Here is a 115,343-nt window from a genome sequence, read left to right as displayed (position 1 = left end):
CCCGAACGCGCCGGTCGTCGCCGACACCCTGGTGTACAAGGCCGACGGCACCGGGCTGTTGCGCGGCCTGACCACACACCTCTTCGTGGCGGACGTGGCGACGGGCGAAACCGTCCAGGTGACCGAGGGCGGGTTCCACGCCGGGGAGCCGTCGTGGTCGCCGGACGGGCGGCGGCTGGCGTTCGTGGCGAGCATGGCGCCCGACCGGGACCTGGTGGTGGAGAGCGCGGTGTACGCGGTCGACGCCACCGGCCCGGCACCGGGCAAGCCGGAGCGGCTCACCGATCCAGGCGTCGTCTGCGCCGGCGCGTGGTGGCACGGCGACCGCGACGGCGGCCCGGAGAGCGGCAGTGGCCGGGAGAGCGACGGTGGCCGTGACCGGCTGATGGTGGCCGGACTGCGCGAGGCCATCGGTCACACCCGCCTGTACGCGCTGCACCCCGGCGGGCTCGACGAGGTGGTGACCGGGCTCGACCGCAACGTCATGATCGGCGCCCCCGGCTACCCCGGCGCCGTCCCCGCGATGCTGGGCGACGACCTGCTGTTCTGCGCCCGCGACCAAGGCCGCACCCACCTGTACCGCCTGCCGGTCGGCCGGCCCACGGTCGGACTCACCGGCGGGCTCACCGGCGAGCCGACGGCCGGGCCGACGGCCGAGCCCGCCGAGAAGATCGTCGGCGGCGACTTCACGGTGTCCGGCATGTCGGCGGCCGCGGGCCGCATCGCCTGGATCGCCTCCTCCCCGGCCGGCGCGGGCGATGTCTACCTCGACGGCGAGCCCCTCACCCAGTACGCCCTCCCGGACGTCGACCTGTTCACCCCGCGCCCCCGCACCTTCACCGCCCCCGACGGCACCACCATCGAGGGCTTCGTGCTGCGCGACGAGAGGCGTACCGGCCCCGGCCCGCTGCTGCTCGACGTGCACGGCGGCCCGCACAACGCGTGGTCGCCCGCCTTCGACGGCGCCCACCTCTACCACCAGCGGCTCGCCGCCGACGGCTGGACCGTCCTGCTGGTCAACCCGCGCGCCAGCGACGGCTACGGCGAGGACTTCTTCACCGCCACGGTCGGCGCGTGGGGGCTGGCCGACGAGCAGGACTTCCTCGCGGCCGTAGACGACCTGGTGGCGGACGGCGTCGCCGACCCTGATCGGCTGGCCGTCGCCGGTTACAGCTACGGTGGCTACATGGCGTGCTGGCTGTCGACCAGGACGGACAGGTTCAAGGCGGCGATCCCCGGCGGCTGCGTGAGCGACCTCGCCAGCATGGCCGGCACGTCCGACCTCGGGTCGCTGATCAAGGCGTACGAGTGCCGGGGCGACCTCCGGGCCCAGTCGCCGATCACCCAGGTGGCCCGCGTCACGACCCCCACCCTCCTCCTGCACGGCGACGCCGACGACCGCTGCCCCGTGGGCCAGGCCGAGCAGTGGTTCGCCGCGCTGCGCGAGCAGGGCGTACCCGTGCGGCTCGTGCGTTATCCGGCCGCCTCACACCTGTTCCTCCTCAACGGACGCCCCTCACACCGGTACGACCTCAACGAAAGGATCATCACGTGGCTGGAGCAATGGGTCACCGGCTCGCCGAGCTGATCGCCGAGCACGAGGTGCCGGGGGCCGCGCTGGCCTACCTGCACCGGGGCGAGGTGCACGAGTTCGCCGCGGGGACGCTCAACAAGGACACCGGCGTCGAGGCGACTCCCGACTCGCTGTTCCAGATCGGCTCCGTCACCAAGGTGTGGACCGCGACCCTGCTCATGCGGCAGGTCGAACGCGGCCGGCTGACGCTCGACACGCCGGTGGCCGAGGTGCTGCCCGAGTTCAGGGTGGCCGATCCGGAGGTCACCAAGGCCGTCACGGTCAGGCACCTGCTCTCCCACACCAGCGGCATCGACGGCGACCTGTTCCTCGACACCGGCCGCGGCGACGACTGCGTGGAGAAGTACGTCGAGGCCTGCGCCGACCTGGCCCAGAACCACCCGCTCGGCGCCACCCAGTCCTACTGCAACTCCGGCTTCACCATCGCCGGCCGGATCCTGGAGAAGCTCGAGGGCAAGCGCTGGGACGACGTGCTGCGCGAGCAGATCGTCGAACCGCTCGGCCTCACCCACACCTGGACCCTGCCGGAGGACGTGCTGCGCTTCCGCGCCGCCATGGGCCACATGGACGGCGGGACCGCCCCCGTCTGGGGTCTCATGCGCTCGGCCGGGCCCGCCGGGCTCATCTGCGCGCGCCCCGCCGACGTGGTCGCCTTCGCCCGAGCCCACCTCGAAGGCGGCCTCCTGGACGACCCGCGCGCCCTGTGGGAGCCGCAGATCGACATCCCCAACCCGTACGCGCTGGGCAAGCAGTGGGGCCTCGGCTGGATCCTCGACGAGTGGGACGGTCACCAGGTCATCTCCCACGGCGGCAACACCATCGGCCAGCACGCCATGCTCTGGGCCGTACCGGACACCGGCACGATCGTGTGCGTCACCGCCAACGGCGGCCACAGCGGCGCGTTCACGCGCGCCGTCGCCACCGAGCTGTTCGCCGAGCTCGACGGCCTGACCGTGCCGGCCAGGCTCGGCCCGCCCGCGACGCCCGTCCAGGTCGAGGTGGACGGGTACGCGGGCGTGTACGAGCGGGCCGGGTTCCGCACCACGCTGACCGTCCGCGACGGTGACCTGTGGATGTACGGCGAGGCCACCGGCGCTCTCGCCGCGCTCCAGGAGCCCATGGAGATGAAGTTCATCCCCGTGGACGAGGTGACCTTCGTCGGCCGCCAGGACGGGGACCCCGAGTGGATGTCCGCCGTGTTCTACCGGCTCGCGGACGGCTCGCCGTACATCCATGTGGGAGCGCGCGCCACCCCGAAGATCAGCTGATCATGCGGGCGAGCGGCCGCCCGCGCGCCGATCGGGGACCCGACTACGGTGAGTGGATGAACGACCGCCCACGCGCCAGCCTCGGACGGATCCTGCACGACCTGGGCAGCACCGTGATCGACGTGGCCGCCTCGCCGGGCGACCTCGACGTCGAGGTGACCGGGGTGCACATCTTCGACCCGCTCGACGAGCTGATCGTCCCGCCGGGCGGCATCCTGCTGGCGGTCGGCGTGCACGGCCCGGCGGAGATCCGCGAGCTGCTCACGCGGACTCCGGGAGCGGCCGGCGTGGTGGTCAAACTGCCCGTGGACGTGGACGAGCAGGTACGCGCGGCCGTGCTGGAGACCGGCGTGGCCGTGCTCGGCCTCACCAGGGCGGCCTCCTGGGCCCAGGTCGCCGCCCTGGTGCGCTCCCTGCTGGCCGAGGGCGACCTGGCCGGGCCGGGGGAGGGGCCGCAGGGCGATCTGTTCTCGCTGGCCAACGCCGTCTGCGCGCTGCTCGACGCGCCCGTCACGATCGAGGACAGGTCCTCGCGGGTGCTGGCCTACTCCGAACGGCAGCACGAGGCCGACCCGGGCCGGATCGAGACCGTGCTCGGCCGCCAGGTGCCCGAGCGCTACCAGCGGATGCTCGACGAGCTCGGCTTCTTCAAGCAGCTCTACCAGAGCCGCGAGCCCGTCTACGTCGAACTCCACGACGGCAGCATCAACCGGGTGGCCATCGCCGTGCGGACGGGCGACGAGATCCTCGGCTCCATCTGGGTCGCGGTCCGCGAGCCGCTCACCGCCCAGCGGCAGCGCGCCCTCACCGACGCGGCCAAGATCGTCGCCCTGCAGCTGCTGCGTGAGCGGGCCGGGGCCGACACCCAGCGGTGGCTCCGTGCCGACCTGCTGTCCACCGTGCTCGCGGGCGGCGCCGACGCGCCCGAGGCCGCCGCGCGGCTCGGCATCGCCACCGCCCGGCTGTGCGTGCTCGCCGCCCAGCTCGCGCACGGCGCCGACGACGACCCGGCGCGCGGCGAGAGCGACCGGCAGCGCTTCGCCGACGCGCTCGCGCTGCACGTCGGCGCCATCCACCCCAAGGCGGCCGCCGCGCTCGTCGGCTCGGTGGCCTACGCCGTGCTGCCGCTCCAGGCGGGCGGCGAGGAGGAGACGCGGGCCGTACGCGTCGCCGAGAGCTTCCTGGCCAGGGTCGGGCCTCGGCACTCCGCCAGCATCGGCGTCGGCCGCCTGGCCGCCAGCCTCGCCCAGGTCGCCAGATCCCGCGCGGACGCCGACCGGGCGCTCCGCGTGCTGCTCGCCCGCGGCGCGGCGGGCCAGGTCGCCGGCTACACGGCCGTGCACTTCGAGTCGCTGCTGCTCCAGGTCGCCGACGTGGCGGCCGCGGAGGACCAGGCGCCGACCGGCCCCTACCAGCGGCTGCTCGAACACGACGCCGAGCACGGCAGCGAGCTGGTCGCCACGCTGCGGGCCTACCTCGACGCGTTCGGCGACGTCAACGCCGCCTCGGCGCGGGTCCACGTGCACGCCAACACCTTCAGGTACCGGCTCAAGCGGCTCACCGAGATCAGCGGCCTGGACCTGTCCGACGCCGAAGCCCGGCTCACCGTCATGCTCCAGATGCGCATCTTCGGGCGCTAGCACCATGCCCGCCGCGCTTTTCGTGGCCGGGCACGAAGAACGATCTACGGCCAGCGGCGAGGGTGGTGCTTCGGACCACACCCCCTGGAGCGCCCCCCATGAGAACACCAGCGGTGCTCGTCGCGTTGGCCCTGCTGGCCGCGGCCTGCGGCGGCACAGCGGGCACGAAGACGGGCACGCCCGTCACCGGCGGCACGTTCACCTTCGCCATCAGCGCCGATCCCGGGGCGCTCGACCCCGCCATGGGCGTGCTGTCGGTCACCAACCAGGTGCTCAAATTCGCCTACGACACGCTCGTCGACGTCGGCGCCGACGGCCGGATCGTCCCGGGACTCGCCGAGAAGTGGCAGGTCAAGCCCGACTCGGTGACCTTCACCCTGCGCGGCGACGCCACCTGCTCCGACGGCGCCAAGCTGACCCCCTCCGACGTGGCCGACACCGTCAACCATGTCGCCGACCCGGCCACCAAGTCGCCCATCTACGGCGTTGTCGTGCCCATCGGGATGAAGGCCAAGGCGGACGACGCGGCGGGCACCGTGACCCTGTCCACGCCCGAGCCCTTCAGCTTCATCCTGCAGAGCACCCAGACGATGTTCATCGTGTGCGGCAAGGGCGTCAAGGACCGCTCGGTGCTCGCCCACGGCACCTCCGGCTCCGGCCCCTACCGGCTCACCGAGGCGGTCTCGGGCGACCACTACACGTTCAAGGTCCGCAGGGAGTACGTCTGGGGTCCCGGCGGCACCACGGCCAAGGACCTGCCCGAGACGGTCACGCTGAAGGTCGTGCCCAACGAGCAGACCGCCGCCAACCTGCTCGTCTCCGGCACGCTCAACGGCGCCGTCTTCTACGGCCCCGACCGCGCCCGCGTGGCGGCCACCCCGGGAGTCGTCAAGAACGTCCTGCCCTTCGGGAACGGCCAGTTCTTCTACCATCAGGGCGACGACCGGCCCGCCCACGACCCGGCCGTACGCAAGGCGCTCACCCAGGCCGTCAACCTCAAGGAACTGGCCGGGATCGCGGCCAGCGGCACCGGCCGGCCCGTCACCGGGCTCGTCCTCGATCCCCGGCCCTGCCAGGGCGACACCGTCGCCGGGCACCTGCCGGCCTACGACCAGGCCGCGGCCGGCGCGGCGCTGGACGCGGCGGGGTGGCGAGCGGGCGCCGACGGCGTCCGGGTCAAGGACGGCAAGCGGCTGACGCTGCGCTTCGTCTACCCCACCACCAGGGGATCCGGGGTCCAGGCCGCGGCCGAGTACCTGGCCGCGGCCTGGAAGAAGGCCGGCGTCGAGGTGAAGCTGAACGGCATCATCGACGCCAAGCTGGCCGAGTCGCTCAACGTCACCCAGGACTGGGACGCCATCTGGCTGCCGATCGCCGTCACGCTGCCGACCCAGCTCGTCGGCTTCCTGTCGGGACCGGCCGCGCCCAAGGGCGCCAACTTCGCCCACCTGGCCAACACCCGCTACGAGTCGCTCATCGCACGGGCCGCGAAACTGCCCGCGGCCGAAGGCTGCGAGCTCTGGCTGGAGGCGGAGTCGGCGCTGTTCGAGAACGGCGATCTGGTGCCGGTCGTGGAGAACACCGTCCTGGCCGCCGCCAAGAACGCCACGTTCACCGTGACGGCCGGGGACGTCGTGCCGACCTCGATCCGCCTCACGCAGGGAGGCTGAGTGCGCGACCTCCAGAGGGTACGGGCCCGAAGGTCGGGGCCGCGCTGGGTGGTGCGGCAGGCCGTGCGGTTCGCCCTCTCGCTCGCCGCGTTGCTCGTCGCGTCCTTCGCGATGATCCACCTCATTCCCGGCGATCCGGTCCGGGCCTCGCTCGGGCCGGCCGCGCCGATCGAGGCCGTCCAGGCTCGTACGGCGGCGCTGGGGCTCGACCGGTCGATCCCCGAGCAGTTCCTCACCTACACGGGCCACGTGCTGTCCGGAAATTTCGGGACCTCGTTCCTGTCAGGGGAGCCGGTCGGCGAGATCGTCGCCGGCCGGCTGCCCAACACGCTGGCCCTGGCCCTGCTGGCGACCGCGGTGGCGCTGCTGCTGGCGGTGCCGCTCGGCATGTGGGCGGCGGTCCGCACCGAGAACGGCCGCAACCGCGGCACCGAGTACGCCTTCAGCACCGTGACCGGCACCGCCGTCGCCGTGCCCGAGTTCCTGTACTCGATCGCGCTGGTGACCGTCTTCGCCATCGGTCTCGGCGCGTTCCCGCCCGCGGGCAAGGTGGGCGCCGCCTCGTACGTGCTGCCCGTCCTCGCCCTGGCGATCGGCCCGGTCGCGATGATCGCCCGCATCTCCCGCGCGGAGACGCTGCGCGAGCTGGGCTCCGACTACGTACGGCTGGCGCGCGCCAAACGCCTGCCCGCCGCCCGCCTCTATCTCCGGCACGTGCTGCCCAACACGCTCACCGCCACCCTCACGCTGGGCGGCCTGCTGCTCTCGGCGCTGATCGCGGGCAGCGTGCTGGTCGAGTACGTCTTCGCCTGGCCGGGGCTCGGCCTGAAGATCGTCGAGTCGATCACGCAGAAGGACTATCCGGTCGCCCAGGGCGTCATCCTCGTCTACGGCGCGATCGTGCTCGTCGTGAACCTCGCCGTCGACCTGGCCCTGGCCGCGCTCGACCCCACCTCCAAGATCAGAGAGGCGTAAGTGAAGCCTCGCCTGCTGCCCCGCACCCCCGCCGCGGTCGCCGGAGCCGCGCTGGTCGCGGCCATGGTCGTGCTGGCCGTCGTCGGGCCGCCCCTCTGGGGCGCCACCGCCGAGCGCATCGACGCGGCGGCCATCCTCCAGGGCACGTCCGCCGCCCACCCGCTCGGCACCGACAGCCTGGGCCGCGACCTGCTCGCCAGGGTGCTGGTGGCCGGGCGGTTCTCCCTGGCGCTGGCGCTGGCCGCCACGCTCATCGGCGGCCTGGCCGGGATCGTGCTCGGCGCCCTGCCGTCCGTGCTGCCCGGCCGGGCAGCACGGCTGATCACCGGAGCGGTCAACGCCCTGGTCGCCTTCCCCGGGCTGCTGCTGGCCATGTTCACCGCGGTCGTCAGCGGGCTGGGCGCCCGCGGCGCGGTCCTGGGCATCGGGGTCGCCATCGCGCCCGGCTTCGCCCGGCTCACCCAGACGCTGGCCGCCACCGTCGCCGGATCGGACTACGTGTCGGCCGCCCGCATGCTCGGCGTGTCCCGCCGCCGGGTCCTGACCGGGCACGTGCTGCCCAACATCGCCGAGCCGCTCATCCTGCAGCTCACCCAGGCGCTCGGCGGCGCGCTGCTCGGCCTGGCCGGGATGTCGTTCCTCGGCCTGGGCGTGCAGCCGCCGTCCTTCGACTGGGGCCGGCTGCTGTTCGACGGGTTCGCCCGCATCTACGTCACACCCGAGGTCGCGCTCGGCCCGGCGGCGGCCGTGGCGCTCGCGGGCATCGGGTTCAACCTGCTGGGCGACGCCATGGCCAAGGCCGCCGCCCGGACCGCCCCGGCCGGGAAGAAGCCGGCCGTGGCGGTGCCGCCCAACCCCGGCGAGCCGGATCCCGGCGCGGTGCTGGAGGTCAAGGGACTGACCGTCGCGTTCCCCGGCGGCGCGACACCTGTACGCGAGCTGTCGCTGACCATCGCGCCCGGCGAGATCGTCGGCCTGGTGGGGGAGTCGGGCAGCGGCAAGAGCCTGACCGCCGCGGCCATCGGCGGGCTCGTCCCCTACCCGGGCACGGTCACTTACGGACGGCTGCTGCTCGGCGGCCGGGACATGGCCACGCTGTCGGGCAAGGAGCTCGGCACTGCGCTGGCCATGGTGTTCCAGGACCCCATGGCCTCGCTCAACCCGGCGCTCCGGGTGGGCGGGCAGCTCGCCGAGGTGGCCATCGCGCACCAGGGCGCCGGCCGTGCCGAGGCGAACCGGCGGGCCGTGGACCGGCTCGGCCATGTCCACCTGCCCGACCCGGCCGCGCGTGCCCGGCAGCATCCGCACGAGCTGTCCGGGGGCATGCGGCAGCGCGCGGTGATCGCGATGGGCCTCATGGCCACGCCGCGGCTGATCATCGCCGACGAGCCGACCACCGCGCTCGACGTGACCGTACAGCGGCAGATCCTGCGGCTGCTGCGCGAGGTCACCGAGGAGACCGGCGCGGCCGCGCTGTTCATCTCGCACGACATCGCCGTGGTGGGGGAGCTGTGCGACCGGGTCATGGTCATGTACGCGGGCCGGGTCGTGGAGGAACTGCCCGTCGCCCGGCTCGCCGCCGAGGCCGCGCACCCGTACACGCGGGCGCTCATCGCCTCCCTGCCCGACATGGACACCGACCGGGACCGGCCCCTCGCGAGCATCCCCGGCCGCCAGCCCGCCCCCTCGGACGTGGGCCCCGGCTGCGCCTTCGCGGACAGGTGCGCCCTGGCGAGCGCCCGCTGCGCCGCCGAACGTCCCCCGCTCATCCCGTACGGCGTGGCGGGCCGCGTGGCCTGCTGGGAGGTCACGTGATCATCGAAGACCTGACCGTGCGCTTCGGCGCCTTCACCGCGGTCGACCGGGTCACGCTGGAGATCCCCCCTGGCCGGATCGTCGGGCTGGTCGGCGAGTCGGGGTCGGGAAAGTCGTCCCTGGCCAGGGCGGTGAGCGGCCTGGTGCCGTACACGGGCCGGATCGATGGGGCGCGGAACGTCCAGATGGTCTTCCAGGACCCGTACGCCTCGCTGGACCCGCGCATGACGGTCGGCGACTCGGTGGCGGAGGGGGTGCGGCCGGATCGCGCGGGGTGGTCGGGCAGGCGCGACCGCGTGGGATGGCCGGGCGGACGCGACCGCGCGGGACGGCTGGGCAGGCGCGACCGCGCGGGGCGGGGGGCCGAGGTGGAGCGGCTGCTGGGGCTCGTCTCGCTCCCCGCGGAGCTGGCCGGACGCTACCCGCGCGAGCTGTCCGGCGGACAGCGGCAGCGGGTCGCCGTCGCCAGGGCGCTCGGCGCGGCGCCCGATCTGCTCGTCGCCGACGAGATCACCAGCGCGCTCGACGTGTCCGTCCAGGGCGCGGTGCTCAACCTGGTGCGCTCACTCCGCGACGAGCTGGGCCTGTCGATGCTGTTCATCTCGCACAACCTGGCCGTCGTCCGGTACGTCTCCGACGTCGTCGCGGTCATGCACCAGGGCCGCGTCGTCGAGGCGGGACCCACCGAGCAGGTCGTCGGCGAGCCCGCGCACGACTACACGCGCGCCCTGCTGGAGGCGGTACCCCGGCTTACAGGGTGATCCACTCGGTGGCGGTGGTGACCTCGTCCAGCACGGCCGGGATGGGCGCGACGCCCAGGCCCGGCCCGGTCGGCACCGCCAGATGGCCGTCGCTCAGCTCGAACGGCTCGGTGATGTCGGTCGCGAAGTAGCGGCGCGACCCCGAGGTGTCGCCCGGCAGCGTGAACCCGGGCAGCGCGGCCAGCGCCACGTTCGCGGCCCGGCCGAGCCCGGTCTCCAGCATGCCGCCGCACCACACCGCGATCCCGTTCGCCCGGCACAGGTCGTGGATGCGGCGGGCCTCCAGATAGCCGCCGATCCGGCCGGGCTTGATGTTGACGATCGAGCACGAGCCCAGCGCGATCGCGGCCGCGGCGTGCTCGGCCGACTCGATCGACTCGTCCAGGCAGATCGGCGTCTTGAGCTGGGTGGCCAGCTTGGCGTGCTGGACGAAGTCGTCGTTGGCCAGGGGCTGCTCGATGAGCAGCAGGCCGAAGTCGTCGAGCTTGGCCAGCTGGCGGGCGTCCACGAGCGTGTAGGCGGCGTTCGCGTCGACCTGGAGCAGCACGTCGTCGCCGAACCGCTCGCGCACCGCCCTGACCGGCGCCACGTCCCAGCCGGGCTCGATCTTCAGCTTGATCCGCACGTACCCCTCGTCGAGGTAGCCCTCGACGGCCTCGAGCAGCTGCGGGATGGAGTCCATGATGCCGACGGAGACGCCGCACGGCACCCGGTCGCGGGCCGCGCCGAGGAACCGGCCGAACGACTCGCCCGCCGCCCTGAGCTGGGCGTCGAGCACGGCAGTCTCCAGGGCGGCCTTGGCCATCCGGTGCCCCTTGATCGGCTCCAGGGCCCGGCCGACGGCGTTCGCGTCGAGGGTGCGGGGCAGGGCGGGCAGCAGGAAGCGCCGGATCACCTCGGCCGCGCCGTCGACGTACTCGCTGGAGTAGAGCGGCTCCGACATGGCCACGCACTCACCCCAGCCTTCGGCGTCGGGCGTCACCACCCGCACCAGCAGCACGTCACGGGCCGTCTCGGTGCCGAACGAGGTGCGGAACGGCGCCACCAGCGGCATCGCGATCCGCCGCAGCTCAACTCCTGTGATCTTCATGCTGTCTCCACTACATAAGAGGACTTCTGGTGAAACCCGGTGACGACACCGCCTTCGGCGATCAGACCGCCCAGGACGTCCCGTACGGCATGACGCCATGCCTTGGCCGTTCCCGGGTCGGCCCGGCGCAACCCCTCGATGTCCGCGGGCACGGCCACCAGCACGACCGCGGCGTCCGTACGGCCCGGCACGGGCCGGCCTCCGTCGTCGGCCAGGCCGACCACCGCGTCCCGCGGCACGTGGACGGGCTGCGGCTGCCGCCTGGCCAGCGCCTCGACATGCGGCGCGGACAGCTCCCAGATGGCCAGCATCCGGTCGGACTCGTCGCCCTGGTTGATCTCGTCCCCCATGATGCCGTAGAAGCCGGGCAGGTACTCGTGCGGCCGGGCACCCAGCTTGGCCAGGTTGAAATGGGCGTTGCGGCGCACCAGCGGATCGTAGGTCCAGGTGACCCGGTCCAGCCCGCGCTCCAGCGCCCACCGGCGCTGGTGCAGCTTGAGCTCGAACCCGATCCCGCGTCCGGCGGACGCGCCGGTGATGTGGGAGTGCAGCGCGTTGCCCGCCGCCAGGAACCCGACGGACCCGCCGGCCAGCCGGTCGCCGTCGAAGGCGCCCGCGACGTAGCCGCCCGCGTGCGACAGCGCCCGCATCAGCTCGACCGTGATCGGCTGCCCGCCTTGGTCGAACCGCCAGATGCCGTCGAACAGCGCGAACAGTTCCTCGAACTCCGCGATCTTCTGTAGTTCCCTGACCGCGATCAACCTGCCGGCCCTCCGAGTCGTCGATGTCACCCGCGACCGTACGCCACAGTGAGGGCGGCCGGATTCGTGCCGGCCCACCAAGAGGCGAGGATTCTTCGTCGCCGAGCCCTACGGCTCGGGAAGGGCCCGCGCCGGCGCGAGCTGCAGCCGGGTGTGCAGGCGCAGGGCGGAGATGACGGCTTCGCGGCCATGGACGGGGACGAAGTGTGCCTCTTCGAGCAGGCCGTCGTCGCCCACGCCGTTGATCTCGCGGGTGATGGTGAGGGCTTGGTGGAGGTGGTCGGTGGTTTCGGGGTGGCGGCCGGTGGCGAGGTAGGTGAAGCCGATGGCGATGAGTGCCAGGCTTTCGCCCCAGCGGTCACCGGTCTCGCGGGTGATGGTGAGGGCTTGGTGGAGGTGGTCGGTGGTTTCGGGGTGGCGGCCGGTGGCGAGGTAGGTGAAGCCGATGGCGATGAGCGCGAGGCTTTCGCCCCAGCGATCGCCGATCTCGCGGGTGATGGTGAGGGCTTGGTGGAGGTGGTCGGTGGTTTCGGGGTGGCGGCCGGTGGCGAGGTAGGTGAAGCCGATGGCGATGAGCGCGAGGCTTTCGCCCCAGCGATCGCCGATCTCCCGGGTGATGGCGAGAGCCCTTTTCAGCGGGGGCACACTGGCCGCGTGCTGGTCGAGCTGGCGGTAGGCGTTGCCGATGCCGATGAGGGCGCGGCCCTGGCCGCACCGGTCGCCCTCCTGCTCATAGAGGGTGAGAGAGCGGTGCTGCTGGTCGAGCGCCTCGGCGAATCGGCCCGAGCGGTCATAGATGAACCCCAGATGGTTCCGCGTCTTGGCCTCGCCCCAGCGGTCGCCGCTCTCCTGGTCCAGGACGAGCGCCCGGTGGTGATACGTGAGCGCTTCGGACAGGTGCCCGGATCGCCAGTACGCGAAGCCGAGATTCTTCGTCGTCTCGGCCAGCGCGCGAGGGTCGCCGGCGTTCCGCGCCGCGTCGAGGGCCAGGAGATGCGTGTCGATCCAGTCCCTGACATGCCCGCGGACGAAGAAGAACCGCCACAGGACATGGGGAAGCCGCCAGGTGAGGGCGTGCCATCCGTGCTCGGCCGACAGCGTGATCGCCGCGATGAGGTTGGCCCGCTGCTCGTCCAGCCACGCCATCGCGTCCGCGGGGCCGGCCAGGACGGGCGGGTCGGCGGGCACATGGGTGATCGTCAGGGGGAAGCGTCTCCTGGTGGGTTCGAGGAGGTCGGCGGCGCGATCGGCGGTATGGAGATACCAGTCCAGGGCGCGGCGGACCGCGGTCGTCCGTTCGGTTTCGCTGTCCTCCTGGTGGGACTGCTCGATGGCGTAGGCGTGGAGCAGGTCGTGGAACCGGTGCCGATCACGGATGGTCCGCTCCAGCAGAGAGCGATCGGTGAGGAGTTCGAGCAGCCGCCGGGCCTCGGGGATGGTGACGCCGGCCAGCGCCGCCGCTTCGGGCGGGCTGACGTCGGCGCCCGGGTGCAGGCTCAGCAGGCGGAACATGCGCGCGGCCGACGGTTCCAGCGCCCGGTACGACCAGGAGAACACCGCCCGGAGGCTGGCCTCATGGTCGTCGGCGGTGTCGAGCGTGTCCAGGGCGGTCCGCTGGTCGCGTACCTCGTCGGCCAGGTCCTTCAGCGAGCAGCCCGGCCGGCAGGTGGCATGCTCGGCGGCGATCGTCAGAGCCAGCGGCAGGTGAACACACGACCGGGCCAGCTCCTCGGCGGCCCGCGCCTGGGCGCTGATCCGTTCGGGGCCGAGGATCCTGGTCAGCAGGGCGGTCGATTCGGCGGGGGAGAACTGTTCGAGCGGGACGCGGTGCGCCCCTTCGCGGACGGCCAGTCCGCGCAGCTGACTGCGGCTGGTGACCAGCACGACGGCATGCGAGCCCGGCAGCAACGGCCGCACCTGCGCCGAGTCGCGGGCGTTGTCGAGCAGCATCAGCACCCGGCGTCCGGCCAGCACGCTGCGCAGCATCGCCGAGCGGGCGTCCGTTCGCGCGGGGATCCGCTCGGCCGGCACGTCCAGTGTGTGGAGGAGCAGTTCGAGCGCTGTGCCGGGGTCGACGTGCCCGCCCGGCCCGAAGCCGCGCAGATCGAGGTAGAGGAGCCCATCCGGAAACCGGTCCATCACCCGATGGGCCCAGTGCACGGCCAGCGTCGTCTTGCCCACGCCGCCCATGCCGCTGATCGTGGCGATCACGATGGGCGGCGACGTCTCGTGGCCGTCGCCCACGAGGAGACCGTCGAGGGCTTTCAGCTCCTTGTCCCGCCCGGTGAAATAGGCGATGCCGGACGGAAGCTGCTGAGGGACGCCGTCGCTGACTTCTGAATCCGGCTCCTCGCCGGTGTCGGGCGGGAGCACCTGCCGAGAAGGCGTCACTAGCCCCGGTTGCGTCTCGTCAAGGATCCGGGCGGGTTCGGGATCGTCGTTCAGAATGGCGGAGTGGACCCGGACCAGCTCCTGAGTCGGGTCGATGCCGAACTCTTTCCGCAGCAGGGTGTCGATGGTCCGGTAGGCCTCCAGCGCTTCCGCCCGGCGGCCGGCCTTGTGGAGCGCGATCATCAACTGGGCCCACAGCCGCTCATGGTAGGGATGGTCCGCCGTCGCCTCCTTCAGAGTGACGATCGTCTCGTCGTGGCGGGCGAGCTGAAGGCCGAGCTGAAACCACCGTTCGATGGCCCGGAGCCGTTCCTCCATGACCCAGGGCACCTCTTCGCGGTGCAGCGACTCCGACGGGACGTCGGCCAGCACGGGGCCCCGCCACAGCGCCAGCGCCTGCCGGAGAAGATCGGCCTTACCGGTGGCGTCCTGGGTGGCGGCGGCCCGCACGGTCAGATCCCGAAATGTCGACAGATCGAGGCTGCTCGGCGCGAGGTTGATGACGTAACTGTCGTTGAAGGTATGGATCAGGCGGCGGGCGTCATGGTGGCCGTCGCCCAGCGCGCGCCGTAGCCGCGCGACATGCGTGTGCAGCGCGCCGCGGGCGTCGTTCGGCGGGGTGCCGTCCCAGATCCGCTCGATCAGCTGGTCGTGCGACACCTTCTGGTTGGCCTGCAGGAGGAGGGTGGCCAGAACGCCTCGTTGTTTGGCTGCTGGAAGGGAAATCGGCCGGCCGGCACGCGAGATCTCCAGTGTGCCCAGCACGCCGAAATGGAAGAGCGGTTCTGGTTCTGTATCCACAATGATCCTGACGTCACAGCGGTGGTTCTCGAGCGTAACGATCAGTTCTCACGTCCCACTCACATTTCACTTTCAGCCCCATCGTGCTGCCGATCCGTCGGGATCCTTTCGGCCGAAGACGGCCAGGTAGGAGCCATGGGCATGACGACAGCGGCGCGACAGCCGTGATCCGGCCGCCGAGTCAGCACGAGGTCAGGGACGCGACAGCCGAATACGGCAGAGTGCGTACATCAACCGAAGAGGGGAGAAGCGGTGGTCAAGAAACTGATCGACGGAATGCTCGGTGTTTTCCTGCCCAAGGCTCAGGCGCACGCCATCGAGTGCTGGGAGGACTATTGGTGCGACCGGGACTCGCAAGGGTCGGTCTATTATCACCGGACCTGCTGCCTGACCAGGGACGGCGTTCGCTGCAACAACTGGTTCGGCGTGTGCACCAACTGCTGCTGAACGCGCCGACGGAGGAACGATGAAAATCATCGCAACAGCCGCTCTGCTGGTGTGCGCGGCCACCATGGCGCTCCCCACGCAATCGGCCCATGCGTCGAAGCCGGCCGACCCAGGATTCTGCGGCGTACGCGGACACGTCCTGTAACTACGTTCTGCCGGGCGGCTACCAGACGTACACCTACCCTGCTGACGACTGGAACTGGACCATCAGGGCCTGCTAGGAGCAGCACGATCATGTCAGCACTGACAAAACGCTGGGCGGGCAAGCTCGCCGCGACAGCCGCGGCGGCCGCATTGTTCATCCCGGTCTCGCCGGGCGACTGGGAGGTGCGCAACTGCGCCTGAGCTTCTCGTCGTCGCGAAAACACGTGGAGGACGTAATGCGCAAGTCAGCCCGATCGGCGGTTCTCGTCGCCGCGCTGGGGCTCGGAGCCATGATGCCCGCGGTCGCGAACGCCGACGCGGGGGTCAAGGCCGAGGAGTGGCGTTTCGCCACCTACAATGTCGAATTTCTCTGCGATATCGACCTCGCGGTCACCCGAACACGGTACGAGACCGACCCGCCGACCGGAAACTGTCTCTATTCGAATGTGGCGCACTACTACTACTTCTGGTGGAAGGTGCCGTAGCCACGGACGCCCATTCACAGGAAACCCAGGCCGGGAGTCTTCTCACCGACCTGGGTTTTCTCTCATGGCCGCGTCAGCGGGCCGACAGGGTCACGACAGCGCGGCCCGCCAGGATTCCATAGTCGCGTAAGGAGGATGGTGATGAGCATGCTCGCGGTCGCGGTGGCCCTGTTAGGGGTGCTGTGCGTGGTGAATCTGCTGTTGACGTTCGGCGTCATCCGGCGGCTGAAGGAAGGGCAGGGGACGTCGTCGCCGGTCGGTCTGCCGGTTCCGGGGGCGGAGGTGGGGGCGTTCGAGGTGGCGGCGCGGGACGGGCGGATCCTGTCGCGGGAGTCGCTGGGCGAGGGGACGCTGGTGGCGTTCCTGAGCGCCGGCTGCGCGGGGTGCGGCCCGCAGGTTCCGCGGCTGCTGGAGCGGGCGCGTGAGCATCACGGGGAGCGGATCGTGGCGGTCGTGTCCGGGCCGGAGGCCGAGGCGGCTCGGCTCGTCGAGCCGTTGGCGGGGGTCGCCGACATCGTGCTGGAGCCGCAGGCCAAGGCGGCCAACGACGCGTTCGGGGTACGGGGTTATCCGTCGTTCTGCCAGGTGGCGGGCGGGGTGGTCACCGCCTCGTCGGTGAACGTGGCGGCCCTGCCCGCGCCGAGCCGGTCGTGAGGCAGGCGCTGGTCGCGGCCCGGCTGGTGTGGCGGGCGGCACCGGTGCCGGTGCTGGGCTATCTGGCGGTGACGTTGGTCGCCGGTCTGGTGCCGATCGTGGTGGCGTGGCTGACCAAGCTGGCGCTGGACCGGGTGGCCGCTCCGGGGCCGCCGGGGGTGCTGCTGGGGCTGGCGGTGGGGTTGGCGGTGGCGGGCCTGTTCACCTCGGTCAGCCTGCAGGGCAGCCAGTACCTGCGCGGGGAGGTGAGCCGCAGGACGACGCTGGTGGCCAAGGACGAGCTGTTCGCGTCGGTGGAGCGGCTCGACGGGCTGGCGCGCTTCGAGGACCCGGCCTTCCTGGACCGGCTGAGGTTCGCTCAGGAGAGCGCGCGGGCTCTGCAGCTGATGGTCGACTCGTGTTTCGGGCTGGCGCGCGGCATGGTCACCTTGGTGGGGTTCGTGGTGTCGTTGGCGGTGCTCACCCCGGTGTTCACCGGCGTGGTGGTCGTCGCGGCCGTACCCGCGCTGATGGTGGAGCTGCGGCTGTCGCGGCGGCGGGCCGATGTGATGTGGAAGATCGGCCCGGTGGAGCGGCGAGAGTTCTTCTACGGGCAACTGCTGTCGACGGTGAACGCCGCCAAGGAGATCCGGCTGCTGGGCATCGGCTCGTTCCTGCGCGGCCGGATGATCGACGAGCTGCGCACGTCGACGGCGGCCAAGCGGCGGCTGGAGCGGCGGGAGCTGTCGGCGCAGGCGGGACTGTCGCTGCTGTCGGCGGCGATCTCCGGTGGCGGCCTGATCTGGGTGCTCGTCAGCGCGGGCCAGGGCAGGCTGAGCGTGGGAGACGTGTCGATGTTCGCGGCCGCGGCGGCCGGCGTGCAGTCGGCGGTCGCGGGGCTGGTGAGCACGGCGGCGGGCGCGCATCAGCAACTGCTGATGTTCGGCCATTATGTCGACGTGATCGAGGCGGATCCGGATCTGCCGGCCGCCGCGCCCGCCGCCGCGCTGCCCGTGCTGCGGCGCGGCATCGAGCTGCGTGACGTGTGGTTCCGTTACAGCCCGGTGCATCCGTGGGTGTTGCGGGGGCTCAACCTGTTCATCCCGTACGGCGAGGCGGTGGCTCTGGTCGGCCACAACGGCTGCGGCAAGAGCACGCTGGTCAAGCTGCTGTGCCGGTTCTACGACCCGACCCGCGGTGCGATCTTGTGGGATGGGGTGGACCTGCGCGACGTGGAGGTGGGGCGGCTTCGCGAGCGGATCGGAGCGGTGTTCCAGGACTTCATGGCCTACGACTTCAGCGCCGCGGACAACATCGCGGTGGGCGATCTGGTGTCCCTCGGTGATCAGCGGCGGATCGAGACGGCGGCCGGGCACGCCGGGGTGCACGAGATGGTCGAGGCCCTGCCGCACGGCTACGACACGTTGCTGACCCGGATGTTCCACCAGGATCCCGACGACCCGGGTGGCGGGGTGACACTGTCGGGCGGGCAGTGGCAGCGCCTCGCGCTGGCCAGGGCGTTCCTGCGTGAGGACCGGGATCTGATGATCCTGGACGAGCCGAGCGCGGGGCTGGACGCCGAGGCCGAGTACGACCTGCACACGCGCTTGCGGCAGATCCGGGCGGGCCGTACGGGCGTGCTGATCTCGCATCGGCTGGGTGCGGTGCGGGCGGCGGACCTGATCGCGGTACTGGTGGACGGGGTGATCGTGGAGCGGGGGAGTCACGCCGACCTGCTGGCGGCGGGCGGCACGTACGCGCGGCTGTTCACGTTGCAGGCCGAGGGCTACGCGATGGCGCGGTCGGGATGATCGGGTGGGCGGTCCCGGCCATCGTCGTGGTGGGGGTGCTGTGGTGGTTGCGCACCGGCTATGTGGTGGTCCTGGTGCGGGGGCCGAGCATGCGGCCGACCTACCGGCAGGGTGAGCGGGTGCTGCTGCGCCGTACGACCGCGGGCAAGCTGCGGCGCGGGCAGGTCGTGGTGGTCACCGGCGTCTCCGAGGACGGCGCGTGGCTGCTGAAGCGGGCGGTGGCGATCCCCGTCGGGGTGGTGGTACGGCGCCTGAGCCCGCGGTGACGGCGCACCGGTCGGCGTGACGACATCGCGCCGCCAGGAGCACGACATACGCGATCTCCAAGATGGAGACATCCCATCGAGTGCGAAGGAGAGTCGCGATGCGAGGCAGAACGAGAGTGGCGGCGATGATCGGGGCCGTGTTGTTCGCGGTGGTGACGGTGTGCGGGGCAGCGGCGGTGGCCCAGGCCGCCGACGGCGGGCCGGACACGCCGATGGTCACGGAGACCCACAAGACCCAGTGACCGTGATCAGGCGCTGCTGATCGGGCCTGTGCGGGCCTCGCCGGGGCGATTCCCCGGCGAGGCCCGTTCGGTCAGCTCAGCAGAAAGAGCGTGTCCCAGTCGGACCGTGCCTCCGCGAGGAGGCAGCTCCGCAGCGCGAGGCCGATCCCGGCCGCACCCTCGATGGCGCCGGCAACGTCGATCTCGACTCCGTGTCCGAGCGGATAGCGGAAGCCGAACGGCGACTCGGCGTCGTACAGGGCCAGCAACTGGGTGGCCGCGGTGTCGACGATGGAGCGGACCGCGCTATCTCCAGAATCCTCGGCGATCCGCCAGCTTGTCCGGAGTATCCCGGCCCACCCGTGGCACAGTGACGCACCGGAGACTCCCCAGTCCGTCACCGGCCGATCGCGCATCGCCCGCATGGCACCCACGGCGGCCTCCTCCCACGAGGAACGCCCCAGAGCCCGCCCGGCCAGTTGGAGAGCGCGGGCGATGCCGGGCGTGCCGTAGCACCAGCTCGCCCGGAACGCCGTGTCGGACCGCGGCCGGCTCCCCAGTTGCTCGGGCAGCGTCACGGTCGCCGGCCAGAACGGGCCGTGGCCGTCCTCAAGCCGCCGCTCCAGCAGCCACTCCACGATCCGCTCCATGGCGGCCTCCTGGCCGGGCACGCGAACCCCTAGCTCCATGGCGATGGCCAGCAACGACAGCGGCCCGGTGATCCCGTGCGCGACGCCCAGGTTGCCGTGGCCGAGCTCGTATCCGCCGACGTCCCTCAACGTGGGACCGCCGCCGACCCACCAGCCCGGGAGCTCGTCGCCGTCCACCACGATGGGTCGCGTGAGCTCGACCAATGAGGCGAGTACGTCGGCGACGAGATCGTGTTCCCCGCGCAGGAGGAGATACCTGCCCAGGCCGGTCAGCCCGTAGGGGATGTCGTAGTGATGAAACCCTCGAGGCCGGGTGAGCTCCTGGCGGAAGGCACGCAGCCGTCGCCGGACGACGCCGGCCACGAACGTGTCGAGTTGCCCGAGCAGCGTCGCGTAGTCACCGGGAGCGGCGGCGGTGAGGCAGGTCGCCATCGCCAGGGCGGGCAGCCCGGTCCACAGCCCGCCGCTGCCGGGCGGATCGGGCAGCGAAGCCGCCCTGGCGAGGTGCGCGTAGGCGCGCTCACGATCGCCCAGGACACCGAACAGCAGCGCGACGCCGGTGTGGCCGCCGCTCATGGACAGCGCGCCGGTGTCGATGACCCTGAGCTCGGGGGGCAGGCTGGACATGCCGGTCGCCGCGCTCGCCATCCGCCCCGGGTCGCTCAGCCCCCGGGCGATGTGGCTCAGAGCGTGCTCGGCCATGGCAACCTGGGCGTCGCGCACGGGATCACCGGGCCGCTGTCGTTGCCGGCCACCGCCATGGAGCAGGTTCATGTCCCGAACGCCTGCCGGTCGCGCGCCGCCTGCACCACGCCGCGGGCGATGGCGTAGGACGCGCTCTCCGCCTCGCGGTCGACGCCGACGAGCCGGTTGTGGTGCATGTGGAGCAGGCTGTTGACGGCCGTCGTCCAGCTCGGCTCTCCCGGGCGGAGCACCTCGCCGTACGCGGAGACCGCTCTCGACCGGGGCGCCCAGATCGCCGGCAGGTCCTTCGCGTACGGCGACGCCCGCAGCGCGGACCAGTCACCCGCCGGATCGATGAGGCGCAGGGCCGGTTCGCGGTGGCGGCGGAAGGCACGATGGTGGGCGCCCTTGGGATAGTTCGCCAGCAGCCACTGCTGCCACCCCTCGTCGCCGAGCCCGCCCAGGATGTCGACGTAGTTGGCCGCCGCGAGCACCTCGGAAGGGAGGTCGTCCATCCCGTCCAGACGGAGCCGCAGCTGGGCCAGCACGGCCTCGGAGTCGGCATGGAACACCTGCTCGGCCAGCTCCATGGCCTTCTCCCCGCCGTAGCGGGCCACCTCGGGCTCATAGGTGTCGAGCACGAGCCGCTGCGCCCGTCCCGAACCACACAGGTCCCGCGCCCAGTCATGCAGCAGCGGCAGCACGTGCCGGCCGCCGTGGAAGCGGAGCCGCAGATGCGGATCGGGGTCGGCGTACCTGAGGAAGTACCAGCGGCCGATCCGGGATCGCACCGCGTCGATCAGCGGCGGAACGGCCGTGGCCAGGAGGTCGTCATGCTGCTCGGCCGGGACGTACAGCTTGGCGTAGAGCCACTGCCCGCCCGGCAGGTGACGGGGCCGGGACGAGGTGAGGCGGACGGGGGCGCGGGGCGCGCTCGGCGGCCGGTGCCGGGGCAGGAACGGGACCACGACCTCGTTGGCGAACCCGTGCAGCCAGCCGGTGCCCGGCTCGCCCCCGCACGGTCTTTCGTGGAGCACCAGATCCGGTTGCCGGGCCAGCTCGCGCCTGAGCAGCCCGCGATGCAGTGGCGAGGTGAGGTCGAGGGTGATCCGCTGATCGCCGAGGGTGGCCTCGACCTGGTCGGGGACCGCCCATTGGGCTCGCCACTCGTCGAGCAGGCCGGGCCACTGGCCGCCCGGCTGGGCGGGGTCGCGCAGGGACGCGGGCGGCAGCCAGCGCGCCGATGCCACGACCGTCCGGCCGTACCGTACGCGCGGAAGGAACGGCAGGTGGTTCAGCGAGCCCCATTGCCAGCCGCGCCAGACACCCGTGCCCGCCTGGGAGATCTCGGCGAGCAGCCGCGCGGCGTTCGGCGCGCCCGTGTACAGGTTCATCAGATGGAACGGCATCGGCTTGATCTCGCGCCCGAGTGACAGGGACAGCACGCGGAGCCGCGCGAGGTCGGCATAGACGGCGAGGTCGTCCACCCCCAGCACGCCGGGATCGTCCGCGTAGGCACCGACGCTTACCACCTGGTCGAGGACGCGCGGCACCCGGCCGACGTTGCCCAGGCGGGTCCGGTGCGGCTGGAACGTGAGCTGCGCCGCGACCGCGCCGTCCGTAGCGGTGTGGAGATCACGCAGACCGGCGATCGGCCGCGGCGAGTCCGCGAAAAGATGCAGGAAACGGCCGAAGAACGCCCCCAGCTGCGACGATCCGGAGGCCGCCGGGATCACCAGCCGGAAGTCACCCTCGTCGAGGGCCCGAGCCGAGTTCGCCAGCACGGTCACGGGCAGCTCCATGGCCGACGGCCGCGCTTCGGTGTCGTTGACGCTGAGCCGTCGCACGTGGTCGGCCTCCAGGACGACCTCCCGGCACCCGTCCCGGCTCGCCCGCTGCGCGAGCTCGGCCAGCAGCCGGGCCCTGCCGGACGGCACCTCGGCATGCGCGGCCGGAGGCCGGGAGCCGGACGGCCGCAGATAGCCCGCCGGTGGACCAAGCCCTCTGGCCGGGTCGAGGAGCTCCTTGAGCGGCACCGGGTTGTCGATGCCGTACCGCTCCACGAACTCCTCGTGGTACTGCGACAGGTGCGCGAGCCCGGTGTCGGCCGTGATGCGCCCCAGCGTGGTGACCGCGTGCTCCAGCTCGTGCACCACCGCGACCGGGAGCGTGACGCGCGCGTCCACCCGCAGGTCCACCTGCACGGGCTGGTCGGCGGCCCGCAGCCGGTCCATGGCCGTCATGACCGTTCTGAGCTGCTCGACCCCCTCCCCAGGCGGTCGCCGCGCGTAGGTCAGCAACGCGCGGTCGATCTCGGCCAGAGCGACGGCCTCCGGCTCCCTCGCGCCGACCCGGTCCAGCACATGCCGGACCGGATCGCCGCCGTACGAAGGCGGCCGCAGGTCGGTCAGCAGGAACTCGTGCCGGACCAGCTCGGCCAGCATCGACTCGACGACCTGCTCGGACGCCTCGGGAAACTCCGCCCGCAGCAGCTCTGCCAGCTCCGCGTACGGCGTGGCCGTGCCCGCGAGCTCGCAGACCCTGCGCACCGCGGCGGAGTGCCGCACGGAGGTCTCGTGCGCGTGCCCGCCCTGGTCATCGGCGCGGATGTACGGCAGCACCAGCCGATCCCCGCGAAGCTGCGCGAGATCATTGACGACCACCCGCAGCCCCCGCAGGATCGCGGGATCCCGTTCCCACCGGCGGACAAGGGCGAGCAGCCAGTCCATGTCCGGCCGCACGGCCTTACGATGCGCGCCGCCGAGCGACACCCGCGTCCGGTCGCCGAACCCGGCGATCTCCACGCCCGCCAGCAGCCCGAAGGGCGTCGGCCGGGTGGACATGCGCAGCACGTACTTGGTCACCGCGTAGACCGTCCGGCGGAGCCTGGCATGAGAGACGTCCGCGCCGCGGTCCACCTTGTCGAGAATCCTGGCCAGGGACCGGCTGGACACCTCCAGCGCCTCGCGGACCAGCGGAGGCGCCGACACCCGTCGCAGATAGTCGATCATCCGGTCGCACTGCTCCGGATCGTCGGGATCGAGGTCCTCGAGGGTCACCGCGGCATGGCCGGCGGAAAGGGCCGGCGTACGCAGCAGGGCGAAGTCGGCCACGGCGAATTCGATTTCCTCCGGCACGGAAACCCCTTCTTTCGGTATTTCCGGCCAGATTAATCGGCCGCGCCTACCTGCCGCCTACGCGCCGCTTTCGCAGGCCGCGTAGGCGGCGCGTAAACGACACGAAGGAAGCGTGAGATACGTTCTGGATTCAACAAGGAGGAGTGGAACATGGAACAGCTTTTCGACCTGCAATTGCGCAGCCTGCCGACAAAATCCGCGGAATACGGAATCCACGACATGTCGATGACCATCGAAATGTGCAACACCCGCAATTGCCCCACCGTCAGCGGCGCCACCTGCTTCCAGACCTGTAAGGACACCTGCCAGTCGCCACCCACCGTCTGCTGAAACTCGAGGACCCGATACATGGATAACTCATTTGATCTGCAGCTACGTAGCCTGCCTGATCCAGCGGTCGCGGCGACCGTCCCGATGGCGGACACGGCGCATCAGACCCTGTGCCTGGACGGCGTGGAAGGGTGCGGCACGGTCTGGGCGACGTGTTACGACACCTGCTGCGAAGCAGGATCGAAGCTCTGCTGACCATGAACACGCTCATCGCGGTGTGCGCGCGGCAGGTCGCCGGGCAGGTGGCGGACGCGCGACTGCGCCGGCAGGCTCTGGCCACCCTGGCGCGCGTCACGGCGAAACGGCAGGCGAATACCTGGTCCGCGGCCGGGTTGTCCATGGGGGACGCGGGGCTGGGGCTCATGTCCGCGGCGTTCGCCGATCAGTTCCCGGACACCGGGTGGGAGGCGCTCGGGCAGGAGTTCCTGGCGGCGGGCCTCGACCAGGCGGGGGCGCCGGACGCGACGCTGTCGCTGTTCTCCGGCGCCGTCGGCTACGCCACGGCGGCGTGGCAGCCCGGCCTCGGTGCCCACCGCGCGTCGTTCCTGTCCTTCGAGGACCGGCTGCTGGCCAGGATGGGCGGCTTCGCGCAAGGGCTGACCGCCGACGAGCGGCCCGCGCCTCGCGGATACGACACGGTCACGGGAATCTCCGGCTGGTGCGGCTATTTACGGAGCCGCACCGGCTCGAAACAGGCCGACCGGGTCACGGCCTCGGTGGCCGACGCGCTGGTCGCGGTCCTGAGCGACGACGGACTCCCTCGGCTGAGCTACCGGCTCCGGCCGGGGGAGGGCGCGAGGCTGGTCGACTGCGGCCTGGCGCACGGTGTGGCAGGACCGCTCGCGGCGCTGTCGCTGCTCGACCGGCACCACCGCTTCCAGCGGCCCGACGTCGAGGCCGCCATCCACTGGGGCGCCCGGTGGCTGATGGCTCAGGCCGGGGCCGAGGGCGGGGTGGTCCTCTGGCCGGATGCCGTCGAACTGGGTCCGAGCGGCAGGTGCGACCGGCCGCGGGTCAACGCCGGATCCTGGTGCCACGGCGGCTCGGGCATCGCCCGCGCGCTCTACCTGGCCGGCGCCGCCGTCGGAGCGCCGCGCTATCAGGAGTTCGCGGTGGACGCCTTCCTGACCCACTGCGCGCTACCGCCGTGGCTGCCCTCGCCCAACCTCTGCCACGGTACGGCCGGACAGCTCCTCATCACGTTGGCCTTCGCCCACGACACCGGCCAGCCTGCTTTCCGGCACGCCGTTCAGCGGCTGGTCGGCGAACTGTTCAACCGCTACCGCTCCGACTCGCTCCTCGGCTACCTCGACGTAGAGGACAACGGGGTGGCGGTCGACCATCCCGGCCTGCTCAGAGGGGCCGCCGGTGTGGCGCTCGCCCTGCTGTCCGCCGCCGCCGAAGAGCCGCTCTCCTGGTCCCGGCTCCTGCTGATCGACTGAGGCGGCGTCAGCGTGGCGTCAGTGGGCGGACAGCGCCAAGACGCTGGAATCGGTCACAGTCGTTCCCATGAGGAGCGTTCTCCGGTTCGAAGTGCTCGGACCGCTCAAGGTCGTCCGGGACGGGCGGGTCGTCGCGGTGCCGGCCGCCAAGCAGCGCACGATTCTGGCCAGTCTCGCGTTGGCCGCCGGCCACCCGGTAACCGTGCGCACATTGATCGAACGCGTGTGGGACGACGAGCCGCCGGCCGGCGCGCGGTGCGCCATTCAGGTGTACATCTCGAGGCTGCGGCAGATTCTCGGCGACGACCACGGGATTCACCATTCCGGGCACGGTTATCTGCTGGACGGTGAGGTGGACATCGTCGAGTTCGAAACGCTGTGCGCGCGGGCCGGAATGGCGGGTGAGGACCGGATGCTGGGTCTTCTCCGGCAGGCGGTGGCATTGTGGCACGACCCGCTGCTGTCGAATGTGCCGTCGATGACATTGCACGACCAGGTGGTCCCCGCCTTGACGGAGCGCTGCCTTCAGGCGAGTGAGCAGCGTTTCGAGCTCGAACTGGCGCACGGCAACCATCATGAACTCATCGCCGAGCTCATCGCGGTCACCCGGCGGCACCCGCTGCGCGAGCGGCTCAACAGCCAGTTGATGCGCGCCCTCTACCTGGCCGGGCGGCAGGCCGAAGCGCTCGATGCCTACCGTTCGCATGCCCGGCACCTGCGGGCGGAGTTCGGGCTCGATCCGGGGGAGCGGCTGGCCGCGCTGCATCAGTCGATCCTCACCGGGCAGCCTGCCGGCCCGACGGTCAGTGCAGGCTCCGCGCGTCGAGCAGGCGCAGCACCCGGATGACCACCTCTGGGTCGGCGCTCGGGTCACGTCGCGCGTCGAGCACCGCCTGACGGGCGGCGGACAGCATCTCCGACTCGACTCGCCTGACCGTCCGCACCCGCTCGGCGCGTTGCTCGTAGGCCGCGCGCCGCTCGGCGTCGGCGGCCTCGGCGCTGATCCGCATGCCGATGTCCGTCATCCGCTTGGCGAGCAGCTCCACCACCTCCTCGGGCAGGTCCTCGGCCTCGTCGATCTCCTTGAGCCGCCGCCTGGCCGCGGTCGCCGCGCTGATGGCCAGCCGCCGCTCCAGGTCCCGCTCGGCCGCGGTGTCGGACTTGACGCCCAGTTTGGACACCAGCCAGGGCAGCGTCAGCCCCTGTACGACCAGCGTGACCAGGATGACCGCGAACGCGATGAACACCAGCACGGCCCGCTGCGGGAACGGTGACCCGTCATCGGTCCGCAGCGGGATCGCCAGGACGAGCGCCACAGAGGCGACGCCACGCATGCCCGCCCACCACATGACGACCGTCTCGCGCCAGCTCAGCGGCACCTCCGACTCGTCGTCCCCGGCCCGGCGGGTCTTCCTGGCCAGCCAGGCGGCCGGCAGCAGCCAGGCCAGCCGTACCACCACCACGACGCCCACCACGGCGGCGCTCCAGCCGAGCGCCTGGCCCAGTCGCCCGCCGAGCGTGCCGAACACGGTGTGCAGCTCCAGCCCGATCAGCCCGAACGCCACCCCCGTGACGAGCGTGTCGACGATCTGCCAGAACGTCGCCGAGGCGAACCTGCCTTTCACGTCGTCGGCGTCCGACATGTGCTCGCTCAGGTAGAACGCCGTGGTCAGCACGGCCAGCACCCCCGAGCCGTGCCACCTGTCGGCCAGCGCGTAGCTCACGAACGGCACCAGCAGCGACAGCCCCACCTGCAGCGTGGCGTCGCCGAGCACGGCCATCAGCCGACCGGCCAGCCAGCCGAGCGCCAGACCCACCGCGACCGCCACCACCGCCGACAGCACGAACTCGCCCAGCGCGCCCGGCCACCAGAAGACACCGGTGACCGCCGCCGTGATCGCCACCTTGTAGAGCACGATCGCCGTGACGTCGTTGAACAGGCCCTCGCCCTCCAGCAGCGACACCAGCCGTCTGGGCAGCCCCAGCCGGCCCGCCACCACCGTGGCCGCCACCGGGTCGGGCGGCGCCACCAGCGCGCCGAGCGCCGCCGCGGCCGCGATCGGCAGGCCCGGGATGAGCGCGTGCGCCGTCACCGCCACGGCCGCCGTCGTCACGAACACCAGCGCCACGGCGAGCAGGAAGATCGGCTGCCAGTTCGCCGCGAACTGCCGCCACGACGTCCGCCGCACGGCCGCGTACAGCAGAGGAGGCAGCAGCAGCGGCAGCACGATGTCGGGCGGTACGTCCACGTCCGGCACGAACGGCAGCAGGGCCAGCACGATGCCGAGCAGCGTCATCAGAACCGGCGACGGCAACCCGAGCCGGTCGCCGAGCGGCACCGTGATCAGCGCGCCCAGCAGGATGAGCATGAGCAGCACGAACTGGTCCAAGAGGCCCTCCGATGATCCCCCGCATCAGCCTAGACGGGTGGCCGGAGGAGCTCGCGGACGGCCTCGGTGAAGCGTCAGCGGCGGGGGCCGTCCGCAAGATCCGATGGCGTCAGCGGTCGAGGACGTGCAGGGTGTGGTGGCCGGAGCCGAGGGCGACCGGGCCCTCCGCCGTCATGGCGACCACGTCGGCCACCCGGGCGCCGAACAGGTCCGGCACGTAGATCGCGGGCTCCAGGCACAGGGTCATCCCCGGCTCCAGCGGCGTGTCGTCACCGGGCACGACGCGCGGCCCCTCATCGTGGCCCAGCCCCACCCCCCGGCCGAAGTGGGCGGCGGCGAACCGGCCGTACCCGCTGCCGTCGATCACGTCCCTGACCGCCCCGGCCACGCTCTCGGCGGTGGCCGCCGGCCGTGCCGAGCGGAGGGCGGCGGCCCGCGCGGCGAGCACCACCGAGTACATGGCCTCGAAGTCCTCCGGCGGCTCGGCGACGGCGAACACGCGCGCCACCTCCGCGCAGTAGCCGTTCCATCGGCCGCAGAGCGAGACCAGCAGCGCGTCACCGGGGTTGATCACCCGGCCGCCGGGCTGGTGCGCGGGACGCGCGGTGTGCTCGCCCGCCGCGACCCGCAGCGACAGGACCTCCTCGCAGCCGCTCTCCAGCAGCAGCCGCCGCAGCCGAGCGGCCATCGCGCGCTCGGTGGCGCCGAACCAGGCCAGCTCCCGGGCCTGCCCGAGCACCGATTCCGCGGCCACGACGGCCCGCTGGACCGCCTCGATCTCGTCCGGCCGCTTGCGCAGCCGCAGCGGCGCCAGTACGGCCGTGGCCGGCACCAGTTCGGCCTCGATCGTGAGCCCGAACAGCTCGCGGACCCGCATCTCGGGGTCCACGCCGACCCGCCGCGCCGCGCGGGGCACGAGCGGGCCGGGATCGGCGGTCTCGGCGACCATGTCCAGGGTGACGACGAGGAATGCCTCGCCCTGCCCGCCCAGGAACCTGAAGTCGGGCGAGGGCCGCAGCACCAGGGCGTCGACCTCGGCCTCGACCATGGCCGCCCGCACGGCGTCCAGGATGGGTCCGGTCACGTCGCGGGCTCGTGCAGCCAGCAGGCGACCGGTCCGAAGTCGGGCTCCTTGTCCCGGCAGACGTCCATGACCTGCGGGCAGCGCGGGTTGAACCGGCAGCCCCGCGGCGGGTGCGCCGGATCCGGCACGTCACCGGGCAGCTCGGCGGGCAGCACGCCCATCCCGTCGGGCTTGGGGATGGCGCGCAGCAGCGCCTGTGTGTACGGATGCCGCGGGTTCGCCCACACCTCGGCCGTGTTGCCCACCTCGACGATCTTACCGAGGTACATGACCGCGATCCGGTCGGCGATCAGCCGCACCACCGACAGGTCGTGGCTGATGAACAGCAGTCCCGCCCCCGAGTCCACGGCCAGGTCGCGCATGAGGGTGGCGACCTGCGACTGGGCCGAGGCGTCCAGCGCCGAGATGGGCTCGTCGCCGATCAGCAGCCGGGGCCGGGCCGCCAGCGCCCTGGCGATCGCGATGCGCTGCCGCTGCCCGCCGGAGAACTCGTGCGGGTGCCGGCCCGCGAAGTCACGCGGCAGCCCGACGCGTTCCAGCAGGTCGGCGGGCACGGTGGCGGTGTCGCGTGAGGTACGGAGCCCGTCGGCGATCTGGTCGCCCACGCGGCGGCGCGGGTTCAGCGACGCGTACGGGTCCTGGAACACCATCTGGATGCCCGTCAGCTTCCGCTTGCGCAGCCCGAGCGGCGTGACCGGTTGCCCGTCGAACGTGATCGACCCCTCGGTGACCGGGTTGAGCCCGCAGACCGCGCGGGCCAGCGTCGACTTGCCGCAGCCGGACTCGCCGACCAGGCCGACGACCTCACCGGGGCCGACGGCCAGGCTCGCCCCCGCGACCGCCCGGACGATCGGGCGCCCGGGGGAGCGGTGCTCGACGACCAGATCGTCGATCGCCAGCAGGGTCATGAGTCCTCCGAACGGGGGCCGGGAGCGGGCTCGGCGTCGGGCAGCGAGGCTTCGGGCAGCGAGTCGAGCAGGGAGCGGGTGTACGGGTGGGCTGGTTCGCGCAGCACCTGCCCGCGGGGCCCCGTCTCCACGACCAGGCCGTCCTTCATCACGCTCACCTCGTCCGCCACCGCCGACATGACGCCCAGGTCGTGGGTGACGAGCAGCACGGCCAGCCCCAGCTCGTCGCAGAGCCCGCGCAGCAGCCGCAGCACGCCCGCCTGCACGGTCACGTCCAGCGCGGTCGTCGGCTCGTCGGCGATCAGCACCTTGGGCGAGCAGGCCAGCGCGATGGCGATCGCGATGCGCTGCCGCATGCCGCCGGAGAACTGGTGCGGGAAGCGCCCGTACGCCTCCTCGGCCCCGGGGATGCGTACCTTGCCGAGCAGTTCGACGGCCCGCCGCCGGGCCTCCCACCTGTCGAGGCCGAGGTGGTGGCGCATGTGCTCGGTGAGCTGCTTGCCGATGGTCAGCATCGGGTGCAGGCTCGTGGCCGGGTCCTGGAAGACCATGGCCACCTCGCCGCCGCGTACCCGGTTCAGCTCCTTCGGCGGCAGCGTGAGCAGCTCACGGTCGCCGAGCGCGATGCTGCCCGTGGTCCGCGAGCCGTGCGGCAGCAGGCCCAGGACGGCCAGGCCGGTCATGGTCTTGCCGGAGCCGCTCTCGCCCGCCAGCCCGTGCACCCGCCCCTGCCGCAGCGACAGGTCCACGCCGCGCAGGATCTCCTTGCCGCCGATGCTCACCTTCAGATCGGTGATGTCCAGGGTCACAGCGCACGCTCCTTGATGGCGCGGGCCGTACGGGGGTCGAGGGCGTCCCGCAGCGTGTCGCCGAGGAAGTTGAAGGCCAGCACCACGGTCAGGATCGCCAGGCCGGGGAAGGTCGCCACCCACCAGCTGTCGAAGACCTCCACGCCGGAGGCCACCATCGCGCCCCACTCCGGAGACGGCGGCTTGGCCCCGAGGCCGAGGAACGACAGCCCCGACAGCAGCAGCAGCGCGGTGCCGATGTCGAGGGTGGCCAGGACGAGCACCGGGCCCGTCACGTTCGGCAGCACGTCCACGCGGAGCGAGCGCCAGGCCGAGAAGCCCAGCAGCCGCCCGCTCAGCACGAACTCCCGCTCCCGCACGCCGAGCACCAGCCCGCGGGTCACGCGGGCGTAGGCGGGCCAGGCCACCACGAGTACGGCCAGCACCGCGTTGGTCAGGCTGGCCCCGAGCGCCGCGGCCACCACCATGGCCAGGATGACCGTCGGGAAGGCGAACACCAGGTCCGCCACCCGCATGATCGTCTCATCCACCCATCGACCGAAATATCCGGCGCAGGCGCCGAGCAGGCCGCCGACCAGCACCGACAGCGCCACCAGCATCAGCGTCAGCGGGATCGACACCCGCGCGCCGTGCATGACCCGGCTGAGGATGTCACGGCCGAGCTGGTCCGTGCCGAACCAGTGCCCGGGCCCGGGGGCGGCCAGCCGCGGCAGGTCCTGGGCCAGCGGGTCGTGCGGCGCGAGCACCGGCGCGGCCAGCGCGACCACGAGCCAGGCGATCGCGATCACGCCGCCGATGACGGCCAGCGGCTGCCGCCACGCATGGGGGAGCCGCCCGGTCAGGCCCTTGCGGGCCAGGGGATCCCGTTTCACTGAAGCCTCACTCGGGGATCGATGACGCCGTACAGCACGTCCACGATCAGGTTGATGACGAGGTACACGACGCCGACCACGAGTCCGACGCCCATGACGGCGGGCAGGTCGAGGGTGGTGGCGCTCTTGTAGGCGTACTGGCCGACGCCCGGCCAGGCGAAGATCGCCTCGACCAGGACCGTACCGGACAGCAGGCTGCCGAACGCCAGGCCCGCGACCGTGATGATCGGCACCAGCGCCGAGCGCAGCACGTACCGGAACAGGATCGTCCGGCCGGGCAGGCCCTTGGCCCTGGCCGCCCGCACGTAGTCCTGGCCGAGGACCTCCAGCACGGCGGAGCGGGTGAAGCGGGTGAGCAGCCCGATCGTGTACAGGGCCAGCACGAGGGCGGGCGTGATCAGGTGGCCGACGGCCGAGCCGAAGATGTCCCACCGGCCCGCGAGCAGCGCGTCCACGGTCTGCAGGCCGGTGACGGCCGGGGCCGAGCCCAGGGCCGCGTCGACCCTGCCGCTGCCCGGGGTGATCTGCAGCCGGTAGAAGAACACGTAGAACGCCACCAGCGCCAGCCAGAACGTCGGCACCGAGATGCCGATCAGGCTCAGCACCCGCAGCGCGTGGTCCGACAGCCGGTCCCTGCGCAGCGCGGCGATCACGCCGAACGCCACACCGAGCACGAGCGAGACCAGGATCGCCGCCCCGGCCAGCTCCAGCGTCGCCGGCACGAACTCGGCCAGGTCCTGACTCACCGGCCGATGACTCTGCTGGCTGGTGCCGAGGTCGCCGTGGACGACGCCTTGGAGGTGCAGCAGGTACTGCTCCCAGAGCGGCTTGTCCAGGCCGTGCTGGGAGCGCCACTGCGCGACGATGGCCGGGTCGCCCAGGGCGCGCTGACCCAGGTTCGCGGCCACCGGGTCACCGGGCACCAGGTTCGTCAGTACGAACGTCACCAGCGTGATGCCCCAGGCCAGCAGGAGCGCCAGGAGGATGCGCCGGATCAGGAACCGGGCGAGGGGGTGCGCCCCGCGCCGCCGGGGCGCGCGGGGCGTGTCGTCCGTGGCGGGCATGCTTACTTCGCGCCCAGGCGGGCGACGTCGACGGTCCAGACCGGGTGGTACTCCAGGCCGGTCACCGAGGCGGCCGTCACGATGTTCTGGCCCGGCTGGATCAGCGGGATGAACGGGCCCGAGGCGTTCAGCTTCGTCTGCACGTCGGCGTACGCCTGCTTGCGCGCGTCGTCGCCGATCGCCGTCGCGGCCTTCTCACCCGCGGCCTCGATCTCCTTGGCCGCGCCGGCCTTCCAACCGGCGCGCAGGCCCACCGTCTTGCCCGGCAGGAAGGCCAGGTAGTCGCTGGGGTCCGGGTAGTCCGGGCCCCAGTACCACAGGCCCAGCTCCTCCTTGCCGTTGCGGTAGTTGTCCAGCGCGGTGGTGACCGGCGCGGGCTGCAGGTCCACCGTGATGCCGACCTCCTTGAGGTTGGCCTGGATCCGCTCGGCCAGCGGCTGGAACGACAGGCCGTTCACGGTCAGCTCGCTCGGGTACTCCAGCTTCACCGTGGGGTTGGCCACGCCGCTCGCGGCCAGGGCCGCCTTGGCGCCCTCGACGTCGCGCTTGGCCGCCTGGTCGGCGGGCAGCGCGCCCAGCAGCTGCGACGGGATCACACCGGGCGCCTGCGTGGAGCCCTCACCGGCCAGCTCCAGCAGGCCCGCGTAGTCGACGCCCTTGCGCACGGCCTCGACGAACTTGGCGTTCGGCGTGGTCTTGCTGACCTTGTCGTCCTGGTTGGCCAGCAGGAAGATCACGTTGGCCGAGGCGGTCTTCTTGACCTGCAGGTTCGCCGGCATGCCGGTCACCTGGTCGCCCGACAGGTTGAGCGCCACCTGGCTGTCGCCGCGCTGGACGTTCAGCTTCTGGGTGGCGGCCTCGACGTTGCGGATGACGACCTTGTCGTAGGCGGGCTTGGTGCCGTAGTACTTGGCGTTCGCCTTCAGCACGACCTGGCTGCTCACGTTGAACGACTCGATCGTGTACGGGCCCGACCCGGCGGCGGCCGAGTTCAGGTACTGCTCGGCCTTGTCCTGCGCGTCCGCGGTCGCGCCGTGCTGCTTGGCGAGCTTGCTGTTGATGATGCCGAGCGCCGGGTTGGGCAGGATGAACGGCAGCGCGGGGTTGGCCGCCTTGGAGGTCAGCGTGACCGTCGAGTCGTCCACCTTGGCCACCTCGACGCCGTCGAGCAGGAACGACGGAGTGCCCTTCATGTCACGCACCCGGGTCAGCGAGAACACCACGTCGTCCGCGGTGACGGGGGAGCCGTCGGCGAACGTCGCGCCCTGCTTGAGCTTGAGCGTGAGCACCTTGCCGTCCTTGGACAGCTCGTACGACTCCGCCAGCGCCGGGACCGGCTTGGTCACGTCGGCGCCCTCGAAGGTGAGCAGCGTCTCGTAGATCGCCTTCTCCACGAACAGGCCCGTCGGCTCGTACGTGCGCCCGGGGTCGGCCGTCTTGAGGTCGAAGGAGGTGTCGATCACCAGGGTCTTGCCGCCGCCACCCTGGGCGGCGGGGGTCTGGGAACCGCCGCTTCCGCAGGCGGCGAGGGCGAGTGCACCGGCGAGCAGCACAGCCGCCGTCTGCGAGCGGGTCGCCATTGAGTCCTCCAGTTGGACGATTGGCCGAAAGATGCCGAGGATTGTCCGGCAGAACGTCCAGGCGCTGTGCGGTCGCTGAGACGTATATAAATAGGCCGGGGGTAACTATGAGTGAAATTTCCAGAAATGGTGCCGGTGCTAGTGGTCAGCCTGGACGGATCGGCATCGGCCTCGAGCTCGACGCCGTCCATATGAAGATCCTCGAGGTCCTGCGGGAGAACGGCAGGATCTCGGTCTCGGCACTGGCCGAGCGGGTGGGCATCTCCCGGGCCAACGCGTACACCCGGTTCGAGGCGCTGCGCGCCGACGGCGCGATCAAGCGGTTCACCGCCGAGATCGACCACGTCAGGACCGGGCTCGGCATCACCGCGCTGATCTTCGTGACCGTACGGCAGCAGATGTGGAAGCAGTTCAGGGCGGAGCTGGCCAGGATGCCCGAGGTGGAGTACTGCGCGATCACCACCGGCCAGCACGACGCGATGATCCAGGTGCGGATGTCGGACGTGGCCGAGGTGCACGCCATGGTGACCGACCGGCTGGCCAACATCCCGGCCGTGAAGGCGACCGAGACGGTCTTCATCCTGGACGAGGTGCTCAGACGGCCGTACGTGCTGCCCAGCGATCGTGACAAGGCCCGTCCGGTACGGCGGGCGGCCCAAGAAGCATCCGGCGACGTGCCGCTCGGCAAGATGCGCTTCGTCGGCGCCGCGGAGGGCAGGGCCGCCCTGCGCAAGGACGGCTGACCGGCACCGGCTGACCGGCACCGGCCGAGCTTCACCGGGCGACCTTTGCCGGGCGACCCGTCGGCCCGGTCGGGCGACCCTTCGGCCCGGTCGGGCGACCCTTCGGCCCGGTCGGGCGGGGCCTTGGTCGGTCAGGTGGTGACGACCTCCGTGCACACGCTGACGTGCCGGGTGTCGTCGCCCTCGAACTGGAACTCCTCGATCAGGCGCAGCCGGCCGTCGGCGTCGGTCTCGATGCGGCTGTTGCTCTGGCCGCCCGCCTTGCCACCGGCCTTGAGCGCGTGCGCGTAGGCGATGGAGACGACGTCGCCGTCCCTGGTGCCGACGAAACGGCCGTGCGTGACGGTGTCGCCGGTGTAGCTGCCCCACACCACCCCGTCGGCCTCCCAGTAGTCGAACGCGGTGGGCTGCTCCGGGTCCACCGCGCTCGCCGTCGAACTCACCATCACGAATCTGCGGCCGTTGAGAAGGTTCACGCCGCCCATGGTCCCGATATTTCATGACACGGAGAGTCAGGCTGGACATTTCTCTCCCCGCCCCATGATCTCGTCGGCGATCCGTCCAGCCACCGGAGCTACGAATCGGGACTTGTCACGAATTCGGCTCTCCAGGACCGGACTGACCGGTGACCTCACCTTCGCGCCCGGCCGTGACCCATCGGTGACGTCCTGTACCGCAATGTATCCCCTGAGTAGCCATGCTATCTGTGATAGTAATGTCACGCTCAGTGTCCGGTGGGGATTGGGGAGATCCTTATGCTGCAATACATCGTCGCGGCCGTGGCCGCGGTAGGCGTGGTAGCTGTCGCCGCCACGCTGTTCCGGCTCGCGAAGAAGGGCAGCGACGACAACGACGCCGGCGGACCGTCGGCCGGGCACGCGGGCGCGATGCTGTCCGCCATGTTCCTGCTGGTCTTCGCCATCGCGATCATCGTGCCGTGGACCACCGCCGACACCGCGTCCCAGAACACGCAGACCGAGAGCCAGGCCGCCGTGGAGGCCTACTGGTCGGCCTCCGGCCTGCCCGGCACCGCCCCCGCCCTGGTGCGCGCCGGCCTGCGCGACTACATCACGTTCATCGTCAAGGACGAGTGGCCCGTCATGCAGCGTGGCTCGATGGATCCCGTCGGCACGGAGCGGCTCGACGCGCTCCGGGCCCGCGTCGACGCGCTGCAGGTGACCACGGACCAGAAGGAGGCCAGGACCGCGGTGCTCGACCACCTCGCGGCGATCGCCGCCGCCCGGGCCCAGCGCACCGCCGACGCGGCCGCGACCCCACCCGACGGACTGCTGGCCCTGACGATCATCACCGGCCTGCTGGTCGTCCTGTTCCCGTTCCTGGCCGGGGCCAGGCCGCGCGGCCTGGCGCTCCTGCCGGTGGTGGCGATGGCCGCGATGCTCGGCTTCGGCATCTACCTCACCTGGGACATCTCCCACGCCTTCAACGGCCCGCTGGCCGTGGAGCCTGAGGCGTACAAGAGCGCGCTGCAGGAGTTCGCGCGGATATCCGGAGGCGTCTGACCGTGGGCGCCTGGCGCATGCCGCTGCTCCTGGCGGGCACGCTGTTGGCGCTGTCCGCGGGCGCTCCCGCCGCGGCCGACCCGGAGCCCGGCGACTCGACCGTGAGCGTCAGCGCCGACGTGAGCGTCTGTGTGGACGTGCCGCTGGTGAGTGTGCACATCGGGCGATGCGGGTCGCCGGCCGCGAACCCACCGCCGCCGGAAGCCGTCCCGAACCCACAGCCCGTCGTCACTCCGAAGGCGACACCCAGGGTCCGAGTCGTGATCACTCCTCGCCCCGCGCAACCCAAGCCGACTCCGAAACCGACCTCTCGTCCGACCCCCAACCGCGTGCGGGTGCCCGCCGTCGTACCCGCGCCCGTCCGCGCCAAGCCGACTCCGAAACCGAAACCCGAACCGACGATCAAGCCGACCCCCAAGCCCACGGCGACCTACGTCCGCGCCAAGCGCGTCGTGCCGCCGCGGCCGCGGAAGAACCCGCTGGGCACGGTGCTGTTGATGGTGGTCCTGACGACGGCCATCGCCTCCACCACTGCTGTGGCGTTCGCGGCCGTACGATAAATCCGGCGAACATCGTACGCACGGGCGGGACTCCAGCCTCATGGAGTCCCGCCCGTTCTCGTGCCATCTCCCAGCGGACCGAAGCGCCATTCGCCTTCGCCGAGCAGTTCGAGTTCGTGGGTGTGGTGCTGCTCGACCGTCGAGCGGTGGCTGACGCTGACGACGATGGTGTCGGGCAGCTCTGACCGCACCAGTTGATAGAGCATGAACTCCAGGGCCTCGTCCAACGCCGAGGTCGACTCGTCCATGAACACCACCTTCGGCTTCGTCAACAGAATCCGGGCGAACGCGATCCGCTGCTGTTCGCCCGGGGAAAGCACCTTGGCCCAGTCCTGCACCTCGTCGAGCCGGTCCACGAGGTGCGACAGCGCGACCTTGCGCAGGGTGTCGCGCAGGGTCTCGTCATGGACGCTGCCTTCTTTGCCGGGATAGGTGACGACAGCGCGCAGGTCACCCAGCGGCACGTAGGGCAGCTGCGACAGGAACATCGTCTCGTTGGGTCCGCACGGTCGCGTCAGCGTGCCGGTGGTGAACGGCCACAACTCGGCGAGACTGCGCAACAGCGTGGTCTTGCCGACGCCGGATGGTCCGGTGACGACCAACGTGTCACCCGCTTCGAGCCGCATGTCGAGCGGATTGATCAACTGCCGTCCGTCGGGGGTGCGGACCTCGACGGCCTCGAGCCGGACCAGCCCGTCGTCGCTGGGCAGCGTCGTCACCTCCGGCAGCGCCCTGGCCTCTTCGTTGGCGACGACCAGACCGTGCAGCCGGATGATCGCCGCCCGGTACCCGGCGAAGGCGTCGTAGGCGTTCCGGAAGAACGAGAGGCCGTTCTGGATCTCGTTGAACGCCGAGGCCGACTGGGTGAGATCGCCGAGGCGGATCTCGGCGGCGAACAGCCGCGGCGCCTGCAGGATGTAGGGCAGGGGCACGATGCTCTGGCTGATCGAGTAGTTCCAGGCGTTGAAGCCGATGGTCCTGTTCAGATACCGCTTGTAGTTGGCGACGACGGGGACGAACAGGCGCCGCAGCCCTGAGCGCTCGGCGAGCTCGCCGCGGTAGAACGCGACCGCCTCCGCCGCGTCGCGCAGGCGCACCAGGGCGTAGCGGAACGCCGCGTTGAACATCTCGTTCCGGAAGGCCAGCCAGATGATCGGCTTGCCGATCCAGAAGGCGATGACGGAGGCGATGAGGACGTAGACCAGCCCGATCCAGAACATCGCCCTGGGGATCTCGCTCCCGAAGAGGGAGAGCGTCCCCGAGAGATTCCACAGGATCGCCGTGAACGACACGATCGAGGTGACCGCGGAGATCGCGCCGAACAGCAGCGTGCTGGCCGTCCCTCCGTTGCTCGGCAGGTTGGGCAGCGGTCCGAATCCGGCGGTGACCAGGTCGATGTCGGACTGGATACGCTGGTCCGGGTTGTCGATGGTGTCGTCGATGAATCGCGACCGGTAGTAGGCCCGGCCGTCGAGCCAGTCTCCGGTCAGCCGGTCGGTGAGCCAGACGCGCCAGGCCAGCACGAACCGCTGGAGCAGGAACAGATCCAGCAGCAGCCGGGCGATGTGGATCGCCGCCAGGACGCAGAAGACCCACAGGGACATCCAGAAGCCGTGTACGCCGGAGTCTTTCACCGGAGTGTTGTTGACGGCGATGCCCTGAACCGCGACCTGGAGGCTGGACAGCATGTCGTTGCCCTGGTAACTGAGCAGCACGGTCAACCGGACGCCGGCCACCACCGACACCAGGATGGCGCCGAGCCAGAGCCAGACCTTGACGCTCCCCGGGCCGGTGAAGTGGGCGCCGGTGATGCGCCAGAATTGCCTGCCCCACGTCGTGCAGAGGCCGATCAGCACGAGGACCGCCAACGTGCATACGGCGGCGATCGCCCAGGCTTCGGCGATCCACACCAGCGAGGCCCAGACCTCAGAGCCCCAGTCGAGCGACGGGGTGAACAACTCCATTCCGGCAACGTATAGGCACAGAGCGCGACGATCGCTCTGGAGAACCCGACTCGCGGGAGGGAGTCGTTCGAGTCGCCATTCTTCGACGGCGGACCCTGGCGGACGCGGTGGTTGATCAGCGCCGTCGTAGCAGGCCGGCGAGTAGCGCTGACAGGAGGGCGGATTCCACCAGCCGTCCCAAAGCCCACATGAGGGCTGCCCCCGGCGGCGTCGCGGTCGACGGCAGCAGCTCTCGTAATGCCACCAGAAGCAGACCGCCGACCAATGCGGCGAACACTCCCTTGGCGACCGGTGAGGTCCGTGCCCGATAGGAGACAGCGGCGGCCAGCCCGGCGCCGATACCGGCGGCCTGATCGAGCAGCCCGGCGGATCGTCCCAGCAGGATCTCGTTGGCGGCACTCGACAACGCGGTGAAGAGGATCGCCGCTCCCACCCCGACGGTGAAGGCGAGAAACAGGTTGCCGGCCGGCCGGTGCCCCAGAGACAGAGTCTGCCGATAGCTGACGGCCTTCTTCGCGGCGGCTCCGAACAGCAGAGGGAACGCCATCAGCAGCACCAGGGCATCCGCCAGCCAGAGCCCGGAGATCATCTGGCGGTCCAGAAGCTGCTGCGCCGTGAGCAAGACCTGTACCAGGGGATCGGATACCGAGGGATCGTGCTGAACGTACGCGACGATGACGTAGAGCTGAGTCGCGTAGAGCGGTCTCGCCGACAGCAGGACCACCAGGGCGACCAGCCCGACCGACAGGCCCGCGATACGCACGCGCTGAGACGCCTGGTGCGCGACCGGTTCCCAATGCGCCGCCACCCACCTCACCCACAGGCCGAGCAACCAGCCGGCGGCCGCGAGCACCACCACGCCGGCCAGTTGCACGGCCACGGGGAAGGGGGCCATGCCATGGTCGGTCATCCGGCTCGGCGCCAGCAGCCAGCCCGTCGCCACGCCCGCGGCCAGGCCGAGGGCGGCACTCGGCCCGTCAGCCGGGGTCGCGGACGCCCGCAGTGCCCTGATCCCGAGCGCGACGGCCAGGACGAGGACGAACAGCTCGGCCGGCCAGTAGAACCTGTCGCTGCGCGCAGTCCCGGTCAGGGACGTCGCCGGGTCCATGGTCAGGGAGAAGCAGGCGCCCAGGGCGAAGGAGAAGGTGAATCCCTGGCGCAGGAGGATTCCCGGCTCGGTGACCGCCGCCATGCGCACCTTGCGGTGCGGATGCGTACGGTGGCGCAGATGGAGGCCTCGCCGATCGCTGTTCCGGGTGGCGCCGAACAACCGGAGAAGCAGCGGCCCCGCACCTGGCAGCCATGCCAGGACCCGCGCGTCCGCCTGCAGTTCGCGGGCCTGCAGGACCGTTGACCGGGTGAGCCGGGACAGGACGGTCAGCCCGGTGATCTGCGCGGCCAACTGCCACGACAGCGCCGGCCCGGACACGAACGGGATCTGCTCGGGGTCTTTGACCGGAGGGATGCCCGCGGCCAGGCTGATGTAGGCGCCCACCAGCTCCGGCAGCAATATCACGAAAAAGTACGAGCGCCACAGCGCGATGGTCAGCATGGTGATATCCACATCGCGGTTGCGTAAGTGGGCCAACTCGTGCAGCACGACCGTTCGGAACATCAGTCGGTCATGCCGGAACAGGTCCAGGGTGCCGCGGCTGAGCACGACGTACCTGCGACCTGGACGGCCGAACGCCAGGCCACCCACGGACGGGTCGAGGAGATCGACGAGGAACCGTACCTTTCGGCCGGGAAGGTGCTCATCCACCATGCGATGAACCTCGTCGTACTGCTCGCGACAGGCCTCCCGATCCAGCTCCGTCAACCGCCGCCGCCTGATCCGCCAAGCCGGCCCGAGCCAGTACTGCAGGGCGGTCAGGAGAATCAGGATCGCGAAGCAGAGCAGGATTCCCGGCCGGAGATCTTGCCGTACGCCGGCCTTCAACGCGGCACACGCCTCGGCGAACCGATCCTGGTCCGTCGCGTTGTAGGCCGCCCGGTAACAGGCGTCCCTTACGGCCGCGGGGACAGGTGTTCCGGTAACGGACACCAGATGGAAAATCGGTGGAGTATAGATCGCGGTGGTCGAGAACGCCAGGGCGATCAGCAGGACGAAAGCCGAGCTGGTGCCGGAAACGAAGAGGAATGGGCTCGGTGACCGTGATTCGGGAGAGGTCACGAATCCGGGCCGCCGATCGCGAGCTCGCTGACCAGAGCGTCGGCCAACGCGCTCGCCCGGTCCTCGGACAAGCCGAGCTTCCGCGCGCGCTTGTAGGCGATCCTCCTTATCTCTTCAAGGCGCGAGGCGGGCAGCGGAGGCAGGGGGTCGGGCAGCAACTCCTTCGGACGGCCGCGCAGCCGGGCCAGCGCACGACCCCACCGTGAGCCGAACTGCTTGGCCAAGTCCTCGATCACCGTGGTCAGCACGCCCGAGACAACCGCTGTGACCAGCACCGCACCAGCCTCCGGCAGGCCGAAGCCGAGTGGCTCCGAACGCCGCGTGCCTCGCCGGCCCGACCGCCGTTCCAATGCCTTCCAGGTCTGCTCGAACATCGCCGATTCATCGGGAGCGACCTTCTCGACCAGCCGACGACCGAGCTCGGTCGCGAAAGCGCCATGCGTCATGCTGTCTCCTCCATCGTCCATACCGATTCGAGGAAATTACATAACGCACGCTGAACCTAGACAAATACTCATATCTGTCATAGGAATTTTTGTCGGCTTTCGCGGTGGCTCATGGCGAATAGAGCTGGGCCTGCTGGAAAAGGTCAGCGGGGGCCGGTGAGGCGGACTTCGCCCCGCGCGGACAGGACGAAGACCTGCCAGTTGTAGAACGCGTAGAAGCTGCGCGCGTCGCGCTTGAGCTGGCGGGCGTGCGCGAGGACGGCATCCACGTACCGGGCGTCGTGGTTGTAGGCGAACACCGCCCGCCGGTAGTCTCGCGGCGCTCCCGACGCCTTGAGGTAATTGGCCGCGGCGAGCACCGCGTCGCGCGCGTCGTGGACGTCCCCGCCGAGGCCGTACTGCCGCCACGTGCCCGGCATGAACTGCATGGGTCCTTGTGCCCCGGTGGAGCTCGACGACCTGACCCGGCCGAACTTCGTCTCGACGAGCATGATCGCCGCGAGGACCTCCCACTCGACGCCGAACCGCTTCTCGGCCCGCACCATGTAGCCGCGCAGGCGCTCGGCGGGTGCCGGCTCCGCCAGGCGCATCTTCTTGCGCTGCGCCGCGCTGATCGGCCGGGCCAGGGACAGCAGCTTCGCGATGGCCGTGGTGTTGTCGCGGGCCTCGGCGGCCAGTCCCTTGGGCAACCGCCGCACGACGCCCTGGGTCAGCGTCGTGTTCCGGGCCATCGCCCGGTAGATGCGCTGCTGATGCAGCGAGAGCAGCACGACGTCCTGCGGCGGCTGCTCCTGCGAGTCCTTGGTCCAGCCGTCGATCGCCTCGTACAGCGCGGTGGACGTCTCCTTCAGAGCGCCGGCCAGCTTGACGGGGTCGGTGGGGATGCGGACATCAGGCGCGGGCACTCCCATGGCCGCCGCCTGCGGGGAGGGTGTCTGGGTGGCGCTCGGGGCGGTGGCCTGGGCCGGCCGCTCCGGTGCCGCCGATCCGTCCGCTTCACCGGCACATCCCGTGAGGGCGATGACGAGCGATGCCGCGATCATGGCGTGGAGCGATCTCATGATGCCCAACCGTATCGCCAGGATCACCCGCAACAGGAACTGTCAGGCCGCTGATCTCCGATGCTTCGGCACGTCCGGACGTGCCGGCTCAGGCTGGACGAGTACCGGCATGTCCGAGACCACCACGACGGAGTACGACTGGCTCGGGGGCAGGTCGTCAGGATCGACCAGGTCCTCCAGGGCCAGAGCCTGCGTACGGTGTGCGGGGACGGGCAGGCAGAACGGGCCCAGCGGCTGGCCGCCCTCCGCGCAGAACGTGAGCTCGACGTGGGCGTTGCCGGGACTGATGTTGAACAGGTAGAGCTGGTCGCCGGGCATGCACCCGTCGGCGATCGCCATCTTCCAGTTTCCCACCATTGTGCTCATGTGCGACTCCCGTCTCCTGCTCCGGCAGTCATCCCGCTACCCCGACAAGCCTGGATCTATCAGAAGCCGCAGTATGCCTGTTGCCGAGCGGACAGCGCCGGGCCGCCACAACATGCTCAGCTAACATGTAGTGCTACCATGTAGCTTGAGTGGGGGAGTCATATTCGTCAAGCGGCTTGCGGGCCCAAATCCCGGCGCATTGACCGGGCGCGTTGGAGAAACATCGATGACAACACCTGCGAACAGGGCTTCCCGGCACACACCCAACCGGCGGGGCGAAGGCGACCGGCTGCGCCGGGATCTCATCGCCGCCGCCAACAAGCTCCTGGCGCAGGGGGTCAGCCACGAGAAGCTGTCGCTGCGCGCGGTCGCGCGCGAGGTCGGCATCGCCGCGACCAGCGTCTACCTGCACTTCCCCGACAAGATGAGCCTCCTGCTGGCCGTCTACCAGGAGCACTTCGAGGTGCTGGCCCGCCACTTGGAGGAGGCCGTGGCCGAGCACGCCGCGCCCGCCGACCAACTCCGCGCCATCGCGCACGCCTACTGCCGCTTCGCCGGCGAGCATCCCGACGCCTATCAGGTGATGTTCAACGTACCCGGCTCCACCACCAGGCCACCCCGTGCCATCGGCGAGGAGGAGCGCCCCGGCCTGCCGGCCGTCCGGATCGTCCAGAGAGTGATCTCCGCGTGCGTCGACGCCGGCATCGCCAGGATCACCGACCCCTGGACGGCCACGCTCTGCCTGTGGGGCGCGCTCCACGGAGTGCTCAGCCTTCGGACGGCTCGCCCCACCGCTCCTTGGCCTCCGGTGGAGGATCTCATCGACGCCATCGTCGCCACCCACCTCACCACTCCTGCCGCCCGCCAGTAAGGCCGCGGCGCGCCCAGGTCGTCCGGCCGCGACGACGACGATTCCGCGGCCGGGTAGCACCGCCGCCCTCCTCCAAGGGCCCTGACCTCGCCGGCCCCAGGCGCCGACCGCCCGCGGGGCGTGACCTCGCCGACTCCAGCTGCCGACCGCGCGCGGGGCGTGGCCTCGCGCGCTGCTCCCGCCTGCCCGCCGGTCCCAGCAGGGGGCGGAAATCCCTCTTGACAAACCGGCCTCCCATGCTGACGCTATCTCATAGCGCTAAAGCGTAGCCGTACATGTAGTGCCAGGAGATCGCGGCACGAGAGACTACGCGACGCGAGCACGAAGGCCGGGGGCGGAACCTCTCGCTGCCGTCGAACCGGCCCACTTCACCGGCCCCGCTGATGAGGATGTTCCGTTGTCTGTGCTTACAGTTCCCATGCGTATCGACGCGTTGTGTCTCGCCTCCGATACCGATGTCGCCGGACCTTCGGTGGACTTCACCCGCCTGCCGTACGTCGACGGTGTCACCGGACGCGATGTGGGGGCGGATCTGCCCTACCTGGGCGAGATCCTGCTGCCGGCCCCGTTCGAGGACCAGAACTTCCGCCTCAAACGGGGGGTTCACCTGCACTGGGCGTTGCCCGACGCGCTGACCCGGCACGTCCAGAGTGAACAGGAGGGGACAAGGGCCCCCGTCGTGCCCAATCGCTGGCTGGTGACCCGCTTCCGAGGCGGGACGGTCGAGGAGCAATGGGTGGTGGAGAGCGACACGCTCTCCGACGACAATCTCGCGGGGGTGGCCTACCCGGTCCCCTCCGCGGCCGGCCGCCCGTACCGCTACCTCGGTCGCAAGGTGGCCCTGGGGTTATGGGACCCGTCCCGCGACCGGCCGGACCGCCTGCCGGAACTCACCGTGAGTGGGTACGGTGAGCCCGCCTTCGCCGCGTTTTACCCCAACTGCCACAGCGTCTTCGGATTCCACGACCCGGATCCTGGAGACCTCGCCGGCCTGGCCTACGACGTCATCGGCTGGTACGGCGACGCCGGCCAGGACGAGCTGGCCAGGACGCTGGAGACGGCCCCGGAGACCGACTCCTGGCAGGACGTCATCGAGGAGCAGCTGGGCTGGACCGCCGAAGGCGACGCCGGACGGCCAGGATCGATGGTCTGTTTCGGGCGGCTCGTCTTCGCGCCCGCCGAGACGACCGTCAACCCGCTGCTGGCGGACGCCGAGTCCGGCGTCTGCGTCGGGAACACCGCCACCGAGGCGCTCGCCGCGCACCTGGGCTCCGTGATCCCCGGTGCCACGCCCGACGAGCTGGAGAACCTCCTGGAAGCGCTGACCTATGCCGACGAGTTGGAGAGCGCCGCCCTGGATCTGTCCATCGGGCTCGCCGAATCCCGGCACTCCACGTCCTTCTCCCGCCTGCCGGGAGGCACGCTGTGGAGCATCCGCCGGGAGGACGAGACGGGCCCCTCGGTCACCGCGGAGCAGAAGCAGAACCGCGACCGGCTCACGCCGCCGGCCGCGCTCGACGACCTGCTGACCACCCTCAACCAGGCCCAGAGCGACTACGACCAGGCATGGCGCACCATCACCGGCCTTCGCCGGCGGCTGTTCTGGGACTGGTACAGGTACATGCTCTGCGCCTACCCCCCGGAGGGCGGCCCCGACGACTATCCCGACCCCGACGAAGTCGCCTTCTTCCTGGCACGCGGCATGGCGGAGCTGGACCGCCTGGCCGGGCAGGCGGGCATCCACCCGCCGCAGGGCGAAGGAGACACCCTCGCCCACCGCCTGGCCGCGGCCCGCGCCGCGGTCGACACGGCCCTCGCCGCCCTCAACCAGTCCATCGGGGCGCGGGCACGCACCGCGTACGTGCCGCAGCAGGTTCCCGCGCCTGCCTACTACCTGCCGAACGAGCCGGTGGTGCTGCTGACCGGGTCGGCGGCCACGCCCTCCGACAGGTACGGCCAGGACGGCGCGCAGGACCCGGACGGTCTGCTGACCTGCTGGACGTTGAGCGAACCTGCCGGCCGGCCGGACACCGCCGCCGCCGTCACCGTCCTGCGCGACCGGGTGGCCGCGCTGGTCACCTCGCTGTCCCTGCCCAACCCGGCGGTCCGGACCTGGCGGCACGCGCCATGGCACCCGGTGCTGCTGCAGTGGGAGGCCGAGTTCTTCCCCACGAGCGCGGGCAACAACCTCGGCACCGGCCACCGCGACTACGACCGTGACTTCGTCGTGGCCAACTACGAGCTCCCGCCGGCCGACGTCGAGCTGAGAATGCGCCCGGGCCGGAACGTTCCAGACAAGGGCGCCAACGTCTATTCGGGCACGACGATCCTCTCGCCGTCCGCCCGGCCGGTGATGTCCTCGCGGATCCTGCGCTACCTGGCGGGCAACATGCTCACTGACTACAACGCCCCACGCGCCGCCGCCGGCCTGCCCCAGGTCGAGCCGGACGTGTTCCGCGCCGACCCCGGAGAGGTCCTCGACTGGTACGACGCGAACGGCGGCGATGACCGGCTGAAAAGGCTGGCGGCGGCGTATCGGCATCTGGACGTCCACGAGGCTGACAATCTCGCGCAGAGCCTGGGCGGATTCAACGACGCCCTGCTCATGCTCAGGGTCGCGCGCCAGCTACCCGTCGACGATCCGCTCGGCTTCCCGGCATCGCGGGAGTTCATCGCGCAGGTGGCGGCCAGGGTCGGGGACGAGAACCGGCACGCTCCGCAGCCACTCACCGACTTCAATCCGATCCGCGCGGGAGCGTTGCGGGTACGACAGCTGCGCATTCTGGACAACTTCGGCAACGGTCACGACATCGATCTCAGCCGGTTCCACACCACCACCGGCCTCAGGGTGGCGGACCACCCTGACTGGGTCGCCTTGCCGCCGCGGCTGGCCCAGCCCGCCCGGATCAGGCTGACGTTCCTGGACGCCGGGCACGACACCAGGCCCTCGACCGGGCTGCCGGGAAACACCCCCGTCTGCGGATGGATCGTCCCCGACAACCTCGACGGCGGCCTGCTGGTCCACACCTCGCAAGGGGTGCTGCTGGGGACGCTGTACGCCGCCGCGGATCCGGTCAGCCCCAGCTGGGCGTACTGGGAATCCGCCTCCGGCGGAGCCGTGACGGACATCGAGAACCCGCACCTGCGGGCGGTGGTGGAGCGGCTGCGCGCCGGCGGGGCGGCCGGGGTCGAAGGGGTCCGGACCCTGATCGACGAGGCCCTGGCCTCCATCGACCCCGACGGCCACACCCAGCACCCGGGCAGAGCCATGTTCACCGGGCGGCCGATCGCGGTGGTGCGGGCCGAGGTCGCGCTGGAGGCGATGGAACCGCCCGCCGTCCACCAGGACTGGAACGTCTTCCGCCAGGACATGACCCGCGCCGCGCGGGAGACCAACGGCTTCCCGCGGGTACGCTACTCCGTCCGGATCGGCGAGCACGACCGCCTGGGCGACGGGACGCTCGGCTACTGGCTGGAGGACCTCTCCGGCGCGCTGGAGCCCGACTTCCACGACGTCCAGGGCGAATCCGAGCCGTCGCTGACAGTCGCGGCCGATCTGCCGCCCCGCCGTCTCACGCTCCTGGCCGACCCCCGCGGCTCGATCCACGCGACCAGCGGCGTCCTGCCGACCGAATCGGTACGGCTCGCCGTGGAGCACTACCAGGACGCCATGGCGAACCTGGAGGCCGGGTTCCTGACCGCGCCCCTTCTGACCGACGACGACAGCGTCGCCGTGCCTCTGCCCGCCGAGCCCGGCTCCGTCTGGTCCTGGCGGGAGCATGACCCGGCCGGATGGGTGGAGACCGCCCATCCGCCGCAGCCGGCCGAGCGGTTCCCCGCCGGTCTCACCTTCCGGGAAGGCTGGCTGGCCCTGCGCACGCTGCCCACCGGAACCGTCCCGTCCGAGTCCTTACCCGTCGAGCAAGGAAACACGTGATGTCGAAGATCACCCTTACGTTGTCGATACCGCAGACGAACCGGATCCTGGAGGCGCTCGGCCAGTTACCGTACGCGCAGGTCTACGAGCTGGTCGACGAGATCCACCACCAGGCCGGCACCCAGGTCGGGCAGGACGCCGGACGGCTGGAGGCGGCGTCATGACCGCGAAACTGCTGCTGCACTGGCAACTCGACGACCTGTCCGCTGACCACCACGCCCTCGACTCCTCCGGCAACGGTTTCGACGCCACCGCCCAAGGCGACCCTCGCCCTCACCCGGACGGAAGGTTCGGCAGCTGCCTGATTCTCGACGGCGACGCCCTGACCAGCCAGAACGCCACCGCCCTGGGCTCGCGGACCTACACCGTCCAGGCGTGGGTCAGGGCGAAGCAGCCCGTCGCTGTGGGCTCCATCGTGGGGAAGGTGGGCGGCTACCGGGTGGCGGTGGACCCACAGGGCAAGATCATCCACGGCCTGCCCAAGCCGGGTGACATGACCGCCGGTTATGCCAGCCCAGCCGGTTCCCTGGAGTGGGACGCCTGGCATCATGTCGCGGTCACCAGCGACGGGACGACCGCCAGGACCTACCTCGACGGCGTCCAGATCGCACAGGGGCCGGTGCCCGCCGAACTGCTGACGGGAGCGGGAGTGGTCGCGGGCCGGTCTCCCGACGCGTCGGCGAACCACCTCACGGGCGCGCTGGCGCACGTCAGGATGTACGACGGGGCACTGAGCGCGCTGGAGATCCAGCGCGACATGGCGGCGGACGAGTCGGCGATGGCCGCCTTCGTCCGCACTCACCCGCTCGACTTCGACCTGTTCAACACCTCCCGCCAGCGCGTTCTCTACATCGACGACGCCCCGGCCGGGCAGACGATGACGCTGCGCCTCACCAACTCCTCCCGGTACGACCTCCGGCTGCGAGCGCCTGCCGCCGGCGCCGTGTCACCGACGAACTACCATGTGGCGCTGCGCTTTCGCGCCGGGATCCTCGACGTCTCGGCGGTTCCGCGCCTGTCGGCGAAAGAAGGCTGGTCGATGCGGGCCGCAGCCGACGTCACCACGTTGTACCTGCTGTGCACCGCCACTCCCGTCATCTCCCCGGGCGCTTCGCTCGATCTGGAACTGGCCGGGCTCAAGGCCGATGGCGCGGGCGGCACCCGTGGGACCCGGGTCGAACTGGACTATCAGCAGCTGGGCTACGCGGGTGAGCCGGGTGAGCTGACGGGGAACCGGCTGCAATTCCTCGACGTCGTCAATCACCGGGGACGACCGGACATCCCCCTGGACGTGGCATTCGTCGGCGGCGACCGCGTGCTCAGCGACGGTGTCAGTCTGAGTTCGCTGCGGCTGCGTATCACCAACGTCTCCCGCGAGACCGCGATCAAACTGTCCGGCTCCACGCACGCCCCGAACGCCGCTTCCGCTTTCGTGGTCTCCTTCGACGCGCAGCAGGATGGTGTGCCTCGCGACTGGGCCCTGACCCGGGCGAGCCAGGCATCGAGCGTTCGCCTCACCCGTCTCAAGGACGGCGTGGCCACTACGGACGACGCGTGGACCATCGAGAAGGAGGACCTGGGGCAGCGGGTGCAGTGGACGCTGACCCCGAAGGCGGACATCGACCTGACGGAGAGCAAGCCACTTGAGCTGAAACTCAGCGACATCTCCGCGTTGGCGTCCCCCGGCCATGCGCCCGTCGTGATCGCCTATCGCAACATTCCCGGCTTCCAGGACGGATTCGTCTCGATCCTGGCCGAGCGGACGCCCTTGCTGTTCACCAGCGCCAACGTGGGCATCGGGACCGCCACGCCGGAGGGGAGGTTGCATATCGTCGGTGCCAATACCAACGGCAATGGCTCGACGGTGGTCATCGGTCCGGTCAATGCGTCGAATCTGCGCTTGGGCTATGACCAGAATTACAGCTGGGTGCAGTCGCACGGTGGTAAGCCGCTAGCCATCAACCCCGTCGGCGCCAACGTGGGCATCGGTACCACCGTGCCGGAGGGGAGGTTGCATATCGTCGGCGCCAATACCGATGGCACCGGTGCGACGGTGGTCATCGGTCCGGTCAGTGCGTCGAATCTGCGCTTGGGCTATGACCAGAATTACAGCTGGGTGCAGTCGCACGGCGGTAAGCCGCTCGCCATCAATCCCGTCAACAACAACGTGGGCATCGGCACCACCAGCCCGGGAGCGAAGCTGACGGTCAGCTCGGAGCAGGGCCACCTGCAGTTGCGCCGGGACACACCGACAGGGAGCGGCACGAAGCTGTTCCTGGAGCTGTACCAGGCTGACACGACCACTCCCGAGGTGGTTTTCCCCACTGTTCGATTCGCGCACGCGAACAAGTTCTCGCACCGGATCGAGGCCCGGGCCGAAGGCATCTATTTCAAAGACGGCGATCTCGCGGCCGACGCGCTGCGGAACGTCTACGCGCAGAAGATCATACTGGACGGAGCCGCCGTCGGCCAAAGCGCGCTCACCATCGGTGACGTCACCGTCGGGGCCGTCGAGTTGCGCATCCTGAAGGCCCTGGCCGACGGGAAACTGCAATTCGATCTGCAGAACACGGTGTACGCGGAGAACGCCTACGTCGACACGAACCGAGCTGACGCGACGCGGCGGATGATGGTCACCAGGACCAGCGCGCCCACCGACTACCCCACCATTCCCAGGAACAACGTGGGTCATTGGCGGATCCGCTCCCCGTTCCGCGCAAGCGACTGACCATCCGTCTCGACGGGAGCTACGGCGCCTTGCGGCCGGCTCGCCCGGGCGCCGTAGCGGTCTGCGCCGATGAACTCAAAGAATCGAGAAGCCGATGCCGTGGAAATTAGATATCTGCACCATCGACGTGGGTCAGGGAGAAAGCTCGATCATACACGCGTACAACAGCTCCGACGAAACCCGGCGTTCGATGCTGATCGACGGAGGCAAGAGCAATTGTGCGAGGAGGGTGCACGAGAAGATCCAAGAAGTTCTTGACAACGAACCACTCGACCACATGGTGGTCAGCCACTACGACGCAGATCACCACGAGGGTGTGCTCGCCCTGCTGGTCGCCGACAACCTCCATCGCATCGCCGACACAATCGCCAGAGCGACGCTGCTCTGCGCCGAGACGGGTAGAGTCCGAATGGAGCACATCGCGGCCGGCGCAAGCGGCGCGATGGGTGCATGCCGGGGCATCTATCCCGCCAACGGCAAGAAGTTCTCTGACATCGTCGAACTTCTCATGGAAGAAGCCTTTCTCATTCCAGAGAACGTGATCGTCGACAAGGAGGCGGCGGAGGCCGGCAGGGCGGCGGCAGAGGACGTCTACGCGGGATTGTCTCGCGCAAGCATAAACAATCTCAACCCCCAATTGAACTTGGGTAGAGGGCGGACCTCGGCCGTGGTGGACGCAGCCGGGATAGCCGCGGCGGACGCGATCGCAGGGTATGGCGGCAAAGAAATGAGGGAAGCAAGAGTAGGGTTGATCCGGACGAATATCCTCGGCCGGCTGTACAAAGGTGTGAAGCAGTTCTGCGATGCCGCCCAGTTCGACACCGATGGGAACTACGCCAACACCCACGTCATCGACACCGGTCCCACCGGCCAGCCACAGAAATACGTAATGGCGGTCGAGGGGAAAGTGCAGCTGGGCGATGCCACGGTTCAGGCCCCCGACATCAACCGCAGGCGCACCGCCGCCTTGGGCAGGCTGGGCACAGAGGTTCTCTGGAATGCCGGACCGACGGCGAAGACAGCCCCGGAGGACGCTCCGGCGGTCTTCATCCTGGCCGCCTCCCAGTACGTATGGCAGGGCCCCAGGAAGCCAAAGCATTTCGACTACTCGTTTGACAGAAACGAAACGAGCGTCGGACTCGTCGTCCGCTTCAACGATTTCCTCCACTACGCCGGCGGTGACCTCCCCTCTGAAGGGGCCGATCTGGTGGCGACGGCGCTGCAAGAACATGGACTGCCCAACTCGGCAGGAGGAACCTATAAGATTCCCCATCGGATCGCGTCCTTCAAATGCGGGCATCACGGCTCCAAAACCTCGACGAGCGGTGATTTCCTCTCTTCCATGTCTCCGGCGGTCGCATTCATCTCCTGCGGGGAGCATGGTTACCAGCATCCCGACCAGCCCGTGGTGGATCTGCTGGACGGCTGTTACAGCATCGAACGTTTCTACTTGACAAACTGCCGTTACAAGAGGGATCACATCCCGACAAGCAGTAAATGGGTGGCGAACCAGTTCGCTGCGCAGAACAAATCACGGGTCTGCGGCGACAACAGGATCAAGTCAGCCCATACCAAGTGGGGTGACATCGTGCTCACGATTGGTCAGGACAGATCTTCCGGGAAGCGGAGATGGTTCGAAGTCGTGTATCGAGTCCCAAATCATCCTGGGCAAAAAACCGATCGTATATCCTTCTGACAAGGTGAGAGAATCATGGACCTGCAGCGGCTCAAGCAATACCTGGACGGGCTGACGGATCCAATCGCGCTCACGGCCGCGGACACCGAACTGCCCACAGAGCTCCGCGATTTCCTCGGCACGACACCGAACCAGCGAATTCTCGTTTCGCCGGGAATCGACGGCGTCACGCTGCAAGGCTCGACGCTGACGATCGCCGGAAAGTCGGGTGAGCTGTGGCCCGTCGCCGGAATCGCCGGTCTCCAGACCACGGTGGACGACATCGTGGTGACGCTGGTCGACGGAGCGGTCCCGTCCGTCTCCGCCACCGCGACCGGGACCGCGCAACTCAAGCATGCGGTCAGCGCTCCGGTCACCCTCGTCTCACACCGGGAAGGGGACACCGGTGGGTGGCGACTCACCCTGGCCGCCGACGAGACAGGGCTGTCACCGAACGAGTTGCTCATGCTGCACGATCCGAGCGGGAACTCTCCGTTCGCCATCCCGCCGGACCTGCTGGACCCTATGACCAAGGCCGCGAAGGTGCTCGCCGGCGGCCTGGACATCCTGTTCTATCCGGGCAAGGACCTGGAGACGTATCTCACCTTCGCCGTGGAGCTTCCGTCCGTGCGGTGGCCGATCATCCCCTCGGTGCTCGAACTCAACGGAATCGGGGTCCGGGCACAGACTTCCGGCGTCTCCTTCTCGATGCTCCTGCTCGGTCATGTCGGCGTGGGAGACACGCCGATGGACGTCGGCATCGGCATGCAGCCCGGGGCGCACTGGTACGCATCCCTCACGCCTGCCGGCGACACCGCGTTCCCGGGACTGGCCGAACTGGCGGCGTGGGCCTGCCCGGACATCACCTCCGATGTGACCTCGGCTTTCGGATCGATCGGACTGAGTTCGGAGTACTTCGACGCCGCCATCAAAGCGGTCGAGGCCGGTTTCGACATAGAGCTGTACGCGCTCGACTACCTTCACGTCGACAGTCTGCTGAGCATCGCCGGGCTCGAATTCGACGTGGTGGCGCAGTTCCCCGCATTCGAGGTGCACGGCTCGTACGAGGGATCGGCGGCGCTCACCGAAGTTCTGCGGGAATTCGACCTGCCGACCGAGGGCATTCCCAAGGAGCTGACGATCTCGGCCGCCAGGTTCTCCGCGCAACCGGCCGACGGCTCCTACCTGGTCGGTTTCGTCGTCGACGGCGTATGGCGGCTGGGGCCGATGGAACTCACCGAGTTGGGCGTCACCGTCTCCTACTCGGCGGCCGGCGGAGCCGAAGCCACGATCGGGGGTGAGGTCCGGCTCGGCGACTCGATCGCCCTGTCCCTTCTGGCGGAGTACGACTCAGCGGGGGGATGGACCTTCGAAGGCAGCACCCTTCCCGGTTCCGCGCTCGATGTCGGCGATCTGGTCAAGGCGCTGGAGGACCTGTTCAAAGCCGACAAGATTCCCATGGCCCTCGACACCCTCGCGCTGCACGACCTCAAGCTCAGCTACCAGACCACCAGCGGTAAGTTCGCCTTCACCTGCGCGGGTGACATGACGATCAGCGAGGTTCCGCTGAGACTCGTCACGGACATCGAGGTCGTTCCGCACGGCGCGGCCTACACGACGACCTTCGACGGGCGGCTCGAGGTGGCCGTGCCCGTCGACGGTGACGTCCTGGACCTGCGCCTCGGTGCCCACTTCGCCGAAGACCCCGCCGCGAAACGGTTCACGGCCACGTATTCCCACGCGGACCCGGATCCGGTGCCCGGCGTCCAGAGCCTGGTCGCGGCGTTCTCGCCGCAGGCGGCACAGTATGTCCCCGAGGGAGTCACCGTCGACATCGACGACGCCACCTTCGCCCTCGACGAGACCACCGGCGACGGCGCCGCGCCCGTCACGGCATACCTGTTCGGGGTCGAGATCGACGCCGCCGTCGATCTGCGTCACCTGCCCCTGGTCGGCGACCACTTCACGGGTGAGACCCTCATGGGGGTGTCGCCGCTGCGGATCACGGCGGCCTCGGCCCCGATGACCGCGGCCCAGGTGAAGGCGCTCAACGCGATGCTCCTCAAGCCGAACAGCCCGACGGAGCCCGAGCCGATCAGCCCGATGCCCGAGCGCGACACCGCCGCGGGCTTCGCGATCGACGGCGAGCTCAGGCTGGGTCCCCTCCGCCAGCCGCTCGCCCTGCCCGTGGCGGACACCGCCACCCCATCGGCGGCGGCCACCACGGATGCGGAGCCGGCCGTATCGGCGCCCGACCCGGCGCAGGCGCAGACCGGCGACAACGTGAAGTGGGTCAAAATCCACCGAGGGGTCGGGCCGGTGCAGATCGAACGGGTCGGCCTGGCCTACCGGCAAGGTGACGACCCAAGACTGGCGGTGCTGCTCGATGCCGCGATCACCGCGGCCGGCCTGACGCTCTCGCTGGACGGCCTGGAGGCCGGGCTGCCGATGTCCGACCCGGCCGCCGAGCCGTCGTTCGACCTGGCCGGGCTGGGACTGTCCTACACCTCCGGCCCGGTCCGGATCGACGGCGCCTTCCTCAAAGGCGAGATCCAGTACAAGGGGACGACCTGCCTCTCCTACGGCGGGGGCGCGCAGATCAAGACCGAGGAGTTCGGCCTCGCCGCGATCGGCTCCTACGCCCAGCTTCCCGACCACGTCGCCAAGGGCCCGTCGCTGTTCGTCTACGCCTACCTGGACCAGCCGATCGGCGGGCCGCCGTTCTTCTTCGTGAGGGGCCTGGCGGCCGGGTTCGGCTACAACAGGAAACTGCTCCCGCCGCCGCTCGACGCCATCGCCACATTCCCGCTCGTCGCCGAAGCCGTCGGGGCACCGCCCGCGGCGACTCTGGCGGACGAGCTGAAGCAACTGGCGGACCACCTGCCGCCCTCGCTCGGCGACAGCTTCCTCACCGTCGGAATACACTTCACCTCGTTCCAGATGATCGACTCGTTCGTGCTGGTCACGGCCGCGTTCGGGCGCCGGTTCGAGGTGGACCTGCTGGGTCTGTCCACGCTTGTCCTGCCAGCCCCCGTCCCGGGCACCGCACCGGCGGCCGGGAAGACCCCCATCGCGGAGGTGCAACTCGCGCTGCGGGCGACCTTCGTGCCCGACGACGGCTACCTCAGCGCGTCCGCCCAGCTGACCCGGAACTCGTTCCTGCTGTCCCGCGACTGCCACCTGGCCGGCGGGTTCGCCTTCTCCACCTGGTTCGCCGGGGAGCACGACGGCGACTTCGTGCTGACGGCCGGCGGATACCATCCGCACTTCCCCGTTCCCACGCACTACCCGGTCGTGCCCCGGCTGAGCTTCTCCTGGCAGGTGACCAAGCAGTTCGCGCTCTCGGGGACGGCGTACTACGCCCTCACCCCGGCCGCGCTCATGGCCGGTGGCAGCCTCAACGCGACATACCACGACGGGTCGCTGCACGCCTGGTTCGACGCCTCGATGGACTTCCTCATCGGCTGGCAGCCGTACCACTACGAGGCCTCCATACACGTGGGCGTGGGCGTCACCTACACCTACTCCTTCTTCGGAAAACACACCGTCAACGCCCACGTGGGCACCGATGTGCACATCTGGGGCCCGGACTTCGCCGGGACCGCCACCATCCACCTCAGCGTGGTCACCTTCACGATCTCCTTCGGAAGCGGCAAGAAGAGCAAGCCGGCTGCGCTGTCCTGGGATCAGTTCCGCGCGGCGATGCTGCCCGGCGAGATCGTCACGCTCTCCCTCAGGAGCGACACCCGGCAGACGTCCGGAGACTCCGCCGGGACCGGTGCGAACCTCGGGGTCGCCGATCCCGCCGGACTCGTGATCGTCACCGACTCGGTCATCCCCAGCACGAAGGGGCTGTCCGGGCCGCAGGGCGAGCCGCTGGCAACCGACGAGGCGGCCACCGGCTTCGGCGTCGGCCCCACGGGCCACGGTGCCGGCACGGTCACGACCACCCACAACATCACCATCACCAGGGACGGCGGGCCCGTCGACGGCCAGTTCGTCTACACGCCGATCCGCAAGAACCTGCCCTTCGCCCTGTGGGGCACCAAGATCACCCCCTCGACCGGCGACCCCAGCCTGGTGCCCGGCCTGCTCACCGGCTACGAGATCCGCCCGCACGCGGCGGCCGAGCCCGCCGACCCGCCGTCCTTGAACCGGACGGAGCTCCAGGCGGCCGGCTCACTGTCCGACGTGCGGGACGCGATCGACCTGGTGACCCCTCCGCCGTTCACCCCGGCGTCCGGCTCAGCCGACCAACGAGCCGAAGCGATCAACGGCAGCATCGCCGACGCCCAGGTTTCCGCCGCCCGCGCGGCCGTCGCCGAGGCCCTGGCAGGCGGAGCGGAGATCGATCTGCGCGCCTTCCGTACCTCTCACTTCCACGAGATTCCGCAGGTGGCCGAGTATGTCTGAGACCAAGACGGACGAAATTCCGCAAATCACCTTCATCGGCTACCGGCGGCCGGCGCTGAAGAGCGGCGCCTACCACATCGCCGTCGAGCAAAAGGTGATCATCGGCTCCACGTCGGACACCTTCGCCGCCACCGGCGATTTCACGATCGCCGGGGAGCGGTTCACGCTGGCGCCCTCGGCCGTCAAGCAGGTGTTCCCACCCGACGGCAGCCTCGGCGAGCACAGCACCGCACTGCCGCACATCGTGCTCAACCGGCCCACGCTGCCGTGGGAGCGCGACCCCGGCGGCCCCGGCAGCCAGCCACCGCCCTGGCTGGCGCTGCTGGTGTTCTCCGACGACGAGCGCCCGCAACCGACGGTGGTCACCCTCGCCGACCTGCCCGCCGTACAGCGAGAATCGCACCAGTCGCCCACCGACCCGGTGACCGTCATCGATGTCCCCAAGGCCCTGCTCGCGGACCTTCTCCCCGCCTACGACGATCTTCGCTACCTGGCGCACGTGCGCAGCGGCGACGGCCCCGACACCGCGGTCGTCGTAGCCGCTCGCCTGCCCGCGCCGGGCGTCTCCACCACCGTCCACCTCGTTTCCCTGGAGGGACGGTTCCACGTTCCCGAGGGCGCGCGGACGCCGGTGTTCGACTACGGCCAGGCCGCTGCCGTCCGCCTCGTCACCCTCGCCAGCTGGCGGTTCGCCTGCGTGGACGACGCCTACACGTTCGGGCGGATGGCGGGCCGCCTCGCCGAGGACCCGGGGGACTTCCGGCTTCCCTCCACCGCCGAGTCGCCGGGGGGCGAGTTCCTGCGGGAGGGCTTCGTGCCCGCTCGGCACCGGATGCGGCATGGAGCGCGCAGCATCGCCTGGTACCGGGGCCCGCTGACGACCGGGCCGGTGGACCAGGGGCCCGTCGAGCCCGTCCACACCGCCGACGCCCTGCTCCGCTTCCACCCCGAGATCGGCATGTTCGACGTCGGCTACGCCGCGGCCTGGCAACTGGGGCGGCTGCTCACCCTGCGCAGTCCCGACACGGCGGCGACCCTCTACCAGTGGCGACGCCGCCGGGACCGGAATCTCAAACGGGCGGCGCGTGAGCCGGACGGCTACCCCCTGGCCGTCGTCGAGATCGACGACACCGTCCCCGAGTCCGCGCTCGACTGGCTGGGTGAGCTCAGCCGGCTCCAGGGCGTTCCCCTGGGCTATCTGATCCCCGATGAACGCCTGCTGCCCGTCGAGACGATCCGCTTCTTCGGGCTGGACCAGCAGTGGGTGCGGTATCTGGTCGACGGCGCCTGGAGCATCGGCCGGCTGACCGCGGCCGATGCCGACCTCGACGCCTCCTATCCGCTGGAGCTGCGCTACCCGCGGACGACGGGCGCGCTGATCCGCTCAGACCTCGTCTCCGGCTATCCCGGGCTGCTCATCGACGCCTACGCCGACGCGCAGGGGCAGTCGCGGCTCCCGCTCCTGAGATCCGAGCGGCTCACCCCCAACATCCTGCTCTGCCTCTTCGAAGGCGTGCTCGCCCGGCTGGATCTCCACCAGGCGCCCGAGTCGCAGCACTTCGCCGTCGGTCTCTCCGACGGCAGAACCTTCACCAGAACCCTGCGAGGCTCCGGCGGCACACCGGTGACGCTCCCGCTGGGGCCCCGGCGCACACTGCCCGTCGGCGACCTGGTCTCGGCCATGGCCTCGCAGCTTCGGATCAACCGGCCGGACTTCACCTCGGGCAACCTCGCACAGCAGATGATCGAGACAGCGGAGCGCATCACCTTCTTACGCTGAACGCCTCCTTACGCTGAACGCCTCGGACGCGTGGTTCAGCCGATCGACCCGACGACCTCGGGACCGGCCCCAGGCGGAGCCGCGAGGTCAGCTGCCGGGGCCGACGCGCATCATCTGCTCGTTCATGATCAAGAAGGCGCCCAGGCCGTGGAAGTCGTTCACCGGCCGTCCTCGGTTGAAGTAGTAGCTCAGCGAGTCGCTCGCGTTCGTGCCCTCGCTGACGTCCACGAGGTTCGTCCGCCCGTCCGAGCCGAGTGAGATCTTGTTCAGCACCCCCTGGTAGCCCCGGTCGGCGTTGGCGCGGTAGGAGGCATCCACATAACCGCGCTCGACCGCCTTCGAGATCGTGTACGTGTACATCGCCGAGCAGGACGTCTCGGTCCAGTTGGCCGAGTTCGTCGTCTCGGTGACCACCTGGAACCACCGTCCGGTCGCCGGGTCCTGCCAGCGGGCGTAGGCGGGCACCAGGTCGCGCACGATGTTGATCAACGCGGCCCGGCGCGGGTGGTCGGCGGGGATGAGGTCGAGGATGTCGATCGTGGCCATGCCGAACCAGCCCATGGCCCGGCACCACGAGATCCCGTTCGTGTTGCCCAGCGACGGCTTCACCCAGGAGGCGGTCAGCCCGCCGGGTTCGTCGTAGGCGTGGTAGAGCAGGCCGGCCGCCGTGCCCGAGGTGCGGCGCAGGTGACTGTGGTAGACCTCGATCTGCTTGGCCGGCTCGGCGCTGGTGAAGGTGTCGCCCGCGACCCAGGCGCCGTAGCGGGCCAGGAACGGATCGGCCATGTAGACGCCGTCGCCCCAGAGCTGGCCCTGTCGCGAGTCGGAGGTGGAGTGCCACCAGCCGCCGTCGGAGGTGCGCGGGTAGGTGTTCAGCCGGTTCCGGATCTTGGTGGCGGCGGTCCGGTAGCGGGCCTGGCCCGTCTCTTTGAACAGGGCCAGCAGGACATTGCCTGCCTGCATGCTGTCGAGGTTGCCGAAGCTGTTGGAGATGTTGCCCGAGCTGTCCACGAACCGGTCAGCCCAGTCCTTGATGTACTGCAGGTAGCGGGCGTCACCGGTACGCTGCCAGACGAGATACTGCCCCCACAGGTACAAGCCCTGCGGGTAGCTCCAGCCGCCCAGCGAGCTGGGGGTGAAGCGGGCCATCGTGGAGTCGATGACGGCCTTGGACCAGTCGGTCCCGGTCGAGGTGCCGTCGTCGACGGTGAGGGAGTCGACGTTCGGGCCGCCGTTGGCGGTCGTGGCGGTGGCCTTGACGGTGTTCGGGCCGGCGACCAGCGAGGCCTGCAGCGTCACCGTCCGCCAGGTGGTCCACGCCCCGGTGCCCGGGAAGGACAGGTTCGCCGCGATGGTCGTGCCGTTGAGCGTGATGCTCATCGGCCGGTCGGCGGTGGTGCCGTTGGCGTACCGGAGGACCAGCCGCACTTGGCGGGCCTGGGGCGAGTCGGTCGTCCATTCGACCGACGAGCCCGCCACGTTGTCATAGTTGACGAAGCCGGTGCCGGTGAACCCGGCATGGTTGGACTCCACGACGCCCTGCGAGATGGTGGCGGTCTCGGCTTCGTGGAGGGTGGTCGCGGCGACGGCCGCGGGTACGGGCTGGACCAGCAGGGCACCGAGGGCCACTATGGCGATGACTCGATGTCGGTTTCTGAGGGGCACGCGACTCTCCTGACGCTGGTGAGCACACAGGTAAGACATCCTATGTCTCACCTGTGTGCTTCTGACCTGTGATATCGCTCGACCGCTCCTGATGCGGGGAGTGCCGCCGATTGGGGCCGATCGACAGATCCAACCTTTCGCCTGATCCATAGCCAAACATCCGGAATATCCGCCTGTCCAGGCTCGATGACATCCGATCTTTGCCTGATCGGAAACAGAGTGGCGTTAGGAAAGTTTCCTAAAGATTGGATCGTTCCAAGATCGAGAATCTGTTGACGGTTGTGACTATTTGTGGGAACACGATGAAAAGCTCCAATCTCTCGCCCGAGATACCACCCCCCGCAGGAGTTGAATCCATGAACTTACGCAGGTACCGCGTCCTCGCCGGTGTCCTCGCGCTCTTCGCCGGGGCGCTGACGGTCGTGGCCCCTCCGGCCGCCGCGGCGCCCACCCGATACGAGGCGGAGAACGCCACGATCTCGCAAGGTGTCGTGGAGTCGAACCACACCGGCTACTCCGGCACCGGTTTCGTCAACGGCGACAACGTCGCCGGATCCTCGGTCGAATGGACGATCAACGCGCCCAGCGCGGGCACCGCCACGCTGGCCTTCCGCTATGCCAACGGCACCAGCGCCAACCGGCCGAGCGACATCTCGGTCAACGGCACCGTCGTCGCCGCGGCCCGGGCGTTCAACGCCACCACGAACTGGGACACCTGGGCGACGGTCACGCTGACCGCGCCGGTCGTCGCGGGCAACAACACGATCAAGGCCACCGCCAGCGGCGCGGGCGGGAACCCGAACTGGGACTACCTGGAGGCCGAGGTCGCCTCCACCAACTTCACCGACTACCAGGCGGAGAGCGCGACGATCTCGCAGGGCGTCGTGGAGTCCAACCACGCCGGCTACACCGGCTCCGGCTTCGTCAACTACGACAACGTGGCCGGCTCCTACGTCGAGTTCGCGGTGAGCGCCGCCAGTGCCGGGCCGCAGACCCTGACGTTCCGCTTCGCCAACGGCACGACCACCGACCGGCCGATGAGCGTCTCGGTCAACGGCACGTCCGTCGTGGCCAGCCAGTCCTTCCCCGGCACCGGGGCGTGGACCACCTGGCAGGAGATCAGCGTCAACGCCACGCTGGCCGCCGGCGGCAACACGATCAGAGCCACCGGGACCACCGCGAACGGCGGGCCGAACCTCGACCGGCTGCGCGTCAGCGGCCCCGGTGACACCGAGAAGCCGACCGCCCCGGGTCAGCCGGTCTGCAGTGACATCACCTACAACAGCATCCGGCTGGACTGGCCGACCTCGACCGACAACGTCGGCGTCGTGGCGTACGACATCTTCCATCAGGGCACGCAGATCGCCACCGCGCCGGCTCCGCCGTACACGGTGACGGGGCTGAACTCCGACTTCCCGTACCAGATCTCGGTCTTCGCCCGGGACGCGTCCGGGAACGTGTCACTGAGCAGCCCTGAGGCGAACTGCCGCACGCTGCCCGCGCCCGCGGACAACCCGCCGTCGCAGCCCGGCCAGCCCACGGTGACCGGTGTGCAGCCCACCTCGGCGACCGCGACCTGGACCGCCTCGACCGACGACAACGGCGTGCGCGCCTACCTGGTCCGCGACCACGCCACCGGCACCGTGCTGCAGACGGTCACCGGTACGCCGCCCGCGACCACCACCAGCGTGCCGCTGGAGTGCGCGCACACCTACACGCTCGACGTCGTCGCGCGTGACACGGCCAACCAGCTCTCCACCCCGAGCACGGCGTCGGCGTCGTTCACGACCGGTAGCTGCGGCACCGTGCCGCAGACGCCGACCACGATCGCCGGCGGCTGGGACATCCCCTGGGACATCTCCTGGGCGCCCGACGGCTCGTACGCGCTGGTCACCGAGCGGGACTCGTTCAAGGTGTTCAAGATCACCCCGTCGGGCACCAAGACGCAGGTCGGCACCGTGCCCAACGTCGTGACCACCGACGGCGAGGGCGGCCTGATGGGCCTCGACTTCTCGCCCACCTGGAACGGCACGACCGACCAGGAGGTGTTCTTCATGCACACCGCCTCCGAGGGCAACCGGGTCGCGAAGATGAACTTCAACGGCACCACGCTCAGCGGCTACAGCGCGATCCTGCAGGGCATGATCGACAAGAACCGCTACCACAACGGCGGCCGCATCAGGTTCGGCCCCGACGGCTACCTGTACGTCACCGCCGGCGACGCGCAGGCCAGCAGCAACGCGCAGGACCTCAGCTCGCTCAACGGCAAGATCCTGCGCATCACCAAGACGGGCGCCGCCGCGCCGGGCAACCCGTTCAACACCCGCGTCTACAGCTACGGCCACCGCAACCCGCAGGGCATCGCGTGGGACTCGGCCGGGCGGCTGTGGGAGTCGGAGCTGGGCAACTCCTCCCGGGACGAGCTCAACCTGATCCAGCCGGGCAAGAACTACGGCTGGCCCACCTGTGAGGGCACCTGCAGCACCTCCGGCATGACCAACCCCAAGTACACGTGGAGCGTCTCGGAGGCGTCGCCGAGCGGCATCGCCATCGTGAACAACACCGTGTTCATGGCGGCGCTGCGCGGCCAGCGGTTGTGGCGCATCGTGCTCAACGGCGAGAACGTCTCGACGGTCAACTCCTACTTCAACGGGACGTACGGCCGGCTCCGCGCGGTGGAGAAGGTGCCGAACGCCAGCGCCATCTGGTTCGGCTCCACCAACTCCGACAACAACGGCGACGGCAGCGCCGACGTGATCAGGCGCTCCAACATCCAGTGACGCACGCCCCCTCACCAGGCGGCCGCGCTTCGGCGCGGCCGCCTGTCACCCCCCTGAGTCACCTGGAGATTTCGCGTGATGGAACCTGACGACGGTGAGAGCGGGCCGACGCGCCGGGCGGTGCTGGGCGGCGCGTTCGGCACCCTGGCCGCGGCGGCGCTGACCGGCCCGCTCGCCGCCCCCGCGCATGCCGAGGCGCCCTGGACGCTCGACGTCCGGATGACCTCGGACGCCCAGTGGGCCGCGTTCCTGCGGGAGCAGGACCTGCGGTGGGCCAAGCTGCCCACGCTCTGGCACGAGGGGCCGTTCCTGGGCGACGGCCTGCTCGGCAGCATGATCTACAAGGAGCCGGACGCCAACAAGATCCGCTTCACCACCCAGCACGGCCGCGTCCAGGACCATCGGCCGGAGTTCGGCAGCGGGTTCGGCACGTGCCGGCTGCCGGTCGGCCATCTCACGCTCGACCCCGTCGGTACGATCACCGCCGTCGACTGGCGGCTGAGCCTGTGGGACGCCGAGCTGACCGGCACCGTCACCACCTCCTCGGGGAAGATCACGTTCACCGCGTTCATCCACGACGAGCTGTTCGTGGCCAGCGCCTCGGTCACGGGCAGTGAGCAGGTGCGATGGACGTTCCACCCGGAGGTGGCCGACAGCCCCAGACAGGCGTCGGAGGACCCGCCGTCCGGCTACACGCACAACCCGGCCTCGACGACCAAGACCACCGGCGACGTCAAGCAGGTGCTCCAGGCGTTGGTAGGGGGAGGGCAGACCGCCACCGCCTACCGGCAGAGCGGCAACCTCCTGCTGCTGTCGGTCGCCCACAGCTTCCCGTCCAGCAGCGCGGCGGAGACGGCCTCGCTCGGCAAGGTCCAGAACGCGGGCACGTACGACACGCTGCGGGCGGCGCACCGGACCTGGTGGCACGCCTTCTACCGCAAGAGCTTCGTGTCCATCCCGGACCAGCGGCTGCAGAGCTTCCACTGGATCCAGCTCTACAAGGTGGCCTCCGCCACCCGCGCGGGCGCGCCGGTGATGGCCACGACCGGGCCGTGGCTGGAGCCCACCCCGTGGCCCGGCGTGTGGTGGAACCTCAACGTGCAGCTGGAGTACTGGCTCATCCACGGCTCCAACCATCTGGAGCTCGACTCGGTCACCAGCACGCTCGACCAGAACCGGGCCCAGCTCACCGCCAACGTGGCCAGCGCGTACCGGAGCGACTCCTCGGGCGTGGGCCGCAGCTCCGACATGTTCGCCAACCGGAGCGTGGGCACGCCGGGCAGCGGTGCCGAGGTCGGCGACCTGACGTGGGCGCTGCACAACGTGTGGCTGTCCTACCGGCACACGATGGACGACGCGCTGCTGCGGGACACGCTGTTCCCGCTGCTGCGCCGGGCGATCAACTACTACCTGCGCTTCCTGGCCAGTGGCAGTGACGGCAAGCTGCACCTGCCGAGCACGCTGTCGCCCGAGTACCCCGTGGTGCCGCCGCAGGACACCAACTACGACCTGGCCCTCATCAGGTGGGGCTGCCAGACGCTGCTCGACTCGGCGAGTCGGCTGGGCATCGACGACCCGCTGAAGACCAGGTGGCAGCAGGTGCTCAGCACGCTGGTGGCCTACCCGACGGACACGAACGGCTACATGATCGGCGGCAGCACGCCGTACGCGCAGTCCCACCGCCACTACTCCCACCTTTTGATGATTTATCCCCTCTACCTGGTCAACTGGGATCAGACGGGGAACCGCGCGCTGATCGAGAAGTCGATCGTCCGGTGGCACGCGCTGACCGGCGCCCACCGCGGCTACAGCTACACCGGCGCCGCCTCCATGTACGCCATGATGCGGCGCGGCGACACGGCGCTGACCTACCTGCTGAAGTTCTTCGACCCCTCGACGTCCTACCCGTGCCGGGCCAACACCCACTACACCGAGGCCGGGCCGGTCATCGAGACGCCGCTGTCGGCCTCGCAGTCGATCCACGACCTGCTCTGCCAGAGCTGGGGCGGCGTCGTCCGCGTCTTCCCCGCCGTCCCGGGGTCGTGGCCGGACGTCACGCTGCACGACTTCCGCACGCAGGGCGCGTTCCTCGTCTCCGCGGTACGGCAGGCGGGCGCCACCCGCTTCATCCGGGTCAGAAGCCTGGCCGGTGAGCCGCTCAAGCTCGACCACGGGCTGACCGGAACGGTCACCGCCACGCTCGACGACGGCACTCCCGCCACGGTCCAGGACCTGGGCGGCGGCGTGCTGGGCATCACCCTGCCCAAGGACCGCGAGGTGCTCGTCCACGCGGGCGCGGTCCCCGACCTGGTCATCGCGCCGGTGCCGATCGCCAAGCCGGGCGCCGCCTGGGGCCTGCCGGGCGCGGACACGCCACCGCCGCCGGGCCGCTACGAGGCGGAGGACGCGACGATCTCGCAGGGGATCTTCGAGAACTCCCACACCGGCTTCAGCGGCACGGGCTACGTCAACGGCGACAACGTGTCCGGTTCGTACGTGGAGTGGGCCTTCCCGATCACGACGGCGGGGACGGCGACGATCAAGCTGCGGTACGCCAACGGCACCACGGCCAACCGGCCGTCGGCGATCGCGGTCAACGGCACGACGGTGTTCGCGAGCCGTGACTACGCGAGCACCGGCACGTGGGACACCTGGGCCACGGACACCTTCACGGTCCCGGTCAACGCCGGGACCAACACGCTCCGGGCCACCTCCACGACCGCGAACGGCAACCCGAACATCGACTACATCGACGTGGCGGCCGCCTCGGGGGGCGGCACCGACTACCAGGCCGAGGACGCCACGATCTCGCAGGGCGTCGTGGAGTCGAACCACACCGGCTTCACCGGCACCGGTTTCGTCAACTTCGACAACGTCGCCGGTTCGTACGTGGAGTTCGCCGTGACCGCCGCTCAGGCGGGCAGCGCCACGCTGACGCTCCGCTACGCCAACGGCACCACGGTCAACCGGCCGATGACCATCGCGGTCAACGGCACCACCGTGACCCGCGACTTCCCCGGCACCGGCGACTGGGACACCTGGCAGACCGCCACGCTCACCGTCCAGCTCACCGCGGGGGCCAACACGATCAGGACGACCGCCACGACGGCCAACGGGGGACCCAACCTCGACAAGATCACCATTGGATAGGAAGCCATGGACATCACCCGACGCCAGCTGGGGACCCTCGTGGGCGCCGCGCTTCTCACCCCGTACCTGCCTGCCCGCCCGGCTTCGGCGGCGACCGCCTGGCAGCTCATGTGGGCCCCGGAAGCATCGTCCGTCGGGCTCGGCGCGTTCGAGACCATCGAGGACGACCGCGCCGACTCGCACCCCGCCGGTCAGCCGCACATCTTCGCCGAAGGCAACAACTTCCGCTTCAACATGCACACGGTCGACCGCGACTCGATGACCGACCGGCAGCGCCAGGAGGTGACCGGCACCCGTAACCCGAGCGGCTACCTGCAGTGGCTGAAGGGTGAGACGTGGCGGGTCACGTACTCGATGTTCATCCCGAGCTCGCTGAAGGCGACCACGACCTTCACCCACATCAGCCAGACCAAGATGCCGGGCACGGGCACCAATCCGATCACCGTCACGTCGCTGCGCCGGGTGGACGGGGTGCAGACCATCGAGCACAAGATCTTCCAGTCGGACACCCTGGTCGGACGGACCAACCTGGAGCCGCTGCAGAACAAGTGGATCGACGCCGAGTACGAGATCACGATCGGCGACGGCAGCGCGGGCTCGGTCCGCTGGGTGCTGCGCGACGGGGCCACCACGCTGGTCGACGCGACCAAGACCGGCGACACGTTCCTCGGCGACCGGGTCCGTCCCAAGTGGGGCATCTACCGCTCGCTCGGCGACACCTCGGGCTCGCTGCAGAACTGCTACCTGCTGCTCACCAACATGCGGGCGTACAAGCAGGTGGCGGCCGTCGCGACCCGCCTGGAGGCGGAGAACGCGACGATCTCGCAGGGCGTGGTCGAGTCCAACCACGCGGGCTTCTCCGGCACCGGCTTCGTCAACACCGACAACGCCGCCGGGTGTTACGTCCAGTGGACGCACAACGCGTCGGCCGCCGGCCCCGCGACCCTCACCATCCGGTACGCCAACGGCACCACGGCCGACCGCCCCATGGACGTCACGGTCAACGGCGTCGCCGTCGCCTCGGGGCTGAGCTTCGGCGGCACCGGCGCCTGGACCACGTGGGCGAGCAAGAGCGTCAACGCCACCCTGGTCGCGGGCGCGAACACGGTCAGGGTCACCGGCACCACCGCGAACGGCTGCCCCAACCTCGACTACCTCGAGGTCCTGGTATGACGCCGTCGCCCCATGATGTGCCGCGCGTGTCCGTGTCGGCGGGTGGCGTCCTGCTCGCCGGTCCCGGTCCCGGTACGGCGCGCGCGGCCGCACCGAGCCTCGGGGGCCAGATCCTCGCGGCGGCCTCTGGGGATCTGGCCCCCGAGATCCTCGCCAGGATCGTGCCGCCGACCTGCCTGTTCACCCTCGACCACCTTGACGTCACCGGTCCCTAGGAGAGCGCATATGTCCCGTGTGTCGCGTACGGCGGTGTTCGCCGTACTCGCCCTCCTGCTCGGCCTGCTCACGGCCTTGCCCACCGCTCTGCCCGCCCAGGCCGACCTGCAGCACCCGCGGCAGGCGTTCCTGCGCAACTCGATCTCCGGAGTCTTCCTGCACTGGGGCGAGCGCACCTCGCCGCAGCACACCAGCTGCAGCGGCTGGGAGGCCGACGTCACCAACGGCGGCTGGAGCGCCTCCTACTGGGTGAACGAGGCCAAGAAGCTGCACGCCCAGTACATCGTCCTGGCCACCTTCCACAGCCGGCTCGGCTACGCCCGGCCGTACCCGTCGTCGATCCCCGGTTCGTGCCGCACGACGCGGGACTTCCTCGGCGAGCTGATCGACGCGGCCGACGCTCAGGGGCTGAAGGTCATCAACTACATGACCGACGACCCGCAGTGGCACAACGAGGGGCTCAGCTCCGGCGACTGGCTCAACTCCTCGGCCTTCTCCAGCTATGTCGGCCACAACGTGGACCTGACCACGCGTGACGGGTTCGGCGAGTTCAGCTACCTGCAGTTCTTCGAGCAGATGCAGCGCTATCCGAAGCTGGCCGGGTTCTGGATCGACAACGACAACGCCTACTGGGAGAACAACAACCTCTACGCCAAGATCTACCAGCAGCGCCCCGACATGACGATCTCGAACAACAACGAAGACACGCCGATCATGGACATGATCAGCAACGAGCAGAAGACCGGCATGACGCCGTCGTACGACTACCCGCAGGCGGTCTACACGGCGCTGCCGAGGCTGATCGAGGCGGACTTCAAGCTGCCGACCGGCGGCCCGTGGTGGTACGGCGGGTCGGACCAGGCGGTGGACCGCAAGCTCACGCTGGGCCGGCTCATCACCAACGCCGGATCGTCGGTGAAGGCGCTGATGGCCGAGACCGCGATGGTCAACGGCAAGTTCCCCGCCCAGCAGGTGAGCTTCAACAACTTCGCCGACACCTACCTGGGGGAGATCTGGGAGTCGCTCGGCGGCACCGAGGGCGGCGGCTACATGTTCGGCGGGCTCAAACCGGGCTTCTGGAACAACGGCGCCCACGGCGTGACCACGATCGCCAAGAATGATCCCAACCGGCACTACATCCACGTCGTCACGCCGCCGTCCGGGAGCACGCTGTCGCTGCGTGACAACGGCTACCGGATCAGCTCGGTGACGAACCTGCGTACCGGCGCCCCCGTCACCTTCACGCAGGCGAACGGCACGCTGACGCTGAGCGGCATCTCCTCGTGGGACCAGTACGACACGGTCTTCAAGGTCATCTCCGCCGGCCGTGAGGGGATCTACAGCGGCGTCACCCTGTCGGCCACCTCGTCCACCAGCGGACACGCCGCCTCGGCCGCCGGTGACGGCGACTACCTCACCTACTGGGACAGCAACGCCGCCGAACCCGCGTCGCTGACCTTCGACCTCGGCTCGGCCAAGCGGATCCAGTACCTGGCCTTCAACCAGCGCGAGGACTCGACGGTCTACCCGTCGTCCGGGTCCGCGCGGATCTCCGGTTACCAGGTGTACGTCAGCGACAACGGGACGAGCTGGGGCAGCGCGGTCAAGACGGGCACAGTGCCGAACGCGCGCGGCGTGCAGGTCATCGACCTGACCGCCTCGACCCACCGGTACGTGCGGCTCACCAAGACCGGCCACCACGGCGTCTCACGGTGGCGGGTGGACGAGGCGTGGGTCGGCGGCGAGTACGCGGGCGGCGGCGGCACGACGCCGCCACCCGGCCGCTACGAGGCGGAGGACGCGACGATCTCGCAGGGCATCTTCGAGAACTCGCACCCGGGTTACAGCGGCACGGGCTATGTCAACGGCGACAACGCCGCCGGCTCCTACCTGCAGTGGTCCTTCACCGCCGCCACCGCGGGCACGGCGACGATCAAGCTGGGGTACGCCAACGGCACCACGACCAACCGGCCGTCGGCGATCGCGGTCAACGGCACGACGGTGTTCGCGAGCCGTGACTACGGCAGCACCGGCACCTGGGACACCTGGGCCGTCGACACCTTCACCGTGCCGGTCACCGCGGGCGCCAACACGCTGCGGGCCACCGCCACCACGGCCAACGGCAACCCGAACCTCGACTACATCGACGTGGACGTGACACCTGGTGGCGGGGGCGGCGCGACCGACTACCAGGCCGAGGACGCGACGATCTCGCAGGGCGTGGCCGAGTCCAACCACACCGGCTTCACCGGCACCGGCTTCGTCAACTACGACAACCTGGTCGGCTCCTACGTCGAGTTCGCGGTGAACGCCGGGTCGGCGGGGAACGCCGCGCTGACGCTGAGGTTCGCCAACGGCACCACGGCCAACCGCCCGATGGACATCACGGTCAACGGCGCGCTCGTCTCGGACGAACTCGCCTTCGACGCGACCACCAACTGGGACACCTGGGTCACCAAGTCGGTCACGGTGCCGCTGAACGCGGGCGCCAACACCATCCGCGCCACCGCCACGACGGCCGGCGGCGGCCCGAACCTCGATCGGATCACGATCGGTTGAACCCCGGCCGCCGTGCGGACGCGCACCGCCCGCACGGCGGCCGGCACCAACGGAAGCCACGAACGGAAGCCACGGTCAAGAAGGCGCACGTAACGGCGGCGCGCCGGCTCCACCGGAGGAGCGTTCCCCTGGACAGACCCCGGCCCCGCACGCCGTTTGGCGCCCACCGGGCCGGCCGTAAAACATAAGGAGAAAAACCCGTGAGACGGAGAGGGACAGTCGCGGCGGTGGCCGTGCTCTTAGCGGGCTTGTTCACGAGCGTTCAGCCCGCGGCCGCGTCCGACAACGGCCTGTCGATCAGGCCCGCCATGGGATGGAGCAGCTGGAGCTTCGTGCGGCGCTGGCCCGACGAGACGAAGATGAAAGCCCAGGCCGACGCGCTGGTCAGCAGCGGCCTCGCCACGCACGGCTACGTCTACATCAACCTCGACGACTTCTACCAGAAGTGCGACTCCAACGGCTTCCAGGTCGACGGCTTCGGGCGGTGGGCCGTCGACACCGCCAAGTTCCCCAGCGGGATCAAGGCGCTGGCCGACTACGTGCACGCCAAGGGCCTGAAGTTCGGTTTCTACGTCACGCCCGGCATCGCCAAGAACGCCGTCACCGCCAACAAGCCCATCGAGGGCACCTCGTACCACGCGCAGGACATCGCCGACACCTCGCAGACGCACAAGAACTACAACTGCAAGAACATGTACCGGCTCAACTACTCCCACCCGGGCGCGCAGCTGTTCATCAACTCGTGGGCGAACCAGATGGCCTCCTGGGGCGTCGACTACCTGAAGATCGACGGCGTGGACGCGACGACGGTCGCCGACGTCGAAGCCTGGGACAAGGCGCTGCGCCAGACCGGCCGGCCGATCAACTTCGCGCTGTCCAACAACCTGCCCATCGCCCAGGCCACCACCTGGAAGCGGCTGGCCAACAGCTGGCGCACCCAGGGCGACGTCGAGTGCTACTGCGGTCCTGGGTCGAACGGGAGCGGGTTCCCGCTCACCGACTGGTCGCACGTGTCCAGCCGGTTCAACTCGGCGGCCTCCTGGCAGCAGTACGCCGGGCCCGGCGGCTGGAACGACTACGACTCGCTGGAGGTCGGCAACGGCGACCAGGTCGGCCTGACCGCCGACCAGCGGCGCACCCACATGACGCACTGGGCCATGATCTCCAGCCCGCTGCTGCTCGGCACCGACCTGACCGCCCTCACCTCGACCGACCTGGCCATGCTGACCAACGACCGGCTCATCGCCGTCGACCAGGACGGCGTCGCCGCCCAGCGCATTGTGAACAGTGGTGTCAACCAGGTCTGGCGTAAACGGGAGTCGAACGGCGACTACATCGTCGCCCTCTACAACACCGGTACGTCCGGCAACTCCACGGTCAGCGTCACCTGGTCGCAAGTGGGCTTCACCGGCCCGGCCGACGTCACGAACCTGTGGTCCGGCGGCTCCGAGGGCACCGTCGCCTCCTCCTACAGCGCCACCCTGCGCCCCGGTGAGACCCGCCTGATCCGCGCCCGGCCCGCCACGGCGAGCCCCCACTACGAGGCGGAGGACGCGACAATCTCGCAGGGCGTGGTCGAGTCCAACCATGCGGGCTACTCGGGCTCGGGCTTCGTCAACTACGACAACATCGTCGGCTCGTACGTCGAGTGGAACGTCAACGCCACCGCCGCGGGCAACGCCAACGTCACCCTGAAGTACGCCAACGGCACCGCGGTGAACCGCCCGATGACCATCACCGCGAACGGCACCACCCTCACCCGTGACTTCCCCGGCACCGGCAACTGGGACACCTGGGCGACGGCCACGTTCACCCTGCCGCTGGTCGCCGGGGCCAACACCATCCGCATGACGGCCACCACCGCCAACGGCGGCCCGAACGCGGACTACGTCGACGTGTCGGCCCCCACCCCGGTCGGCACCGAGTATCAGGCTGAGGACGCGACGATCTCGCAGGGCGTGGCCGAGTCCAACCACACCGGCTTCACCGGGACCGGCTTCGTCAACTACGACAACCTCGTGGGCTCGTACGTCGAGTTCGCCGTGAACACCGCCGCCGCGGGCGCCAGAACCCTGACGATCCGGTACGCCAACGGAACGGCGGTGAACCGGCCGATGGAGGTCACGGTAAACGGCACGACGGTGACCACCCAGTCGTTCCCGGCCACGACGAACTGGGACACCTGGGTGGACGGCACGATCCCGGTGAACCTCCAGACCGGAGCCAACACAATCCGCCTGACTGCCACAACTGCGGGCGGCGGCCCCAACGTGGACCGCATCACACTCGGCTAACCCGCCCCGACCAGCACCGACCCGACCCGCCCCGACCAGCACCGGCCCGGCCCGGCATCCGGATCCGGCCCGGCCCGACCCGACCAGCACCGGTCCGGATCGGCCCGGATCCGGACCGACGAGCACCGGCCCGACCCCGACCCCGACCCCGATCATGGGCGCACGCACACCGACCTCGCGGTATGCGTGCGCCCTGCCCTCCGTATGCGGCCCTCGAGCCTTACGCGGCTCTCTAGCGGCTCGCTCTGCGCGGCTGTCTCTCGCGCGGCCCGCTCTGCGCGGCCCGCTCTGCGCGGCTCTCTTGCGTATCCTTGGCCCCCTATGCCGCCTTTGACCAGATGGCGATGCCCAGGCACATCTCGTCGCTGGTCCCCGCGCCCCAGACCACGTACCGCGGCTGCAGCGTCTGCAACTGCGGCAGTTGCGCCCGCAGCGCGGCGTCGTGCGTACAGGTCACCCGGACCACATCGCCCTTCTTGACCGTGACGGGCTTGGCGAGCAGACGCAGCGCCTGGTCGTCGAAGTCGTACTTCGGGACGTCCAGGAGCGTCTGCGCCTTGGGCGTGCCCGGATTGAGCTCGACCTTGATGGAGCGCCCGAGCAGGTGCATGTGCCCGGCCAGCGCGTGCAGCGTCACGCTGCCCGGGATGGGAATGTCGCAGTGCTGCGTCGGCCCCGGCTTGAGCGGCCCGCACTCCTTGGCCAGCCCATCAGCCTCCCCGTCGGCCCCGGGACCGAACCTGCGCACCACGTCCTTGACGGCGGCGGCCCGGTCACACAGGGGACCGGTCTCCTGCGGCGTGCACGGCAGTTCGATCGGTGCCGGGAACAGCGCGGTCTCCAGCGGCTCCAGCGCCTTGTCGGTGAGCCGCAGCCGGATGCTCGACTTGTCGGAGCCGGGGTGGCCGTTGGCGTTGAGGGTGTTGTAGTGGATCTGCATGACGAGCTTGCTGCCGGGCGGCAGCGCGTAGCCGTAACGCGGATTCAGCAGCGTCTCGTTGGTGCCCGGCGCCCAGTGCGCCACCCAGGAGGCTTCGTCCACGCCCGAGTCGCCGAAGCACGTCCAGCCTTGACCGGGGGTGCCGTCATCGAGCGCCTTCGCCTGCGCGACCTGCTTGGGCCCGAGCCTGAAGAAGATCGCGTGGTGCACGATGTCGGAATTCTGCGGCAGGAACTGGGCTCCGGTCAGGAACGCCTGGCTGGTCAGCTTGGGGTCGATCACGAAGCATCGGTAGTCGTCGGTGCCGCCGTTGGGGCCGCTCGGCGTGTAGGCCTCGGCCATGCTCAGGGATTCGAACCGCTCGCCGGCCCGTAACGGGGCGGCCACCGGTGTGGCCTTTGCCCCATGGCCACCGGCATGACTCGTGTGGGTCGCCGGGCTCGACGGCGAGGCCGTCGTGGCCGTCCCACACGAAGCGAGCAGAGCGACCATGGCGAACGCGGCGGCAATCCGGGTTAGTCGAATCATGGCCTTACCGTCTCGCGGATGCCGCCGGAGGACATCCACCCCCGGTATGTTCTTCGTCCTCCCCTGGTATGACAGTCCCTCTGCGCCTTGGAACACTCTGGAACGCCTTGTCAGGTGAGGTCGCGATGGCGCGGCCAGATCTCTCGTGACACCTGAGGAGAGCGGTGAAGGAGCACACCAGGGCATATACGCCCTCGATCGAGAAGCGCCGGCTTGTCGACCGTATATACCTGCACGCTGTAACCAGGCCCACGCAGGTCGCACTGGAGTGCGGCACGCGATCACTCACCTACGCGGCCCTCGCCGGGAGAATGGAGGAACGCGTCGGAACGCTGTCCGGTTCGGTGGGTCCGGGCACCTTCACGGCGATCGAACGGCGCAGGTCCATCGAGTTCGTGGTGGACTTCCTGGCGGTCCTGGCGCTCGACGGCGTTCCCGTGCCCCTCGACCCCGACCTGCCCGACCGGCGCAAGGAGACGCTGCTCGACCTGATCAGACCCGGCGTCGTCCTGCGCGACGGGGTGGCGATTCCTGGGGTGGTCTCTCGTGACGCGGCGGAGCCGTCCGGTCCCGGCGAGCCAGGCCTTGGCGAGCCAGGCACGACCGCGGTCGCCGACGGCGCGTACGTGTTCTTCACCTCCGGCTCCACCGGACGGCCGAAGCCGGTGCTGGGCTCGGCCGCCGCGCTGACCTCGTTCCTCGCCTGGCAGTGCGCCGAGTTCGGCGTCGAGCCGGGGGACCGGGTGGCGTTCCTGACCGCGCTGAGCTTCGACGTGGCGGTCCGCGACGTCTTCCTGCCGCTGTGGGCCGGCGCGACGCTGGTCATCCCGGCCCTGCGCGAGGCCGACTCGCCGGAGGCGACCGTGGCCTGGCTGCGTCACAGCCGCGTCAGCGTCGTCAACGCGGTGCCGTCGGTGGCCCGCGGCTGGCTGCGGCACTGCCGTACGCAGTGCGAGTCCATGCGAACGGTGTTCTTCGCCGGGGAGCCGCTGGAGGCCGCCCTGTTGGGGGAGTGGCAGCTCGTGTTCCCCGGCACCCGCACCCGCGTCAACCTGTACGGCACCACCGAGACGACGCTGCCCAAGATCTGGAAGCGCCTGCCCGTCTCCGAGCGGCTCACGGGTAATCTCCCGGCGGGCGGGCCCGTCCCCCAGACGCGCTTCTGCCTCATCGACCCGGCGGGGCCGTTCGACGCCGCTCTCGTCCGCGCGGCGCTGCGGAACCCGGCGGCCGAGGGCGAGATCGTCCTGGTGAGCCCGTACACCGGCCACGGCTACGTGGGGATGCCCGAGGAGACGGCGGCCCGCTTCGCCGACCTCGGCGGCGTCACCGCCTACCGCACCGGTGATCTCGGCCGCGTGTCCGACGACGGGGAACTCGTTGTCGTCGGCCGGGCCGACGACGAGCTGAAGGTCAACGGCGTCCGCATCCACCCCGCCGAGGTGGCCGCCGCGATCCGCGCCTGCGGGCCGGTCAACGACGTCCACGTGACCGTGGAGCGATCGGCCGGGCGGGCCCGCCTGACGGCGTACGTCGTCCCCGCGAAGGGCCGGAACCTCGACCTGCTGGCGTTGCGGCGCGACCTGACCACGACGCTTCCCCTGGCCATGATCCCCACCGCGCTGGTCGAGCTGGCCGAGCTCCCATCCCTCCCCAACGGCAAGATCGACCGTACGGCCCTGCGCCTGCTCGCCCGGCCGGGCGCCTCCCCGGGAGCCCCCACGACGGAGCCGACCACACGACCCGCCACGACGCCGGAGCCCAACCGACGACCCGTCGCAGGGGAGAGCCAGCAGGACCGGGGGTCTGTCCAGGCGGAGAGTCCGCAGGACCGGCGGTCTGTCGGGGCGAAGGGCCCATGGGAGCAGCGGCCCGTAGAGGCGGAGGGCTCGTGGGACCGGCGGTCTGTGGGGGCGGAGGGCCCGCAGGATCGGGGGTCTGTCGGGGCGAAGGGCCTATGGGACCGGCGGCCCGTAGAGGCGGAGAGCCTCCCGGACCCGCGATCTGTCACGGTGCGGGAGAGTTCATCGGGCTCGGGATCTGCCGCAGTGCGGGAGAGTTCAGCGGAGGCCGGAGCGCGGGTTGTTTCGGACGGTGACGTGGAGCGGTGGCTGGCCGATCGGTGGGCCGAGCTGTTCGAGATCGGCGCGGTCTCCGCGGGCGACGACTTCTTCGCGCTCGGCGGCGACTCCATCTCGGCGATGCAGCTCGTCTCCCGCATCCGGCGCGACCTCGGCGTCACCCTGTCGGTGCGCGACATCTTCGCCGCGGCCACCGTCACCGCCATCGCCCGGGAGATAGCCGACCGGCGGCTGCTGACGATGGACACCGACGAACTGCTGGCCATGCTGGAGACCGTCGAGCAGGACACCTTGGACACGGTCATGGAGGCCCCCTCCGAGCGGGAGGTCTCTGGCGTGCTCGGGCGGGACCTCTCCGATGCGGTCGGGCGGGATCTTCCCGACACAGCCGGGCGGGACTTTCCCGATGCGGTCGGGCGGGACTTTCCCGACACAGCCGGGCGGGACCTTCCCGATGCGGTCAGGCGGGACCTTCCCGATGCGGCTCGGAAGGGTCGGTCCGGTGCGGTTGTTCAGGACGTCTCTGAGGTGGGCGAGCGGGACGTCTCCGGTATGTCGGACAGACGGGGAAGCCTGACTGACGGATGCGAGAGGGGCGCCGCATGACACCCGCCGCTGTGGCCGAACGGCTCTCACGCCTCTCACCCGAACAGCGGGCCAGGCTGAGCCGCCTGGCGGCCTCTCGTACCGCCGCCAGGCCCGCCCCCATCCCGCGCCTGGACCGGACCACCGGCCGGTTGCCCATGTCGTTCGCGCAACGACGCCTGCACTTCCTGCAGAACCTCGACCCGGCCAGCCCCGCCTACAACGTCGTCCAGGCCATGCGGCTGACCGGTCCGCTGGATACCGGGGCCCTGCGCGAGGCCCTGGCGACCGTGGTGGACCGTCACGAGGTCCTGCGCACGACCTGTTCATCCGACGGCGCGGACCCCGAACTGGTCCTGGCCCCGCCCGGCCACGGCCCGTCCCTCGACGTCATCGACCTGACAGCCGCCGCCCGGCCTGACACGGCCCGTGCGGAGCCGTCCGACGCGGTCCGGGCGCAGCCGTCCGACGAGGGCAGTGCCGGGTTGCCCGGCGCCGTGCGGGAGGTGTTCGCCGCGCAGGCGGAACGCCCCTTTCGTCTTGACAGCGAGTTCCCGCTGCGGGCCACGCTCGTCCGGCTGGCCGACGACGACCACGCGTTGCTGCTCGTCACGCACCACATCGCGACCGACGCGTGGTCGTCGCGGCAACTCGTCCGCGATCTCTTCGACGCCTACGCCGGCCACGAGTTCGCCCCGCTTCCTGTCCAGTACGCCGACGTGGCCGCCTGGCAGCGCGAACGCCTGACCGACGACGTCGTACGCGACCACCTCCACCACTGGCGTGAGCGACTGGCCGACATGCCGCCCATCCTGGAACTCCCGCTGGACCGCCCACGCCCCGCGGTCCGCTCCGACCGGGGCGCCGAGCTCGACTTCACGCTCGACCGCCGGACCTGCCGCCGCCTGCGCGAGGTGGCGCGGGAAGCGTCCGTGACGCCGTTCGTGCTGCTGCTCACCGCCTTCGGGTACGTCCTGCACCGGCACTGCGCCACGGAGGACGTCGTGGTCGGCGTGCCCGTCTCCGGCCGGGACCGCCCCGAGGCCGAGAACCTGGTGGGCTGCTTCATCAACACCCTGCCGCTCCGGCTCGACCTGGGCCCGGCGCCGACCTGCCGCGATCTCGTGCGGCGGGTCGGCGAGCGGGCGCTGGACGCCTACGACCATCAGGAGCTGCCGTTCGAGCGGCTGGTGGCGGAGCTGGCGCCCGAGCGGGACCTCGGCACGGGTCAGCTGGTCCAGGTGATGTTCAACTACCACACCGCCACCGACCTCGGTGAGAACCTGCCCGGCCTCGCGGTGACCCCGTTGCGGGCAGGGAACGCGCGGGCCCGGTTCGATCTGTCCTGCGCCGTGGTCGAGACGGAAGGGGAGCTGCGGGTCACGCTGACGTACGCGGCGGAGCTGCTGTCGCGCGAGCTGGTGGCGCGCCTCGGCGACCACTTCGCCGAAGTCGTCGACGCCCTGCTCACTGGCCCGCCCCTGACCGGCCTGGACGCGCCGATGGCCGCCCTGCCCGCCGTCCCGGCCGCCGACCTGGAGATGCTACGGCCGGGCGCGCTGCCCGACGACCTGCAGATGGTACGGCCGGGCGCGCTACCCGCCATCCCGGCCGACGACTTGGAGACGGTACGGCCGCCGCACTTCGACGAGGCCGCGACCCTGCTGGCCCGGTTCGAGGCGTACGCGGCGCTCGAGCCCGGACGGGACGCGGTCCGGTGCCGCGACGACGTGGCCGGCTACGGCGAGTTGAACGAGCGGGCGAACCGGCTGGCCAGGCACCTGGTGGCCGAGGGGGTACAGCCAGGTGACCTGGTGGCCCTGCTGTTCGAGCGCTCCGTGGACCATGTCGTCGCGATGCTGGCCGCGCAGAAGGCGGGGGCGGCGTACGTGCCGCTCGACCCGGCTGCACCGGCCAGCCACCTCACGGCGGTCCTCACCGAGTCACGCGCGAAGATGCTGCTGACCCACGCCGAAGTCGACCACACGCCTATCCAGACGGGCCCGGTCCGGGTCGTGGTGCTGGAGGACATCGGCGCGATCCTGGCCGGTTATCCCGGGACGGACCTGGGGCGGCGGATCGCCCGGGATGAGGCCATGTACGTGGTGTTCACCTCGGGATCCACCGGCCGGCCGAAGGGGGTCGTGGTCGAGCACGGCAGCTTCACCAACTACCTCACCGCGATCCTCACCCGCCTCGACGTGCCGGAGAAGCTGCACTTCGCGCTCGTGTCCACGCTCGCCGCCGACCTCGGGCTGACGAACCTGTACGGAGCGCTGGCCACCGGCGGGACCGTGCACGTGCTGCCGTACGAGTGGGCGGTCGATCCCGAGCAGCTGGCCGGCTACTTCCGGCGGCACCCGATCGACTTCATGAAGCTCGTGCCGAGCCACCTCCAGGCCGTCCGCGACGCGGGGCTGCTGGCGGCGGTGGTCCCGGCGCGCTACCTCGTCCTGGCGGGGGAGGCGTGCCCGTGGGAGCTCGTGGACGCCGTCCGCGAGGTCCGGCCGGACTGTTCGATCTGGAACAACTACGGGCCATCGGAGACCACGGTCGCGGTGCTCGCCCACCGCGTCCCGGCCGGGCGCGGCCATCGTGGTGGGCCGGTCGTCCCTCTGGGGAGTCCGCTCGACAACGTGCGGGTGCGCGTGGTGGACGCGCGGCTGCGCCCGGTGCCCGTCGGGGCGGCGGGGGAGCTGCTGATCAGCGGCGCGGCTGTTGCCCGCGGGTACCTGTCCGAGGGGGACGGGTTCATCCGGGATCCGTTCGACGCGGGCGCCCTGGCGTACCGGTCGGGTGATCGGGGGCGGCTGCTGCCCAGCGGGGTGTTCGAGTTCCTCGGGCGGCTGGACCGGCAGGTCAAGATCCGGGGATACCGGGTCGAGCCGGGTTACGTCGAGGCGGTGCTGCGGGGGCACCCGGGCATCGGTGACGCCGCCGTCGTGGTCCGGCACGACGAGGAGGGGCGGGCCCGGCTGGTGGCGTACTACGTCATGCGCGGGGACGGCCCTGCGTCGCACGAGTACGCAGGCGTCGTGCGCGGGGACGGCCCGGCGCCGCACGAGTACGCCCGCGCGAAGCTGCCGCCGTACATGGTGCCCGCGGCCTTCGTGGGGATGGACCGGCTGCCGATCACCCCGAACGGGAAGCTCGACTGGCGCGCCCTCCCCGAGCCGGGAGCCGGCATCGCGGGCGACCGGCCGACGGCGCCACCGCGTGACGCGGCCGACGAGCGCCTCGCCGGGATCTGGCGCGAGGTGCTCGGGCTGGCGGAGGTGGGGATCGACGACGACTTCTTCGCGCTCGGCGGCGACTCCTTCTCGGCCATGCGGCTGGCCCGGCAGATCGGGGACGGGCTGCGGGTCGCGGCGATCTTCCAGCACCCGACGATCCGCGAGCTGACCGACCTGCTCAAGGGCAGCGAACCCAGAGGCGGGCTCCTCGTACGCCTGCCAGGCGCGACGGCGGCCCCGGCCAGGGCGACGGCGGCCACCGTGGTCGCGGTGCCCTTCGGCGGCGGGAACGCGGCCGCCTACGGCGAACTCGCCCGCGCCCTGCCGCCCGAGTTCCCGCTGCTCGCCGTCGACCTGCCGGGACACGACTTCGGCGACCCGTCGGCCCCGATGGAGCCGCTCGACACGCTGGCGGCCCGGTGCGTCGCCGAGATCCGCGCGACGGTCCAGGGCCCCGTCATCGTGTACGGCCACTGCCTCGGTGCCGCGCTGGCCTTCGACATCGCCCAGCGTCTGGAGGCCGGGGGCGGGGACGTCGTCGGCGTGGTGTTCGGGGGCGCGTTCCCGGCGCCGCGCCTGCCGGGACGGCTCTTCGACCTGTGGGCCAGGCTCCTGCCCAGCGACCGCTGGCGATCCGACCGCCTCTATCGCGACACGCTGCGCGGCATCGGCGGGCTCACCGACAGCCTGGACCCGGAAGAGCAGGCGTTCATCCTGCGCGCCCTGCGGCACGACTCCCGGCAGGCCGAACAGTTCTACACCGAGCACTGCCACGCGAAGGACCGCCCCCGCACGCTGCACGCGCTGAGCGTGGTCGGCGAGCGGGACCGGCTCACCGAGTTCCACGAGGAACGGCACCGCGAATGGGACCTGCTGTGCGCCGACACCGAACTGGAGGTGATCCCGGACGCCGGCCACTTCTTCCTCAAGCACCAGGCCGCCGAGCTCGCCGCCATCCTCACCCGCTGGTTCGAGCGGCGACAGCGGCCGCCCGCCGAGAAGAAGCCGATCGTCCCGCCGGCCGCCTCGGGTCTATGGGGATTCCTGCTGGTCACGCTCGGCCAGCTCGTGTCCATGCTCGGTACCAGGGCCCTGGCGTTCGGCCTCGGGGTGTGGGTGTATCTGGAGACGGGCAGCGCGACGCAGTTCTCCGTCATCCTGGTCTGCGGGCTGCTGCCCGCGCTGCTGGTGCTGCCGTTCGCGGGCGCGGCGGCGGACCGATGGAACCGCCGCCTGGTGATGATCGCCGGTGATCTGGTGGCCGTCTGCGGGACCGGGTTCTGCCTGGTCATGTACGCCACGGGGTCGCTGGAGGTGTGGCATCTCTACATCGCCACGGGTCTCAGCTCGATCGCGGGATCCTTCCAGCAACCGGCCTACCTGGCGGCGACCACGCAACTGGTCCCCAAGCAGTACCTCGGCCGGACCAACGGCGTCACCCAGGCCCTGGTCGCGCTGAGCCAGGCCGGGGGACCACTGCTCGGCGGCGCGCTGATCGTGCTGATCGGGCTCGGCGGCGTGCTCGTGGTGGACCTGGCGACGGTGTTCGTCTCGCTGCTGACGCTCTTCGTCGTGCGGTTCCCCGACACGCTGTTCCGCAGGCGGGAGGAGACGATCTGGAAGGAGATCTCCAACGGCGTCCGCTACATCGCCCGGCGTCCCAGCTTCGTGGCGATGATCGCCTTCTTCCTGGCGTTCAACCTCATGCTCGGCTTCGCCATCGCGCTCACCCCGCCGCTGGTCCTGTCGTTCGCGTCACCCGCCACGCTGACCGTCGCCTCCGTGGTCGGCGCCGTGGGCGGGATCGCGGGGGGAGTGGCCATGGCGTTCTGGGGCGGGTTCGAACGGCGGGCGACGGGGATGGTGGGGTTCACCCTGCTGACGGGTGCCGGCATGATCCTGGTGGGCCTGCTGCCCTCGCCGCTGTTCCTGGCCGTGGGACTGGCCGCCGTCGCCGCCTCCCTCGCGCTGCTCAACGGCCACTGGCAGACCATGATCCAGACAAAGGTCGGGATGGAACTCCAAGGCCGGATCCTGGCCAGCAACCGCATGATCGCGAACCTCACCGAACCGCTCGGCTACCTCTGCGCCGGCCGGCTCGCCGACGCGTTCTTCGAACCGGCGATGCGCGAGGGCGGCTGGCTGAGCGGGACTGCGGGCACCGTCCTGGGCACCGGGCCCGGCCGGGGCATGGCGCTCATGATCGTCGTCCTGGGCGTCGCCCAGATCGCACTGGCGGTGTACGGCCTGCGGTGGCGCAAGCTGCGCTACATGGAGGACGTCCTGCCGGACGCCGTCCCCGGAGCGGTGGTCACCTGGGACCGCGACGCGTTGCAACGGGAGGCGGACCTGCTGCTCGACACGGAACGGCACGCCCGGCCGTAGCTCACCGAGCCACAGGTGCGGCTCAACGCGCATCAGCGCGATCTGTCGTGGAACCCCGGGCGTTCACGTTCACGCCCGGGAGGAAACGGCAGCGCGGGAGGCCCGCCAAGGGCCGAGCGGTGCGGTGACAGCAACTTTGGGGGAGCAGCCCAGCCTGGGCATTTGTGGTTCTCGATGTAGTGCTTGATGACGGACGGTGGTGATTCGCCGCAGGAGGATGTCGTCCGTGAACGGTCCGCGCCGGTACTGGGGTGTGCAGACCACGTGCATGTGAAGGGTGGGATGACCGCAGGGCCCCGCGAATGTCGGGGTTCGCGGCGTGGTGACGGAGGGTAAACGCTACGATCTTCTCTGTGAAGGTCGTCGTGCGGGTGAAGCTGATGCCGCAGGCCGATCAGGCCGCCGCGCTGTCGGCGACGCTGCGGGCGGTCAACGACGCCGCGAACTGGGTGTCGGCCGTGGCGTTCGAGCATGGCGTGCCGCGTGAGTATGCGCTGCGCAAGCACACCTACGCCGAGTTGAAGCGGCGGGGGTTGGGGGCGCAGGCCGCTCAGCACACCATCAAGAAGGTCCGCGACGCCTACACCACGTTGCAGGCGAACCTGCGTGCCGGCAACCTCGGCAAGAAGGGCTCCCAGCGCCGGACCACAGCCGAGTCCAAGCCGATCAGCTTCCGCCCTGAGGCGGCGCACCCGTTTGACGATCGGTGTCTGAGCTGGCAGTACGACGCTCAGACGGTCAGTATCTGGACCACCGCCGGGCGTATCAAGAACGTCCGCTTCGCCTGTTCCGCCGATGCGCTCAAGACGCTGCGCCAGCACCGCAGGGGTGAGTCCGATCTGGTCGAACGCGACGGCGTGTTCTACCTGATCGCCGTCTGTGAGGTGCCGGAAGTCCCGCTCAACGAGCAGCCCGGCGGCTGGCTCGGCGTGGATCTGGGCATTGTCAACATCGCCACCGTGGACGGTATGACCCGGTTCAATGGACGCGGCCTGAACCGGCACCGCAAGCGGCAGCTCGAGCTTCGCCGCAAACTCCAGGCCAAAGCCACCAAGTCCGCCAGACGACGGCTCAAGCACCGCCGACGCACAGAGTCGCGGCACGCCGCGAACGTCAACCACATCATCTCCAAGAAGATCGTGACCGAGGCTGCACGCACCTGTTCTGGTATCGCTTTGGAAGACCTGGGCGGAATTCGGGACAGGGTACGGCTCCGTAAGCCCCAACGGGTCACGTTCCATTCCTGGGCTTTCCGCCAGCTCGGGACCTTCCTCGCCTACAAGGCGCGGCGGGCGGGTGTTCCGCTGGTGTATGTCGATCCGGCCTACACCAGCCAGGAATGCGCCGACTGCCATCACATCGACAAGAACAACCGGGTCGACCAGGCCCTGTTCATCTGCCGGAACTGCGGGGTTGTTGCCCACGCCGACCGGAATGCCTCCCGCAACATCGCCGCACGCGGCGAGGCTGCGTGGAATGCGGGGCGTGAGTCACGCGTCCCGGCCACCCCCTAGGTGGTCTGGACGGAGGAGGCCACACCACAGCCAGTGGTGCCCTACCTCCAAGCCCGGTCCTTCAGGGCCGGGTCAAGTTGACCTGTAGATCACCGACAGGAAGCGCACCAGCACCGCCTCCCGCGTGGCCGCGGGCAGCGCGTCCAGGACCGCGTTGACCAGCGCCATCTCCGGCTGGCCCGCGCCCGGTCGCAGGTCCACCCCGACCGCCGCGGCCAGCTCGGCGAAGGCGGCGTCGTCCAGTTCCGCCAGATCCAGGTTCACGACCAGGTCGACCAGCCCGTCGGGGAGTACGGCGGGGCCGCGTACCCGGGCGGCCGCCGCCGACTCTCCGATGACCTTCAGCAGCGCCTCGATCCCCGAGAGTGTCACCCCGGTGACCGTGATGTGCAGGTTGGCCGGGATGCCGGCGTAGGACAGTTGCGGCTGGAGGAACCAGCCGCGCCGCCGGGCCTCGTCGGCCAGGACGAACACGTCGAGTTCCGACGACGTGAACGCCACCAGCGAGGTCTCCGGCTCACCCAGCACCCGCAGGCCCGGGACCGCCGCGATGCCCGCGCGTAATCTGGCCGTCGCCTCCAGCGTGGCCCGGCCCAGCGCCAGGTAGCCGTCCCGGCCCAGGGCCTGGAGCGTGGCCCACGCGCCGCCGAGCGAGCCCGCCGACCTGGAGCTCTGCACGGTGGCGTTGATGACCGTGTACCCGGGCCAGGCGCCCGAGGCGAAGTACGCCGCGCGGCGCATCGCCGGGTCGGCGAACAGCACGACCGAGGCCCCCTTCGGCGCGTAGCCGAACTTGTGCAGGTCACAGGAGAGCGACGTGACCCCCGGCACCGACAGGTCGAACGCCGGGATCTCCGCGCCCGCCGCCCGCAGCCACGGCAGCAGCCACCCGCCCACGCACGCGTCCACATGGCAGCGGACGCCCGCGGCGGCGGCCACGGCGGCGATCTCCCCGATCGGGTCGATCACGCCCTGCGGGTACGACGGCGCCGAGGCGACGACCAGGACGGTGTCATCGTCCATGGCCGCCGCCACGGTCCGCGCGTCGGCCTTGAACGTGGCCGGATCGACCGGCACCGGCCGGACCTCGAGACCGAGGTAGTGCGCCGCCTTGTGGAAGGCCGGATGGGCGGTGACGGGAAGCACCAGATTGGGCTGGGCCCGCCCGGCCGCGTCACGGGCGGCCTTCACCGCCAGCATGATCGACTCGGTGCCGCCGCTGGTGAAGATGCCGTGGCCGCCGCCCAGCAGGTCGGCGACGGCACCGACGACCTGCTTCTCCATCTCCACCACGCTGGGGAACGCCGTCGGGTCGAGGCAGTTGACCTCCAGCATCTCCGCGTAGGCGCGGGCCGCCGCCTCGTGCACCTCCTCGCGCCCGGTGTCGTAGACGTAGGCGGTCACCTGGCCGCCCCTGACCGGCAGGTCGCGCTCCTTGAGTCTGGCCAGCTCGGCCAGCAGATCCTCGGTGGTCCTCCCGGTGTCGGGCAGGTTCACGCGTTCTCCTCGTGGTTCAGGGCGGCCCGGCCGTACCGGATGACGAACGGCAGGCTGAGCAGCATGAGCGCGGCGGGCAGCGCGGTGAAGCCCGCCAGCAGTCCGGTCAGGGCGGCGGGCGGCTGCGCGACAGGCGCCTCGACCGGCGCGGACACGAACCCCGACACCGCCAGCACCAGCGCGAACAGACCCGGACCGAGCGCCAGCCCGGCCGTCTCGCCCGCCGTCCACAGTCCGGTGAACGCGCCCGCCTGCGCGTGCCCCGTACGGGCAGTGTCGGCGTGCACGGTGTCGGGCAGCAGCGACAGCGGCAGCAGTTGCAGCCCCGCGTAACAGGCCCCGGCCAGCGCGGTCAGCGCCAGCGTCGCCACCAAGGACCGCGCGGCGATCGCCGGGACGAGCGCCAGCGCCGCGAGCCCGAAGCCCAGCGTCGCGGCCAGGTAGCAGTGCACGGGCCCGTGGGTACGGGCCAGCCGCGCCCACAGGGGTACGGCCGGCATGCTCGGAGCGACAAGGCAGACGAACATCACCGAGGTCAGGCCGTAGTCGCCGAGCCGGTAGGAGGCCACGTACGGCGCGCCCGCCAGCATCACCGCGACCCCGAGCGCCTGCGTGACGAACGCCGCCAGCAGCGCGAAGAACGGCGCGTTGCCCCGCGCCATGCGGAACGCGGCCACCGGGCCGAGCTGCCGCGGACCCGGCCGCGAGGTCACCCAGCGGGTGGCCAGCGTCGCGGTGACCAGCGCGGCGGCCATGACCGCGCCGATCGTGACGCCCATGACCGCGTAGCCGGGCCGGCCGCCACCGGCCAGGTCCACCACGGCGGGGGCCAGCCCGCCCGCGACCAGGATGCCGACGGTCAGGCAGACGACCCGCCACGACATGATCCTGGTCCGCTCGGCCCGGCTCGCCGACATCTCGGCGGGCAGCGCCACGTACGGCACCTGGAAGCAGGCGAACGCGGTCGCGGCCACCAGGAACGCCGCCCCCGCCCAGAGCGCGCCGGGCGCCGCGTCCGGTACGGCGAACATCGACGCGAACGCCACAGGCAGCGCGGCCGCCCCGGTCAGCAGCAGCCGCGTCCGCCGGCCGGTCCGTACGGCCTCGCGGTCACTGGCGGCGCCGACGAGCGGGTTGAGCAGCACGTCCCAGATCTTCGGCGCGACCAGCACGGCACCCGCGGCGGCGGCCGGCACGCCCAGCATGTCGGTCAGGTAGTAGAGCAGCAGCAGCCCCGGAACGGCCGAGAACACCCCCGTGCCCACGGAGCCCGCGCCGTAACCGAGTAACCGCCTCCGGGCGAGCCGCTCACTCGCCGGCGCGGTGGTCACGGGACGTCGCCGGGGAGCGCGAGCGCGCGGTGCAGCGTCAGGTGCAGGTGGGCGCGGAAGCGCCGCAGCGCCACCCGGTCGCCGCCGCCCCTGCGGTGGCCCTCCTCGTCCAGCACGCCGCCCTTGGCGAACCCGTGCACGCACCAGATCACCGACCACATGGTGTACTCCAGGTCGATCGCGTCGTCGATCACCCCGGCCTCGACCGCGGGACGCAGCGCGTCGGTCACCATGGCCATCAGCGGCTGGACGTACTGGCGTTCCAGCTCGGTGAGGTCGCTGGCGTCGGAGAGCCAGCGGTGCATCCACAGCGCCGGCACCTCGGGGTGGGACACGCAGAAGTCGACGTAGTCGTCGATCAGCCGGTGGATCCCGGTGACCGGGTCGTCGCCCGGCAGACGGGCCAGCGCTCCTTCGAGGGCCGCGCGTTCGGCCTGGTGGGCGCGCTCCATCACGGCGAGATAGAGCTCCCGCTTGCCGCCCACGTGGTAGTTGACAGTGGCGATGTTCAGGCCCGCTGCGTCGGCGATCTGCCTGGTGGAGGTGCCGTCGTAGCCGAGCGCCGCGAAGAGCTGCGTCGCGACCTTCAAGATCACGGCGACCTGGCCGTTCTCTGTCATGTGAGCGAACCTAGTTCGGCCGAGCCGCTCCGTCAATCACTTGATGGAGTCACTTTAGGTGCCATCTCAATTACTTCTCGTGACATGATCGGCGATGGCTGTTACTGCTGATCCATGACCATCTTCGCAGGGCGGTTCGTGGTCCCACTTCTCACGCTTCTCCTGCTTGTCCCGTCGTTCAGCGCCTCCGCGGCCGCGCTACCTCCTCCGATGTCGGAAGACGGCGCCCGTACGGCACTCGACTGGCTGACCGTCGCCGAGCGGGGCACGCTCGACGGCTACAGCCACGACCGCTTCATGCCCGAATGGGCCCCGAAGCGGGGCATGTGCGACACCCGGGAGATCGTCCTGAAGCGTGATGGCGAGTCCGTCGAGCGGGACGCGTCCTGCCGGGTCGTCGCCGGCACCTGGTACAGCCAGTACGACGGCAAGGTGCTCACCAGCGAGGCCGAGATCGACGTCGACCACCTCGTCCCCCTGGCCAACGCCTGGCGTTCGGGGGCGAACACCTGGAGCGACGCCCGCCGCCAGGCCTTCGCCAACGACCTGACCCGCCCCGAACTGATCACCGTCAGCGCCACCGCCAACATCGCCAAGGGCGGCCGGACCCCGGTCACCTGGCGCCCGCCGCTCGCCGGCTACTGGTGCACGTACGCCCGGTCGTGGATCACCGTCAAGAGCCACTACGCGCTGCGCATCACGAAGGAGGAGAAGGCCGCACTGATCGAGATGCTCGACACCTGCCGGGATTGACCACCTGGCGGTCGTCTCGTAGAGGGCTAGGGGATGCGGGACTCGATCTGCTCGCGGGCGTGCGGGCATTCGTCGAAGCTCAGCGGACACTCCAGCGCGTGCTCGACCAGCTCCTTCGCCGCCCGCGCCCGCGCGATGCGCTGCTCGAGCACGGCCACATGTTCCCTGAGGAGGTCGGCATGCTCCATCGGATCGGGCCCGGCGAGCACCTCGCGCAACGCGCGGAGCCCCAGCCCGGCCTCCTTGCCCATCAAGATCATCGCCACCCGTCGCAGGTCGGCCGGGCCGTAGCGGCGGTGGCCGCTCTCGTGCCTGGCCGGAGCCAGCAGCCCGGCGCTCTCCCAGTGCCGCAGGACGTGCGTGGGCAGCTCGAACCGGGCGGCCAGCTCGCCGATGGTCATGCTTGACTTCATGCGCACATTAACCTTCATCGTGGCCGCATGAGCAACCAAGCCACCCTGGCCGTGACACGCGTGGCCAACTCGTGCGTACTCCTGGAGATCAACGGCCATGCCGTACTCACCGACCCGTTCTTCACCGAACGCTGGCATCTGCACCGGGGCGAACCGCTCGGCATGACCGTCGGCGAGCTGCCACAGTTGGACGCCATCGTCGCCAGCCACTCCTACCCCAACCACTGGGACCTGCGCGCGCTGCGGACGTTCCCCCGCAAGGACGTCACCCCCGTCTTCGTGAGCAGCCCCCGGATGGCCCGCCAGGCGCGGAACCTCGGCTTCCGGCAGGTGGAACACCTCGAATGGGGACAGACCGGCCACCCCACTGAGGAGCTCTCGATCGAGGCGACGCCCGCGGGGCGCACCCTTCTGTGGCGCCACAACGCGTATGTGCTCAGCGCCGGCGGGATCCGGGTCTTCTTCGGCGGCGAGATCCGCGACGTGTCCCTCCTGGAGCGGTACCGCGCCGAACACCCGCCGGTCGACCTGGCGCTGCTGCCGGTCAACGGGCTGCGGGCGTTCGCCGGGCCGCCGATCGTCATGGGTCCCGAGCAGGCCGTCGCCGGGAGCAGCGCCCTGGGGGCCCGGGTGCTCGTCCCCGTGCACGACGCCCACGGCGACGACGACCTGCTCGCCCGCGTCATCCGCCGCAACGGCACCGGAATCGAGGCCAAGTCCCTGGCGGACGCCCGCGAGGAGGGGCCCGAGGTGGTGAACCTGCCGACCGGACACCGATGGACCTACCCGGGCGTCAGCAGCTCGTGATCGACAATAGGGAGGTCCGAGCCCAGTGAGGAGAACGGCATGACCATAGCCGCGTACACCGTGACCGCACCCGTCGCCGAGCACGGGGAAGGCCCCGTATGGTGCGAAAGCTGGGGCGGGCTCCGGTTCGTCGACATGCTGGCCGGTGACGTGCTGGCGCTCGGCCCGGACGGCACGGTCCGCCGCCGCCACGTCGGCGCGGTCGCGGCGGCCATCCGCCCGCGCGCCGCGGGCTCGGTGTCCGGCCAGTACGTGTGCGAAGGTTACGTGGTCGCGACGGAGCGGGAGCTGCTGCTGTCCGACGCCGACGAGCTGGACGCCCCGCTGCGCTCGCTGGGCGAGGCGTGGAGCGATTCGTCGGTACGGATGAACGACGGCGGCTGCGACCCCGACGGCCGCTTCTACATCGGCAGCATGGCCTACGACGAGACACCCGGCCGCGGCTCGCTGTACGTGGCCGAGCCCGGCGGCGGGCTGCGCGTGGTGCTGCCGGAGGTCACGATCTCCAACGGCCTGGACTTCAGCCCCGGCGGTGACCTCGCCTACTACGCCGACACGGCCACCGGCCGGGTCGACGTCCTGGACTACGACCGCGAGCAAGGGCTGACCGGACGCCGGCCGTTCGCGGTCGTGGACCCGGCCGACGGCGCTCCCGACGGGCTCACGGTCGACGCCGAGGGCGGTGTGTGGGTGGCTCTGTGGGGAGGCGCCGCGGTGCACCGCTACAGCCCGGAAGGCCGTCTCGACGCCGTCATCCGCCTTCCGGTACGCAAGGTCACCGCGGTCACCTTCGGCGGCGAGAACCTCGACCGGCTGTTCATCACCACCTCGGCCCTCAACGTCGACCGGACGGAACAGCCGGACGCGGGCGCACTCTTCGCGGCCGACCCCGGCGTGCCAGGCCGCCCCGTCCTGCCGTGCACGCTCTGACCGCGTGTTGGCATCGACGTGGAGATCGTCGAACGCGCGTCTGTCTGTGAGATGACCTGGGGCATCGTCCGGCGCCGTCCGATCGTCGATGACGAAGCGCTGCAGGTGGGTGTTGTCTCCTGCCGCCTGTTGCCGCCCGAAACGGGTCGGCCAGAATGAAGGCGGTGAGGACGGCATCGTAGGTGGCGGCCCAGCCATGGGCGACGCAGCAGCCGCAGGTGCCGCCGCTGGGCTTTGACGATTTCGGATTCGCGATCACCCTGTTCCCCGATCACCTTCGCGCGGGTGCTCGGCCTGGCCAGCCCCGAGGAGGCGGTGGCCGCCGCAGGCACGACGGACAGCATGGACTTCTGGCTCTACCTGCGTAACTCCGTGCTCTTCGCGGCGGTGGCCGTCGCGCCCGCCGGTGAGCTTGTCAGGGCGGACGCGGTGCGGGTGCCTGCGGCGGCGATCCCGGGGATGCCCGAGGTGATGAACGGGCCGCCCGCCAGGTCCCCCACCACGTGCAGGCGCGGGTCGGCGGGGACCAGCCCGCCGCGCGGATGCTGTGCCGCGAGCCCGGCGGCGACCAGCGACGTGACCAGCGGCTCGGCCCCGCGTGGCACGGCCTGGGGCGGCGGGTTCACGGCGTTGACGACGGCGGCGGCCTCCAGGTCACCGCCGTCGCCGCGCACGCGGAACCCGCCGCGTACGGCCTGGATCTTCACCACGCCCGCCACCGCGCTGAGCTGCCCGGACTCGAACAGCCGCATCAGGGCCGCGGCGTTCACCGGCACCATGGGCGAGGCCAGGCTGGTGGCCAGCCGGTGGTGTCGCAGGAGCCTTTCCCGGTCCGACTCGGGCAGCAGCCGCCACACGCGCGGGCCCAGCGTGTGCGCGGTCTCCTGCAGCACGCGCCGCCCGATCCGGAGGTCGTCGACGGCGTCCAGCTGCCGCCGCAACCGCAATACGGGGTCCTCGGTCTCGGCGGCCAGTACGTCGGCGGCGAACTCCGCGAAGTCCTCGCCCGCCTCGGCCAGCTCCTCGCGCAACAGCCCGGCGAGCGCGTCGAGGGTGACGTCAAGCGCCGCCACCCGGCCCTCGGTCACGTGCACGGGCCGGTATGGCAGGGGGCGCTGCCAGACGTGGGGCAGCATGCCGGTGCGCGACACCAGCGCGATGCGCCCGGCATGGCCGCGTGCCGCGAGCGACACGACCACGTCCACGGCCGTCAGCCCGCTGCCGATCACCACGACCGCGGCCTCGTCGGGGATTCGCGCGAGCGTGGAGGCCAAGGGGTACGGATCCTCGGCGCCCAGGCCGTAATGGTCCTGTGGCGTTCCGCCGCCCACGCACACGGCCACCTGGTCGGCCGGGTGATCCAGCCCGTCGTCCGTACGGATGACCAGATGGTGCCCTGATCGCACCGCGGCGACGCCCCTGGCGGCGACGATCCGGACCCGCCACCCCCGACCGCTCAGGCGGATCAGGGCGGCCTCAGCGGTGGCGGCCAGGTAGTCGCCGTAGAGCGCGCGCGGCACCACGGGCTGGCCCAGCAGCCCGTCCAGGTGCTCGGCGGCCCGGTCGGCGCCGAGCCAGGCGGCGTAGTGCCCGGGGTCGCCGTGGCGGATCGACATGATGGCCGGCGGGGCGTTGACCAGGACGCTGGCCAGATCCGGGCCGTACGGCCGCCCTCGCCACAGGTGCGGCGACGGCTCGAACACGGTGATCTCCCCCGGGTCCGCCGCGCCGACGGCCAGCGCGTCCAGCAGGCCGACCGCGGCGGCGCCCGCTCCGATGATTCCGATACGCACAGTGACACTCCCTTTCCGAGGCCCTTCCGGAGGCCCTCACCGAGGACTTTCTGAGGCCCTTTCGAGCCTTGCGCGCACCGCGATCACCGCCCATTCCCCGCTTGAGGGGAATCGGTGTGGAATGAACCCCTCAGCTGAGGGGTTGGCGACAGGGATCAGGAGAGGCAGGCTGACCCCCGATGAGCGAGCTCGACATCCTGCCTGCCGCCGAGCGGGCCTCCGACGCGCTGGACCTCTTCACCCGCGCCTCGGCCGGGCTGCTGCGGCACGTGCCGTTCGACGCCGCTGTGTGGACGGCCACCGACCCGGAGACGGGTCTGGTCACCGCGCCCATGCTGGTGGAGAACCTGGGCGCGGGCGAGGGGTGTGCCGCCTATTGGGAGAGCGAGCTCCTGGAGGAGAACGTCCTCCCCTTCCGCGACCTGGCCCGCGCCGCCGTCCCCGTGGCCGGGCTGCGCGCGGCCACGGGCGACCTGCCCGCGCGCAGCGCCCGCTTCCGGCGACTGCTCGGCGGCCAGGGCGTGGACGACGAGCTGCGCGCCGTACTGCGGACCGGTGACCGGCCGTGGGGCGTGGTGAGCCTGTTCCGCATGGGCGGCGGCCCGCCGTTCGGCACGCGGGAGATCACCCTGCTCGCCGGGCTGTCGACACCCCTCGCCGACCACCTGCGCCGCTTCGCCCGCTTCGCCGGCCCCCGAAGCGAGCCCGGCGACGCGCCCGGTCTGCTGCTCTTCGATGAGTACGGCGAGGCGACCTCGATCAACGAGGAGGCGCGCCGCTACCTCGCGCTGCTTCCGGAGGGCCCGTCGCAGCCGACGGCGCTCGGCTTCCGGCTGCCCATCTGGCTGATCGGCGCCAGCCTGCAGGCGCGGGCGATCGCCCACGGGCACGACCGCGGCAGCGCCCGCATCCGCATCCGTACCGTCGACGGCCGCTGGCTGGCCTGCCGAGCCTCCTGCCTGAGCGGCCCCGGCGGCCGGCCGGGCCCCACAGCACTCGTCATCGAGCCCGCCCCCGCCGCCGACCTGGCGGTCATCGTCACCCAGGCGTACGGGCTGACGCCGCGCGAGTTCGAGGTCGCCCGGCTCGTCGCGCGGGGCTCGGCCACCGCGGAGATAGCCGCGGCACTGTTCGTCTCGCCGCACACCGTGCGCGGCCACCTCAAGGCGGCCTTCGCCAAGACCGGCGTCTCCAGCCGCGGCGAGCTGGTCGCCCGGTTGTTCACGCTGCGCCCTAAGCCTGCGCCGACAGGTCCTGCCAGTTGGCCCAGTTCTTGAGCCGGTCGGACCGCGACAGTCATCGACCACGATTTCGGAGCTCTGGATGTCGTCGCTGCGCCCGACGGAGGTTGGCCGGCGATCGCCTGTCGGGACCGGACGGTCCGGGCCTGGGACGTGGGCAGCGGCACACTCCGCCAGTTCAACGAGGTGTGGGACCTGCCGAGACGCCGTCTCGATCTGGGATGCCGAGACGCTCGATCTGCTGCGGAAATTCCGGAGCGGTTCGTTTCGGTCGCGGCGGACGGATGCCGGGGGACGGGTACGGATCTGGCGGACCTCGACGTGACCGGTACCTTCAGCGCCCGCCTTCGCGTCGGTGGACAAGGAGCGGGTGCTCGCGGCAACCGCTGGTGGCGGACGGGTCTGGCTGTGGACCGGCGGTGGGCAACAACCGATTCGGTTGCGTGACGCCGAGACCGGTGAGGCCGGGAGCACCATGCGACCGGTGGGCGCAGTGCCGAACCTGGGCGGTCTCGACTCGTGCGTAATGGCGCCGGACGGCTCGTGGCCGGCCACCGTGGCCGATTCCGAGATCATCATCTTGGATGCCGCGACCATCTGGGATCCGCACGGCGCCACGGCCGGGGATGGAGATCATCGCGGCGGGGGATCCAGCTGGTCTACTACGTCGCCACCGCTGTGGTCTGGACGGTCTTCACTCGGGCGTGAGTCGCACGGTGGATCCTGCTCTGTCCAGTTCCAGCACCACCAGCTCGTTGACGCCCGCGCGCAGCAGGGGAGCGGGCAGGTGGAGGCGTTCCTGCGGACCCCGCTCCCGGTGGCGGCCCAGGCAGAAGCCGTTGACCCAGACGTAGCCCTTGCCCCAGCCGGGCAGCTCCACGAAGGTGTCGGCGGGGTCGGACACTTCGAAGGTGCCGTGGAAGAAGCTGCGGGGCTCCTCGACCAGGTCGCCGAAGGTCGCGGGCACGGTGAGCGGGTAGGCGGTCACCTCCCAGTCGTGCAGAAAATGCTGGCCGTGCCGGACCCCGCCCTTCCAACAGAGCCGTACGTACGTCGTCCAAGAAATGCTCTCCTCTCCTGATCCCTCTGTGAGGGGCGGGACAGAAGTGCAGTTAATACGGCAAGGGCGGCGATATCTCCACCAACCGCCGCGAGGAGCCGAGCCGAAGGAGCGCGGCCCGTCATCACCCCGCACTGCCTGGCCCGTCTCCTGCTCACCCGCCCCGACCGGCTGCGTGATATCGCGCAGGCCTTGCCGCCCAAAGGCAGTGGCAGCAGCGCGTCGCCGTGTGGCGAGCCGTTGTCCAGACATCCGTTCACGCCGGAGTTGGACGCGATGACGAAGATGTCTTCCGGGCGTGGCGTGGCGAGGTCGTAGAGCTGGTGCGCGACGGATGGATCTCGTTCCAGGAAGGGATCGAACAGCGCCTCACGGGGGGCTGTCGCCGAGGATCACCACGTCACGTAGCGCGATCTTGTTGGTCGGTACGAGTCCACCGGCCCGGCCGGCGATCTCCATGGCTAGGCTCTCGGAGTGCCCGGTGCCGAAAGCCTGGATCACCCCACCCGCGCGGATCGACGCGGCGATGAGTTCGGCCGCGGTCTGAACCGTGAGTTGCTGCGTGGCAGCCACCCGGTCCAAGACGGTTCTGGCGGCCGAGAGATACGCCGCGGCACTGGGACGGTTCTGATCCAACACCACGGACAGCCCTTCATGGGGGATAGTTTTTCACCGTTCGAAGCGCCATTGTGGAGGCAGGCGGCCCCCGTCTCAGGGATGATGCTACTGCTCACGAGCTAACAAGCATCGCGATACGGCCTTGACGGCGAGCGGTAACGAAGAATAATTTCTCTACGAGTGAGGAGCAAGCATGTCGACTTACCAGCCGTCGAGCGGCATCATCGAGCGCATCCGCGGGCTGCTGCCCACGATGCCGGACGCCCAGCGGTCGCTGGCCGAGCTCGTGCTCGGTGATCCCGCGGCCGTGGCCCGGATGACCATCGTCGAGTTGGCGGAGCAGTGTGGGGTGTCCACCGGTACCATCACGAGGTTCTGCCGGGCATTGGGGATGAATGGATATGCCGCGTTGCGGATCGCGCTTGCTTCTGACAGTGGGCGGATCGGTGGGGGTACGTGGGCGGCGCATATCGGGACGGATGTGACCGAGGGCGATGATATCCGGCAGGTCGCCAATGTCATCTCCGCCAATATCGGGCACGTTGTGGCCGAGGCGATCGCCAATCTTGATCTGGCTGTGGTGGAGCGTGCGGCGAGTCTGCTGGCCGCGGCTCGTCGGGTGGTGGTTTTCGGGGTCGGCGGTAGCGCTACGACGGCGTTGGGGTTCCAGCAGTTGTTGTACCAGATCGGTGTGCCGGCATGGGTGTACACCGATGCTCACATGGCGCTGACCGGTGCCGCTTTGATGACGCGCGGCGATGTGCTGGTCGCCGTCTCGCACAGCGGGCGGACGCGCGAGGTCTGTGATCTTGTCGCCGAAGCTCGTTCGCACGGCGCGAGAACGATTGCCATCACCAACGATCTGGCCTCCCCGGTGGCCCGTCGAGCCGAGCTCGCGCTGGCGACCGCGGTGTTTGAGATGGGTGGCTCCAGCACCGAGAACATCCTCGCGCGCCACGCTCAACTGGCGGTCCTGGATGTGCTGTACATCGCCATCGCCCAGCGGACCTTCGAACAGACCAGGGAAGCGATAGCCGTCGCGACGGAAGCGGTGCGGCCCTACAAGATTGTCGATGCCGCGGGCGGCGTCGACAGCGCGGACGTCAGGCACACGTAGCCGGACCAGCGGCTGGGACGTGGCGCGTGCGAGGACACATCGAAAGGCTTTTACCTTCCGAAAAGGAGCACAGTCGTGCCACAAAGGAGAATGCCGCGCAGGCGGCGCACGGGATTACTGCCGTTATGGGTGGCGCTGCTCGTGCTGCTCGAGTTGACCGCCGTCGCCCCGGCCCACGCGGCGGCCGGGATGCGGATATGGATGGCCAGTGCGGCGGACCGGGTGTTTTCCACCTCGCAACCGGCATCGTCGGCACCGACTTCGATCGACTTGTATGCGGCGCGGGGTGAGCAGGAGGCCGCCCAGATCGCGGTCCGGCCGTCCTCGGCCGAGGCGCTCACTGATGTGCGGGTGACCGCGAGTGCGCTCACCGGGCCGGACGGGGCGAGTATCCCGACGTCGAACATCCTGCTGCGGCGGGCGTACGACCATCCGAACATCCAGGTGATGCCAGGCGATGCCGAGCTGCCGCCGGCCGGGGGCACGAGTTACTACGACGCCCTGGTGGAGAATCCCTCGGGGGAGGACCCCCCGCACAACGTGGATGGGGGAGTCACCCAGCCGTACCACTACAGCGTCACCGTGCCGGTGGGACAGGCGCCCGGCGTCTATACCGGGACCGTGGCCGTGAGCACCGGCAATGCGGGTGAGGCCACGGTGAACGTGCGACTCGTGGTCTACAACGTGACCCTGCCGGAGCCGAACAAGTCCACGTTCAAGATGAACAACTGGTTCACCTCCGCAGGGTGGGACTACAACGGCACCATCAGGGCGATCCCGACCCAGTACAAAGACGCGCCGATGTACGGCGACAACTGGTGGAAGGTAATCAAGAGCATCGCGGCCAACCACAGACGGCACCGCAACAACGTCATCCACGCCGATTTCCAGGCCCTGCTGATCCCGGACACCACGGTCGGCCCCGGAGGTGAACTGCGCTTCGGCTGGGCGACCTTCGACCGGTTCATCGAGACGTTTGTGAAAGAGCGCGCCCTGCAGTACATCTACACGCCAACCCTGCTGGAGAATCCTGAGCCGGGTTCGTCGCGCGATGTCACGGCAGAGATCCTGCGCAACGTCAACGGTGTGGTCGAGCGCGTATTGGTGACTCCGCAGAGCCCGGAGGCCAACGCCTACTACGACCGGGTCTTCCCCGCCCTCAAGGCGCACCTGGACGCCAGGGGCTGGACCGACCAGTTCTACATGAGCGCGTTGGATGAGCCTAGGACGGAGCAACACTGGACCTCGGCGAACTGGTTGTACGGCAAGTATCGCAAGTACTTCCCGAACCCCCGGACCAACGAGGCCCACCACGCGAAGGTGCCTGCTCTGGCCGGCAACCTCACCACGATCACCCCGGTCCTCAGCCACTACGAGCAGCAAATGGGCTACTACCAGACCCTGCGTGCCAACGGCACCGAGCTGTGGTTGTACAACTGCATCATCCCCCAGGGCGCGCAGATGAACAGGTTCATCAGCTACCACCTGGCCAAGACCCGGCTCACACCGTGGCTGACCTGGAAGATCGGCGGCACCGGCTATCTGCACTGGGGCTGGAATTACTGGTTCCACCTCAGCGACCCGAACAAGCCGGCAAATACCTTCACCGACCGGCAGAGCGGTGACAACTGGCTGGTCCGGCCGAACAGTGATGCCTATGACATCTACGACAGCCTGCGCAGCGAGGCACAGCTCGACGGGCTTGAAGACTACGAGCTGCTGAACATGCTCGCCAAGACCAAGCCGCTGTTGGCTCGACTGGTCGCGTCGAGCCTGATCACGGACACGGTCACCTACAGCCGCTCCGGGGCCGAGGTGGACGCACGCCACAAGATGCTGCTCGAACTCCTCGTGGACGGCGGCCCGGACCGGCGATTCCCCTACACCGACAACTTCAGTGCGGGCGACGCCAACTGGCAGCCTGGCAGGGGCTCATGGTCGGTGGCGTCAACCGGTGAGTACCTCCAGACCAACACGTCGGACTGGGGCTTCACCTCGACACCGAGATCCAGCGCGTACGGCGACGTGGTCGCCTCCGTCGACTTGAAGATCGTCGGAGTGAACTCCGACGGCGGCAACATGAACTGGGCCGGATTCATGATCCGCAGCTCCAACGCCACCGACATGGATACCGGCTACCTCGTGGCCCTGCGCAACAACGGCCAAGTCTTCATCTATCGTTCCGGCCAGGAATTGGGCCGCGCGACAGCCGGAAACTACCGCGCCGGGACATACACCCGGCTGCGCGCCATGGCGTTCGGAAACAAACTCAGCGTTCACGTCGGCAACGATCCACAGCCCGTCCTCACCGTCACCGACGACGCCTACCCGGCGGGACATGTCGCCCTGGTGACCGGCGGGGCCAGTGTCCGATTCGACAATTTCACCGTCAACCCCGACAACAACATGGCCGACGGCAGGCCCGTCACCACCTCCAGCACCTACTCCGCCGACGGCTGGCATCCGATGGCGGCAGTGGACGGGATACAGTCCTCGACTCCCGGCTCGATGGGCTGGACCAGTGCGGCCGGTACGTCCGCGGACCGCACCGAGTGGATCATCGTGGACCTCCAGTCCAAGCGTTCACTCAGCCGTGTCGACCTCTTCCCGCGCTCCGACGGCGCGAACGCCGGCATGGGGTTCCCCGTCGATTTCACCGTGCAGGTGTCGCCCGACGGCAACTCGTGGAGCACTGTGGCGTCCCGCACGAATTATCCCCGCCCAGGCGCCGGCGCGCAGACATTGTCCTTCCCAACCGTGGAAGCCCGTTACGTCAAGGTGGCCGGAACGAAACTCAGCAGCGACCCGTTCGGCGCCTTCCACATGCAATTGGCCGAGATCGAGGCCCACAGCGGGACCCTGGCCGCCGAACATCCGGTGTCGGCGTCCAGCCCTGACGATTCCGCAGCGAGCACCAATCAGCGACTCGACGCACCAACGGCATGAAAGCCGGAGCGATTCACCGAGAGGCAGGCAAACGCATGAGCATGGTCGGCTGTTTGGCCGCGGCTAAAGGAGCGGTGCGGCATGGTGTCTTTCCCGATCCAGATAGATGACCGCAGGAGATACGTTCATGACGCCAAGAGCGGGTGATGGTGCCAAGGGCGACCCCACAGTGGAGGAGCCGACTTTGGGGAAGCTGTTGCGATCGTGGCGTGAGCGAGCGCTGCTCACCCAGGACCAGCTGGCGGCGCGGGCGGGGCTGAACACTCGGACCGTCCGCCGGTTGGAGGCCGGCCAGTTGAGGCGCCCGCGCGGCACGTCAGTGCGGGCGCTGGCCGGGGCGTTGAACCTGGACGATACGGAGCTGTCGATCCTGGCCCGCGCCGCGAGCGCTGACCCGAAGAGCTCTCCTCCCAGACGCACGACACCGCGGCAGTTACCCGCCGATGTGCCCGCGTTCGTCGGCCGGGCGCGGGAACTGGCCGTTCTCGGCGAGGTGGGCGAGGTTGATGACACGGCCGCAGGGGTGATCGCCGCCATTGATGGCATGGCGGGGGTGGGCAAGACCGCGCTGGCCGTGCATGCCGCCCACCAGCTGGCTTCTCACTTTCCCGATGGGGATCTGTTCGTCGATCTGCACGGTTACAGCCAGGGCATGGCCGCGGCGGACCCGGCCGACGCGCTCGCCCGGATGCTGGGTGTGCTGGGCGTGACCGGGGAGTCGATCCCGCCGCATCTTGATGATCGGGCGGCGCTGTATCGCAGCGTGCTGGCCGACCGCAGGATGTTGATCGTTCTGGACAACGCCGCTGATGAGGAGCAGGTGCGGCCGCTGCTGCCGGGGGCAGGAGGCTGTCTGGTGCTCATCACCAGTCGGCGGCGATTGGTCGGCCTGGACGCCGTCCGTACGGTGTCGGTGGATGTGTTGCCGCTCGCGGACGCGATCGCGCTGTTCTCGGACACCGCTGGGGAGGGGCGGGTCGCGGGTGTCCCGCGGGAGGTGCTGGCCGAGGTGGTGCGGCGGTGCGGGCTGTTGCCGCTGGCGATCCGGCTGGCCGCGGCCCGATTGAAGGCCCATCCGGCGTGGAGCGTGGAGCATCTACTGGAGCGGCTGGAAGAGCACCAGCGACTGCTGAGCGAACTGCAGGCCGGGGAGCGCAGCGTCACCGCCGCGCTGGACATGTCATACCGGGAGCTCAGCGCCGATGAGCGGCGGGCGTACCGGGTGCTGGGGCTGCACACCGGGGTGGACATCACACCCGATGCGGCCGTCGCCCTCTTGGCCACCACCGCAGAGCGGGCTTTGGTGCTGCTCGACCGGTTGCAGGAGGTGCACCTCCTGCAGGAGCCGACTGCGGGCCGGTACAGATTCCACGACCTGATCCGCATCCATGCCACCGCGAAGGCCATCGATGAGGACGCTGAATCCGACCGGCGCGCCGCGTTGGTCCGGTTGCTGGACCACTACAGCCAAGCCGCCTCGGCGGCGATGGACCGTTTGTACCCCTACGAGGCGGATATGCGGCCGCGCCTTTCGTCAGGCGAGGCGCCGGTGCCAACGATGCCGGATGCCGCCGCGTGGCTGGAGGCCGAGTTGTACAACCTGCTCGCTGCTGCCCAGCTTGCCGTCGAGCACGGATTTCCCGAACACATCCGGCACCTGTCGGCCACGCTGGACCGCTGTCTGCTCAACAGCGGCCGGCACGTCGAGGCCGAGACCCTCCACACGCGGGCGCTGTCCGCCGCCCGCGCCGCCGCAGATCGCATCGGCGAGGTGGAAGCGCTCATCGCACTCGGCGAAATCCACCGCGTGAAAGGTCAATACGATGCGGCGCTCAAAGGCAACTCGAGCGCATTGGACATCGCCCGCGCCATCGGTCACCGCGCCGGCGAACTTCGAGCGCTGAACGGCCTTGGCTTTGCCCATCTCGGGCGCGACGAGTTTGAGCAGGCCGCCGACTACGTCGCGCTGGCGCTGGCCATCGCCCGCTCGATCGGTCACCTTTCCGGCGAACTGGACGCGTTAGCGACTGCCGGCAACGTCCACCGGCTGATGGGACACTACAACCAGGGCACCGAATACCTCGTGCGAGCGCTGACCATCGCCCGCTCGATCGGCCACCGCATCGCGGAGTCGCGCGCGCTGATCGGTCTTGGCTTCATCGATGTCAGGCGAGGCGAGCTCAGGTCGGCCGTCGACCACCTCAGGCGGGCTCTGTACCTGGCGCGAGACGCAGGGCACCGAATCATTGAACTCCGTAGCCTTACCGGGCTCGGCTACCTGCACCGCATCCAGGGCCGCTACGATCAGGCCGGCACCTGCTACCGACAGATCGTCGACCTCGCGCGCGAGATCAGCAGCCGCAACTGGGAATTCGAAGGCGTCCACGGAATGGGCCGGCTACAGCACGACAGCGGCCGCTACGATCAGGCGCTCGACAGCCACCGTCAGGCACTCCAACTCGCCTTGGATCTCGGCCACCCGAGTGACGAGGCCCGTGTCCACGACGCCCTCGCCCTCGCCCATGCCGCACTCGGTCAGCATGACCAAGCTCGCCACCACTGGAGCAAGGCCCTGACCATCCTGACCACCCTCGGCATCGACCGGATGGACGAAGAAGGAGTTGACATCGAGAGTTTTCTCACCCACCTCGCCCGTCTCAGCCCTGTGAACTCCCGGTCAGCGGCCGGCTTGCTCAACGCCGCTGAAGCAGGCGCTCGAGATGCCGATGATCGGCGATGAGAACCTCGTCGCTCGACAGGGTTTCATCGGCGCGGTGCCGTTGTTCGTAGGATGCCGACACAGTCGTTGATCATCAGGCTGACGGAGATCCCGGAAGAATCCATCGGTTAGGTGAAGCGCCGATCGGCTGCATCTGCATGAAGAAAAATTCGTCGTCATGCCGGGGGGATAGAAGCCCGTTTCGGGGATGGCGGCGGAATCTGCAACGAATCTTTCCATAGCGTTAGGGTGCGGGGGAAGAGGGTGCCCGGCGATGTGGATAACTTTTTCTCAATGTCCGCATAATTACCTCCTAAGGCCCTGGTCCAAGGGAGGGTCGGCCGCCGACACTGAGCCTGGCCGATATCACCCGAAACGGCCGATCAACCCATGTTGGCAAGCGGGCCAGCGCACGCTGTCTGCTCGATCACTCGTTGGAGGCACAGTGCGTTGGCGTCTGGGCGCTCTCGTCATGGGACTGACAACTCTGCTGGCTGGTCTGTTACCGGTGCCGACGCAGGCAAGCGTCTCTTCGGGGACCGTAGCGGATCCGGCGGGCTCGCCCTCCTGGGCGGTCGGCGAGGCGAAGAAGACAGGGGAGCGGGTCGCGGTAACGTCGGAGCAATCCGAGGTGCGCGACGTCTATGCCAACCCGGACGGGTCGTTCACGGCTGAGTTGCGGGTCACCCCGGTACGCGTGCGGCGCGGCTCAGGCTGGGTGTCCGTGGACACGACGCTGCGGCAGCGAGCCGACGGTGGCGTGGAGCCGGGTGCGACCACGGTTCCGGTCGTCTTCTCCGGAGGCGGGGGGCAGCCGTTGGTGCGGTTCGGCCAGGACGGCGAGCAGATCGAGCTGCGCTGGCCGGCGCCGCTGCCCAAGCCGGTGCTGAACGGGGACACCGCGACCTACTCCGAGGTCCTGCCCGGGGTGGATATGCGGATGACGGCGTCAGCCCAGGGCTTCAGCGAGGTGCTGGTGGTCAAGGACCGGGCGGCGGCGGCGAACCCGAAGCTGACCGAGCTGGCCTTCGGTGTGAGGACCGAAGGGGTGAAGGCGCGTGCGGACGGTGACGGCGATGTCGGCGTTTACGACGAGAAGGGCAAGCTCGTCTTCGGCTCCGGGGCGCCAATGGCGTGGGACTCGCGGCCGACGGACGCCAGGCGGGCGGTGGGCAGTCTGGAGCTGGCCAAGGATGAGCTGGTGCTGCGGCCGGACCGCAAGCTGCTGGCCGATCCGGCGACGCGGTTCCCGGTGTACATCGATCCCGACTTCGAGGCAGGGCGGACGGGGATGGCGATGGTGCTGTCCGGCCCGAGTTTCCATGATCAGGAGTACTGGGGCGGTGACGGGGAGAAGGTGGCGAAAGTCGGCTTCTGCGGCTGGGACTTTTGCAACAACATCGGCATCGCGCGGTCGTACTTCCAGTTCGATGCGGCGTTCCTGATCGGTAAGGGTATCCGCGAGGCGGAGTTCAACGTCTTCGAGCACTACTCCCCGTCGTGCACGAAGACGGACGTGGCGGCGTACGGAACCGATCCGGTCAGCGCGGGCACCAATTGGGACAACCAGCCGTACCGCGAAGTGGGGGGAACCCAGGTTCTGCTGGGAACGCAGAACATCGCCTGGGGCTACAGCGCCTCCTGCGCGGGCGCCTGGGTGGGCTTCGACGCCATGGCGGCGGTCAAGAAAGGCCTGGGATCGCATAACGGCGCTACGGCGATCATGCTGAAGGCCGGGAAGGAGACGGACAAGTACGGCTGGAAGAAGTTCAGGTGGCAGCGAACCGCTGGGGAGACGACCCCGGTCGAGCCGACCCTGACCGTCACCTACAACACGCCCCCTGGCGAGCCGAGCGCGCAGATGGTGGAGAACCAGACATGCGCCCTGGCGCCGAACGAGCCGCAGGTCAATCCGTATGTCGACAATGACCCTGGACACGGGTTGCGGGGGCCGCGGCTGTCGGTGAAGGTTTCCGACCCCGATAGCACCGAGGGCGGCCAGGTGCGCGCGGAGTTCGAGTGGTATGCCCGTGGTGGGGCGCGGCTTGGCGGGGTGATCACCGAGCCCAAGGCCTCGGGTTCCGCGTTCACCGCTGAGGTGCCGTCCGCGCACGCCGCCGATGGCACCAAGCTGGCGTATCGGGCGCGGGGCACGGATGGTGTGGATACCGGCCCGTGGGGGCCCTGGTGTGATTTCACGATCGACAGGAAGGGGCCGGACAAGGCGCCGAAGGTCAGTTCGCCGACCTATCTGGAGTGTCCGCTGCCTGACTATGACACCTGTCCCGCGGGAGGTGCGATCGGTTTCACCGGAGGCTTCACCTTCGATGCCAACGGCGTGGCGGACGTGGCGGGGTTCGAGTACTACCTGCTGGGTTTCGAAGGCACCATCTACGCGGCCGCGGCGTCCGGCACAGCGAACGTACTGATCACGCCGCCTCAGGACGGCCCGAGGGATCTGTATGTCCGCAGCGTCGACCGGGCGGGGAACGCGGGGGCGGAGTATCGCTACCGCTTCTGGGTCGGGGTCGGCACGCCTCCGAAGGGCCACTGGAAGCTGGAGGGCTACACCGAGACCAAGGCGGTCGACGACTCGCCGAACGGCCACGACGCCCCCCTTGAGGCGTCAGCGCGCTGGCGGGCCGGCCGGCACGGGGACGCTCTGTGGCTGGACGGCGTGACCGGGTACGCCGGAACCGGTGGTGGGGCCACCGTGGAGACGGACACGTCGTTCTCCGTCTCGGCCTGGGTGAAGCCGGATCGTCTCGACACGGCCTTCCGCACCGCGGTCAGCCAGAACGGTGGCCAGATCAGCGGGTTCGTCCTGCAGTACAACCCCGCCACCAAGAAGTGGAATTTCACGATGCCGGCCGACAACAGCGCAGGCGCGGAGCGGCACATCGCCGAATCGGCGGCGCCGGCCGTCGCGGGTCGTTGGACGCATCTGGTGGGCATGTACGACGCGGTCGCCAAGCAGGTCAAGATCTTCGTCGACGGGGTGGCCGGTACGAGTGCCGGTCACACCACGCCGTGGAAGGCGACCGGGCCGGTGCAACTGGGCCGGGCCCAGACGGCGACCGGGCCGGGTGAGTACTGGCCGGGTTCGCTGGATGAGGTACGGATCTATGACCGGCTGTTGGTCGCTGGTGAGGTCCATGACCTGGCCAGTGCCCCGGCGGTCGAGGAACTGTTCCTGCCGCTGGACGAAGGCACCGGCACGACGGCACAGGAGATGTCGGGCAACTACCGTCTGGGCACGCTGGGCGGCAGCGCCACCTGGACCACCGGCAGGGTGGGGACTGGAGCGGTACGGTTCAACGGAACCACCACCTCGGCTGTCTCGACCGCCGCTCCCGTGGTGCGCACGGACGCCGGATTCACCGTCACCGCGTGGGTCAGGCCTGATGCGGTCGACGGCCAAACGCGCACGATCCTCAGCCAAGACGCCGGGCAGGGCAGTGGCTTCCAGCTGCGTTACCGAGGGGACACGCGTACGTGGTCGTTCGCGCTGCCTCAGTCGGAGTCGGACGGCCCGCTGACCACCCTCAGCGTTGACTCGGACGCGGACCTGGAGGCCGGGGAGTGGACGCATCTGGCCGGAGTCTACGACGCGGCGGCCAGGCAGATCCGGCTGTATGTCAACACCGTACGGAAGGGGGAGAGGGAGGCCACGACCACGGTGAACGCCACCGGGGCGTTCCAGATCGGCCGCGGTAAGCAGGCCGGGGCCGCGGCGACGCCGTTCGCCGGGGCGATCGACGACGTGCACGTGTGGACCGGGGTGCGCACCCAGCAGCAGATTCGGGACGACAAGAACGAGGGGGCCACCACCCGGCGGACCAACCGCTATGGGGGACAACTGGGCCGGTTCTACAACCTGGCCGGTCATCACGTGGTGACGACCGGGCTGGTGCCGCCGGGCTCGCATTTCGAGTTCTCCCTCGGTATGCCGGCCCCGACGGACGCGCCGAACACACAGACGGTGTATTCCTGCCGCAACGGGGAGAAGGACTACTTCCTGGGTCTCGGCTGTGATGGCCACGCCAACCTGGGCAGCATCGGCAAGCTCTACACCACGCCGCCGGCGGGCGTGCCCACCCTGCGCGTCTACCGGTGCCTGATCCCCAACGTGGGCCACTTCGTCTCGGTGGATCCCAAGTGTGAGGGCCAGATCACTGAGGACTACCCGCTCGGCTACACCCGGGCCTACAACAACCTGATCAGACACCTGGCGACCGGCCACCCGTACGACCACGCCAGCGCCACCGGCATGATCGAGGCGAACTACCGCGCCGAGTTCATCCTGGGCACCCTGTCGATGACCCAGCTGCCGGGCACCACCGCGCTCCTGATGTGCCGCAACGGCACCGACGTCTTCACCTCCACCGATACCGGCTGCGAGGGCGAGACCGTGGTGCGCAACCTCGGCTACCTGTGGACCAGCCCGCCACAAGCGGTTCCCGGGGCGCCCGGCGCCATCAGCGCCGAGCTGTTCCGCTGCCGGGCCAGCTGGGGCGATCTGTTCGACTCGCGCGATCGCAACTGTGAAGGCCAGGAGCTCGACCGCTCCCTCGGCTTCGTCATCACCGGCCTGTGACCCCGGAAGGGACCTGAACACTCATGCGCCGTAACCGCTGGCGGCTGTGGTCGATCACGACCCTGAGCTGCTTATTCATCGGGCTGATGGCCGGCACGCCGGCCGGGGCGACACCGGCCCAGATCGTGGACGTGATGGCCCTGGAGGGGCCGATCAGGCCGACCAGACCGGAGGAGGTCGAGCCGGTTCCCGGCAAGAACTTCGTGCCTCCGGCCGCCAAGCCGGACCCGGAGGCGGCGCCCGCCCGCCGGACGGCCGCGAAGACGGACTGGCCGGAGGCGGGTGCGGCCGAGGTCACGCTGTCACCTGGAACCGGCCGTTCCGCGGCGGCGGCCGACACCCGGGCCGGGTCGCTGCCCGTACGGGTGTCGGCGTCCGGGCAGCCAGGGCCGGAGCGGGTCAAGGTCGAGGTGCTCGACCGGGCCGCGGCGACGCGGGCCGGGATCCAGGGGCTGCTGCTGTCGGTACGCCGTGCCGACGGCAAGGCCGAACGCGGCCCGGTGACGATCACCGTGGACTACTCGGCCTTCAAAGACGCGTACGGCGGTGACTGGGCATCGCGCCTCAGGCTTGCCCCCGCCTCCGGCGATGCGACCCCGGTCACCGCCGTACGCAACGATCTCAAGGCGGGCACGGTGTCGGCGCAGGTGTCGGTCGGCGACAGCGGCAGCACGCTCGCGCTGGCCGCGGCGCCCAACGGGCCCAACGGCGACTACAAGGCCACCTCGCTGGCGCCCTCCAGCATGTGGCAGGTCTCCACCCAGAACGGTGGATTCGTCTGGTCATACCCGCTGCGCACGCCGCCGGTGCCCGGGGAACTCGACCCCGACCTGACGCTGTCCTACACGTCGGCCTCGGTCGACGGGCGCACGGTGTCGACGAACAATCAGCCGTCCTGGGTGGGGGAGGGCTGGAACCTGGTGCCCGGGTTCATCGAACGCGCCTACAAGCCCTGCATGGAGGACCTGGGCGGAAACAACGGCACGACCAAGACCGGCGACATGTGCTGGGAAACCGACAACGCCACCCTGTCCTTCGGCGAGCACTCGGGCCAGATGGTGGCGCAGGACGGGGTGTGGCGGGCCAAGGACGATGACGGAACCCGGGTGGAGCATGTGGTGCGCGGCAGCGCGGATCTCAAGCCCGGCGACAAGGACGTCAAGGACATCAACGGCGACGACAACGGCGAGTACTGGAAGGTCACCACGGCGGACGGCACTCAGTACTTCTTCGGCCTGAACCGATTGCCGGACTGGACGTCGGGAAAGCCCACCACGCAGTCGACCTGGACGGCCCCGGTGTTCGGCAACGACAACAACGGGAGCGCCCCCGACGAGCCGTGCTACAAGCCCACCTTCGCCGCCTCGGCCTGCCAGCAGGCCTACCGGTGGAACCTCGACCACGTCGTGGACGCGCACGGCAACTCGATGAGCTACTTCTACACCCAGGAGACCAACAAGTACGCCCAGAACATGGGGCAGACCACCGGCACCTACGTGCGCGGCGGCACGCTGGCGCGCATCGAGTACGGCACCCGCGACGGTCAGGAGTATTCCGGCCCGGCGCCGGCGCGGGTGGTGTTCGAACCGGCCGACCGCTGCGTGCCCGACCAGAAGTGCGACATCCACACGTCCGACGCCTGGCCGGACGTTCCGTGGGACGGCGAGTGCACGGCCGCGACGTGCGGGGACAAGAATTCACCGACGTTCTGGTCCACCAAGCGGCTGGCGAAGATCACCACCCAGGTCTCGACGGGGAACGGGAACTACCGCGGCGTCGACCAGTGGGAACTCGCCTACGCCTACCCGCCTGCCGCCACCTCCGCGGACAGGGCGTTGTGGCTGAACGGCGTCACCCACACCGGCCTGGCCGCTGACCCCGCGATCAAGCTGGACGCGATGACGTTCGACGGCACGATGCTGCCCAACCGGGTCAACACCGCGGCGGACGGCCTGCCAGCGCTGAACAAGCTCCGCATCACCAAGATCACCTCCGATTCGGGCGGGGTGACCAACGTCACCTACGCGCCGCCGGACTGCACCCCGGGCGCCCCGCCGACCCCGGAGACCAACACCAAGCGATGTTTCCCGGTGAAGTGGGCCATGCCGCCGGCGACCGAGCCGGTCAACGACTGGTTCCACAAGTACGTGGTCACCAAGGTGGTCCAGGACGACCAGGCGTCGGACGCCAAGGACATGGTGACCAACTATGAGTACGACCCCAAGGGCGGCGCCTGGGCCTACAACGACGACCCGCTGATCGAGGAGAAGAAGCGGACCTGGTCGGAGTGGCGGGGATACGAGAGGGTCGTGGTCCGCGAGGGCGATCCGGCCAACGACGAGAACAAGCCCGAGTCCAAGACCGAGTACCTGTACTTCCGCGGCTTGAACGGCGACCGGCTCAACAGCGCCGGCGGCGCGAAGACGGTGGATGTCACCGACTCCACCGGCGCCATGACCATCGACGCCGAGCCGCTGGCGGGCCTCCTCCGCGAAGAGATCAGCTACGACGGCGCCACCCCTCTCAGCACCGAGCTGAACGAGCCGTGGACCCGGCTGACCGCCACCCAGGGCAGCCTCAAGGCGTATCAGGTGGAGGTGAAGTGGACCGAGAGCCGGGAGCGGCGTGCCGACGGCACCTACCTCGTCACCCGGGAGGAGACGACCTACGACCAGTACGGCAACGAGACCCAGATCAACGACCTCGGCGACGTCTCCTCGACCGGCGATGACCAGTGCACGACCACCACGTACGTGCACAACACCGACAAGACGCTGACGGAGTTCCCGAGCAAGACCACGACCGTCGGCGTGGCCTGCGGCCAGACCCCGTCCTACCCCGACGACGCCATCACCGACACCCGGCTGTCCTACGACGGCCAGGAGTTCGGCAAAGCGCCGACCCGCGGAGACGTGACCGCGACAGAGAACGCGAAGACGTACACCGGCACCACCCCCACCTACCTGCTCGGCGACACCGCGGAATACGACGACTACGGCCGGGTGAAGCAGACGAGTGACGAGCTCAAACGGAAGACGACCACCGCCTACACCGAGACGAACGGGCTGACCACCGACAAGAAGGTGACCAACCCACTCGGCCACGCGGTCACCACCACCTTCGATCCGGCCTGGGGCAGCCCCGTCAAGGAGACCGACGCCAACAACCGCATCGCCTCGCTGACGTACGACGCCCTCGGCCGCCTGGTCAAGGTGTACAAGCCGGGCCGCAGCGCGGAGAACGGCGACTCCCCGCACATCCGTTACCAGTACGGCCAGCGCGGCAGCGGCGGCCCGAACTGGATCCGTACCAGTACGCTGCGTGCCAACGGCAACCACGTCGCCACCTACGAGCTGTACGACGGCTTCCTGCGTCCCCGCCAGACGCAGGCGCCCAGCCCGTCCGGAGGCCGCATCCTCACCGACACCCTGTACGACACGCGGGGCCTGGTCAGCGTGAACCGGCCCGCCTACCACGCCGACAACGACCCCGGCACGACGCTGTACCAGCCGGACGCGGGCAAGGTGCCGGCCTCGACCGTGACCACCTACGACGGCATGGAGCGTAAGAAAGAGGAGATCCTCTTCAAGCCCGACGCGGAAGGCACGCTGGCCGAGCACTGGCGCACCAGCACCTCCTACGGCCCCGACTGGGTCAGCGTCATCCCACCCGAGGGCGGGACCGTGACCACCACATGGGTCGACGCCCGCGACCGGGTGACCGCGCTGGCGCAGTACCAAGGTCGCACCCTGACCAGCCCGTCCGATGTGACCCGCTATGGCTACACCAAGGCCGGTGAGCTGGCCAAGGTCACCGATGCGGCGGGCAACGTGTGGCGTTACCACTACGACGTGCTGGGCCGCAGGGTCAAGGCCGAGGACCCGGACAAGGGCGTCTCGACCATGACCTACGACGACGCCGGCCAGCTGCTGACCACCACCGACGCACGCGGCAAGACCGTGGTGGCCGTCTACGACGAGCTCGGCCGGGCGAAGGAGACCCGTCTGACCTCGGAGACAGGGCGGCTGCTGACCAAGAACGTCTACGACACGCCGGAGAAGGGCGCCCTGATCTCCTCCACCCGCTATGTCGGCGACAACGCCTACACAGGGGAGGTGACCGGCTACGACGAGGCCGGTCGGCCGAAGGGCACGTCGGTGACCATCCCCGCGGTGGAGAACCAGCTCGCCGGGACCTACACCACCAGCATGACGTACGCCCCCGACGGCAGCCTGGCGACCAAGACCCTGCCCAAACTGGGCGACCTCGCGGAGGAGACGCTCAAGTACGCCTACGACGATCTCGGTCAGCCGACCACGTTGAAGGACGGACAGGACAAGTACTACATCTCCCAAACGACCTACACCGCCCTGGGGGAGACCGCCCAGGTGCAGTTCGAGGCGAACGACAAGCGGCTCTGGCGCACGACCAACTACGAAGCCGGCACCCGACGGCTCACCGAGGCGCTCACCGAGCGCGAACAGGCCGGTGGAGTCATGGTGAACGACTTGACCTACGACTACGACCTGGCCGGCAACGTCAAACGCATCACCGACCGCACCGCCGGCGCGGCCAAGGACACCCAGTGCTTCACCGTCGACCACCTGCGCCGCATCACCGCAGCCTGGACCCAGAGCACCGACACCTGCGCCACCACCCCGACGTCGTCGGTCATCGGCGGTCCGGCACCTTACTGGCACCAATACGCCTACGACGTGATCGGCAACCGCCGCGCCAAGACCGTCAAGGGTCTGTCCGGTGCCGCCGACGTCACGACCACCTACTCCTACCCCAACCCCGGCGACGGCGTCGCCCGGCCGCACGCGGTCACCGGCACCACCACCAACTCGGCCGCCACGGCGTACGGCTACGACGCCGTCGGCAACACCACCACCCGCCCCAGCCCTTCCGGCCCGCAGACGCTGACCTGGGACGACGAGGGCCTGCTCGCCTCGATCACCGCAGCAGGCAAGACCACCTCCTACCTCTACGACGCTGACGGTGAGCAGCTCATCCGCCGCGATCCGGGTGCGGTGACCTTGTTCGTCGGCGACGGCGAGATCCGGCTCAACACCGCCACCGGCTCGTCCACCGGGACCCGCTACTACGCGGGCATGGGAACCCGCACCGGTGACGGCTTCACCTGGACCATCGCCGACCATCACGGCACCTCCCAGACCGCCGTCGACGCCAAGACCCTTGCCATCACCTCGCGACGGCTGGACCTGTTCGGCAACCCACGCGGCGCCCCCGCCGACTGGCCCGCCGGTGACCAAGGCTTCGTCGGCGGCACCCTCAACCCCGATACCGGATTGACCCGGCTCGGCGCCCGCGAATACGACCCGGCCATCGGCAAGTTCCTCTCCGTCGACCCGATCATCGACCCGCTCGACCCGCAGCAGATGAACGCCTACGCCTACAGCAACAACAACCCCGCCACCATGAGCGACCCCGACGGGCTGAGGTACCTGGAGGGCGACGGCCCCGTCTCCCACAAATCAAAGCCGAAGCCGCCCAAGAAAAATATCAAGAAGCCGGCCAAGAAGCCGAACAAGCCAAAAACAGTAAAGAAGCTGAAGAGGAACTGGATAAAGCTGACGCCGAAGAAGTGGATAAATGAGCTGAGGAAGGCGGCCAGCAGGGTCACGCGACCGACGCCGATCGCGCACATGAAGGACTTCGGGGGCCACTGCGTGGCAGACCGTAAATACTGCCAGATGCTGCCGAAACTCATGGCCGCGAAGAGCCGTGCGGAGCAACACGACTGGAACGGCGCGGGCGGCCCGAAGGGGCATGTGGGCGGCGCGCCTACAAAAACCGTCACTGCCTACTCCGACAATGGTAATAGGAAGACAACGGTCACCACCGTGGATGGGTACACCACCGGGAAAAGCGCCCACTCCAAGCCTTTCGGCGAGGGGGGCCCCTGGGCTCTCGAGTACGAGGCAGACTATGTAAACCACACCATCTACAACCCAGGCGGGATTAAGACCCACACCGGTGGCCAGGCTGCCGTCTATCTATCCAAAATGATTAACCGCCCCAAGACTTGGAATGAGTACTGGTGGCCAACAATAAAATGCGGCGGTGCGATAGGAGGGACGATTATCGGCACGGGGACCGCTCCGGCTGGCGGATGGACTATAGCCGCTGCTTCTGTTGGAACACTGTTAAGCGCAGGCGAGTGTTTCGGCTAGTCAATCCGCCAATCCGCTAGTCGGAATCGTCGATACCCTGGGGCAGCGACGTGGTTGTGCCCCGACGGCCGCCCGTCGGGGCGCAACTCCCTCCCATGGCCGCCGAAAGGCTGCGGTTCGGATGCGGATCGCCGGTTTGCTGGAATGCGATGCGAGCCGGCGCCTCTTCCTTGGCGAATCCGAGCCCTTCGCCTATTAGCACGTCCTTCACGGGGTAGGCCCCGGCCGCCCGGAGCTCGCACACGATTGGACTCCCGAAAAGCTCAAGGGCTGTCCCGTTTAGCCCCAAGCGGCGCACGAATCGTAGTTCACTCCCCGCGAGGTCACCCGACAGCCTGTGTACGTGTCAGGCGTAGTTACTCGCTTACCGCGGTTGGCCGCACCTCGCGCCCTTCAGAATCAAAATTCCGGGAAATGTCCGATCGCCGCCCTGGCGAAACTGTGTCGGTGGGCCGAGAATCATTACGCGAACAACCTGCCATTTCACTTTCCGTTGGATCCGCGAGATGAAGTGAGGGTCGAACGTGCGTCAAAACAGGCGTTCCTTTATCGCGATGGCGCTGGCCGTAGCCTTGGGCGCTGTCGGTCTGGTCACGGCCGGTCCGGCGGCGGCCGCGTCGCCGGGGTGGGCGGTGCTGCCCACGCCTAATCCGGGCAAAGGCAGCAACGAGCTGTCGGATGTGTCCGGTAGTTCGGAATCGGATTTCTGGGCAGTGGGCAAGTACGAGATCGAGCCCGGCGGTCCCGTCCGCCCGCTCGCCTTACGCTGGGAAGGGCATTCGTGGCAGCACGTCGCCACTCCGATACCTGCCGGACGCAGCCAAGGGGAACTGGCGGCGGTGGTGGCGATCGCGCCCGGCGACGCCTGGGCGGTGGGGCGTGCCGCCACGATGGGCGGCGACGAGAGCGGGCTGATCATGCGCTGGCGCGACGGCTCCTGGCAGCTCGTGCCGGGTCCGAGCGCGGGCGAGGGCCCGCCGAGCCGGCTGAACGCGGTGGCCGCTGCCGGCCCCGACGATGTGTGGGCGGTGGGCGAGACCGGTCGTGCGGGCCAGACCAGGCCACTGGCGATGCATTGGGACGGACGGGCCTGGAGCGTGGTGCCGGTTCCCGAGCCGCCGGTCGGCGATGCGGTGCTGTCCAGCGTGGCGGTACGGTCGGCCGATGAGGCGTGGGCGGTCGGGTATGCGCCCAGCGCGGTCGTCGGGCATGGGGTGGAGCCGTACGTGCTGCGCTGGAACGGCACATCCTGGAACCGGGTCCCGGTGCCCAACGACGGCGAGGTCGGGCTGGCACTGGCCGATGTCGCCGTTGGCCCGCGCGGCGAGGTGGTGGCCACCGGCGAGAGCCGCAGGCGCGGCGCCGATGGCGACATCACCCGACGGCCGGCGGTGCTGCGCTACGACGGCACCGCGTGGCGGACCATCCCCGTGCCCGCTTCCTACCAGTCCGCCGACAGCTACCTCAACGACGTCGCGATCAGCCGCAAGGGCAAGGTGTGGATCGCCGGGCACAGCCCCGGCGGGGAGGCGTTCGCGACACTGAACGGTGACACATGGGAACTCGTGGACGGCGCCTCACCAGAGGGTTTCACGCACAAGGCGATCGCGATCATCGACCGGGTCTGGTGCGTCGGCCACAGCCTGCCCGATGACACCGGCCTGACCAGAACATACTCGGAATGGTCACCCATCCTCGGCTGAACAACGCCACGGGGACTGATCCCCTCTCCCACGAGTCTTGGACCCTCCGCGCGTGAGGGAGGGCTGCCACGACCGGATGCAGCGGTATGCAGCCTGAAGCTACCTACGAAGACGGCACCCGCCGGAACGTCCCTCTTGCTCGGCACAGGTGTGCCTCCAGCCGTGATCGGCAAGCGCGTGGAGCCGGGCCGCAGGCGTATGCCGTGAGGCTGACCGATGCAAGTCGTCATCTGTCCACACCGGAAAGGGAGTGTAGATGAAACAGGCGAGAATGGCGTTACCCGCGTTCATGGTCGTCGTGTCGGCCGGCACGGCGGCGGGTGGCGCGGCCGAACGAAGTGCGGTGGCCGAGGCGGAGGACGACTCGGGCACCGACGATCGGTACGGTCACGGCACGCACGTGGCCGACATCGTCACCGGCAACGGTTCGGCGGCGCGCGGCAAGTACGTCGGCGTGGCGCCCGACGCGACCCTGCTCAACGGCAAGGTGCTGAACGACACCGGTTCAGGCGAGTTTTCCTGGATTGTCGCTGGGATGGAGTGGGCGGCCGAACGGGGCGCTGACGTGGTCAACATGTCCCTGGGCTCCATTCTGCACACCGACGGCAAAGGGCCCCTGGACCTGGCGGTCAACGAGCTGACCCGCAGGTCGGGCACGCTCTTCGTGGTGGCAGCGGGTAACGAAGGGCCGGGTAACGGCTCGTTCAGAAGCCCAGGGGCGCCGCGCGGGCAGAAACCGTGCCAGTGCGGCCAGCAGCGCCCGATCGGCCCAGTCCGGTCGCGGCCGGGCGACCTGACGACGCAGGACGGCGACCTCATGACGCAGCACCAAGATCTCCACCTCCTTGGAGGCGTCGCCCCGCGTAAGGAGCGTCAACCAGCCGAACAACCAGCAGCAGGTACAGGAGGCGTACGAACACGAGTGCTGAGGATGGAAGGCGAGGTCAGATGCCGTGGACACGTTTGCAGTGGTGGCCGCCAAGCGTAAGTGCCGGCCTGGCGACCACCACTGTCATGTTCAGCGAACGTTTACGCAGGGGAGGCCTTTCGACTCATAGCGGCCTCGGCCCAGGGATGCCCATCCCTGCGCGCACGCTGCGCCCACTCCCCTGCCGCTGCCGCTCGTCGTGGGCCTGAAGTGATCTCCGGTGCCAGGCTTGGGCATACCGGGTTCCCACAGATCCACGTGACCGTAGAAGTCCGCATCGGCACGGCCGACCGCGGAGTATCCGCCGGCGGCGCCGAACACCTCGATACAGCTGTCGACGCTGCAACCGCTATTACCGAACGTGGCGGTGGTGGCGTCCTTGACATATCTCAGGCAAACCCGACCATCGCAGGTCCAGCTGGCCGACTGGGACATGGTGGCTGCCGAGGCGCCGCCCAGCAGAATCAGGGGCGCGGCCAGTATCGTCGCCGCCAGCGGAACATCGTTGATTCTTTCGATGTACGGAATGACGATAATTGCGTCAATCGCGCCCTGTCGGCTCGAATCCGCAATTCGGAGCAGTGCCAGGCTGGATTATGATCTGCGTCGCCTGACGAAATTCGAAGGGCACGTTGCCACGGCCGACACACAGCACCTTCCGTGCACCCGCAGGGTTGACCAGGATGGCCTGGCAGTCGGGCGGCGGCTGATTGAGGAATGAATTGATTTCGCGCAGCTGCGAATGATATTGTACCGGAGGTTGACAGGTGGTGTAGTTGAAGGTGACAGCGCCGATGTCGCCGATCAACGTCAGCCGCCCGCTCGCTGCATTTGCTGCATTCGCTGCGCCTGCCGCGCCCACTACCGCAACGCAGGCCAACACGGCTCTTCGAAGTTAAGCGGGGTTGAGGTGTCCGCGGCCTTTTCGGGTGGTGGCGCAGCGGGTGCGTAGTCGCTGGTTTCCTGGGTTGCGGAAGCCGTAGGCATCGCGGGCGGTGGTCTTGATGACG

General features: G+C 69.8%; 75 protein-coding genes (1 of these 75 running past the window's edge). 47 read left to right on the top strand and 28 right to left on the bottom strand.

All coding sequences use genetic code 11. The features are described from left to right. The 7 genes from KME78_RS46870 to KME78_RS46840 all read left to right on the top strand — a co-directional run. Nucleotides 1-1,588 carry the 3' portion of a S9 family peptidase gene (locus tag KME78_RS46870; RefSeq protein WP_219536440.1) on the top strand. The gene continues 377 nt to the left of window position 1, outside the view, so the window shows 1,588 of its 1,965 coding nt (coding positions 378-1,965); its start codon lies beyond the left edge, outside the window; it ends in the stop codon at nucleotides 1,586-1,588. Next, nucleotides 1,552-2,862: a serine hydrolase domain-containing protein gene (locus KME78_RS46865; RefSeq protein WP_308127402.1), complete on the top strand. Its 1,311-nt coding sequence runs from the start codon at nucleotides 1,552-1,554 to the stop codon at nucleotides 2,860-2,862. The genes KME78_RS46870 and KME78_RS46865 overlap by 37 nt, the downstream gene beginning before the upstream one ends. A gap of 56 nt (nucleotides 2,863-2,918) precedes the next feature. Further along, complete coding sequence (locus KME78_RS46860) at nucleotides 2,919-4,502, top strand: PucR family transcriptional regulator (protein WP_219536439.1); 1,584 nt, start codon at nucleotides 2,919-2,921, stop codon at nucleotides 4,500-4,502. Between the two features lie 98 nt (nucleotides 4,503-4,600). After that, complete coding sequence (locus KME78_RS46855; RefSeq protein ID WP_219536438.1) at nucleotides 4,601-6,172, top strand: ABC transporter substrate-binding protein; 1,572 nt, start codon at nucleotides 4,601-4,603, stop codon at nucleotides 6,170-6,172. Beyond that, a complete protein-coding gene (locus KME78_RS46850; RefSeq protein ID WP_308127401.1) occupies nucleotides 6,173-7,147 on the top strand; it encodes an ABC transporter permease in 975 nt (324 codons plus the stop codon). Continuing rightward, nucleotides 7,148-8,962, top strand: coding sequence for a dipeptide/oligopeptide/nickel ABC transporter permease/ATP-binding protein (locus tag KME78_RS46845; protein ID WP_308127400.1), 1,815 nt, complete (start codon nucleotides 7,148-7,150; stop codon nucleotides 8,960-8,962). Next, entirely contained in the window at nucleotides 8,959-9,723 is a 765-nt protein-coding gene (locus KME78_RS46840; protein ID WP_219536437.1) for an ABC transporter ATP-binding protein, read from the top strand. Before KME78_RS46845 ends, KME78_RS46840 begins: the two co-directional genes overlap by 4 nt. Here KME78_RS46840 and menC read toward each other — a convergent pair. From menC to KME78_RS46825, 3 genes are all read right to left on the bottom strand, one after another. Beyond that, a complete protein-coding gene (gene menC / locus KME78_RS46835) occupies nucleotides 9,713-10,813 on the bottom strand; it encodes an o-succinylbenzoate synthase (RefSeq protein ID WP_219536436.1) in 1,101 nt (366 codons plus the stop codon). The genes KME78_RS46840 and menC overlap by 11 nt on opposite strands. Beyond that, a complete protein-coding gene (locus KME78_RS46830; RefSeq protein ID WP_308127399.1) occupies nucleotides 10,810-11,604 on the bottom strand; it encodes a GNAT family N-acetyltransferase in 795 nt (264 codons plus the stop codon). The genes menC and KME78_RS46830 overlap by 4 nt, the downstream gene beginning before the upstream one ends. A 78-nt stretch (nucleotides 11,605-11,682) precedes the next feature. Continuing rightward, on the bottom strand, nucleotides 11,683-14,766 hold the full coding sequence (locus tag KME78_RS46825; protein ID WP_219536435.1) for an AfsR/SARP family transcriptional regulator: 3,084 nt from the start codon (nucleotides 14,764-14,766) through the stop codon (nucleotides 11,683-11,685). Nucleotides 14,767-15,018: 252 nt separating this feature from the next. On the opposite strand from KME78_RS46825, the gene KME78_RS46820 reads away from it, so the two are divergent. The 6 genes from KME78_RS46820 (at nucleotide 15,019) to KME78_RS46795 (ending at nucleotide 18,794) form a co-directional block, all read left to right on the top strand. Then, complete coding sequence (locus KME78_RS46820; RefSeq protein ID WP_219536434.1) at nucleotides 15,019-15,213, top strand: hypothetical protein; 195 nt, start codon at nucleotides 15,019-15,021, stop codon at nucleotides 15,211-15,213. A 380-nt stretch (nucleotides 15,214-15,593) separates the two neighbouring features. After that, nucleotides 15,594-15,842 carry a hypothetical protein gene (locus tag KME78_RS46815; RefSeq protein WP_219536433.1) on the top strand — a complete coding sequence of 83 codons (249 nt, stop codon included), beginning with the start codon at nucleotides 15,594-15,596 and terminating at the stop codon, nucleotides 15,840-15,842. 141 nt (nucleotides 15,843-15,983) lie between these two features. Beyond that, nucleotides 15,984-16,496, top strand: coding sequence for a TlpA family protein disulfide reductase (locus KME78_RS46810; protein ID WP_219536432.1), 513 nt, complete (start codon nucleotides 15,984-15,986; stop codon nucleotides 16,494-16,496). After that, nucleotides 16,493-18,286 (top strand): ABC transporter ATP-binding protein, encoded by a 1,794-nt coding sequence (locus KME78_RS46805; protein ID WP_308127398.1) that lies wholly within the window; start codon nucleotides 16,493-16,495, stop codon nucleotides 18,284-18,286. Before KME78_RS46810 ends, KME78_RS46805 begins: the two co-directional genes overlap by 4 nt. Further along, nucleotides 18,283-18,552: a S24/S26 family peptidase gene (locus KME78_RS46800; protein ID WP_219536431.1), complete on the top strand. Its 270-nt coding sequence runs from the start codon at nucleotides 18,283-18,285 to the stop codon at nucleotides 18,550-18,552. Before KME78_RS46805 ends, KME78_RS46800 begins: the two co-directional genes overlap by 4 nt. A gap of 98 nt (nucleotides 18,553-18,650) precedes the next feature. Then, nucleotides 18,651-18,794 (top strand): hypothetical protein, encoded by a 144-nt coding sequence (locus KME78_RS46795; RefSeq protein WP_219536430.1) that lies wholly within the window; start codon nucleotides 18,651-18,653, stop codon nucleotides 18,792-18,794. A 71-nt stretch (nucleotides 18,795-18,865) separates the two neighbouring features. On the opposite strand, the gene KME78_RS46790 is transcribed toward KME78_RS46795, so the two are convergent. Beyond that, complete coding sequence (locus KME78_RS46790; RefSeq protein WP_219536429.1) at nucleotides 18,866-20,197, bottom strand: lanthionine synthetase C family protein; 1,332 nt, start codon at nucleotides 20,195-20,197, stop codon at nucleotides 18,866-18,868. Next, a complete protein-coding gene (locus KME78_RS46785; protein WP_219536428.1) occupies nucleotides 20,194-23,244 on the bottom strand; it encodes a lantibiotic dehydratase in 3,051 nt (1,016 codons plus the stop codon). The genes KME78_RS46790 and KME78_RS46785 overlap by 4 nt, the downstream gene beginning before the upstream one ends. Nucleotides 23,245-23,394: 150 nt before the next feature. On the opposite strand from KME78_RS46785, the gene KME78_RS46780 reads away from it, so the two are divergent. The 3 genes from KME78_RS46780 to KME78_RS46770 all read left to right on the top strand — a co-directional run bounded on the left by KME78_RS46780 (nucleotide 23,395) and on the right by KME78_RS46770 (nucleotide 25,863). Further along, the gene (locus tag KME78_RS46780; RefSeq protein ID WP_219536427.1) at nucleotides 23,395-23,574 is read left to right on the top strand and encodes a hypothetical protein; all 180 of its coding nucleotides are present in this window, start codon (nucleotides 23,395-23,397) and stop codon (nucleotides 23,572-23,574) included. Between the two features lie 197 nt (nucleotides 23,575-23,771). Then, nucleotides 23,772-25,016, top strand: a complete 1,245-nt coding sequence (locus KME78_RS46775) for a lanthionine synthetase LanC family protein (protein ID WP_219536426.1) — start codon at nucleotides 23,772-23,774, stop codon at nucleotides 25,014-25,016. A 67-nt stretch (nucleotides 25,017-25,083) separates the two neighbouring features. Further along, a complete protein-coding gene (locus KME78_RS46770; RefSeq protein ID WP_219536425.1) occupies nucleotides 25,084-25,863 on the top strand; it encodes an AfsR/SARP family transcriptional regulator in 780 nt (259 codons plus the stop codon). On the opposite strand, the gene KME78_RS46765 is transcribed toward KME78_RS46770, so the two are convergent. From KME78_RS46765 to KME78_RS46735, 7 genes are all read right to left on the bottom strand, one after another. Continuing rightward, on the bottom strand, nucleotides 25,820-27,406 hold the full coding sequence (locus tag KME78_RS46765) for a Na+/H+ antiporter (protein WP_246653434.1): 1,587 nt from the start codon (nucleotides 27,404-27,406) through the stop codon (nucleotides 25,820-25,822). The genes KME78_RS46770 and KME78_RS46765 overlap by 44 nt on opposite strands. A gap of 109 nt (nucleotides 27,407-27,515) precedes the next feature. After that, nucleotides 27,516-28,490: a M24 family metallopeptidase gene (locus tag KME78_RS46760; RefSeq protein ID WP_308127397.1), complete on the bottom strand. Its 975-nt coding sequence runs from the start codon at nucleotides 28,488-28,490 to the stop codon at nucleotides 27,516-27,518. Further along, the gene (locus KME78_RS46755; protein WP_219536424.1) at nucleotides 28,487-29,398 is read right to left on the bottom strand and encodes an ABC transporter ATP-binding protein; all 912 of its coding nucleotides are present in this window, start codon (nucleotides 29,396-29,398) and stop codon (nucleotides 28,487-28,489) included. The genes KME78_RS46760 and KME78_RS46755 overlap by 4 nt, the downstream gene beginning before the upstream one ends. Further along, nucleotides 29,395-30,207, bottom strand: a complete 813-nt coding sequence (locus tag KME78_RS46750) for an ABC transporter ATP-binding protein (RefSeq protein ID WP_219536423.1) — start codon at nucleotides 30,205-30,207, stop codon at nucleotides 29,395-29,397. The genes KME78_RS46755 and KME78_RS46750 overlap by 4 nt, the downstream gene beginning before the upstream one ends. Beyond that, on the bottom strand, nucleotides 30,204-31,079 hold the full coding sequence (locus KME78_RS46745; RefSeq protein ID WP_308127396.1) for an ABC transporter permease: 876 nt from the start codon (nucleotides 31,077-31,079) through the stop codon (nucleotides 30,204-30,206). The genes KME78_RS46750 and KME78_RS46745 overlap by 4 nt, the downstream gene beginning before the upstream one ends. Beyond that, a complete protein-coding gene (locus KME78_RS46740) occupies nucleotides 31,076-32,143 on the bottom strand; it encodes an ABC transporter permease (RefSeq protein ID WP_219536422.1) in 1,068 nt (355 codons plus the stop codon). The genes KME78_RS46745 and KME78_RS46740 overlap by 4 nt, the downstream gene beginning before the upstream one ends. Nucleotides 32,144-32,145: 2 nt before the next feature. Continuing rightward, nucleotides 32,146-33,723, bottom strand: coding sequence for an ABC transporter substrate-binding protein (locus KME78_RS46735; RefSeq protein WP_219536421.1), 1,578 nt, complete (start codon nucleotides 33,721-33,723; stop codon nucleotides 32,146-32,148). A gap of 107 nt (nucleotides 33,724-33,830) precedes the next feature. On the opposite strand from KME78_RS46735, the gene KME78_RS46730 reads away from it, so the two are divergent. Next, a complete protein-coding gene (locus KME78_RS46730) occupies nucleotides 33,831-34,466 on the top strand; it encodes an Lrp/AsnC family transcriptional regulator (RefSeq protein ID WP_219536420.1) in 636 nt (211 codons plus the stop codon). A gap of 131 nt (nucleotides 34,467-34,597) precedes the next feature. On the opposite strand, the gene KME78_RS46725 is transcribed toward KME78_RS46730, so the two are convergent. Beyond that, nucleotides 34,598-34,942, bottom strand: coding sequence for an avidin-fold protein (locus tag KME78_RS46725; RefSeq protein WP_308127395.1), 345 nt, complete (start codon nucleotides 34,940-34,942; stop codon nucleotides 34,598-34,600). Nucleotides 34,943-35,221: 279 nt separating this feature from the next. Between KME78_RS46725 and KME78_RS46720 the strand changes: the two genes are divergently transcribed. Both KME78_RS46720 and KME78_RS46715 read left to right on the top strand, forming a co-directional pair. Further along, nucleotides 35,222-35,986, top strand: a complete 765-nt coding sequence (locus KME78_RS46720; RefSeq protein ID WP_219536419.1) for a bestrophin-like domain — start codon at nucleotides 35,222-35,224, stop codon at nucleotides 35,984-35,986. Nucleotides 35,987-35,988: 2 nt separating this feature from the next. Beyond that, a complete protein-coding gene (locus tag KME78_RS46715; RefSeq protein WP_219536418.1) occupies nucleotides 35,989-36,546 on the top strand; it encodes a hypothetical protein in 558 nt (185 codons plus the stop codon). Between the two features lie 38 nt (nucleotides 36,547-36,584). Here KME78_RS46715 and KME78_RS46710 read toward each other — a convergent pair whose 3' ends face one another. From KME78_RS46710 to KME78_RS46690, 5 genes are all read right to left on the bottom strand, one after another. Next, nucleotides 36,585-38,510 carry an ABC transporter ATP-binding protein/permease gene (locus KME78_RS46710; protein WP_219536417.1) on the bottom strand — a complete coding sequence of 642 codons (1,926 nt, stop codon included), beginning with the start codon at nucleotides 38,508-38,510 and terminating at the stop codon, nucleotides 36,585-36,587. A gap of 115 nt (nucleotides 38,511-38,625) precedes the next feature. Next, nucleotides 38,626-40,554: a M48 family metalloprotease gene (locus KME78_RS46705; protein WP_219536416.1), complete on the bottom strand. Its 1,929-nt coding sequence runs from the start codon at nucleotides 40,552-40,554 to the stop codon at nucleotides 38,626-38,628. 125 nt (nucleotides 40,555-40,679) lie between these two features. Beyond that, entirely contained in the window at nucleotides 40,680-41,129 is a 450-nt protein-coding gene (locus KME78_RS46700; RefSeq protein ID WP_219536415.1) for a hypothetical protein, read from the bottom strand. Between the two features lie 143 nt (nucleotides 41,130-41,272). Continuing rightward, on the bottom strand, nucleotides 41,273-42,190 hold the full coding sequence (locus KME78_RS46695; protein WP_219536414.1) for a transglycosylase SLT domain-containing protein: 918 nt from the start codon (nucleotides 42,188-42,190) through the stop codon (nucleotides 41,273-41,275). Between the two features lie 42 nt (nucleotides 42,191-42,232). Beyond that, complete coding sequence (locus KME78_RS46690) at nucleotides 42,233-42,556, bottom strand: sensory rhodopsin transducer (RefSeq protein ID WP_219536413.1); 324 nt, start codon at nucleotides 42,554-42,556, stop codon at nucleotides 42,233-42,235. Between the two features lie 226 nt (nucleotides 42,557-42,782). On the opposite strand from KME78_RS46690, the gene KME78_RS46685 reads away from it, so the two are divergent. The 7 genes from KME78_RS46685 to KME78_RS46655 all read left to right on the top strand — a co-directional run bounded on the left by KME78_RS46685 (nucleotide 42,783) and on the right by KME78_RS46655 (nucleotide 57,960). Continuing rightward, a complete protein-coding gene (locus KME78_RS46685) occupies nucleotides 42,783-43,427 on the top strand; it encodes a TetR/AcrR family transcriptional regulator (protein ID WP_219536412.1) in 645 nt (214 codons plus the stop codon). Nucleotides 43,428-43,845: 418 nt separating this feature from the next. After that, nucleotides 43,846-47,364, top strand: coding sequence for a hypothetical protein (locus tag KME78_RS46680; RefSeq protein WP_219536411.1), 3,519 nt, complete (start codon nucleotides 43,846-43,848; stop codon nucleotides 47,362-47,364). Beyond that, nucleotides 47,364-47,528: a hypothetical protein gene (locus tag KME78_RS46675; protein WP_219536519.1), complete on the top strand. Its 165-nt coding sequence runs from the start codon at nucleotides 47,364-47,366 to the stop codon at nucleotides 47,526-47,528. Before KME78_RS46680 ends, KME78_RS46675 begins: the two co-directional genes overlap by 1 nt. After that, on the top strand, nucleotides 47,525-50,092 hold the full coding sequence (locus tag KME78_RS46670) for a LamG domain-containing protein (RefSeq protein WP_219536410.1): 2,568 nt from the start codon (nucleotides 47,525-47,527) through the stop codon (nucleotides 50,090-50,092). Before KME78_RS46675 ends, KME78_RS46670 begins: the two co-directional genes overlap by 4 nt. A gap of 94 nt (nucleotides 50,093-50,186) precedes the next feature. Continuing rightward, nucleotides 50,187-51,788, top strand: coding sequence for a ComEC/Rec2 family competence protein (locus KME78_RS46665; protein ID WP_219536409.1), 1,602 nt, complete (start codon nucleotides 50,187-50,189; stop codon nucleotides 51,786-51,788). Nucleotides 51,789-51,803: 15 nt separating this feature from the next. Then, a complete protein-coding gene (locus tag KME78_RS46660) occupies nucleotides 51,804-56,180 on the top strand; it encodes a DUF6603 domain-containing protein (protein ID WP_219536408.1) in 4,377 nt (1,458 codons plus the stop codon). Then, complete coding sequence (locus KME78_RS46655) at nucleotides 56,173-57,960, top strand: hypothetical protein (RefSeq protein WP_219536407.1); 1,788 nt, start codon at nucleotides 56,173-56,175, stop codon at nucleotides 57,958-57,960. The genes KME78_RS46660 and KME78_RS46655 overlap by 8 nt, the downstream gene beginning before the upstream one ends. An 87-nt stretch (nucleotides 57,961-58,047) precedes the next feature. Here KME78_RS46655 and KME78_RS46650 read toward each other — a convergent pair whose 3' ends face one another. Then, nucleotides 58,048-59,625, bottom strand: coding sequence for a glycoside hydrolase family 88 protein (locus KME78_RS46650; protein WP_219536406.1), 1,578 nt, complete (start codon nucleotides 59,623-59,625; stop codon nucleotides 58,048-58,050). 356 nt (nucleotides 59,626-59,981) lie between these two features. Here KME78_RS46650 and KME78_RS46645 point away from each other — a divergent pair, with 356 nt between their 5' ends. The 6 genes from KME78_RS46645 (at nucleotide 59,982) to KME78_RS46620 (ending at nucleotide 71,797) form a co-directional block, all read left to right on the top strand. Next, a complete protein-coding gene (locus KME78_RS46645) occupies nucleotides 59,982-62,405 on the top strand; it encodes a PQQ-dependent sugar dehydrogenase (RefSeq protein ID WP_219536405.1) in 2,424 nt (807 codons plus the stop codon). Between the two features lie 78 nt (nucleotides 62,406-62,483). After that, on the top strand, nucleotides 62,484-65,555 hold the full coding sequence (locus KME78_RS65300) for a glycosyl hydrolase family 95 catalytic domain-containing protein (protein ID WP_246653431.1): 3,072 nt from the start codon (nucleotides 62,484-62,486) through the stop codon (nucleotides 65,553-65,555). A 6-nt stretch (nucleotides 65,556-65,561) separates the two neighbouring features. Beyond that, a complete protein-coding gene (locus tag KME78_RS65295; protein ID WP_246653430.1) occupies nucleotides 65,562-66,728 on the top strand; it encodes a carbohydrate-binding domain-containing protein in 1,167 nt (388 codons plus the stop codon). Beyond that, nucleotides 66,725-66,943 carry a hypothetical protein gene (locus KME78_RS46630; protein ID WP_219536404.1) on the top strand — a complete coding sequence of 73 codons (219 nt, stop codon included), beginning with the start codon at nucleotides 66,725-66,727 and terminating at the stop codon, nucleotides 66,941-66,943. Before KME78_RS65295 ends, KME78_RS46630 begins: the two co-directional genes overlap by 4 nt. 10 nt (nucleotides 66,944-66,953) lie before the next feature. Continuing rightward, a complete protein-coding gene (locus KME78_RS46625) occupies nucleotides 66,954-69,503 on the top strand; it encodes a carbohydrate-binding protein (RefSeq protein WP_219536403.1) in 2,550 nt (849 codons plus the stop codon). Nucleotides 69,504-69,703: 200 nt separating this feature from the next. Then, the gene (locus tag KME78_RS46620; protein ID WP_219536402.1) at nucleotides 69,704-71,797 is read left to right on the top strand and encodes a carbohydrate-binding protein; all 2,094 of its coding nucleotides are present in this window, start codon (nucleotides 69,704-69,706) and stop codon (nucleotides 71,795-71,797) included. Nucleotides 71,798-72,116: 319 nt separating this feature from the next. Here KME78_RS46620 and KME78_RS46615 read toward each other — a convergent pair whose 3' ends face one another. Next, nucleotides 72,117-73,124, bottom strand: a complete 1,008-nt coding sequence (locus tag KME78_RS46615; RefSeq protein WP_308127394.1) for a monooxygenase — start codon at nucleotides 73,122-73,124, stop codon at nucleotides 72,117-72,119. Nucleotides 73,125-73,429: 305 nt separating this feature from the next. Here KME78_RS46615 and KME78_RS46610 point away from each other — a divergent pair, with 305 nt between their 5' ends. The 3 genes from KME78_RS46610 to KME78_RS46600 all read left to right on the top strand — a co-directional run bounded on the left by KME78_RS46610 (nucleotide 73,430) and on the right by KME78_RS46600 (nucleotide 83,063). Continuing rightward, on the top strand, nucleotides 73,430-75,952 hold the full coding sequence (locus tag KME78_RS46610) for a non-ribosomal peptide synthetase (protein ID WP_219536401.1): 2,523 nt from the start codon (nucleotides 73,430-73,432) through the stop codon (nucleotides 75,950-75,952). Further along, the gene (locus KME78_RS46605) at nucleotides 75,949-81,549 is read left to right on the top strand and encodes a non-ribosomal peptide synthetase/MFS transporter (protein ID WP_219536400.1); all 5,601 of its coding nucleotides are present in this window, start codon (nucleotides 75,949-75,951) and stop codon (nucleotides 81,547-81,549) included. Before KME78_RS46610 ends, KME78_RS46605 begins: the two co-directional genes overlap by 4 nt. A gap of 353 nt (nucleotides 81,550-81,902) precedes the next feature. After that, the gene (locus KME78_RS46600) at nucleotides 81,903-83,063 is read left to right on the top strand and encodes an RNA-guided endonuclease InsQ/TnpB family protein (protein WP_308127393.1); all 1,161 of its coding nucleotides are present in this window, start codon (nucleotides 81,903-81,905) and stop codon (nucleotides 83,061-83,063) included. A 72-nt stretch (nucleotides 83,064-83,135) separates the two neighbouring features. Here the strand turns inward: KME78_RS46600 and KME78_RS46595 are convergent, their stop codons facing one another. The 3 genes from KME78_RS46595 to KME78_RS46585 are packed head-to-tail and all read right to left on the bottom strand — an operon-like array spanning nucleotide 83,136 to nucleotide 86,511. Then, the gene (locus KME78_RS46595) at nucleotides 83,136-84,560 is read right to left on the bottom strand and encodes a pyridoxal phosphate-dependent decarboxylase family protein (protein ID WP_219536399.1); all 1,425 of its coding nucleotides are present in this window, start codon (nucleotides 84,558-84,560) and stop codon (nucleotides 83,136-83,138) included. Continuing rightward, nucleotides 84,557-85,891 (bottom strand): MFS transporter, encoded by a 1,335-nt coding sequence (locus KME78_RS46590; RefSeq protein WP_219536398.1) that lies wholly within the window; start codon nucleotides 85,889-85,891, stop codon nucleotides 84,557-84,559. The genes KME78_RS46595 and KME78_RS46590 overlap by 4 nt, the downstream gene beginning before the upstream one ends. Continuing rightward, complete coding sequence (locus KME78_RS46585) at nucleotides 85,888-86,511, bottom strand: TetR/AcrR family transcriptional regulator (RefSeq protein ID WP_219536397.1); 624 nt, start codon at nucleotides 86,509-86,511, stop codon at nucleotides 85,888-85,890. Before KME78_RS46585 ends, KME78_RS46590 begins: the two co-directional genes overlap by 4 nt. Nucleotides 86,512-86,625: 114 nt before the next feature. Between KME78_RS46585 and KME78_RS46580 the strand changes: the two genes are divergently transcribed. Beyond that, nucleotides 86,626-87,264 (top strand): HNH endonuclease family protein, encoded by a 639-nt coding sequence (locus tag KME78_RS46580; protein WP_219536396.1) that lies wholly within the window; start codon nucleotides 86,626-86,628, stop codon nucleotides 87,262-87,264. Nucleotides 87,265-87,290: 26 nt separating this feature from the next. Here the strand turns inward: KME78_RS46580 and KME78_RS46575 are convergent, their stop codons facing one another. Beyond that, on the bottom strand, nucleotides 87,291-87,677 hold the full coding sequence (locus KME78_RS46575; RefSeq protein WP_219536395.1) for a MerR family transcriptional regulator: 387 nt from the start codon (nucleotides 87,675-87,677) through the stop codon (nucleotides 87,291-87,293). 27 nt (nucleotides 87,678-87,704) lie between these two features. Between KME78_RS46575 and KME78_RS46570 the strand changes: the two genes are divergently transcribed. Genes KME78_RS46570 through KME78_RS46560 form a run of 3 tightly spaced genes read left to right on the top strand, consistent with a single transcriptional unit; the run spans nucleotide 87,705 to nucleotide 89,573 of the window. Continuing rightward, entirely contained in the window at nucleotides 87,705-88,484 is a 780-nt protein-coding gene (locus tag KME78_RS46570) for an MBL fold metallo-hydrolase (RefSeq protein ID WP_219536394.1), read from the top strand. Nucleotides 88,485-88,523: 39 nt separating this feature from the next. Beyond that, nucleotides 88,524-89,414, top strand: a complete 891-nt coding sequence (locus KME78_RS46565) for an SMP-30/gluconolactonase/LRE family protein (protein WP_219536393.1) — start codon at nucleotides 88,524-88,526, stop codon at nucleotides 89,412-89,414. Nucleotides 89,415-89,432: 18 nt separating this feature from the next. After that, a complete protein-coding gene (locus KME78_RS46560; RefSeq protein WP_219536392.1) occupies nucleotides 89,433-89,573 on the top strand; it encodes a hypothetical protein in 141 nt (46 codons plus the stop codon). Between the two features lie 197 nt (nucleotides 89,574-89,770). On the opposite strand, the gene KME78_RS46555 is transcribed toward KME78_RS46560, so the two are convergent. After that, complete coding sequence (locus KME78_RS46555; RefSeq protein ID WP_219536391.1) at nucleotides 89,771-91,207, bottom strand: FAD/NAD(P)-binding protein; 1,437 nt, start codon at nucleotides 91,205-91,207, stop codon at nucleotides 89,771-89,773. Nucleotides 91,208-91,386: 179 nt separating this feature from the next. Here KME78_RS46555 and KME78_RS46550 point away from each other — a divergent pair, with 179 nt between their 5' ends. Then, the gene (locus KME78_RS46550; protein WP_219536390.1) at nucleotides 91,387-92,484 is read left to right on the top strand and encodes a helix-turn-helix transcriptional regulator; all 1,098 of its coding nucleotides are present in this window, start codon (nucleotides 91,387-91,389) and stop codon (nucleotides 92,482-92,484) included. A 658-nt stretch (nucleotides 92,485-93,142) separates the two neighbouring features. Here the strand turns inward: KME78_RS46550 and KME78_RS46545 are convergent. Continuing rightward, nucleotides 93,143-93,436 (bottom strand): hypothetical protein, encoded by a 294-nt coding sequence (locus KME78_RS46545; RefSeq protein ID WP_219536389.1) that lies wholly within the window; start codon nucleotides 93,434-93,436, stop codon nucleotides 93,143-93,145. A 441-nt stretch (nucleotides 93,437-93,877) separates the two neighbouring features. Next, nucleotides 93,878-94,081, bottom strand: a complete 204-nt coding sequence (locus KME78_RS46540; RefSeq protein ID WP_219536388.1) for an SIS domain-containing protein — start codon at nucleotides 94,079-94,081, stop codon at nucleotides 93,878-93,880. A 238-nt stretch (nucleotides 94,082-94,319) separates the two neighbouring features. On the opposite strand from KME78_RS46540, the gene KME78_RS46535 reads away from it, so the two are divergent. The 7 genes from KME78_RS46535 to KME78_RS46505 all read left to right on the top strand — a co-directional run bounded on the left by KME78_RS46535 (nucleotide 94,320) and on the right by KME78_RS46505 (nucleotide 114,393). Further along, nucleotides 94,320-95,243: a MurR/RpiR family transcriptional regulator gene (locus KME78_RS46535; RefSeq protein WP_219536387.1), complete on the top strand. Its 924-nt coding sequence runs from the start codon at nucleotides 94,320-94,322 to the stop codon at nucleotides 95,241-95,243. 75 nt (nucleotides 95,244-95,318) lie between these two features. Next, nucleotides 95,319-98,189 (top strand): glycoside hydrolase domain-containing protein, encoded by a 2,871-nt coding sequence (locus KME78_RS67600; protein WP_219536386.1) that lies wholly within the window; start codon nucleotides 95,319-95,321, stop codon nucleotides 98,187-98,189. Nucleotides 98,190-98,373: 184 nt separating this feature from the next. After that, on the top strand, nucleotides 98,374-100,929 hold the full coding sequence (locus KME78_RS46525) for an ATP-binding protein (RefSeq protein ID WP_219536385.1): 2,556 nt from the start codon (nucleotides 98,374-98,376) through the stop codon (nucleotides 100,927-100,929). A 487-nt stretch (nucleotides 100,930-101,416) separates the two neighbouring features. Then, entirely contained in the window at nucleotides 101,417-105,505 is a 4,089-nt protein-coding gene (locus tag KME78_RS46520; RefSeq protein WP_219536384.1) for a LamG-like jellyroll fold domain-containing protein, read from the top strand. 23 nt (nucleotides 105,506-105,528) lie between these two features. Then, nucleotides 105,529-111,702 (top strand): RHS repeat-associated core domain-containing protein, encoded by a 6,174-nt coding sequence (locus tag KME78_RS46515; RefSeq protein ID WP_219536383.1) that lies wholly within the window; start codon nucleotides 105,529-105,531, stop codon nucleotides 111,700-111,702. A 554-nt stretch (nucleotides 111,703-112,256) separates the two neighbouring features. Continuing rightward, a complete protein-coding gene (locus KME78_RS46510; protein ID WP_219536382.1) occupies nucleotides 112,257-113,405 on the top strand; it encodes a hypothetical protein in 1,149 nt (382 codons plus the stop codon). A 256-nt stretch (nucleotides 113,406-113,661) separates the two neighbouring features. After that, the gene (locus tag KME78_RS46505; protein WP_219536381.1) at nucleotides 113,662-114,393 is read left to right on the top strand and encodes a S8 family serine peptidase; all 732 of its coding nucleotides are present in this window, start codon (nucleotides 113,662-113,664) and stop codon (nucleotides 114,391-114,393) included. 481 nt (nucleotides 114,394-114,874) lie between these two features. Here KME78_RS46505 and KME78_RS46500 read toward each other — a convergent pair whose 3' ends face one another. Further along, nucleotides 114,875-115,213, bottom strand: coding sequence for a hypothetical protein (locus tag KME78_RS46500; protein WP_219536380.1), 339 nt, complete (start codon nucleotides 115,211-115,213; stop codon nucleotides 114,875-114,877). Nucleotides 115,214-115,343: the final 130 nt, after the last annotated feature.

This window comes from Nonomuraea guangzhouensis, from assembly GCF_019396345.1.
GTDB lineage: Bacteria > Actinomycetota > Actinomycetes > Streptosporangiales > Streptosporangiaceae > Nonomuraea > Nonomuraea guangzhouensis.
Note: the sequence above shows the minus strand (reverse complement) of the source record. Positions and strands in the feature narration are given on the sequence as shown.

Bases quoted from the DNA above. Each gene is read 5' to 3' on its own strand.
- KME78_RS46860 (WP_219536439.1), top strand. From the start codon at position 2,919: ATGAACGACCGCCCACGCGCCAGCCTCGGACGGATCCTGCACGACCTG.
- KME78_RS46855 (WP_219536438.1), top strand. From the start codon at position 4,601: ATGAGAACACCAGCGGTGCTCGTCGCGTTGGCCCTGCTGGCCGCGGCC.
- menC (WP_219536436.1), bottom strand. From the start codon at position 10,813: ATGAAGATCACAGGAGTTGAGCTGCGGCGGATCGCGATGCCGCTGGTG.
- KME78_RS46815 (WP_219536433.1), top strand. From the start codon at position 15,594: ATGCGCAAGTCAGCCCGATCGGCGGTTCTCGTCGCCGCGCTGGGGCTC.
- KME78_RS46810 (WP_219536432.1), top strand. From the start codon at position 15,984: ATGAGCATGCTCGCGGTCGCGGTGGCCCTGTTAGGGGTGCTGTGCGTG.
- KME78_RS46800 (WP_219536431.1), top strand. From the start codon at position 18,283: ATGATCGGGTGGGCGGTCCCGGCCATCGTCGTGGTGGGGGTGCTGTGG.
- KME78_RS46795 (WP_219536430.1), top strand. From the start codon at position 18,651: ATGCGAGGCAGAACGAGAGTGGCGGCGATGATCGGGGCCGTGTTGTTC.
- KME78_RS46790 (WP_219536429.1), bottom strand. From the start codon at position 20,197: ATGAACCTGCTCCATGGCGGTGGCCGGCAACGACAGCGGCCCGGTGAT.
- KME78_RS46780 (WP_219536427.1), top strand. From the start codon at position 23,395: ATGGAACAGCTTTTCGACCTGCAATTGCGCAGCCTGCCGACAAAATCC.
- KME78_RS46775 (WP_219536426.1), top strand. From the start codon at position 23,772: ATGAACACGCTCATCGCGGTGTGCGCGCGGCAGGTCGCCGGGCAGGTG.
- KME78_RS46770 (WP_219536425.1), top strand. From the start codon at position 25,084: ATGAGGAGCGTTCTCCGGTTCGAAGTGCTCGGACCGCTCAAGGTCGTC.
- KME78_RS46755 (WP_219536424.1), bottom strand. From the start codon at position 29,398: ATGACCCTGCTGGCGATCGACGATCTGGTCGTCGAGCACCGCTCCCCC.
- KME78_RS46740 (WP_219536422.1), bottom strand. From the start codon at position 32,143: ATGCCCGCCACGGACGACACGCCCCGCGCGCCCCGGCGGCGCGGGGCG.
- KME78_RS46735 (WP_219536421.1), bottom strand. From the start codon at position 33,723: ATGGCGACCCGCTCGCAGACGGCGGCTGTGCTGCTCGCCGGTGCACTC.
- KME78_RS46730 (WP_219536420.1), top strand. From the start codon at position 33,831: ATGAGTGAAATTTCCAGAAATGGTGCCGGTGCTAGTGGTCAGCCTGGA.
- KME78_RS46720 (WP_219536419.1), top strand. From the start codon at position 35,222: ATGCTGCAATACATCGTCGCGGCCGTGGCCGCGGTAGGCGTGGTAGCT.
- KME78_RS46710 (WP_219536417.1), bottom strand. From the start codon at position 38,510: ATGGAGTTGTTCACCCCGTCGCTCGACTGGGGCTCTGAGGTCTGGGCC.
- KME78_RS46700 (WP_219536415.1), bottom strand. From the start codon at position 41,129: ATGACGCATGGCGCTTTCGCGACCGAGCTCGGTCGTCGGCTGGTCGAG.
- KME78_RS46695 (WP_219536414.1), bottom strand. From the start codon at position 42,190: ATGAGATCGCTCCACGCCATGATCGCGGCATCGCTCGTCATCGCCCTC.
- KME78_RS46690 (WP_219536413.1), bottom strand. From the start codon at position 42,556: ATGAGCACAATGGTGGGAAACTGGAAGATGGCGATCGCCGACGGGTGC.
- KME78_RS46685 (WP_219536412.1), top strand. From the start codon at position 42,783: ATGACAACACCTGCGAACAGGGCTTCCCGGCACACACCCAACCGGCGG.
- KME78_RS46680 (WP_219536411.1), top strand. From the start codon at position 43,846: ATGCGTATCGACGCGTTGTGTCTCGCCTCCGATACCGATGTCGCCGGA.
- KME78_RS46675 (WP_219536519.1), top strand. From the start codon at position 47,364: ATGTCGAAGATCACCCTTACGTTGTCGATACCGCAGACGAACCGGATC.
- KME78_RS46670 (WP_219536410.1), top strand. From the start codon at position 47,525: ATGACCGCGAAACTGCTGCTGCACTGGCAACTCGACGACCTGTCCGCT.
- KME78_RS46665 (WP_219536409.1), top strand. From the start codon at position 50,187: ATGCCGTGGAAATTAGATATCTGCACCATCGACGTGGGTCAGGGAGAA.
- KME78_RS46660 (WP_219536408.1), top strand. From the start codon at position 51,804: ATGGACCTGCAGCGGCTCAAGCAATACCTGGACGGGCTGACGGATCCA.
- KME78_RS46655 (WP_219536407.1), top strand. From the start codon at position 56,173: ATGTCTGAGACCAAGACGGACGAAATTCCGCAAATCACCTTCATCGGC.
- KME78_RS46645 (WP_219536405.1), top strand. From the start codon at position 59,982: ATGAACTTACGCAGGTACCGCGTCCTCGCCGGTGTCCTCGCGCTCTTC.
- KME78_RS65300 (WP_246653431.1), top strand. From the start codon at position 62,484: ATGGAACCTGACGACGGTGAGAGCGGGCCGACGCGCCGGGCGGTGCTG.
- KME78_RS65295 (WP_246653430.1), top strand. From the start codon at position 65,562: ATGGACATCACCCGACGCCAGCTGGGGACCCTCGTGGGCGCCGCGCTT.
- KME78_RS46630 (WP_219536404.1), top strand. From the start codon at position 66,725: ATGACGCCGTCGCCCCATGATGTGCCGCGCGTGTCCGTGTCGGCGGGT.
- KME78_RS46625 (WP_219536403.1), top strand. From the start codon at position 66,954: ATGTCCCGTGTGTCGCGTACGGCGGTGTTCGCCGTACTCGCCCTCCTG.
- KME78_RS46605 (WP_219536400.1), top strand. From the start codon at position 75,949: ATGACACCCGCCGCTGTGGCCGAACGGCTCTCACGCCTCTCACCCGAA.
- KME78_RS46585 (WP_219536397.1), bottom strand. From the start codon at position 86,511: ATGACAGAGAACGGCCAGGTCGCCGTGATCTTGAAGGTCGCGACGCAG.
- KME78_RS46580 (WP_219536396.1), top strand. From the start codon at position 86,626: ATGACCATCTTCGCAGGGCGGTTCGTGGTCCCACTTCTCACGCTTCTC.
- KME78_RS46575 (WP_219536395.1), bottom strand. From the start codon at position 87,677: ATGAAGTCAAGCATGACCATCGGCGAGCTGGCCGCCCGGTTCGAGCTG.
- KME78_RS46570 (WP_219536394.1), top strand. From the start codon at position 87,705: ATGAGCAACCAAGCCACCCTGGCCGTGACACGCGTGGCCAACTCGTGC.
- KME78_RS46565 (WP_219536393.1), top strand. From the start codon at position 88,524: ATGACCATAGCCGCGTACACCGTGACCGCACCCGTCGCCGAGCACGGG.
- KME78_RS46550 (WP_219536390.1), top strand. From the start codon at position 91,387: ATGAGCGAGCTCGACATCCTGCCTGCCGCCGAGCGGGCCTCCGACGCG.
- KME78_RS46535 (WP_219536387.1), top strand. From the start codon at position 94,320: ATGTCGACTTACCAGCCGTCGAGCGGCATCATCGAGCGCATCCGCGGG.
- KME78_RS46515 (WP_219536383.1), top strand. From the start codon at position 105,529: ATGCGCCGTAACCGCTGGCGGCTGTGGTCGATCACGACCCTGAGCTGC.
- KME78_RS46510 (WP_219536382.1), top strand. From the start codon at position 112,257: ATGGCGCTGGCCGTAGCCTTGGGCGCTGTCGGTCTGGTCACGGCCGGT.
- KME78_RS46505 (WP_219536381.1), top strand. From the start codon at position 113,662: ATGAAACAGGCGAGAATGGCGTTACCCGCGTTCATGGTCGTCGTGTCG.